The 108,722-nt window shown below is 67.4% G+C and carries 112 protein-coding genes, 2 tRNA genes and 1 other annotated feature (2 of these 115 running past the window's edge); of the genes, 60 read left to right on the top strand and 54 right to left on the bottom strand.

What is annotated here, in order from left to right:
• The 3 genes in view from Q5H91_RS04000 to Q5H91_RS03990 are tightly spaced (each overlapping or abutting the next) and all read left to right on the top strand, a layout consistent with a single transcriptional unit that may run on beyond the window.
• Positions 1–204 carry the 3' end of a hypothetical protein gene (locus tag Q5H91_RS04000; RefSeq protein WP_305171920.1) on the top strand. The gene continues 279 nt to the left of window position 1, outside the view, so 204 of the gene's 483 nt are visible here — the last part of the coding sequence; the start codon falls outside the window, past its left edge; its stop codon occupies positions 202–204.
• Positions 201–386: a hypothetical protein gene (locus Q5H91_RS03995; protein WP_305171919.1), complete on the top strand. Its 186-nt coding sequence runs from the start codon at positions 201–203 to the stop codon at positions 384–386. Before Q5H91_RS04000 ends, Q5H91_RS03995 begins: the two co-directional genes overlap by 4 nt.
• A complete protein-coding gene (locus Q5H91_RS03990) occupies positions 383–1,447 on the top strand; it encodes a tyrosine-type recombinase/integrase (protein WP_305171918.1) in 1,065 nt (354 codons plus the stop codon). The genes Q5H91_RS03995 and Q5H91_RS03990 overlap by 4 nt, the downstream gene beginning before the upstream one ends.
• Before the next feature lie 83 nt (positions 1,448–1,530).
• On the opposite strand, the gene Q5H91_RS03985 is transcribed toward Q5H91_RS03990, so the two are convergent.
• From Q5H91_RS03985 to Q5H91_RS03975, 3 genes are all read right to left on the bottom strand, one after another.
• Positions 1,531–1,606: transfer RNA gene (locus Q5H91_RS03985), tRNA-Ile, on the bottom strand.
• 106 nt (positions 1,607–1,712) lie between these two features.
• Positions 1,713–1,979 (bottom strand): hypothetical protein, encoded by a 267-nt coding sequence (locus tag Q5H91_RS03980; RefSeq protein WP_305171916.1) that lies wholly within the window; start codon positions 1,977–1,979, stop codon positions 1,713–1,715.
• Between the two features lie 144 nt (positions 1,980–2,123).
• Positions 2,124–3,560 carry a M28 family peptidase gene (locus Q5H91_RS03975; RefSeq protein WP_305171915.1) on the bottom strand — a complete coding sequence of 479 codons (1,437 nt, stop codon included), beginning with the start codon at positions 3,558–3,560 and terminating at the stop codon, positions 2,124–2,126.
• Between the two features lie 171 nt (positions 3,561–3,731).
• Between Q5H91_RS03975 and ettA the strand changes: the two genes are divergently transcribed.
• Positions 3,732–5,411 (top strand): energy-dependent translational throttle protein EttA, encoded by a 1,680-nt coding sequence (gene ettA / locus Q5H91_RS03970; protein ID WP_305172386.1) that lies wholly within the window; start codon positions 3,732–3,734, stop codon positions 5,409–5,411.
• A gap of 19 nt (positions 5,412–5,430) precedes the next feature.
• On the opposite strand, the gene Q5H91_RS03965 is transcribed toward ettA, so the two are convergent.
• From Q5H91_RS03965 to Q5H91_RS03945, 5 genes are read right to left on the bottom strand one after another with little or no spacing between them, the layout of a single operon-like run.
• On the bottom strand, positions 5,431–5,991 hold the full coding sequence (locus Q5H91_RS03965; RefSeq protein ID WP_305171914.1) for a Uma2 family endonuclease: 561 nt from the start codon (positions 5,989–5,991) through the stop codon (positions 5,431–5,433).
• A gap of 37 nt (positions 5,992–6,028) precedes the next feature.
• A complete protein-coding gene (locus Q5H91_RS03960; protein ID WP_305171912.1) occupies positions 6,029–6,865 on the bottom strand; it encodes an NYN domain-containing protein in 837 nt (278 codons plus the stop codon).
• A gap of 48 nt (positions 6,866–6,913) precedes the next feature.
• Positions 6,914–7,084, bottom strand: coding sequence for a hypothetical protein (locus tag Q5H91_RS03955; RefSeq protein ID WP_305171911.1), 171 nt, complete (start codon positions 7,082–7,084; stop codon positions 6,914–6,916).
• 47 nt (positions 7,085–7,131) lie between these two features.
• A complete protein-coding gene (locus tag Q5H91_RS03950) occupies positions 7,132–7,617 on the bottom strand; it encodes a GreA/GreB family elongation factor (protein ID WP_305171910.1) in 486 nt (161 codons plus the stop codon).
• On the bottom strand, positions 7,617–9,686 hold the full coding sequence (locus Q5H91_RS03945) for a lytic transglycosylase domain-containing protein (RefSeq protein ID WP_305171909.1): 2,070 nt from the start codon (positions 9,684–9,686) through the stop codon (positions 7,617–7,619). The genes Q5H91_RS03950 and Q5H91_RS03945 overlap by 1 nt, the downstream gene beginning before the upstream one ends.
• 77 nt (positions 9,687–9,763) lie before the next feature.
• Here Q5H91_RS03945 and dapA point away from each other — a divergent pair, with 77 nt between their 5' ends.
• Complete coding sequence (dapA, locus tag Q5H91_RS03940; RefSeq protein ID WP_305171908.1) at positions 9,764–10,648, top strand: 4-hydroxy-tetrahydrodipicolinate synthase; 885 nt, start codon at positions 9,764–9,766, stop codon at positions 10,646–10,648.
• 18 nt (positions 10,649–10,666) lie between these two features.
• Here the strand turns inward: dapA and Q5H91_RS03935 are convergent, their stop codons facing one another.
• On the bottom strand, positions 10,667–11,377 hold the full coding sequence (locus Q5H91_RS03935) for an SIMPL domain-containing protein (RefSeq protein WP_305171907.1): 711 nt from the start codon (positions 11,375–11,377) through the stop codon (positions 10,667–10,669).
• Between the two features lie 159 nt (positions 11,378–11,536).
• Between Q5H91_RS03935 and smpB the strand changes: the two genes are divergently transcribed.
• From smpB to Q5H91_RS03910, 5 genes are all read left to right on the top strand, one after another.
• Positions 11,537–12,019, top strand: coding sequence for an SsrA-binding protein SmpB (gene smpB, locus Q5H91_RS03930; RefSeq protein WP_305171906.1), 483 nt, complete (start codon positions 11,537–11,539; stop codon positions 12,017–12,019).
• Positions 12,019–12,606, top strand: a complete 588-nt coding sequence (locus Q5H91_RS03925; protein ID WP_305171905.1) for a DUF2062 domain-containing protein — start codon at positions 12,019–12,021, stop codon at positions 12,604–12,606. Before smpB ends, Q5H91_RS03925 begins: the two co-directional genes overlap by 1 nt.
• 58 nt (positions 12,607–12,664) lie before the next feature.
• Entirely contained in the window at positions 12,665–14,725 is a 2,061-nt protein-coding gene (locus Q5H91_RS03920; RefSeq protein ID WP_305171904.1) for a M13 family metallopeptidase, read from the top strand.
• 190 nt (positions 14,726–14,915) lie between these two features.
• Positions 14,916–17,309, top strand: a complete 2,394-nt coding sequence (locus Q5H91_RS03915; protein ID WP_305171903.1) for a hybrid sensor histidine kinase/response regulator — start codon at positions 14,916–14,918, stop codon at positions 17,307–17,309.
• 16 nt (positions 17,310–17,325) lie between these two features.
• Positions 17,326–17,673, top strand: a complete 348-nt coding sequence (locus Q5H91_RS03910; RefSeq protein WP_305171902.1) for a response regulator — start codon at positions 17,326–17,328, stop codon at positions 17,671–17,673.
• A 31-nt stretch (positions 17,674–17,704) separates the two neighbouring features.
• Here the strand turns inward: Q5H91_RS03910 and Q5H91_RS03905 are convergent, their stop codons facing one another.
• On the bottom strand, positions 17,705–18,268 hold the full coding sequence (locus Q5H91_RS03905) for a DUF1993 domain-containing protein (RefSeq protein ID WP_305171901.1): 564 nt from the start codon (positions 18,266–18,268) through the stop codon (positions 17,705–17,707).
• Positions 18,269–18,399: 131 nt separating this feature from the next.
• On the opposite strand from Q5H91_RS03905, the gene ilvD reads away from it, so the two are divergent.
• The 3 genes from ilvD to Q5H91_RS03890 are packed head-to-tail and all read left to right on the top strand — an operon-like array spanning position 18,400 to position 22,695.
• Positions 18,400–20,130 carry a dihydroxy-acid dehydratase gene (gene ilvD / locus Q5H91_RS03900; protein ID WP_305171900.1) on the top strand — a complete coding sequence of 577 codons (1,731 nt, stop codon included), beginning with the start codon at positions 18,400–18,402 and terminating at the stop codon, positions 20,128–20,130.
• Positions 20,131–20,176: 46 nt separating this feature from the next.
• A complete protein-coding gene (locus tag Q5H91_RS03895; RefSeq protein WP_305171898.1) occupies positions 20,177–21,532 on the top strand; it encodes an NAD(P)H-hydrate dehydratase in 1,356 nt (451 codons plus the stop codon).
• Positions 21,529–22,695 carry a class I SAM-dependent RNA methyltransferase gene (locus Q5H91_RS03890; RefSeq protein WP_305171897.1) on the top strand — a complete coding sequence of 389 codons (1,167 nt, stop codon included), beginning with the start codon at positions 21,529–21,531 and terminating at the stop codon, positions 22,693–22,695. The genes Q5H91_RS03895 and Q5H91_RS03890 overlap by 4 nt, the downstream gene beginning before the upstream one ends.
• Here Q5H91_RS03890 and truA read toward each other — a convergent pair.
• Both truA and fmt read right to left on the bottom strand, forming a co-directional pair.
• Positions 22,692–23,432 (bottom strand): tRNA pseudouridine(38-40) synthase TruA, encoded by a 741-nt coding sequence (gene truA / locus Q5H91_RS03885; protein WP_305171896.1) that lies wholly within the window; start codon positions 23,430–23,432, stop codon positions 22,692–22,694. The genes Q5H91_RS03890 and truA overlap by 4 nt on opposite strands.
• The gene (fmt, locus tag Q5H91_RS03880; RefSeq protein WP_305171895.1) at positions 23,429–24,340 is read right to left on the bottom strand and encodes a methionyl-tRNA formyltransferase; all 912 of its coding nucleotides are present in this window, start codon (positions 24,338–24,340) and stop codon (positions 23,429–23,431) included. Before fmt ends, truA begins: the two co-directional genes overlap by 4 nt.
• Positions 24,341–24,394: 54 nt before the next feature.
• On the opposite strand from fmt, the gene recR reads away from it, so the two are divergent.
• The 4 genes from recR to Q5H91_RS03860 all read left to right on the top strand — a co-directional run bounded on the left by recR (position 24,395) and on the right by Q5H91_RS03860 (position 27,343).
• Complete coding sequence (gene recR / locus Q5H91_RS03875) at positions 24,395–24,991, top strand: recombination mediator RecR (RefSeq protein WP_305171894.1); 597 nt, start codon at positions 24,395–24,397, stop codon at positions 24,989–24,991.
• A gap of 39 nt (positions 24,992–25,030) precedes the next feature.
• Positions 25,031–25,555, top strand: a complete 525-nt coding sequence (gene def, locus Q5H91_RS03870) for a peptide deformylase (protein WP_305171893.1) — start codon at positions 25,031–25,033, stop codon at positions 25,553–25,555.
• Positions 25,556–25,664: 109 nt separating this feature from the next.
• Positions 25,665–27,119, top strand: a complete 1,455-nt coding sequence (locus tag Q5H91_RS03865; protein WP_305171892.1) for a DNA recombination protein RmuC — start codon at positions 25,665–25,667, stop codon at positions 27,117–27,119.
• Positions 27,116–27,343 (top strand): hypothetical protein, encoded by a 228-nt coding sequence (locus tag Q5H91_RS03860; protein ID WP_305171891.1) that lies wholly within the window; start codon positions 27,116–27,118, stop codon positions 27,341–27,343. Before Q5H91_RS03865 ends, Q5H91_RS03860 begins: the two co-directional genes overlap by 4 nt.
• Positions 27,344–27,564: 221 nt before the next feature.
• On the opposite strand, the gene Q5H91_RS03855 is transcribed toward Q5H91_RS03860, so the two are convergent.
• The 7 genes from Q5H91_RS03855 to Q5H91_RS03825 form a co-directional block, all read right to left on the bottom strand.
• Positions 27,565–28,365 carry a TrmH family RNA methyltransferase gene (locus Q5H91_RS03855; RefSeq protein ID WP_305171890.1) on the bottom strand — a complete coding sequence of 267 codons (801 nt, stop codon included), beginning with the start codon at positions 28,363–28,365 and terminating at the stop codon, positions 27,565–27,567.
• A gap of 120 nt (positions 28,366–28,485) precedes the next feature.
• Positions 28,486–28,755, bottom strand: coding sequence for an HPr family phosphocarrier protein (locus tag Q5H91_RS03850; RefSeq protein ID WP_305171889.1), 270 nt, complete (start codon positions 28,753–28,755; stop codon positions 28,486–28,488).
• Positions 28,752–29,159, bottom strand: coding sequence for a PTS sugar transporter subunit IIA (locus Q5H91_RS03845; RefSeq protein ID WP_305171888.1), 408 nt, complete (start codon positions 29,157–29,159; stop codon positions 28,752–28,754). The genes Q5H91_RS03850 and Q5H91_RS03845 overlap by 4 nt, the downstream gene beginning before the upstream one ends.
• Before the next feature lie 25 nt (positions 29,160–29,184).
• Positions 29,185–30,111 (bottom strand): RNase adapter RapZ, encoded by a 927-nt coding sequence (rapZ, locus tag Q5H91_RS03840; protein ID WP_305171887.1) that lies wholly within the window; start codon positions 30,109–30,111, stop codon positions 29,185–29,187.
• Positions 30,108–30,521 (bottom strand): HPr kinase/phosphorylase, encoded by a 414-nt coding sequence (locus tag Q5H91_RS03835; RefSeq protein WP_305171886.1) that lies wholly within the window; start codon positions 30,519–30,521, stop codon positions 30,108–30,110. The genes rapZ and Q5H91_RS03835 overlap by 4 nt, the downstream gene beginning before the upstream one ends.
• Complete coding sequence (locus Q5H91_RS03830; RefSeq protein ID WP_305171885.1) at positions 30,521–32,125, bottom strand: sensor histidine kinase; 1,605 nt, start codon at positions 32,123–32,125, stop codon at positions 30,521–30,523. The genes Q5H91_RS03835 and Q5H91_RS03830 overlap by 1 nt, the downstream gene beginning before the upstream one ends.
• A complete protein-coding gene (locus Q5H91_RS03825) occupies positions 32,094–32,798 on the bottom strand; it encodes a response regulator transcription factor (RefSeq protein WP_305171884.1) in 705 nt (234 codons plus the stop codon). The genes Q5H91_RS03830 and Q5H91_RS03825 overlap by 32 nt, the downstream gene beginning before the upstream one ends.
• Positions 32,799–32,932: 134 nt before the next feature.
• Between Q5H91_RS03825 and Q5H91_RS03820 the strand changes: the two genes are divergently transcribed.
• The 3 genes from Q5H91_RS03820 (at position 32,933) to Q5H91_RS03810 (ending at position 37,332) form a co-directional block, all read left to right on the top strand.
• Positions 32,933–34,537, top strand: coding sequence for a phosphoenolpyruvate carboxykinase (locus tag Q5H91_RS03820; protein ID WP_305171883.1), 1,605 nt, complete (start codon positions 32,933–32,935; stop codon positions 34,535–34,537).
• A 159-nt stretch (positions 34,538–34,696) separates the two neighbouring features.
• Positions 34,697–35,455: an alpha/beta fold hydrolase gene (locus Q5H91_RS03815; RefSeq protein ID WP_305171882.1), complete on the top strand. Its 759-nt coding sequence runs from the start codon at positions 34,697–34,699 to the stop codon at positions 35,453–35,455.
• Between the two features lie 53 nt (positions 35,456–35,508).
• The gene (locus tag Q5H91_RS03810) at positions 35,509–37,332 is read left to right on the top strand and encodes a M2 family metallopeptidase (RefSeq protein WP_305171881.1); all 1,824 of its coding nucleotides are present in this window, start codon (positions 35,509–35,511) and stop codon (positions 37,330–37,332) included.
• Between the two features lie 69 nt (positions 37,333–37,401).
• Here Q5H91_RS03810 and Q5H91_RS03805 read toward each other — a convergent pair whose 3' ends face one another.
• The 3 genes from Q5H91_RS03805 to Q5H91_RS03795 all read right to left on the bottom strand — a co-directional run bounded on the left by Q5H91_RS03805 (position 37,402) and on the right by Q5H91_RS03795 (position 39,958).
• Entirely contained in the window at positions 37,402–37,875 is a 474-nt protein-coding gene (locus Q5H91_RS03805; RefSeq protein ID WP_305171880.1) for a hypothetical protein, read from the bottom strand.
• Between the two features lie 68 nt (positions 37,876–37,943).
• Positions 37,944–39,380, bottom strand: a complete 1,437-nt coding sequence (locus Q5H91_RS03800; RefSeq protein WP_305171878.1) for an AMP nucleosidase — start codon at positions 39,378–39,380, stop codon at positions 37,944–37,946.
• A 98-nt stretch (positions 39,381–39,478) separates the two neighbouring features.
• Positions 39,479–39,958, bottom strand: a complete 480-nt coding sequence (locus Q5H91_RS03795; RefSeq protein ID WP_305171877.1) for a peroxiredoxin — start codon at positions 39,956–39,958, stop codon at positions 39,479–39,481.
• A gap of 108 nt (positions 39,959–40,066) precedes the next feature.
• Here Q5H91_RS03795 and Q5H91_RS03790 point away from each other — a divergent pair, with 108 nt between their 5' ends.
• The 9 genes from Q5H91_RS03790 to trxA all read left to right on the top strand — a co-directional run bounded on the left by Q5H91_RS03790 (position 40,067) and on the right by trxA (position 53,491).
• The gene (locus Q5H91_RS03790; protein ID WP_370655213.1) at positions 40,067–40,627 is read left to right on the top strand and encodes a YqgE/AlgH family protein; all 561 of its coding nucleotides are present in this window, start codon (positions 40,067–40,069) and stop codon (positions 40,625–40,627) included.
• 93 nt (positions 40,628–40,720) lie between these two features.
• Complete coding sequence (ahcY, locus tag Q5H91_RS03785) at positions 40,721–42,142, top strand: adenosylhomocysteinase (protein ID WP_305171876.1); 1,422 nt, start codon at positions 40,721–40,723, stop codon at positions 42,140–42,142.
• A gap of 138 nt (positions 42,143–42,280) precedes the next feature.
• The gene (locus Q5H91_RS03780; protein ID WP_370655212.1) at positions 42,281–44,620 is read left to right on the top strand and encodes a sensor histidine kinase; all 2,340 of its coding nucleotides are present in this window, start codon (positions 42,281–42,283) and stop codon (positions 44,618–44,620) included.
• Complete coding sequence (gene tsaE / locus Q5H91_RS03775; RefSeq protein ID WP_305171875.1) at positions 44,617–45,060, top strand: tRNA (adenosine(37)-N6)-threonylcarbamoyltransferase complex ATPase subunit type 1 TsaE; 444 nt, start codon at positions 44,617–44,619, stop codon at positions 45,058–45,060. The genes Q5H91_RS03780 and tsaE overlap by 4 nt, the downstream gene beginning before the upstream one ends.
• Positions 45,057–46,037 carry an aminoglycoside phosphotransferase family protein gene (locus Q5H91_RS03770; protein WP_305172381.1) on the top strand — a complete coding sequence of 327 codons (981 nt, stop codon included), beginning with the start codon at positions 45,057–45,059 and terminating at the stop codon, positions 46,035–46,037. Before tsaE ends, Q5H91_RS03770 begins: the two co-directional genes overlap by 4 nt.
• On the top strand, positions 46,034–46,789 hold the full coding sequence (locus tag Q5H91_RS03765; RefSeq protein ID WP_305171874.1) for a nucleotidyltransferase family protein: 756 nt from the start codon (positions 46,034–46,036) through the stop codon (positions 46,787–46,789). The genes Q5H91_RS03770 and Q5H91_RS03765 overlap by 4 nt, the downstream gene beginning before the upstream one ends.
• Complete coding sequence (addB, locus tag Q5H91_RS03760; RefSeq protein ID WP_305171873.1) at positions 46,782–49,712, top strand: double-strand break repair protein AddB; 2,931 nt, start codon at positions 46,782–46,784, stop codon at positions 49,710–49,712. The genes Q5H91_RS03765 and addB overlap by 8 nt, the downstream gene beginning before the upstream one ends.
• The gene (gene addA, locus Q5H91_RS03755; protein ID WP_305171872.1) at positions 49,696–53,109 is read left to right on the top strand and encodes a double-strand break repair helicase AddA; all 3,414 of its coding nucleotides are present in this window, start codon (positions 49,696–49,698) and stop codon (positions 53,107–53,109) included. Before addB ends, addA begins: the two co-directional genes overlap by 17 nt.
• A gap of 61 nt (positions 53,110–53,170) precedes the next feature.
• Positions 53,171–53,491 (top strand): thioredoxin TrxA, encoded by a 321-nt coding sequence (gene trxA / locus Q5H91_RS03750; RefSeq protein WP_305172379.1) that lies wholly within the window; start codon positions 53,171–53,173, stop codon positions 53,489–53,491.
• Positions 53,492–53,648: 157 nt separating this feature from the next.
• Here the strand turns inward: trxA and Q5H91_RS03745 are convergent, their stop codons facing one another.
• Together Q5H91_RS03745 and argJ are read right to left on the bottom strand one after the other, a co-directional pair.
• The gene (locus Q5H91_RS03745) at positions 53,649–53,813 is read right to left on the bottom strand and encodes a hypothetical protein (RefSeq protein ID WP_305171871.1); all 165 of its coding nucleotides are present in this window, start codon (positions 53,811–53,813) and stop codon (positions 53,649–53,651) included.
• A 114-nt stretch (positions 53,814–53,927) separates the two neighbouring features.
• The gene (argJ, locus tag Q5H91_RS03740) at positions 53,928–55,148 is read right to left on the bottom strand and encodes a bifunctional glutamate N-acetyltransferase/amino-acid acetyltransferase ArgJ (protein ID WP_305171870.1); all 1,221 of its coding nucleotides are present in this window, start codon (positions 55,146–55,148) and stop codon (positions 53,928–53,930) included.
• 113 nt (positions 55,149–55,261) lie between these two features.
• On the opposite strand from argJ, the gene Q5H91_RS03735 reads away from it, so the two are divergent.
• Both Q5H91_RS03735 and secA read left to right on the top strand, forming a co-directional pair.
• Positions 55,262–55,525, top strand: coding sequence for a hypothetical protein (locus Q5H91_RS03735; RefSeq protein WP_305171869.1), 264 nt, complete (start codon positions 55,262–55,264; stop codon positions 55,523–55,525).
• Positions 55,526–55,612: 87 nt separating this feature from the next.
• Positions 55,613–58,360: a preprotein translocase subunit SecA gene (gene secA / locus Q5H91_RS03730; RefSeq protein ID WP_305171868.1), complete on the top strand. Its 2,748-nt coding sequence runs from the start codon at positions 55,613–55,615 to the stop codon at positions 58,358–58,360.
• Between the two features lie 106 nt (positions 58,361–58,466).
• Here the strand turns inward: secA and Q5H91_RS03725 are convergent, their stop codons facing one another.
• Positions 58,467–59,081: a CC0125/CC1285 family lipoprotein gene (locus Q5H91_RS03725; protein WP_305171867.1), complete on the bottom strand. Its 615-nt coding sequence runs from the start codon at positions 59,079–59,081 to the stop codon at positions 58,467–58,469.
• Positions 59,082–59,199: 118 nt separating this feature from the next.
• A complete protein-coding gene (locus Q5H91_RS03720) occupies positions 59,200–59,616 on the bottom strand; it encodes a secondary thiamine-phosphate synthase enzyme YjbQ (RefSeq protein ID WP_305171866.1) in 417 nt (138 codons plus the stop codon).
• Positions 59,617–59,802: 186 nt separating this feature from the next.
• On the opposite strand from Q5H91_RS03720, the gene Q5H91_RS03715 reads away from it, so the two are divergent.
• The 10 genes from Q5H91_RS03715 (at position 59,803) to Q5H91_RS03670 (ending at position 66,034) form a co-directional block, all read left to right on the top strand.
• Positions 59,803–60,987 (top strand): tyrosine-type recombinase/integrase, encoded by a 1,185-nt coding sequence (locus Q5H91_RS03715; RefSeq protein WP_305171865.1) that lies wholly within the window; start codon positions 59,803–59,805, stop codon positions 60,985–60,987.
• Between the two features lie 216 nt (positions 60,988–61,203).
• The gene (locus tag Q5H91_RS03710; RefSeq protein WP_305171863.1) at positions 61,204–61,365 is read left to right on the top strand and encodes a helix-turn-helix transcriptional regulator; all 162 of its coding nucleotides are present in this window, start codon (positions 61,204–61,206) and stop codon (positions 61,363–61,365) included.
• 177 nt (positions 61,366–61,542) lie between these two features.
• Positions 61,543–61,740 carry a hypothetical protein gene (locus tag Q5H91_RS03705; protein WP_305171862.1) on the top strand — a complete coding sequence of 66 codons (198 nt, stop codon included), beginning with the start codon at positions 61,543–61,545 and terminating at the stop codon, positions 61,738–61,740.
• The gene (locus Q5H91_RS03700; protein ID WP_305171861.1) at positions 61,733–61,936 is read left to right on the top strand and encodes a hypothetical protein; all 204 of its coding nucleotides are present in this window, start codon (positions 61,733–61,735) and stop codon (positions 61,934–61,936) included. Before Q5H91_RS03705 ends, Q5H91_RS03700 begins: the two co-directional genes overlap by 8 nt.
• Entirely contained in the window at positions 61,929–62,240 is a 312-nt protein-coding gene (locus Q5H91_RS03695; RefSeq protein ID WP_305171860.1) for a hypothetical protein, read from the top strand. The genes Q5H91_RS03700 and Q5H91_RS03695 overlap by 8 nt, the downstream gene beginning before the upstream one ends.
• The gene (locus tag Q5H91_RS03690; protein WP_305171859.1) at positions 62,237–62,599 is read left to right on the top strand and encodes a hypothetical protein; all 363 of its coding nucleotides are present in this window, start codon (positions 62,237–62,239) and stop codon (positions 62,597–62,599) included. The genes Q5H91_RS03695 and Q5H91_RS03690 overlap by 4 nt, the downstream gene beginning before the upstream one ends.
• On the top strand, positions 62,599–63,582 hold the full coding sequence (locus tag Q5H91_RS03685) for a DUF7146 domain-containing protein (protein WP_305171858.1): 984 nt from the start codon (positions 62,599–62,601) through the stop codon (positions 63,580–63,582). The genes Q5H91_RS03690 and Q5H91_RS03685 overlap by 1 nt, the downstream gene beginning before the upstream one ends.
• Entirely contained in the window at positions 63,579–65,141 is a 1,563-nt protein-coding gene (locus Q5H91_RS03680; RefSeq protein WP_305171857.1) for a DUF3987 domain-containing protein, read from the top strand. Before Q5H91_RS03685 ends, Q5H91_RS03680 begins: the two co-directional genes overlap by 4 nt.
• 25 nt (positions 65,142–65,166) lie before the next feature.
• Positions 65,167–65,583, top strand: coding sequence for a hypothetical protein (locus tag Q5H91_RS03675; RefSeq protein ID WP_305171856.1), 417 nt, complete (start codon positions 65,167–65,169; stop codon positions 65,581–65,583).
• A 199-nt stretch (positions 65,584–65,782) separates the two neighbouring features.
• Entirely contained in the window at positions 65,783–66,034 is a 252-nt protein-coding gene (locus tag Q5H91_RS03670) for a helix-turn-helix domain-containing protein (protein ID WP_305171855.1), read from the top strand.
• Positions 66,035–66,339: 305 nt separating this feature from the next.
• On the opposite strand, the gene Q5H91_RS03665 is transcribed toward Q5H91_RS03670, so the two are convergent.
• The 4 genes from Q5H91_RS03665 to Q5H91_RS03650 all read right to left on the bottom strand — a co-directional run bounded on the left by Q5H91_RS03665 (position 66,340) and on the right by Q5H91_RS03650 (position 69,077).
• On the bottom strand, positions 66,340–66,819 hold the full coding sequence (locus Q5H91_RS03665; RefSeq protein ID WP_305171854.1) for a DUF6894 family protein: 480 nt from the start codon (positions 66,817–66,819) through the stop codon (positions 66,340–66,342).
• A gap of 490 nt (positions 66,820–67,309) precedes the next feature.
• Positions 67,310–68,053: a hypothetical protein gene (locus Q5H91_RS03660; protein ID WP_305171853.1), complete on the bottom strand. Its 744-nt coding sequence runs from the start codon at positions 68,051–68,053 to the stop codon at positions 67,310–67,312.
• A 204-nt stretch (positions 68,054–68,257) separates the two neighbouring features.
• Positions 68,258–68,890, bottom strand: coding sequence for an SOS response-associated peptidase family protein (locus Q5H91_RS03655; RefSeq protein ID WP_305171852.1), 633 nt, complete (start codon positions 68,888–68,890; stop codon positions 68,258–68,260).
• On the bottom strand, positions 68,883–69,077 hold the full coding sequence (locus Q5H91_RS03650; RefSeq protein WP_305171851.1) for a hypothetical protein: 195 nt from the start codon (positions 69,075–69,077) through the stop codon (positions 68,883–68,885). The genes Q5H91_RS03655 and Q5H91_RS03650 overlap by 8 nt, the downstream gene beginning before the upstream one ends.
• Before the next feature lie 657 nt (positions 69,078–69,734).
• On the opposite strand from Q5H91_RS03650, the gene Q5H91_RS03645 reads away from it, so the two are divergent.
• A complete protein-coding gene (locus tag Q5H91_RS03645; RefSeq protein WP_305171850.1) occupies positions 69,735–70,220 on the top strand; it encodes a hypothetical protein in 486 nt (161 codons plus the stop codon).
• Positions 70,221–70,858: 638 nt separating this feature from the next.
• Here the strand turns inward: Q5H91_RS03645 and Q5H91_RS03640 are convergent.
• Positions 70,859–71,257, bottom strand: coding sequence for a VOC family protein (locus tag Q5H91_RS03640; protein ID WP_305171848.1), 399 nt, complete (start codon positions 71,255–71,257; stop codon positions 70,859–70,861).
• 203 nt (positions 71,258–71,460) lie between these two features.
• Between Q5H91_RS03640 and Q5H91_RS03635 the strand changes: the two genes are divergently transcribed.
• The 3 genes from Q5H91_RS03635 to Q5H91_RS03625 all read left to right on the top strand — a co-directional run bounded on the left by Q5H91_RS03635 (position 71,461) and on the right by Q5H91_RS03625 (position 73,674).
• Positions 71,461–71,892, top strand: a complete 432-nt coding sequence (locus Q5H91_RS03635; protein WP_305171847.1) for an HIRAN domain-containing protein — start codon at positions 71,461–71,463, stop codon at positions 71,890–71,892.
• A 197-nt stretch (positions 71,893–72,089) separates the two neighbouring features.
• Positions 72,090–72,935 carry a DUF3800 domain-containing protein gene (locus Q5H91_RS03630; protein WP_305171846.1) on the top strand — a complete coding sequence of 282 codons (846 nt, stop codon included), beginning with the start codon at positions 72,090–72,092 and terminating at the stop codon, positions 72,933–72,935.
• Positions 72,936–73,224: 289 nt separating this feature from the next.
• Complete coding sequence (locus tag Q5H91_RS03625; RefSeq protein ID WP_305171845.1) at positions 73,225–73,674, top strand: hypothetical protein; 450 nt, start codon at positions 73,225–73,227, stop codon at positions 73,672–73,674.
• On the opposite strand, the gene Q5H91_RS03620 is transcribed toward Q5H91_RS03625, so the two are convergent.
• From Q5H91_RS03620 to Q5H91_RS03590, 7 genes are read right to left on the bottom strand one after another with little or no spacing between them, the layout of a single operon-like run.
• The gene (locus Q5H91_RS03620; RefSeq protein ID WP_305171844.1) at positions 73,618–74,142 is read right to left on the bottom strand and encodes a S24/S26 family peptidase; all 525 of its coding nucleotides are present in this window, start codon (positions 74,140–74,142) and stop codon (positions 73,618–73,620) included. The two genes, Q5H91_RS03625 and Q5H91_RS03620, sit on opposite strands and share 57 nt — an antisense overlap.
• The gene (locus Q5H91_RS03615; protein ID WP_305171843.1) at positions 74,142–74,411 is read right to left on the bottom strand and encodes a hypothetical protein; all 270 of its coding nucleotides are present in this window, start codon (positions 74,409–74,411) and stop codon (positions 74,142–74,144) included. The genes Q5H91_RS03620 and Q5H91_RS03615 overlap by 1 nt, the downstream gene beginning before the upstream one ends.
• Position 74,412: 1 nt before the next feature.
• Entirely contained in the window at positions 74,413–74,676 is a 264-nt protein-coding gene (locus Q5H91_RS03610; protein ID WP_305171842.1) for a hypothetical protein, read from the bottom strand.
• Between the two features lies 1 nt (position 74,677).
• Positions 74,678–74,953: a hypothetical protein gene (locus Q5H91_RS03605; protein ID WP_305171841.1), complete on the bottom strand. Its 276-nt coding sequence runs from the start codon at positions 74,951–74,953 to the stop codon at positions 74,678–74,680.
• On the bottom strand, positions 74,950–75,681 hold the full coding sequence (locus Q5H91_RS03600; protein ID WP_305171840.1) for a hypothetical protein: 732 nt from the start codon (positions 75,679–75,681) through the stop codon (positions 74,950–74,952). The genes Q5H91_RS03605 and Q5H91_RS03600 overlap by 4 nt, the downstream gene beginning before the upstream one ends.
• Positions 75,682–75,684: 3 nt before the next feature.
• Positions 75,685–76,074, bottom strand: a complete 390-nt coding sequence (locus Q5H91_RS03595) for a hypothetical protein (RefSeq protein WP_305171839.1) — start codon at positions 76,072–76,074, stop codon at positions 75,685–75,687.
• Complete coding sequence (locus Q5H91_RS03590) at positions 76,071–76,475, bottom strand: hypothetical protein (protein ID WP_305171838.1); 405 nt, start codon at positions 76,473–76,475, stop codon at positions 76,071–76,073. Before Q5H91_RS03590 ends, Q5H91_RS03595 begins: the two co-directional genes overlap by 4 nt.
• A gap of 154 nt (positions 76,476–76,629) precedes the next feature.
• On the opposite strand from Q5H91_RS03590, the gene Q5H91_RS03585 reads away from it, so the two are divergent.
• A complete protein-coding gene (locus Q5H91_RS03585) occupies positions 76,630–76,866 on the top strand; it encodes a helix-turn-helix domain-containing protein (protein WP_305171837.1) in 237 nt (78 codons plus the stop codon).
• Here Q5H91_RS03585 and Q5H91_RS03580 read toward each other — a convergent pair.
• Positions 76,863–77,135, bottom strand: coding sequence for a hypothetical protein (locus Q5H91_RS03580; RefSeq protein WP_305171836.1), 273 nt, complete (start codon positions 77,133–77,135; stop codon positions 76,863–76,865). The genes Q5H91_RS03585 and Q5H91_RS03580 overlap by 4 nt on opposite strands.
• A gap of 199 nt (positions 77,136–77,334) precedes the next feature.
• On the opposite strand from Q5H91_RS03580, the gene Q5H91_RS03575 reads away from it, so the two are divergent.
• The 4 genes from Q5H91_RS03575 to Q5H91_RS03560 are packed head-to-tail and all read left to right on the top strand — an operon-like array spanning position 77,335 to position 84,351.
• Positions 77,335–78,012 (top strand): hypothetical protein, encoded by a 678-nt coding sequence (locus Q5H91_RS03575; protein WP_305171835.1) that lies wholly within the window; start codon positions 77,335–77,337, stop codon positions 78,010–78,012.
• Complete coding sequence (locus Q5H91_RS03570) at positions 78,009–78,857, top strand: hypothetical protein (protein ID WP_305171834.1); 849 nt, start codon at positions 78,009–78,011, stop codon at positions 78,855–78,857. The genes Q5H91_RS03575 and Q5H91_RS03570 overlap by 4 nt, the downstream gene beginning before the upstream one ends.
• Positions 78,857–79,783, top strand: a complete 927-nt coding sequence (locus Q5H91_RS03565; protein WP_305171833.1) for a hypothetical protein — start codon at positions 78,857–78,859, stop codon at positions 79,781–79,783. The genes Q5H91_RS03570 and Q5H91_RS03565 overlap by 1 nt, the downstream gene beginning before the upstream one ends.
• The gene (locus Q5H91_RS03560; RefSeq protein WP_305171832.1) at positions 79,780–84,351 is read left to right on the top strand and encodes a thermonuclease family protein; all 4,572 of its coding nucleotides are present in this window, start codon (positions 79,780–79,782) and stop codon (positions 84,349–84,351) included. The genes Q5H91_RS03565 and Q5H91_RS03560 overlap by 4 nt, the downstream gene beginning before the upstream one ends.
• 117 nt (positions 84,352–84,468) lie before the next feature.
• On the opposite strand, the gene Q5H91_RS03555 is transcribed toward Q5H91_RS03560, so the two are convergent.
• The 3 genes from Q5H91_RS03555 to moaA all read right to left on the bottom strand — a co-directional run bounded on the left by Q5H91_RS03555 (position 84,469) and on the right by moaA (position 86,427).
• Positions 84,469–84,543, bottom strand: a tRNA-Asn gene (locus Q5H91_RS03555).
• 100 nt (positions 84,544–84,643) lie between these two features.
• Positions 84,644–85,423 carry an NAD kinase gene (locus Q5H91_RS03550; RefSeq protein ID WP_305171831.1) on the bottom strand — a complete coding sequence of 260 codons (780 nt, stop codon included), beginning with the start codon at positions 85,421–85,423 and terminating at the stop codon, positions 84,644–84,646.
• A complete protein-coding gene (gene moaA, locus Q5H91_RS03545; RefSeq protein ID WP_305171830.1) occupies positions 85,420–86,427 on the bottom strand; it encodes a GTP 3',8-cyclase MoaA in 1,008 nt (335 codons plus the stop codon). The genes Q5H91_RS03550 and moaA overlap by 4 nt, the downstream gene beginning before the upstream one ends.
• A gap of 101 nt (positions 86,428–86,528) precedes the next feature.
• On the opposite strand from moaA, the gene Q5H91_RS03540 reads away from it, so the two are divergent.
• Entirely contained in the window at positions 86,529–88,007 is a 1,479-nt protein-coding gene (locus Q5H91_RS03540) for an EAL domain-containing protein (RefSeq protein ID WP_305171829.1), read from the top strand.
• A 6-nt stretch (positions 88,008–88,013) separates the two neighbouring features.
• On the opposite strand, the gene mfd is transcribed toward Q5H91_RS03540, so the two are convergent.
• Both mfd and Q5H91_RS03530 read right to left on the bottom strand, forming a co-directional pair.
• On the bottom strand, positions 88,014–91,469 hold the full coding sequence (mfd, locus tag Q5H91_RS03535; RefSeq protein WP_305171828.1) for a transcription-repair coupling factor: 3,456 nt from the start codon (positions 91,467–91,469) through the stop codon (positions 88,014–88,016).
• Between the two features lie 20 nt (positions 91,470–91,489).
• Positions 91,490–91,756 carry an FAD assembly factor SdhE gene (locus Q5H91_RS03530; RefSeq protein ID WP_305172378.1) on the bottom strand — a complete coding sequence of 89 codons (267 nt, stop codon included), beginning with the start codon at positions 91,754–91,756 and terminating at the stop codon, positions 91,490–91,492.
• Positions 91,757–91,835: 79 nt separating this feature from the next.
• Between Q5H91_RS03530 and recG the strand changes: the two genes are divergently transcribed.
• Entirely contained in the window at positions 91,836–93,884 is a 2,049-nt protein-coding gene (recG, locus tag Q5H91_RS03525) for an ATP-dependent DNA helicase RecG (RefSeq protein WP_305171827.1), read from the top strand.
• A gap of 80 nt (positions 93,885–93,964) precedes the next feature.
• On the opposite strand, the gene Q5H91_RS03520 is transcribed toward recG, so the two are convergent.
• The 5 genes from Q5H91_RS03520 to serS form a co-directional block, all read right to left on the bottom strand.
• A complete protein-coding gene (locus Q5H91_RS03520) occupies positions 93,965–94,282 on the bottom strand; it encodes a PilZ domain-containing protein (protein ID WP_305171826.1) in 318 nt (105 codons plus the stop codon).
• 94 nt (positions 94,283–94,376) lie between these two features.
• Positions 94,377–95,609 (bottom strand): tyrosine--tRNA ligase, encoded by a 1,233-nt coding sequence (gene tyrS / locus Q5H91_RS03515; RefSeq protein WP_305171825.1) that lies wholly within the window; start codon positions 95,607–95,609, stop codon positions 94,377–94,379.
• Between the two features lie 31 nt (positions 95,610–95,640).
• Positions 95,641–96,633, bottom strand: coding sequence for a M23 family metallopeptidase (locus tag Q5H91_RS03510; RefSeq protein ID WP_305171824.1), 993 nt, complete (start codon positions 96,631–96,633; stop codon positions 95,641–95,643).
• A complete protein-coding gene (surE, locus tag Q5H91_RS03505) occupies positions 96,633–97,397 on the bottom strand; it encodes a 5'/3'-nucleotidase SurE (protein WP_305171823.1) in 765 nt (254 codons plus the stop codon). Before surE ends, Q5H91_RS03510 begins: the two co-directional genes overlap by 1 nt.
• A complete protein-coding gene (serS, locus tag Q5H91_RS03500) occupies positions 97,397–98,677 on the bottom strand; it encodes a serine--tRNA ligase (RefSeq protein ID WP_305171822.1) in 1,281 nt (426 codons plus the stop codon). Before serS ends, surE begins: the two co-directional genes overlap by 1 nt.
• Positions 98,678–98,770: 93 nt before the next feature.
• Here serS and Q5H91_RS03495 point away from each other — a divergent pair, with 93 nt between their 5' ends.
• The 3 genes from Q5H91_RS03495 (at position 98,771) to Q5H91_RS03485 (ending at position 100,296) form a co-directional block, all read left to right on the top strand.
• Positions 98,771–99,211, top strand: coding sequence for a host attachment family protein (locus Q5H91_RS03495; RefSeq protein WP_305171821.1), 441 nt, complete (start codon positions 98,771–98,773; stop codon positions 99,209–99,211).
• A 221-nt stretch (positions 99,212–99,432) separates the two neighbouring features.
• Entirely contained in the window at positions 99,433–99,888 is a 456-nt protein-coding gene (dksA, locus tag Q5H91_RS03490) for an RNA polymerase-binding protein DksA (protein WP_305171820.1), read from the top strand.
• Between the two features lie 69 nt (positions 99,889–99,957).
• Positions 99,958–100,296, top strand: coding sequence for a PilZ domain-containing protein (locus Q5H91_RS03485; protein WP_305171819.1), 339 nt, complete (start codon positions 99,958–99,960; stop codon positions 100,294–100,296).
• 310 nt (positions 100,297–100,606) lie between these two features.
• Here the strand turns inward: Q5H91_RS03485 and Q5H91_RS03480 are convergent, their stop codons facing one another.
• Positions 100,607–100,765, bottom strand: coding sequence for a YdcH family protein (locus Q5H91_RS03480; protein ID WP_305171818.1), 159 nt, complete (start codon positions 100,763–100,765; stop codon positions 100,607–100,609).
• A gap of 161 nt (positions 100,766–100,926) precedes the next feature.
• On the opposite strand from Q5H91_RS03480, the gene Q5H91_RS03475 reads away from it, so the two are divergent.
• On the top strand, positions 100,927–101,124 hold the full coding sequence (locus Q5H91_RS03475) for a DUF465 domain-containing protein (RefSeq protein ID WP_305171817.1): 198 nt from the start codon (positions 100,927–100,929) through the stop codon (positions 101,122–101,124).
• An 86-nt stretch (positions 101,125–101,210) separates the two neighbouring features.
• Positions 101,211–101,669: a DUF1465 family protein gene (locus Q5H91_RS03470; protein WP_305171816.1), complete on the top strand. Its 459-nt coding sequence runs from the start codon at positions 101,211–101,213 to the stop codon at positions 101,667–101,669.
• Positions 101,670–101,884: 215 nt separating this feature from the next.
• On the opposite strand, the gene Q5H91_RS03465 is transcribed toward Q5H91_RS03470, so the two are convergent.
• Entirely contained in the window at positions 101,885–102,844 is a 960-nt protein-coding gene (locus tag Q5H91_RS03465) for an NAD(P)H-dependent flavin oxidoreductase (protein WP_305171815.1), read from the bottom strand.
• 88 nt (positions 102,845–102,932) lie between these two features.
• Between Q5H91_RS03465 and Q5H91_RS03460 the strand changes: the two genes are divergently transcribed.
• Positions 102,933–104,042 carry a CaiB/BaiF CoA transferase family protein gene (locus Q5H91_RS03460; RefSeq protein WP_305171814.1) on the top strand — a complete coding sequence of 370 codons (1,110 nt, stop codon included), beginning with the start codon at positions 102,933–102,935 and terminating at the stop codon, positions 104,040–104,042.
• Here the strand turns inward: Q5H91_RS03460 and Q5H91_RS03455 are convergent.
• Complete coding sequence (locus Q5H91_RS03455) at positions 104,039–105,685, bottom strand: MFS transporter (RefSeq protein ID WP_305171813.1); 1,647 nt, start codon at positions 105,683–105,685, stop codon at positions 104,039–104,041. The two genes, Q5H91_RS03460 and Q5H91_RS03455, sit on opposite strands and share 4 nt — an antisense overlap.
• 148 nt (positions 105,686–105,833) lie before the next feature.
• Positions 105,834–105,889 (top strand) — a sequence feature (sul1 is cis-regulatory element that is thought to sense ions involved in sulfur or methionine metabolism; They are found in Alphaproteobacteria).
• A 56-nt stretch (positions 105,890–105,945) separates the two neighbouring features.
• On the opposite strand from Q5H91_RS03455, the gene Q5H91_RS03450 reads away from it, so the two are divergent.
• Positions 105,946–107,442 carry a SulP family inorganic anion transporter gene (locus Q5H91_RS03450; RefSeq protein WP_305171812.1) on the top strand — a complete coding sequence of 499 codons (1,497 nt, stop codon included), beginning with the start codon at positions 105,946–105,948 and terminating at the stop codon, positions 107,440–107,442.
• Here Q5H91_RS03450 and Q5H91_RS03445 read toward each other — a convergent pair.
• Positions 107,429–107,938, bottom strand: coding sequence for a hypothetical protein (locus tag Q5H91_RS03445; RefSeq protein WP_370655211.1), 510 nt, complete (start codon positions 107,936–107,938; stop codon positions 107,429–107,431). The two genes, Q5H91_RS03450 and Q5H91_RS03445, sit on opposite strands and share 14 nt — an antisense overlap.
• On the opposite strand from Q5H91_RS03445, the gene Q5H91_RS16510 reads away from it, so the two are divergent.
• Positions 107,925–108,215 carry a hypothetical protein gene (locus Q5H91_RS16510; RefSeq protein WP_370655210.1) on the top strand — a complete coding sequence of 97 codons (291 nt, stop codon included), beginning with the start codon at positions 107,925–107,927 and terminating at the stop codon, positions 108,213–108,215. The genes Q5H91_RS03445 and Q5H91_RS16510 overlap by 14 nt on opposite strands.
• Positions 108,216–108,268: 53 nt before the next feature.
• Here the strand turns inward: Q5H91_RS16510 and Q5H91_RS03440 are convergent, their stop codons facing one another.
• Positions 108,269–108,722, bottom strand: partial view of a Na+/H+ antiporter gene (locus tag Q5H91_RS03440; RefSeq protein ID WP_305171810.1) — the final stretch only. It continues 1,130 nt past the right edge of the window; only the last 454 of its 1,584 coding nucleotides appear in the window; its start codon lies off the right edge, out of view; the stop codon is at positions 108,269–108,271.

Raw genomic sequence — 108,722 nt, 5'->3', positions numbered from 1 at the left:
GCCGCCGCGCGGGGCCGGGCCATCGCCGATCGCGACCCGACCAGCTGGGCCAAACGCGAAATCGCCGACCTGTGTGACGCGCTCGCCTGGTGGCAGAGCCGCGACCCCGGCACGTACAGCTGCCGGATCGTCCGGGAAACAGTAGCGGCGCGGCGGTGTGCCGCAGCGGCCACGGCCAGCGAGCGCGACAGGAAAGCCGCATGACTGCTCGCGCCCGCTTTACCCAGTCCGATGTTAGCCGGGCGATGAAGGCGGCCAGGGAGGCCGGCTACGATCATGTCCGGGTGGGTATTGACGTGCAAGGCAACATCGTCGTGGATGCAAGCAATGCGCCGATGATGAAAGCGCGAGAGAACCCGCTCGATAGGCTGCTGCTGAACCGATGAAGACGCGCTACCCCCACGTCACGCTCGATCCCGATCGGCATGGAAAGGTTCGCGCGCGGTTTCGAAAGAATGGCCGCAAGGTCTACATGAAGGCGCTGCCGGACCAGCCTGGTTTCGAAGCCGAGTACAAGGCCCTCATGAACGCGCAGCCGCGAGTCGCTGTGCTGCCGGCCGTGCCACGAAGCGTCTCCGACCTGTGCGCGCGCTTCTATCTCTCGGGCGACTTCGCCGGCCGCGGTAACGACGAAACGCGCGGGCGACGTCGCGGGCTGATCGAGGCATTCCGTGCCGAGTTCGGTGCGCAGCTCGTGGCCGATTTTCAGTTCGAGCACATCGAAGCGATCTTGATTGGCCGGACCGAGAAGCGGAAGCTGGACAGCGGTCGCTCGGTGGGCGGCGAGGTTGCCGCGCGGAATCTCCGGAAGGAGCTGCTGCGCCTATTCGCCTACGCGAGGAAGTTGAAGTGGATTGCCACCAACCCCGTTGAGGAAGCTGAGCGCATCGGTCGCGCACGTCTGACCGGCTTCCACCCTTGGACGGAAGCAGAGATCGCGCAGTACAAGGCTCGACACCCGCTCGGCACCCGCGCTCGGCTGGCGCTGGAGATCATGCTGTGGACTGGCCAACGGCGCGGTGACACCCGGCTATTCGGCCCGGCACACATCATCCGTGGGAAGATCAACTTCCGAGCTTCGAAGAACGGCGCCGACCTGTGGCTCCCGATCGCGCCCGACCTCCGCCGTGCAATAGACGCCATGCCGCACATCGGCCTGAAGAGCTTCCTCGTGACACAATCCGGTGTCCCGTTTTCCAAGGATGGCTTTGGCAACAAGGTGCGAGAATGGTGCAACGAGGCGGGACTGCCGCAGTGCACCGCCCACGGCCTCCGCAAGGCGATCGCGCGACGCATGGCGGAGAGCCAGGTCACGCAGCTGGGCATCAAGGCCGTCGGCGGTTGGAAGGGCGACAGCGAAGTCACACTCTACACCGCAGCGGCAGAGCAGGAGAGCCTCGCGTCAGTCGCAATGGGGCAGGCGATCGGTCGCTTCTCGGACAGCTAACCGCCAAATTGGCTAACCTTTCGAACAAGGTTAGCCATTTCTCGCAAAATAACAGTTTAATAACAATCACTTAGCCAAAAGCGTGGTGGGCCCGGCAGGACTCGAACCCGCAACCTAGCCGTTATGAGCGGCCAGCTCTAACCATTGAGCTACAGGCCCACGCGGGCGCTGCCTAGCGCAGCGGCGAGCAAAGAAAAAGGGCGCTCCCGACTGGCGGGAGCGCCCTTTCACGCATGAAGCGCAACCGGGCCGAAGCCCGATCGGCTTACTTCATGTTGTCGACCTTCTCGTCGGCGGCGTCGCGGACGTTCGAGGCGGCGTCCTCGAGGTTGTCCGAGGCGTTCTCGAGCGCGGCCGAGGTCGAGGCGTTGGCGGTGTTGTCGGCCAGGTCCTCGAGGTTGTCGGCCTGCAGCTCCAGGTTGTCGGCCAGCATGTCGGCGTTGTTCTCGACAGCGGCGGCTTCCGGCGACTTCGAGCAGGCGGCAACCGACATCAGGCCGGCAGCGGCCGCAACGAGCAGAATCTTCTTCATCTGATGCTCCCAAGCATAGCAATTCGTTCGCGAGGCCGAGCGCCGACGCGAGGCTGCGTGCATACTCTACCGTTCCAATGGGTCAATCCGGAATTTAGGCGAAAAGGTGGCAGGTTCCATTGCGGCGCCACCGTTCGTCGCAAATCAGGGGCGGGGCGCCACGGCTGGTATCTCTTCCGGCGCATTGGCGACGACGTGGAGCATGGTCGTCCAGGCGGCGACATTCTGGCGCAGCTGGACCGGGTCGATCCGGTCCAGCGTGTCCTCCGGCGTATGATGCACGTCGAAATAGCGCAGGCCCGACTGGTTCAGCTCCAGCCCCGCGACACCGGTGGCGAGCACCGGCTCCACGTCGGTCCCGCCACCCGCGGTTGCGGTCCCCCGGACGATGCCCAGCGGCGCCAGGCCAACAGCCAGCCGGTCGCCGATCGCCGTGGCGGCACCGGTGAAGTTCGTCTCGAAGCGCCAGATTCGATCCGCACCGAAATCGCTCTCGGTGGCGATCGCGTGGCGCTCCCCGGCATGGGCGGCGGCATAGGCCCGGCCTCCAAAGCCGCCAATCTCCTCGTCGCCGAACCAGACGACCCGGATCGTGCGGCGCGGGCGACCGGCGTCCATCACCAGTTTCGCCGCGGCAGTGGTGATGCCAAGGCCGGACGCGTCGTCGATCGCACCGGTGCCGAGATCCCAGCTGTCGAGATGTCCGCCGATCAGGACGATGCCCGCGTCGCGGTCGGTGCCCGGGACCTCCGCCACCACGTTGCCCGACTGACGCGGACCGGTGAAGCGCGGCGTCACGATCAGCTTCAGCGTGATCGGCTTGCCGAGCTGCATCAGCCGCTCCAGGTTCTCGGCATCGGCGACGGACAGGGCGGCGGCAGGGATCGGTGTCACGCCGTCGTCGAAATTGGTGTTGCCGGCATGTGGTCCGCGGCCATGATCGGTGCCGATCGAGCGGATCACGATTGCCGCGGCGCCCTTTCGGGCCGCCACGTTGGGCCCGGTGAAGCGCGCCACGCCGGAGCTGCCATAGCTCGACCCGTCCTGGGTCGGCTCCATGGCATTGGAGACGAACGCGATCTTGCCGCGCAGGCTGCTCTCGGGCGCGAGCAGCAGGTCGTTCATGCTGGCGAACCAGACCACGGGTGCCACCAGCCCGGCTGTCGGGGTCGCGCCCGAATTGCCGAGCGCGGTGAGGCGGAGCGGCTGTGCGTGCTCGCCCAGTACCTCGGCCGTCTCGCTCCCGCGCTCCCACACCTGCGGCAGGGTATAGGGTTCGATGCGGACGTTGCGGAAACCGAGCGCCTTCAGCCGGGTGACGGCCCAGTCACGGGCCGCGGCCTGCCGTGCCGAGCCGCCGGTCATGCGCGGCCCGATCTCGGTCGTCAGGTCGCGCGTGATCGTCCAGGCGACGTCGTCGCCCAGCGCCTTGTCGCGCAGCGTGGCCAGCTTCGGATCGACCTGGACGGGGAGTGGGGTGGCGCGCGGCCGCGTGATCGGCGGCGTCGTCGGACCGGTCGGCGCCTGGGCCAGGGCAGGAGCGGCGGTCGCGGCGAGCAGCAGCAGCGCGGATCGGAACATGGACTTCCCCCTTGGACGATGCACGACTGGGTAGGACCTTCGGGCGGCGGCGCACAAGCCCCGCCCGGCATCGCAATCGATCGCGGGCGGCCGCGTTGCCAATACGGGCGCGCATCGCTATCTCGCGGACAACGATTTCCCGTCATTCGAACCATGGAGCCCGGCACCGCGATGGCCGTCCAGTATACCTACGTCATGAAGGGCCTGACCAAGACCTTTCCCGGCGCCAACAAGCCCGTCCTCAACAACATCCACCTGCAGTTCATTCCGGGCGCGAAGATCGCGATCATCGGTCCCAACGGCGCGGGCAAGTCGACCCTGATGAAGGTCATGGCCGGCATCGATCCCGATTTTCAGGGCGAGGCGTGGGCGGCAGAGGGCGTGCGCGTCGGCTATCTGGCGCAGGAGCCGCGGCTCGACGAGAGCAAGGACGTGATGGGCAACGTCAAGGACGGCGTGCGCCCCGTTGCGGACCTGGTCGACCGGTTCAACGCGATCTCGGCCGAGATGGGCGATCCCAAGGACGATACCGACTTCGACGCGCTGATGGAGGAGATGGGCGACCTTCAGGCCAAGATCGACGCGGTCGACGGCTGGTCGCTCGACAGCCAGCTGGAACAGGCGATGGAGGCGCTGCGCTGCCCGCCGGGCGATGCCGACGTGACCCGTCTGTCGGGCGGCGAGAAGCGCCGCGTGGCGCTCTGCAAGCTGCTGCTCGAAAAGCCCGACATCCTGCTGCTCGACGAGCCGACCAACCATCTCGACGCGGAGAGCGTGTCATGGCTGGAGAATTACCTGAAAGAATATGCGGGTAACGTCATCCTCGTCACCCACGATCGCTACTTCCTCGACAATGTCGTGAACTGGGTGCTCGAGCTCGATCGCGGTCGCTACTATACCTACGAGTCTAACTATTCCGGCTACCTCGAGAAGAAGGCCAAGCGGCTGGAGCAGGAGGAGCGAGAGGAGGCCGGCAAGCAGCGCGCGATCGCCGACGAGCTGGCGTGGATGCGCCAGACTCCCAAGGCGCGCCAGACCAAGTCGAAGGCCCGCATCCGCGCATTCGACGAACTGATGGCCAAGCAGGAGAGCCGCGTCGCCGGCAAGGCGCAGATCCTGATCCAACTGCCCGAGCGGCTGGGCGGGAAGGTCATCGAGGCGAAGGGCCTGACCAAGTCCTACGGCGACAAGCTGCTGTTCGAGAACCTCGACTTCATGCTGCCGCCGGGCGGCATCGTCGGCGTTATCGGGCCGAACGGCGCGGGCAAGTCAACCCTGTTCAAACTAATCACCGGCCAGGAACAGCCGGACGCCGGCACGATCGACGTCGGCTCGACCGTGAAGCTCGGTTATGTCGACCAGAGCCGCGATGACCTCGATCCCGACAAGAACGTCTGGCAGGAAATCTCCGACGAGCTGGAGGTCTTCCGCTTCGGCAAGCAGGAACTGGGCACGCGCGCCTATGTCGGCGCGTTCAACTTCCGCGGGCCGGACCAGCAGAAGAAGGTCGGTCAGCTGTCGGGCGGCGAGCGCAACCGCGTCCACATGGCCAAGATGTTGAAGGAAGGCGGCAACGTCCTGCTGCTCGACGAGCCGACCAACGACCTCGACGTGGAAACGTTACGCGCGCTGGAAGAGGCGCTGGAGACGTTCGCGGGTTGCGCGGTGGTCATCAGCCACGACCGCTTCTTCCTCGATCGCCTCTGCACCCACATCCTGGCGTTCGAGGGCGACAGCCATGTCGAGTGGTTCGAGGGCAATTACGAGAGCTACGAGGAAGACAAGCGCCGCCGCATGGGCGATGCCGCCGACCGCCCGACGCGGCTGGCATACAAGAAGCTGACGCGGTGAGATGCTGCGAGACTGCCGCCTAGAGAGCGGCGGTCTCGATGGTCAAGCCGGGCAGGGTGGCAGCTGCCATGTCAGCACCGAAGGCCACCGAATTGGTTTGGCGGTAGACACCCTCGCCAGGCGACCAGAACTGGTGGATTGTACGACTTTCGACGTCCACCACCCAATATTCCGGGATGGCCGCCTGCGCATAGCTCGACAGCTTACTGCCCAAATCGCGGTCAAGTGTGGACGATGCGACTTCGACAACTAGGGAAACTGATGTCGACGGGATGGGGCCAGCCCCTTTGGGTTCATCGGTGAGGACGATGTCGGGCAGCGGCATATCGTGGTGCGACAGCGCGACGCTGGCGGACATCACGTGGAGGTCGCTGCCCATCTTCTCGAGCATACGGCGGATGAGATAGCCAAGCTCGCCCACTGTCCACGCATGGGGACGATACTCGGCGTTCATGACGATGATGTCTCCGTCCAGCAATTCGGTACGATCCGTGCCGAAGACACCGGAATCGCCCAGCCGCAGGAAGTCCTTGACGGTTAGACGATATTTGCCGGGGATAAGGCGTTGCTGAACGGTCACGCCGAGGTGATACCACGCCGCCCAACCCCAGCCAACATCACCGCACCCGCTTGACGAACGAGCGCCCGCCCTCGCGAACCTCGGTCTGGAAATTCGGGACCGCGCCGATCAGGTCGGACAGGCGCTTGTAGCCATAGTTGCGGACGTCGAAGCTCGACCGGTTCGCCGCCAGCTGGCCCATCGCCGACAGGCTGACGAACCCCTTCTCGTCGCGTTTCGACGCGTCATAGGCGTCGATGAGCAACTGAAGCAGCTCGTTGTCGACCGGTGCCTTGGGCTTGGCCGGGCGCGACGCCGCGATCGAGGGGGGGAGCGAGTCGGCGATTGGTACGTCGGTTGCTACTGCGGCGGGGGCTGGCGTGTCCGCAACCTTGGCCGCCGTCGTCCTGCTGCGGCCACGGGCAGGTGTCGGCTTGTCCGCGGGCGGAGCATCGGCGGAGATGGCGGCCACGTCGATGAAGCGGGTGCAGGCGCGCCGGAACCCCTCCGGCGTGCGGCTGGTGCCGAAGCCGTACACGGGGATACCTTCCTGCCGGATACGCATTGCCAGCGGCATGAAATCCGAATCGGACGACATGATGCCGAACGCCTCGACCTTGCCACGGAACAGCAGGTCCATCGCGTCGATCGTCATCTTCATGTCGGTGGCGTTCTTGCCCTTGGTCAGGTCGAACTGCTGCTGCGGCTCGATGCCGTGGCGCACCGTCATCTCGCCCCAGCTCTTCAGCCCCGGCTTGGTCCAGTTGCCGTAGACGCGGCGGATGTTGACGGTGCCAAGCTCGGCCAACACCGTCAGCACCGGGTCCAGCGTCGCGGCGGAGGCGTTGTCGGCGTCGATCAGCAGCGCGACGTTGCGGGTGGGGGTGGTATCCATCACGTCGCTTGTGCGCAGCCCATCGCGGCGATGGCAATGGGGCTGCAGCTATTCGTCGGAGCAGCCCTCGGTGTCATCGACCTCGTCGGGTGTGTCGATCGCGACATAGACGTCGGTCATCAGTCCGGGCGCGATCCCGGCGGCAGCGTCGGCGTTGATGTTCTCGATCACCGCCCGTTGGATCGTGTCGCAGTCGGCATTGGGGTGCGGATCGGCCATGTCAGTCTCCTCGTACGGTACAACCGACGGGCGACCACCGCCGTTCCTCAACCGGCGGGATAGGCGATGCCCAGCACCTCATACTCGCGCTCGCCGGCAGGCAGTATGACGCGGCGCAGGTCGCCCGCCACGGCACCACGCAGCGCGCGGGCTAGCGGGGCATTCCAGCCGATCCGGCCCGCCCCGGCATCCGCCTCGTCGTCGCCGACCAAAGTCAGGGTGCGCTGGTTGTCGTCCTCGTCGGCGATCGTCACGCTGGCGCCGAACCAGGCGCGGCTGCGATCCTCCTGCCGGGCGGGATCGACGACCTTGGCCGCCTTCATCCGTTTAGACAGCCAGCCCAGCCGCCGGTCGATCTCGCGCAGGCGCTTGCGACCATAGATATAGTCGCCATTCTCGGACCGGTCGCCATTGCCTGCCGCCCAGGCGATCGTCTCGACCAGGGCGGGGCGTTCGGTGACGAACAGCTTGTCGTACTCGGTGCGGAGCGCTGAGTAGCCAGCGGGCGTGATATAGTTGGGACGATCGGTCATCAGCCCGGCCGGTTCTTGCCCAGGTACCAGCTGAGCCGCGCCTGACCCTGACTGCGCGAGCGGCCCGGGTTCATCAGGTCGTAGACCACGGCATTCTCCAGCACCCGCTGAACATAGTTGCGAGTCTCGCCGAACGGGATCGCCTCGACCCAGTCGACCATGTCGATCTGCCCGGTGCGCGGGTCGCCGAACTGGCGCAGCCACTTGTTCACATTGCCACCCCCGGCATTGTAGGCGGCGATCGTCAGCGGATAGCTGTTATAGTTGGCATAGACGCGGCTGAAATAGCTGGAGCCGAGTTGGATAGAGATGAACGGGTCGCTCGACAGCTGCTCGGGAGTGAAGGACAGTCCGATCTTGCCGCCCTGCTCGCGCGCAGTGGCGGGCATCAACTGCATCAGCCCGCGCGCGCCGGCGCTGCTCACCGCCGCGCGATCGAACTGGCTCTCCTGCCGCGCGATCGCGTGGATGATCGTCCAGTTGCTCTCGTAACCGGCGGGCACCGGTACGGTCGGGAAGCCGGCCGCGGAATAATCCGATAGGCCGTTCACCAGCGCGCTGCGCCCGACCATCACGGCCAGGTCGGGGCGACCGATCTGACGTGACAGCTCGGCGGCGAGCAGGTGGTCGCTCTCGGTCGATGCGTCGGCGGCGATCTGGCGGACGAAGGCGGTCTGGTCACGCCAGTCGCCGACATTGGCGAGGAAGCGCGCGGCCTGCACCGTCTCCCGCCCCGCAAACGCCATACGGTCGGCCGGGGTGACGGCGAGTGCCGGAACGGCGGGTGGCGCGACCAGCGGTCGCCCGGTCCGCTCGGCAGCGAGCTGGCCGTAATAGCTGTCGCGATAGGCCGCGGCCTGCCCGAAATAGTCCGCTGCCTCGGCCGGCTTGCCCGCCGCCTCGGCAGCGCGCCCCGCCCAGTAATATCCCTTGGCGCGGGTCTGTGGCGACTGGATCGCACGGGCGTAGCGATCGAACATCACCATCGCGTCCGCTGGTCGGTTCAGCTGCTTGAGCGCAGTCTGCCCCGCCAGCCATGCCAGCGAGGTATAATCGTCCCGCTCGCCATAGGGTTTCTTGGAGATGTCGGTGCCTGTTGGATAGGCGTCGTCAATCTGGCGGGCAATGTCATAGGCCAGCTGCCACTGATTGTCCGCCGCGGCACCGCGCGCGTTGACCAAGAGCACCTCGTACCACTTCTCGACATTGCCGGGCAGGGTGGCGAGCCTGCGCGGCTGGGCAAGATAGCTGCGCACCGACGGATCGAGCGAATTGCGCATCCAGGTCGCGCGATCGGCGATATAGCCGGGATCGTTCGCATAGAGCGCCTGCGTCGCCGCAGAAAGTTCGGCCGCGTTCGCCGCCTTGCTCCGGAAGGCGAGACGCGCCTCGAACACCGGGCGTCGCGACGGGCTGACCAGCGCCAGCTGGCGTGCCGCCCCGCCCAGATTGGCCTGCCACAACAGCGCGTCCATCCGCGCATCATGATCGGCGGCGGTCAACGCGCCGGGAAAGCCGGTCAGCACCGCGCTCTCGTCCGCAGTCGCCAGCGTGCCGCCGCGCCAGGCCGCACGCGCGGCGGCATTGGCGCCGGCAAGGTCGCCGGTCGCGAGCAGCGCGCGCGCCTGCGCGACGCGGCCGGCGTCGGTGGAAGGCGGATAGCGGCGGAAGAAGGCGGCGATGTTGCCGGGCGATCCGCTGCCCAGCCCCGCCTGCCGCTCCGCCGCACGGCGGTTGGCCGCCTCACCGGGCCAGCCGGGATGCTGGACGATGAAATTGGCATAGCTGTCGAACGGCAGCGCGTCCGTCTGCTGCAGCGCGCGCCACTGCGCGATGGCCGCGGCGATCGCGCCGCTGTTCGCCGGGGCAGGGGGCAGGAGGTTGGCCGGGCGGCCCTGCTGGACGGCGACGGGCGAAACTGGGGTGGGCGCCTGCGGCCGCCCGGCAAGCTGGGTCAGCCAGCCGTCGAGCGGCGCGGCCTCCTGTCCGGCGGGGGTTGCAGCATCGGGCAGGGCGGAGGTGCCGACCAGCATCGCCAGCAGCACCCCGGACTTCATCGGTGCGATCATGTGGACAGAATAGGGCATGGACCAGTATCTGTCCTGAACGAAATGCGGCGCATGACGCCAGAAGGATGCCTATCTTCATGTTTTCCGGTTCTATCCCTGCGCTGGTGACGCCGTTCGACGCGACCGGTGCGTTCGATGAGCGGGCCTTTCGCGACCTCGTCGAGTGGCAGATCGCCGAGGGATCGGCGGGTCTGGTTGCGTGCGGCACCACCGGAGAGGCGGCGACGCTGGACAAGCGCGAGCATTTCGAGGTGGTGCGGGTCTGCGTCGATCAGGCGCGGGGCCGGGTGCCGGTGATCGCCGGCGCCGGATCGAATGACACCAGCGTCGCCTCCGCCAATCTGCGTGCCGCCAGGGATGCGGGGGCGGATGCGGCGCTGATGGTGCCGCCCTATTACAATCGCCCCTCGCAAGAGGGCATCTTCCGCCATTTCGAGGCGTTGGCCGCGGACTCGCCGTTGCCGATCATCCTCTATAACGTGCCGGGCCGTACCGTAACCGATATCCAGCCGGCGACGGTGATCCGCATCGTCCGCGCCTTTCCGCAACTGTTCGTCGGGATCAAGGATGCCAGCGGCATACTGACCCGCGCCACGCAGCACCGGCTGGCACTGGGCGCGGACTTCGTGCAGCTTTCGGGCAATGACGAGACGGCGCTGCCGTTCAACGTACTGGGCGGGGTCGGCTGCATCTCGGTCACCGCCAATGTCGCGCCGCGCCTTTGCGCAGAGTTTCAGACGGCCTGTGCGCAGGCGCGCTGGGACGCGGCACTGGCGCTGCACGATCGCCTCTATGCGCTGCACGAGGCGATGTTCCTCGATGCCTCGCCGGGGCCGGTGAAGTACGCGATGACCAGGGTTCGCCCCGACTTCCCGCCGCATCTGCGCCTGCCGATGACGCCCGCGAACGAGGCGGCGCGGTCGGCGGCCGATGCGGCACTGACAGCGGCGGGGTTGGCCTGACACCCCCGAGATGAAGGCTTATCGCAGATAGAAGTCGATCGTCGTCACCACGCGCACCTTCTTGAACGGCGTGTCCGCCACGCCGTAGCCGGACTGTTCGCCGTCGCGCGCCTCGACCGAGAAATACCCCTGCGTCGCGCTCTTGATCCCGCCGACCTCGGTATCGCTGTCCTTGGCGAACTGTTCGGCGGCGGCGCGGGCGTCGCGGGTAGCGGCCGCGACCATCGGCGGCTTGATGTCGTTCAGCCGGGTGAAGCTGTAGCTGATCCCCGACCCCTCTTGCAGCACCACCCCCTCGCGCACGAGATCGAACTGGCGGGCAACGGCGCGGCGCGCGCGCGCGATGTCGGTGGTGCGAAGTTGTAACCGCTGGTTGATCGTCACCGTCTGGATACCGTTCACGAAGTTCTGCGACACCCCCGCCCCCGCCGGACTCAGCGCCTCGGGCGGGAAGCCGAGCGCGGTGAAGAAGCGGCGGATCGTGTCGGTGTCGCGCTCGATCTTGGTCTGCACCGTCGCCAGGCCGGTGCCCGCTTCCGAATAGTTGAGCGTCCACACCGCCAGGTCGGCGGTGACGTTACGCTCGGCCAGCCCACGCACCGTGACCGAACGATCGGCATGGTGCGCGCGCACCAGCCCGTTACCGAGCAGATAGCCGCCCGCTATCACGCCCACGGCCAGCACCGCCGCCGGCACGATCAGCCCACTACGCCGTATTATCTCGTTCATCACGCCCTCTCCGATCCTGGATCGATACCTGCAACGTCGTAGATGAACCGTGGCTTATCGTCGACGAACTGTTCAGACGAGCGCCCTGACCCGCTTTGTGACGGCTCCGGCGCGCGGATGCTTCCCAGCGGCCCTCGCGCCTCTTACATCGCGCGCAGCATGTCTCGTCCCAAACCCGCCACCTTCGACAAGAAGAAGATCGTCGCCGAGAACCGCAAGGCGCGGTTCGAATATACGATCGACACCGTCTATGAGGCGGGGATCGCCCTCACCGGAACCGAGGTGAAATCGCTGCGCTTCGGCGAAGGATCGATCGCCGAGAGCTATGCCGAGGTGCGTGATTCGCAGGTCTGGCTGGTCAACGCCAATGTGCCGGAATTCAGCCATGGCAACCGCTTCAATCACGAGGCCAAGCGCCCCCGTAAATTGCTCCTTCATGAGCGCGAGATAAACAAGCTCCACGGAGCCGTAGCGCGCGAGGGAATGACCCTGGTGCCGCTGTCGGTCTATTTTAATTCGCGGGGACGGGCGAAGGTGGAGCTGGCACTGGCCAAGGGCCGCAAGGATCATGACAAGCGCGCCGCCATCAAGGAGCGCGAATGGAAGCGCGAGGCCGGCCGCATCCTGCGCGAGCGGGGCTGATGGCGTCTGCGCCACCAACGCTGTGGCAGCGCTCGGTCGGCTGGTGTCGGCGCAACCTGCCGACGCGCGAGTCGATGGAGGCCAATCGCCTGCTCCGCCCGGTCGCGCACCGTGTGCTGGCGCCCGAGCTGTGGCGCTTCACCCGGCGATCGGTGCCGCGCGGGGTTGCACTGGGCATGGTCGCGGGGTTCCTGTTCCCGGTCGCGCAGATCGCGATCGCCGCCGTCTTCGCGCTGCCGTTTCGCGCCAACGTGCCGGTCGCGGCGCTCACCACCTTCATCACCAATCCGCTGACCACGCCGATCCTGTGGTTCGTGGCCTATCGCATCGGTGCCTGGCTGATCCGCACCGACGTGCCGATCGTCAGCCAGCCGGTGCAGGACGCCGCGACCGGCTGGCTGCAATGGGCAACGAGCTGGCTGCACTGGCTGTGGGACAAGGGTCCGGCGTTCGGACTGGGGCTTTTGGTGCTGACGGTCGCGGCTGCGGCACTCGGCTATGCATTGTCCGCGCTGGGCTGGCGATTGTGGATCGCGCGCAAGTGGCGGCATCGCCGACACGCGCTCCATGACGGTAAGGTCAATTGACGAGCCGTATTAGGGTGTTACATCAGCGCGCATCATAAAGTCTCTCAAGGGAAACATGATGTCGAAGCGCTTGCTCGCTGCCCTGCTGCTCACCTGTGCCACCACCGCCGCCGTCGCGCAGACGCAGGCACCCACCCAGTCGTCGACACCCGCCGCCGGCAAGCCCAAGTTGGGCGATTTCGGCGTCGACCTGACCGGCATGGACAAGTCGGTGAAGCCCGGCGACGATTTCTACCGCTTCGTCAACGGCGCGTGGCAGGACCGGACCCAGATCCCCGCCGACCGCGCCAGCTGGGGCGGCTTCGGCGTGCTCCGCGACCTGTCGGACCAGCGCACCCGCCAGCTGATCGAGGAAGCGGCGCGGGCGCAGAACGCACCCGGCAGCGTGCAGCAGAAGATCGGCACCACCTATGCCAGCTTCATGGACGACGCCGCGATCGAGAAGGCGGGCGCGACGCCGCTGAAGCCGTATCTGGCGCAGATCGATGCGGTCCGCACGCCCGCGCAGCTCGCGACGATCTTCGCGGAGTTCGGTCGTCGCGGTATCTCGACCCCGATCGGTGTCGGCGTCGAGCAGGACCTGAAGGACAACAGCCTCTACTCGGTCTATGCCGGACAGGGCGGCCTGGGGCTGCCGGACCGCGACTATTATCTGGTCGACAACCCCAAGTTCGCCGACATCCGGACCAAGTACATCGCCCATATCGCGACGATGCTGCGCCTCGCCGGCCGGCCGAACCCGGAAGCGGCGGCGCAGCGCATCTTCGATCTGGAGAAGCAGATCGCGCAGGTCCACTGGACCCGTGCCGAGCAGCGGCAGGTCGACAAGCTCTACAACCCGATCGCCGAGCGTGACCTGGGCAAGAAGATGCCCGGTTTCGACTGGGCGGCCTATCTGAAGGCGGCGGGCGTTGCCGGCCAGCCGCGCCTGATCGCGTCGCAGCCGTCTGCGCTGACCGGCACCGCGAAGATCATCGGTGCGACCCCGATGGCGACGTGGCGCGACTATCTCGCGTTCCACCAGATCAGCAACGCCGCGCCGCTGCTGTCGAAGCCGTTCGTCGATGCCAACTTCGCCTTCTATGGCACGGCGCTGAGCGACACGCCGCAGCTGAAGGACCGGTGGAAGCGCGGTGTCGACCTGGTCAACGGCAGCCTGGGCGAGGCGGTCGGCCAGGTCTATGTCCAGCGCTATTTCCCGCCCGAAGCCAAGGCCAAGGCTGACGAGCTGGTGAAGAACCTGATCGCTGCCTATGACAAGCGTCTCGCCAACCTTCAGTGGATGGCGCCGGAGACGAAGGTCAAGGCGCGCGCCAAGCTGGCGGCGTTCACCCCGAAGATCGGCTATCCGGACAAGTGGCGCGACTATTCGGCGTTGAAGGTCGTGCCCGGCGACGTGCTGGGCAATGCCGACCGTTCGGCGGAGTTCGAGTATAACCGGCAGCTCGCCAAGATCGGCAAGCCGGTCGACCGCAGCGAGTGGTTCATGACGCCGCAGACGGTCAATGCCTATGCCAACCCGCTGATGAACGAGATCGTGTTCCCGGCGGCGATCCTGCAGCCGCCCTTCTTCGATCCGAATGCCGACCCGGCGGTCAATTACGGCGCGATCGGGGCGGTGATCGGTCACGAGATCAGCCACCACTTCGACGACCAGGGCCGCAAATTCGATCCCAAGGGCAATCTGGTCGAATGGTGGACGCCGCAGGATGCCGAGCGCTTCAAGGGCTATACCGACCGCGTCGTCGCGCAATACGGCGCGTACGAGCCGATCCCGGGCATGCACGTCAACGGCGAGCTGACGCTGGGCGAGAACATGGCCGATCTGGCCGGCATCAACGTCGCCTATGACGCCTACAAGATCTCGCTGGACGGCAAGCCGGCGCCGGTGATCGACGGTTATACCGGCGACCAGCGCTTTTTCCTGGGCTTTGGCCAGGTCTGGCAGAACAAGGCGCGCGAGGCGGCGATCCGGCAGCAGCTGACCACCGATCCGCATACGCCGGGCAACTGGCGTCCGTACGTCGTGCGCAACGTCGACGCGTGGTACGACGCATTCGGGGTGAAGCCGGGCGACAAATTCTATCTGGCGCCCGCGGATCGCATCAAGGTCTGGTAAGCGGGAAGGGGGCGTCGCCGGGACGCGGTCGCCCCTTTTCCTGTCCTGCATCCCGGCGTGCGCCGGGATGATGCTTTAGGACTCTCCTGCGACGCGGAGCGTGAGGCGCAACACGCCCAGCCGCCCGTGCGGGCCGACCGGTGCCGCCCGCCCGCTTGACGCACCCGCCCGCCGCGCCCGAAGAGGGTGCATGCCGTTCGCGTCCCGTATCTCCCCCGTCCGCACCGCCGCGCTGATCGCGGGGCTCGCCGCCCTTTTGTCGGCGGGGCTGGTCCTTGTCTTCGCGCGTGACTGGACGGTGGCGGCCGGGTTCCTCGGCGCCGGGATAGTCGCCGGTGGCGTGGCGATCGCCTGGCGGCTGCTGGCGCCGGTGGCACCGCCGGCGCTGCGCGCCATCGACTGGAACCTGTCGCGCGCGATCGCCTCTGCCAATGACGACCCGGTCGCGGTCACCGATCGCGGTGGCCGGCTGGTCTGCGCCAACGACGCGTTCGTCGAGCTATTCCCCGACCTGCCGACCCCGCCCGGGCTGCCACTGAGCGCGGAGGCGATCGACATGCTGGCCTCGGCCGGACGGACCGCGTGGCGCGACGGAGTGGCGGAGTTGGAGGGGGTCGATGACCTTTACGACATCACCGTCAACCGGGCGGGCGACGAGGCTGACATGCTGGTGTGGCGCGTCGGCCGTCGCCACTCGCGCGACGCGCTCGAGTCGCTTCGCCAGCTGATCGCCGGGCCGATCGGCGACCGGCTCGGCCGGGCAGGGGCGATGGCGGCGCTGGTCGCGCACGACGGCACGGTGATCGCCGCCGACCCCGGCCTGACCCGTCGTGCGCTGGGAGAGGGCGGAGGGACGCTCGACGGGCGCGATCTGGCGACTGTGATCGCGGGCGACGGTCGCGGCATGCTGCGGCTGGCGCGCGAGGGGGAACGCGGTCCACCGCTGCGCTTCGTCGAGATCCCGTTCCTGGAGGCGGAGGATGCGCCGCTGATGGTGCTGCTGCTCGACGACCTCGCCGCGCCGGTCGCGGCAGTCGGCGGGTCGGGGTCGGAGCATGTGCGCTCGTTCGTCGGGCTGATGCCGTTCGGCATGGCGCTGGTCGACCGGGAAGGCCGTTTTCTGCAGATGAACAACGCCTTTGTCCGCGCCGCGGCGGTCGATCCCGCCGCCATGCCGCTCTATCCGGGCGACCTGGTGGTGCGCGAGGACAAGGCGGCAGTCGCCGACGCGATCCGCCGCTTCGCAAGCGGCGCAACGCACTCCGCGGACATGGCGGTCCGGCTGAAGGATCATCCCGACGAGCCCGTATCGCTGACCATCGCCGGCGCGCGAGGCTTGGGCGACGCGGCCGTGCTGCTCAGCCTGAAGAGCAATTCCGAGGAAACCCGCCTGAAACGCGAGGTCGCACAGGCGACCAAGATGCAGGCGGTCGGCCAGCTGGCCGGGGGCGTCGCGCATGATTTCAACAACATCCTGACCGCGATCCTGGGCCATTGCGACCTGATGCTAATGCGTCACTCGCCAGGCGACAGCGATTATGACGACATCCAGCAGATCCGCACCAACTCGAACCGCGCCGCAAGCCTGACCCGCCAGCTGCTCGCATTCAGCCGCCAGCAGACCCTGCGTCCGCAGATCCTGCAGCTGCCCGACGTGGTGTCAGAGGTGTCGACCCTGTTGAAGCGGCTGATGGGCGAGACGGTGCGGCTGGACGTCAGCCACGGTCGCGGGCTGGGGCCGGTCCGCGCCGACCCGGGGCAGCTGGAGCAGGTCGTCGTCAACCTGGCGGTCAATGCCCGCGACGCGATGCTGACCGCCAACCCGAATGGCGGCGGCACGCTGACCATCCAGACATGTGCAGTATCCGCAGCGGAAGTGCGGGCGATGAAGAACGACATCCTGCCCGTCGCCGACTATACCGCCCTGTCGGTCTGCGACACGGGCACGGGCATTCCCGCCGACGTGCTGCCCAAGATCTTCGAGCCCTTCTTCACCACCAAGGAAACCGGCAAAGGCACCGGCCTGGGCCTTTCCACCGTGTACGGCATCGTCAAACAGTCCGGTGGCTGGATCTTCGCTGATTCGAAGCCCGGCAAGGGCGCGACCTTCACCATGTACCTGCCCGTCCACGCTGCCGGTCCGGCGCCCGCCGTCCGGGCGCCGGTGAAGACACCGCCACGCGTCGACCCGGCCTGGGGGCAGGGGACGATCCTGCTGGTCGAGGATGAGGACATGGTCCGTGCGGTGGCCGAGCGTGCGCTGACCCGACAGGGATATACGGTGCTGACCGCCGAGAATGGCGAGGCGGCGCTGGAGCTGATCGAGACGGCGGCACGACCCGACCTGCTCATCAGCGATGTCGTGATGCCATCGATGGATGGACCCACGATGGTCCGAAAAGTCCGAGAACGCTATCCGGATCTTCCCGTTCTGTTCATGTCGGGTTATGCCGAGGAACAGCTGCGCAAGTCGATAGACCTCGACAATGTCGCCTTTCTTCCCAAGCCCTTCTCGGTCCAGCAGCTCGCCGACGCGGCGCGATTGGCGGGACAGGCGAACCCGTTGCCAGATCGTTCCGATTGAGGCAAAGGCGGGCACGATGACCGCCAAGAACATCCTGATCGTCGAAGACGAACCGCTGATCGCGATGATGCTCGAGGACTTCCTCGAGATCCTCGAGCAGACCGTTGCCGGCAATGCCGACACCGTCGCTGGTGCGCTCGAACGGGTGGAGCAGGGCGGTATCGACGCCGCGATCCTCGACCTGAACCTGCGGGGCGGCGAGAAGAGCACCCCGGTGGCGCAGGCGCTGGCCGATGCCGGCGTACCCTTCGTCTTCGCGACCGGTGGCAGCGACGACAGCGTCGACGAACGCTTTCGCGACCGGCCGGTCCTGCAGAAGCCGTTCACGATGGACGGCGTGGCGAAGGCGCTGGCGGCGCTGTAAGGACGCAGGGGCCGCTCTTCCGCCCTGCCTGCTATGACGAAGGCAGCGTGCCGGGACGCAGATATGCGAACATGTGCGCGACATAGTCGGCCTTGCCCAACATGACGCCCTGCGCGCGAAGGATCGCGTAGGCCGTCATCACATGGAAGTAGAACTGCGGCAGCGCCCAGTCGCGCGCATATTGCTCGGCAGTCAGGTCGAAGACCATGCCCTGCGGCAGTGCATGGGCGATCGCCGTAGCGGGATCCATGCTGGGCATATCCGACGCGGCACGTTCCACCACTGCCAGCGTTTCGCCGATCCGCGCCTGCGCGTCCGCGATCGATCCGGGACGCTCCGCAGCGTTGCGGCCCTCGTCCAACAGCGTCGTGATCGAGGGCGAAAACGTCTCTCCCCGCAGCCGGAACACGCCCTCCTGCGCCTGCACGCAGGCGAAGCGCACTTGGGTGGACAGCGGAAACATGTCTGGCGCCAGTCGCGCCGTCAGCAATGCCTCTGCATCGTCCGGCCGCTGCTCCGCGGCCTTGCCGAGCCAGGATGAGAGGGCACCCAGCATTTGCACGTAGGTGGGCAGGAGGAGTTCGGGGAGGATCATGATGTTCTCTGTGCGGCGCAGACGATCCCTCTACGGCGCTGTATCGATTACGGCCATATGGTCCAGCGGAGGGCTGTGATGCGCAATTTGCTTGCGCCAACCCCGCCGTGCGCGACATAGGCGACGCCATCATGACCGACAGTGCATCCCGTTTCGACAAGTCCCGCCTGCCCAGCCGCCACGTTTCCGTCGGCCCCGAGCGCGCACCGCATCGCAGCTATTATTACGCGATGGGGATCACCGAGGAGGAGATCGCAAGGCCGTTCGTCGCGCTCGCCTCTGCCGGTAACAATTCCGCGCCGTGCAACACCGCGCTCGATGCGCAGGCCGATGCCGCGCAGCGCGGGGTGGTCGAGGGCGGCGGACTGCCGCGGCGGTTCAATACCATCACCGTTACCGACGGCATCGCGATGGGCCATCAGGGGATGAAATCCTCTCTGGTCAGCCGCGAGGTGATCGCCGATTCGATCGAGCTGTCGATACGCGGCCATTGCTACGACGCGCTGGTGGGCTTTGCCGGCTGCGACAAGTCGCTGCCGGGCATGATGATGGCGATGCTGCGGCTGAACGTGCCGTCGATCTTCGTCTATGGCGGATCGATCCTGCCTGGCCGGTACCACGATCGCGACGTCACCGTTGTCGACGTGTTCGAGGTGGTCGGCCGCTACGCCGCGGGCGCCTGTCCGCTGGGTGAGGTGCACGAACTCGAGAAGGTCGCGTGTCCCGGGCACGGCGCATGCGGCGGCCAGTACACCGCCAACACCATGGCGTGCGTCGGCGAGGCGATCGGGCTGAGCCTGCCCAACAGCAACATGGTGCCCGCGCCCTATACCAGCCGCGAGCAGATCGCGGTCGCGGCCGGTGCGCAGGTAATGGAGCTGATCGCCGCCAACATCCGCCCGCGCGACATCTGTACGCGCGAGGCGTTCGTGAACGCTGCCCGGATCGTCGCGGCGACCGGCGGGTCGACCAACGGCGCGCTCCACCTGCCGGCGATGGCACACGAGGCAGGGATCACGTTCGACCTGTTCGACGTCGCCGAGATCTTCAAGACGACGCCGTACATCGCCGACCTGAAGCCGGGCGGGAAATACGTCGCCAAGGACATGTACGACGCCGGCGGCATCTACATGCTGATGAAGACGCTGATGGCCGAGGGGCTGCTTCACGGCGAGTGCATGACCGTGACCGGCCGCACGCTCGCCGAGAATATCGAGCGGGTGACGTGGAACCCGGACCAGAAGGTCATCTACGACGCGAAGACGCCGATCACTCCGACCGGCGGCGTCGTCGGGCTGCGCGGTTCGCTAGCGCCCGAGGGGGCGATCGTGAAGGTCGCGGGCATGCACCGGCTGCAGTTCGAGGGGCCGGCGCGCTGCTTCGACTGCGAGGAGGAAGCCTTTGCCGCGGTGGAGGCGCGCTCGATCGTCGAGGGCGAGGTGGTCGTCATCCGTTATGAGGGGCCAAAGGGCGGTCCCGGGATGCGCGAGATGCTGTCGACGACGGCGGCGCTCTATGGCCTGGGCATGGGCGAGAAGGTCGCTCTCATCACCGACGGGCGCTTCTCGGGGGCGACGCGCGGCTTCTGTATCGGCCATGTCGGGCCGGAAGCGGCCGACTGCGGACCGATCGCCCTGGTCGAGAATGGCGACACGATCCGTATCGATGCCGAGGCGGGCACGATCGACCTGCTGGTCGACGACGCGGTGCTTGCCGAGCGGCGTGCCGCATGGCGGCCACGGGTCAATGACTATCAGTCGGGCGCACTGTGGCGGTATGCCCAGAATGTCGGCCCCGCCTGGGCGGGCGCGGTGACGCATCCCGGCGCGCAGGCGGAGCGGCACGTCTACGCGGATATCTGACGCCGATGCTTTGACGGACTTCGCGCGGCGGTCCAAAGCCGTCGCCATGTCCCCGATCACCGGCACCCCGATCCTGACCGCGGCAGAGATGCGCTCTGCGGAAGCCGCGCATGGCGATTCCGCGTTCCTGATGGAGCAGGCGGGGCAGGGGATAGCCGGCGCGATCCGCCGGCTGGTCGCGGGGGCAGAGGTGCTGATCCTCTGCGGCCCCGGAAACAATGGCGGCGACGGTTATGTCGCGGCGCGGCTGCTGCGGGAACAGGGGCATGCCGTGCGGATCGCCGCCGCTGGCGAGCCGAAGAGTGATCTGGCGCGTGCAGCCCGCACCCGCTGGGACGGGCCGGTGGAGCCGCTCGCCGAGGCGCAGCCCGCCCCGGTGCTGGTCGACGCGCTGTTCGGCACCGGCCTGTCTCGCCCCTTGCCCGACGGGGTGGCAACGGACCTTCACCGTCTGGCCGAAGCGGCGCGGTTCCGCGTCGCCATCGACCTGCCGAGCGGCGTTGCCAGCGATGACGGCTGCTGCCTGAGCATGGTGCCGCGCTTCGACCTGACCCTGGCGCTGGGTTCGGCCAAGCCGGCGCACCTTCTCTATCCGGCGGCGGGCCTGATGGGCGAGGTGCGGCTGATCGATCTCGGCCTCGCGCCCGTTTCGCGCGCGTCGGTCATGCGCCGCGCCGACCTGCCGGAGCCCGGGCCGGCCAGCCACAAATATTCGCGCGGCATGGTCGCGGTGGTCGCCGGCCGGATGGGCGGGGCGGCGGAACTGGCAGCGGTGTCGGCACTCCGCGCAGGCGCAGGATATGTCCTGCATCTCGGTGGACGCGATCCGAAGGGAGCACCACACGCCGTCGTCCGTCGCCGCTGGTCGGCAGAGGCGCTGGACGATGTGCGCATCGGGGCGGTGGTGATCGGCCCTGGTCTCGGCCGCGACGATGACGCACGCGCCAGGCTCGACGCCGTGCTCGCCAGCGGCCGGCCGCTGGTGATCGACGGCGACGCGCTCCACCTGCTCGATCCCGATGCGCCGCGCGGCGCACCCGCCATCCTGACCCCGCACCAGGGCGAGTTCGACGCGCTGTTCGGCAAGGGGGAAGGAAGCCGTATCGACCGCGCCCGTGCCGCGGCAGCGCGGAGCGGCGCGACCGTGGTGCTGAAGGGGCCGGACACCGTCATCGCCGATCCGGACGGCCGGGTGATCGTGGCCACGGGTGGCAGCCCATGGCTGTCGACGGCGGGTACGGGGGACGTTCTGGCCGGAGCGACCGGTGCGATGCTGTCGGCGGGGCTGTCGCCGTTCGATGCCGCCACCGCCGCCGTCCGGCTGCACGGCCGTGCGGCCGTGGCGTGCGGGCGATCCTTCATTGCCGACGACCTCGCCGCCGCGCTATCGCGCGTTCGATGAGCCCTATCCTCCGTGTGGCAGCGCGTGGCGACGGCGTCGCCGCAGATGGCCGCCACGCCGCCTTCGCCGCTCCCGGTGACCAGCTTACCGACGATGGTCAGGTCGTGCCCGGACCCCATCATCAGGACGCGCCCTGCCGGCACTTTCCCGAATGCGGCGGGTGCCAGCTCCAGCATCTCGACGATACCGCGTTCTCGGCGTTCTGCATCGATCGGGTCGCGAGCGCGCTCGATGCGCAGGGGCTGTCGGCACCGATCCGCCCCGCACTGCTGTCGCCGCCGCGCACCCGGCGCCGCGCGACGCTCCATGCCGAGCGCGGCCTGATCGGCTTTGCGGCGGAGGGGAGCCATCAGATCGTCGACCTGCGCGAGTGCCATGTGCTGCTTCCGGAGCTGTTCGCGCTCGTCGCGCCGCTTCGGGCGCTGTTCCAGAAGCTGGGGCTGAAGCGGCGTGCCGACGTTCATCTTGCGCTTGCCGATCAGGGGCCGGACGTTCTGGTCACCGGATGGGCACCGACGGGACTCGCGGCCGCCGAGGCGCTCACCGCCTTTTGCGAGCGGCACGGCATTGCCCGCTTCTCGGTCGACGACGGGCTGGGCGCAGAGGCGCGGTGGGAGCCGCAGCCGGTCACGATCGCACTCGGCGGCGTGCCCGTGGCATTGCCCGCCGGTGCCTTCTTGCAGGCGACGCAGGACGGCGAGGACGCACTCGTCACCGCCGTACGCGAGGCGGTCTATGGTGCCACGACGGTTGCCGACCTGTTCGCGGGGCTCGGCACCTTCGCGCTGTCGCTGCCGGCAAAGGTCTATGCCGCAGAGGGCGCGCGCGACGCGCTGTTCGCGCTCAAGGCGGCGGCGAACATGCGCGGCCGACCGGTGTTCCCCGAGCACCGCGACCTGTATCGCCGGCCGCTGACCGTCACCGAACTCGATCGCTTCGACGCGGTGGTGCTCGATCCCCCCCGCGCCGGTGCGCGCGATCAGGCGGCGGCGCTGGCCGCGTGCAGCGTCGGCAGCATCGCCTATGTCTCCTGCAATCCGTCGAGCTTCGCACGCGATGCCAAAGGGATGGTACAGGCCGGGTGGCGGATCGACTGGATCCAGCCGGTCGGCCAGTTCCGCTGGTCGACCCATGTCGAGCTGGCCGCGCGCTTCATCCGCTAGGGGTATGTCGCGCCGGTAAAGAACAGGCCGTCCGGCGGGGCGTTCAGCCCCAGCCGGGCGCGATCCCTTGCCGCCAGCGCCGCGCCGACCTCGTCGGGCGACCATCGTCCCATGCCGACCAGCGCGAGGCACCCGACCATCGAGCGGACCTGATGGTGGAGGAAGGAGCGCGCCGCCGCCTCCACCACGATCATGTCGGCGTCGCGGATCACCGCCAGCCGGTCGAGTGTCCGCACCGGGCTGTCCGCCTGGCAATGGGCCGAGCGGAAGGTGGTGAAATCGTGCCGCCCGACCAGCAGCGCCGCCCCCGCCGCCATCGCCTCCGCATCGAGCGGCTGCGGCACCTGCCACGCCAGCCCGCGCTCGAAGGTCAGCGGCGCGCGGCGGTTCACGATACGATACTCGTACGACCGGCCGAGGCACGAGAAGCGCGCGTGCCAGTCGTCCGCCACCACCTGACATGCCAGCACAGCGACCGGCGCGGGGCGGAGGAGCGCGTTCAGCGCCTCCATCAGGCGGAACGGCGCGATCGGCTTGGCGATGTCGCAGTGCGCGCGCATCGCCAGTGCGTGGACGCCGGCATCGGTCCGCCCCGCCGCGTGCACCGCGACCGTCTCGCCGGTCAGCGCTCGTGCTGCCTCTTCCAGCGCCTGTTGGACCGAGGGACCGTGCGCCTGTCGCTGCCAGCCCATGAAGGGCCGGCCGTCATATTCCACCGTCAGCGCGAACCGCGTCAAAGCCGGGTGCCCGGCGGGATCGGAAAGCCGCGCAGCATCTCTTCTGCGGAGGTCACGCCACGGCCGGCGCGTTGAACATGGGTCGGTATCAGCACCCCTGATGTACAGGCAATTTCCAGCGCCGCACCGACTACGGTGCCTGATTCAGCAACTGGCGCGCGTCCATCGGCAACCGCCTCGAGTATCTTCACCCGCTCGCCCGCCACCTCGAACCACGCGCCAGGCGCCGGGTTCATCGCGCGGACCAGCCGTTCGAGCTCGATCGCAGGCCGGTCGAACCCGATCCGCGCCTCTGCCTTGTCGATCTTCGCGGCATAGGTAACGCCGTCCTCGGGCTGCGGCACCGGCGGATAGGCGTCCGGCTGGGCCAGCACCCTCACCATCAGCGCCGCGCCGAGCGCCGCCAGTTCTTCGGTCAGCGCACCCGCCGTCTTGCCGTCGACCGCCGTTCGGCCTTCCAGTCGCACCGGTCCCGTGTCCAGCCCGGCCTCCATCTGCATGATGCCGACACCCGTCTCTGCATCGCCGGCCAGGATCGCGCGCTGCACCGGTGCCGCGCCACGCCAGCGCGGCAGCAGCGATCCGTGGACGTTCAGGCAGCCGAGCCGAGGTGCTGCCAGCACGGGACGCGGGAGGATCAGGCCATAGGCGGCAACGACCGCAACGTCGGCGTCGAGCGCCGCGAACGCGTCCTGCTCCTCCGCGCCCTTCAGCGACACCGGCGTGCGTACCGGGATGCCGAGCGCGGTCGCACGCTGCTCGACGGGGGAGGGAACCAGCTCGCGCCCGCGCCGCCCGCCCGGCCGGGCCGGCTGGCTGTACGCCGCCACGACATCGTGCCCGGCCGTCACCAGCGCATCCAGCGTCGGCACCGCGAAGCCCGGCGTTCCCATGAAGATGATCCGCATGGCCGGCGCTGTCTCCGCTGGCGCGGGGCAGCGCAACCCCCTATCTGTTCCGGCATGGCCTCCCCCGAGATCGAAGCCCTGACCCAGGCGCTTGCCCGCCTGCCCGGGCTCGGTCCGCGCTCGGCGCGGCGCGCGGTACTTCATCTGCTCAAGAAGCGTGAGGCGGCGCTCGGGCCCTTGCTCGCCGCGCTGGCGGCTGTGGAGGAACGGCTGGAGACTTGCGGAACCTGCGGCAATGTCGACACCGCCGATCCGTGCGCGATCTGCGCCGACCCCCGCCGGGACGCGCGGGCGCTGTGCGTGGTCGAGGAGGTCGCCGATCTATGGGCGCTGGAGCGCTCGCGGCTCTTTCCCGGCCGCTTCCATGTGCTGGGTGGTCGACTTTCGGCGCTGGAAGGCGTGCGGCCGGAGGACCTGTCGATCGACGCGCTGGTCCGCCGGATCGAGGAGGGCGGCATCGATGAGGTCGTGCTGGCAATGAACGCAACGCTGGAGGGGCAGACCACCGCCCATTACCTCGCCGAGCGGATCGAGCGGTTCCCGGTGCGCCTTACCCAATTGGCGCACGGCCTGCCGGTGGGAGGTGAGCTGGATTATCTGGACGAGGGCACGCTTGCTCAGGCGCTGCGCGCGCGGCGGCCGGTGGGCTGATGCTTGACCGGGGCGCCCCTGCCGCCTAGCCGCTCGGGCATGGCCGTCCTTTCCATTGTCGAGATCCCCGATCCCCGCCTCCGCCTTGTCTCCAAGCCTGTCGAGACGATCGACGACGAGGTCCGCACGCTGGTCGCGGACATGACCGAGACGATGTATGCCGCAAGTGGCATCGGCCTGGCGGCGATCCAGGTTGGCATCGATCGCCGCGTTGTCGTCATCGACCTGCAGGATCAGGAGGACGAGGAGGGCAAGCCCGTCCGCAACCCCCGCGCCTATATCAATCCCGAGATCGTGTCGGTGTCCGACGAGCTGTCGACCTATAATGAGGGCTGCCTGTCGATCCCGGAACAATATGCCGAGGTGAAGCGCCCCGCCAGTGCGCGTGTCCGCTGGCTCGATGAGAGCGGTGGCGCACACGAGGAGGATCTGGACGGGCTGCTCGCCACCTGCATGCAGCACGAGATCGACCACTGCGACGGCGTGCTGTTCATTGACCATGTCTCGCGGCTGAAGCGCGACATGCTGCTGAAGAAGCTGGCCAAGCAGCGCCGGCTGGGCTGAATTTGCGCGCACCCCGGCTCGCTTCGTCGCGTCGGGATTGTCACGGTCGCGCCGTTCCGGCTACGTTCCGCCGGATGTACGGTACACACGCCATTTCGGACGGGCGGGCATGATGGAAATCCTGCTCGTCGGTCTTCTCGCCCTTGGCTTCGGGTTGCTGCTGGGCTGGCTGGTCGCCGGCCGGCGCAGCTTTACGCTTGCCAGCGATCTGGCGGTCGCGCAGTCGCGCGCGGCCGATGCCGACCTGATCCGCCAGGCGCGCGACGCGGTCGAGCGCGAGCGCAACGCGGCGATGCAGGAGGTCGCCAGCCTCCGCGCCCAGACTGCCGAGCGCCAAGCGGCGCACGAGGAGGCGCAGCGCCAGCTCCACCACGCCCGCAGCGCGATGCAGGACCTCGCCTCGCTTCGGGCCCAGTCAGAGGAGCGGCAGGCCGCGCACGCCGAGACGCTGCGCCAACTCGCCGAGTTCAAGGAGGCGATGAATGCGCAGTTCGGCGCTGCCGCGGTCAAGGCACTGGAGGCGGCGCAGGCCCAGTTTCTCGAACGCGCGCAGCAGCGCTTCACCGAGTCGGAGCGCTCGCAGGGACAGCGGCTCGCCGCGCTGCTCCAGCCGGTCAACGACCGCCTGCAACGCTATGAGGAGGGCGTCGCCAAGGTGGAGGCGGAGCGCCGCGACGCGTTCGGCGACCTGAAGGGCCAGATCGAGCAGATGCGACTGGGCCAGGAGCGCGTCTCCGGCGAGGCGGCCAAGCTGGTCAACGCGCTGCGCAACGCCCCCAAGGCACGCGGGCGTTGGGGCGAGCAGCAGCTACGCAACGTGCTGGAGACCTGCGGTCTGGCCGAGCACACCGATTTCGCGATGGAGGTCAGCGTCGCGGACGGGGAGGGCGGGCGGCTGCGCCCCGACGCGATCGTGCGCGTGCCCGGCGGCAAGTCGCTCATCATCGATGCCAAGGTGTCGCTCAACGCCTATCAGGACGCGTTCGGCGCGGTCGACGAGGGCGAGCGGCAGCTGGGCCTCGCGCAGCATGCCGCCTCGATGCGCGCGCACGTCAACGGGCTCGGCAACAAGGCGTACTGGGCTCAGTTCGACGACACGCCCGAATATGTCATCATGTTCGTCCCCGGCGAGCATTTCCTCTCCGCCGCGCTGGAGCATGACGCGACGCTGTGGGACTTCGCGTTCGATAAGCGCGTGCTGCTGGCGACACCGACCAACCTGATTGCGATCGCCCGCACCGTGTCGGCCGTGTGGCGGCAGGAGAAACTGGCGAGCGAGGCGCGGGCGATCGGGACGCTGGGCAAGGAACTCTATGATCGCCTCGCCAAGGCATCGGAGGATCTGCGCAAGGTCGGATCGGGTCTGACCAGCGCGGTCAACAACTACAACAGCTTCGTCAGTAGCTTCGAATCGCGTGCGCTGGTGTCCGCCCGCAAGCTGCGCGACTATAATATCGAGCCCGGCGCCCGCGATCTGGCGGTGGTGGAACCGGTGGAGGCGCTCGCCCGCTATGGCGACGAGGCACCGCGACTGGCCGGTGCGACGAGCGGAGCGGCGGAATGAAGGGCATGCATCGGGGGCCGCTGGTGATTGACCGGTCGGGCGATGTCGGCGGGATGATCGCGGGCGACGTCATCGTCCGCTCCGGCGTATGCGCCACCATCGGCGGTATGGTCGGCGGCGACGTGGTGATCGAGGATGGTGCCGAAGTCCGGGTTACCGGCATGGTCGCGGGACGGGTGATCGGCTCGCCGCTCTCCGTGTCGGGGATGGTCGCCGGCCGTTGAGATCGACGGCTGGAGTGTGATCCACTCGGATCGAACCAGCCACTTTGTCTCCCCGGCAGAGGTCGTTGCCTGGTCGAGAAGATCGGCAGGACGACGTGCAACGCACTTCATCACCATCCTCCCAACTGGACCCCGGCCTTCGCCGGGTAGGTGCTTCAGTTTCGGTGGGTCACGCTCTAGTTCCGTCACCCCGGCCTACGCTGGGGTGACGTCTGTCGGGTTCACCCCCGCTGCTGGGCCAGCACCTCATACGCCATCACCGCCGTCGCGACGGCGGCATTCAGGCTGTCGGCCTTGCCCAGCATCGGGATCTTGACCAGCAGGTCGCAGGCGGCGGCATAGTCGTCGGGCATGCCCTGCGCCTCGTTACCGGTCAGCAGGAAGGTCGGCGCCGCATAGCGGGCGGCGCGATAGTCGTGTTCGGTGTCCAGACTTAGGCCGACCAGTTGACCGGGGCCTTGCCGCAGCCATGACAGGAACGCCGTCCACTCGCAGCGGACGACAGGCACGGTGAACAGGGCGCCCATGCTCGCGCGGACCGCCTCGACCGAGAAGGGGTCGACGCACTCGCCGATCAGTACCAGTCCGCCGGCACCCACCGCGTCACCGGTGCGCAGGATGGTGCCGAGATTGCCGGGATCGCGCAGCCGCTCGGCGACCAGCCAGATGCCGGCGGCGCTGCGATCGAGATCGTCCAGCGTCAGCTCGAACTCGTCGAACACGCCGACGACGGCCTGCGGATTGTCTTTGCCCGACAATTTGGAGAGGATGTCGGGCGTCGTCTCGATCGCCTCGCCGCCGGACGCTTCGACCTCGTCGACCAGCGTGCGGACCAGCGGGTGAGCGGCGCTTGCCGGGGCGAAGAACAGCAGAACGGGAAGCCGCCCGGCCTCACGTGCCTCGGTCAGGATACGCAGGCCCTCTGCCAGGAAACGGCGCTGCTCGCGGCGGTGGCGCTTGTCGCGCAGGTCGCGGACGCTCTTGACCAGCGGATTGGAGTAGGCGGTGATCTGGCGGGGCATGGGCGTCTGCTACATCGTCGGGGCGACCGGGCAAAGCCGTGTCGTCGGTCGGCGCTACGCGCCGCCGGCCGGAGGGCCGCTGGTCGGCGAAATAGCGACGCTATTTCGCCTGCGACGCTCTCAATCCTCGCCGAACTTGGCCTCCACCAGTCCGATCAGTTGCCCCACCGCATCCTCGGCACCGTCGCCGCTGGCGCTGATCGTGATCGTGTCGCCCATCGCGGCCCCGAGCATCATGAGGCCCATGATCGAGGTGCCGGTGACCGCGCCGTCGTCTTTCTTGACCTCGACCTCGCAGGGGAGGCCGGAGGCGAGGGTGACGAACTTGGCGCTGGCGCGCGCGTGGAGCCCACGGCGGTTGGTGATGGTGACCTGGCGGCTGACGGTCACGCCGCCGCCTCGCCAAGCACCTCGGACGCTACCGAGATATATTTGCGACCCGCCTCGCGCGCGGCGGCGACCGCGTCGACGACCTTCATCGCCTTGCGCGCGGAGCCCAGGCGGATCAGCATCGGCAGGTTCATGCCCGCGATCACCTCGACCCGGCCGCGTTCCATCAGGCTGATCGCCAGGTTGGACGGGGTGCCGCCGAACAGGTCGGTCAGCACGATGACGCCGCGGCCGACATCGACGTCGGCGATGGCGGCGGCGATGTCCTGCCGCCGTTCCTCCATGTCGTCTTCGGGACCGATGGCGATCGTCGCCACCCGCTCCTGCGGGCCGACGACATGGATCATCGCGGTGACGAACTCGTCGGCCAGCCGCCCATGCGTCACCAGAACGAGACCGATCATAGGGGGCCGATCATACCGGAATGCGCTACCTAATGTGGCCGGCCGCGGGCGACCCTTCCAGCGAGTCCTGCGGCGCGGCCTTCAAATCACGATGCAGGACTGTGGGCGAAAACCCCGCGTCGCACAAGAAGGCGGCGATCCGTTCGGCGACATGGACCGACCGGTGTCTCCCTCCGGTACAGCCGATCGCAACCGACACGTACGACTTTCCCTCCGCCCTGTAGCGTGGCAGCAACAGCGCGATCAGCTCCTCGATCCGCGACACGGCAGGCTTATAGGCGGGGTCGGCCGCGACATAGGCGGCGACGTCCGGATCGAGCCCGGTGCCGGGCTTCAGCGCCGGCACCCAGTGCGGGTTGCGCAGGAAACGCATGTCGAACACCAGGTCGGCCCCGCGCGGCAGTCCGCGCGCGAAGCCGAACGAGGTGATGGTCAAGACCGGCCGGTCCGCGCCGGTCACCGCGCCGAAATCGACGCGGACCTGCTGCGCCAGCGCGTTGGCGGACAGGTCGGTCGTGTCGAGCAGCCGGTTGGCGAATTCGCGCAAGGGGCGCAGCAATTCGCGCTCGCGGGCGATGCCGTCGTGTGCCGGCCGGTCGAGCGCCAGCGGATGCCGCCGCCGCGTCTCGGCATAACGCCGCTCCAGCTCGGTGCCGGCGCAATCGAGGAACAGGGTGCCGAGCCGCAGGCCGCGTGCCTCGGCCAGCCCGCCAATGCGCGCGACGATCCGCTCCGGATCGAAGTCGCGGGTGCGGGCACCCAGGCCCAGCGCCAGGGGCCGCCGCTCGCCCGCGTCACTCGGCGGCAGCGGCGCGTCGAGCAGCCGCTCGAGCAGCGAAAGGGGCAGGTTGTCGACGACCTCCCAGCCCATGTCCTCCAGCGTCCGGAGGACGGTCGACTTGCCCGCGCCCGACAGGCCGGTGACAAGCAGCACGTCCTGCATATCGCTCATGCCGGCAATCCCCTGCGCAGCGCCAGCTCGACCTTGATCGGCGCGCTGGCGGTGAAGGCGTCCAGTGTTACCGCGGCAATGGTTACGCCATCGATATCGCGATACCGCGGCTCGGGCAGGCGCGGCACCTCGCCGGACAATTCGACGATCAGCGCCACCGGTGTCGGCCCGGCGCCGAGCATGTCGACGATACCTATCCCGCGAACCTCCATCCGCCCCATGATCGTGGCCGGCGCCGTCGCGACCAGCGCATCGCCCGACCGCTGCACCTCGGTATAATCGTCGCTGACCAACTGGGCGCCGCGGTCGATCAGGCGCAGGGCCAAGTCGGACTTACCGGCACCTGATGGCCCCTCGATCAGCACGCCCTGTCCGTCGATCGCGATCGTGGTGGCGTGGAGGCGCGGCATCACTTGTCCTCGGGTAGTGCAACGGCGGCGGCGGGCAGGCGGACGACGAAGCGCGCACCCGATCGGCCATCGAGCCGCGATTCCGCCGCGACGGCGCCGCCATGTCCCTCCACGATCGTGCGTGCAATGGCGAGGCCCAGACCCGAGTGGCGGCCGAACGCCTCCGTCTCGGGCCGGATCGACTGGAAGCGGCGGAAGATCGCCTCTCGCGATCCTTCGGGAACCCCTGGGCCCTCGTCCTCCACCGCGATCACCAGATCCTCGTCCTCGACCCGGCCCGTCACCGATACCAGGCCGTGATCGGGCGAGAAGGACCGGGCGTTGTCGAGCAGGTTTTCGAAAACCCGCTCGAGCCGCGCACCTTCACCGAGCACGATCAGCGGCGTGCGGCCGTTGGCCGTGAAGTCGAACCGCACGCCGCGCTCGACCCCGCGGGCCTCGCGCTGCGCGATCAGGCCGGCGAGCATCGCCGACAGGTCGACCGGCTCGAACTCGGCGCGGCTGAGCTGCGCGTCGAGGCGCGACGCCTCCGAAATGTCGGTGATAAGGCGGTCGAGCCGATGCACGTCGTCCTGCACGATGCCGAGCAGCTGGGCCTGCAAGGCCGGGTCCTGTACCCGCCCGAGCCCGTCGACCGCCGAGCGAAGCGAGGCGAGGGGGTTCTTCAGCTCGTGCGTCACGTCGGCGGCGAACGCCTCGGTCGCGTCGATCCGCGCGCGCAGCGCCAGGCTCATGTCCGACAGCGCGCGGGCCAGCATGCCCAGCTCGTCGCGGCGGGAGGGCAGGCGCGGCACCACCACCTCGCGCGCGCGGCCCAGCCGCACCCGCACCGCCGCGCGCGCCAGCCGGCGCAGCGGGCGGACGATGGTCCGCGCGAGGAACAGCGAGAGGAGGACGGAGATGAGCGTGACGCCCATCAGCACGACGCTGAGCCGAAACCGCTCGATGCGGACGGTCTTGGTGATGGTGCGCGCGTTGATCGCGGTCAGCACCGTCGATCCATCGGCCATCCCGGCGGCGGCGGTGATGATCGGGGTGCGGTCGGGCGCGCGCCAGACGGTGGCGGCGACGGCACCGTGCTGGCGTGCGGCGCGCACCTCCGGCCAGTCTGCCGGGTCGGTGCGGTCGCGATAGAGGGGCGGGCGGGCGGCGCCGACGATGGTGTCGATCGCCCCGTCGAGAAAGCGCGCCGCGCGCTGGTCCAGACCCTCGCGATCGGGATCGCGTAGGACGAAGTTCTGCACGCCGATCCCGCGGCTGTCGCGCACGATCCGACCCTCCGCGGACAGCAGGCGGATACGCGCACCGGTGTCGGCGGCCAATTTGCGGAGGAGCGGCTCCCGGTCGCCCTCCACCGCGCCCAGCGCCTCGGCGATCAGCCGCGCCTCCCGTGTCGCCTGGACCACCCGGTTGTCGACGATCCGCGACCGGTAGGAATCGAGGTAGAAGAAGCCGCCCGCCAGCAACAGCAGCGCGATGATGTTGACTGCGAGGATCCGCACGGTGAGCGATACGCGCCCCGACCAGCGCAGCGCCAGGTCGCGGCCCTCGCCCACGCCGTCGGCGCCGGCGTCACTCGTCAGAAAAACGATAGCCCGCCCCATATAATGTCTCGATCGCGTCGAACTCGGGATCGACCTCGCGGAACTTGCGACGGACGCGCTTGATGTGGCTGTCGATGGTGCGATCGTCGACGTAGATGTCGTCCTGATACGCGGCATCCATCAGCTGGTTGCGGGTCTTTACCACGCCGGGCCGCTGCGCCAGCGTCTCCAGGATCAGGAATTCGGTGACCGTCAGCGTCACCGCCGCGCCGTTCCAGCTGGTGCGGTGGCGCGCGGGGTCCATCACCAGCCGCCCGCGCTCCAGCGCCGCGCTGCTCGCCTGGTCGCCGGTGCCGGTCGCCTGCTGCGGCTCTGCCCGGCGCAGGATCGCGCGGATGCGGGCGATCAGCAGCCGCTGCGAGAAGGGCTTGGTGATATAGTCGTCGGCGCCCATCGCCAGGCCCAGCGCCTCGTCCAGTTCGTCGTCCTTCGAGGTCAGGAAGATCACCGGCGTGCCCTGCTTCTCCCGCAGGCGGCGCAGCAGCTCCAGCCCATCCATGCGCGGCATCTTCACGTCGAAGATCGCGAGGTCGGGCGGGTTGTCGGCCAGCGCCTTCAGCGCCGCCTCGCCGTCCGAATAGACGCGCGTCAGGAACCCCTCGGCCTGCAAGGCGATCGACACCGAGGTCAGGATGTTGCGGTCGTCGTCGACCAGAGCGATCGTGGCCGTCATGCCGCTCGCCTAGTCCAATACAGGGACCGGCTCAACCATATTGGCTGCTCCGCACGATTGACCGAACTGCAATCGCCGCCTAGGCGCATACGTATGCGGCGGACAGATCGCACGTCTTGGACTGGGGAATATCGATGATCGAACGCATTCCGGAAATGGGCCTTCAGGCACAGGGTATCGAGACCCGCGCCGACCTCCACTGGAACATGGTGACTGCCCGCCTGACCGAGACGGCGGTGGCACGCGGCGAGGGCAAGCTGTCCGCCGACGGACCGCTGGTGGTAGAGACCGGCCAGCACACCGGCCGCTCCGCGCAGGACAAGTTCATCGTCGAGACGGACGAGACCCGGGACACGATCTGGTGGGGCAAGTCGAACAAGGCGATGACGCCCGATCACTTCGCCGCGCTGAAGGCCGATTTCCTGAAGGCGCTGGGTGACAAGGAAGACCTGTTCGTCCAGGACCTGTATGGCGGTTCGCAGGCCGAGCACCGCGTGTCGGTGCGCGTCATCACCGAGCTGGCCTGGCACAACCTGTTCATCCGTACGATGCTGGTCCGCCCGGAAGAGCATGAGCTGCGCGGCTTTCGTCCCGACTATACGATCATCGACCTGCCCAGCTTCCGCGCCGATCCCGCGCGCCACGGCTGCCGCAGCGAGACGGTGATCGCCGTCAACCTGACCGACAAGCTGATCCTGATCGGCGGCACCGCCTATGCCGGCGAGATGAAGAAGTCGGTGTTCGGCATCCTCAACTATCTGCTGCCGACGACCGGCGTCATGCCGATGCACTGCTCGGCGAATATGGGTCCGAACGGCGACACGGCGGTGTTCTTCGGCCTGTCGGGCACCGGCAAGACGACGCTGTCGGCCGATCCCGCCCGCACGCTGATCGGCGACGACGAGCATGGCTGGTCCGATACGGCGGTCTTCAATTTCGAGGGCGGCTGCTACGCCAAGATGATCCGCCTGTCGGCCGATGCCGAGCCGGAGATCTTCGCGACGACGAAGCGGTTCGGCACCGTGCTCGAGAATGTCGTGATGGACCCCGTCACCCGCCAGCTCGACCTGGACGACAACAGCCTGGCCGAGAACAGCCGCGGCGCCTATCCGATCGACTTCATCCCCAATGCCTCGGCCGAGAATATGGGGCCGGTGCCGAAGAACATCGTGATGCTGACCGCCGACGCGTACGGTGTGCTGCCGCCGATCGCCAAGCTGACGCCGGATCAGGCGATGTACCATTTCCTGTCCGGCTACACCGCGCGGGTCGCCGGCACCGAGATCGGCGTGACCGAGCCCGACGCGACCTTCTCCACGTGTTTCGGCGCGCCGTTCATGCCGCGTCATCCCTCGGTCTATGGCAACCTGCTGAAGGAGCGGATCGCGAAGGGCGGGGTGGACTGCTGGCTGGTCAATACCGGCTGGACCGGCGGCAAATACGGCACTGGCCAGCGCATGCCGATCAAGGCGACCCGCGCGCTGCTCAACGCCGCGCTCGATGGCTCGCTGAACGGCGCCGAGTTCCGCACCGATCCCAATTTCGGCTTCAAGGTACCGGTGAGCGTACCCGGCGTCGACTCCGCGATCCTGGATCCGCGCGCGACCTGGGCGGACAAGGCGGCTTATGACGCGACGGCGGCAAAGCTGGTCGACCTGTTCGTCGAGAATTTCGCGCAGTTCGCGGATCACGTCGATGAGGGCGTGCGTCAGGCAGCGCCGGTGACGCAGGCGGCGTGAAGCAATTCGCCTAGCTTTCGTCGCCCCAGCGCAGGCTGGGGCCTTCCCGTGGCAGATCGTAGTGGTCACCACGGGAAGATCCCGGCCTGCGCCGGGATGACGTTCTTGGAACGGCTCTACGCTTCGCTTAGGTCTTGCAAGTCGCTACAGGGTGCTCCCATGACCCACGCTCCCGACCCGCACCATTTCACTTCGTTCGACGGCACCCGGCTTGCCTGGCGCGAGGTCGGGGAGGGGCGACCGGTCGTTCTGATCCACGGCTATTTTTCCGACGCCTGGACGAACTGGCTCCGCTACGGCCATGCCGCCGCGATCGCCGCAGAGGGTTTTCGCGTCATCATGCCGGACCTGCGCGCCCATGGCAGCAGCGACCGGCCGCACGATCCCGCCGCCTATCCGCGCGACGCGCTGACCCGCGACGGCCACGCGCTGGTCGAGCATCTCGGGCTGACGGACTATGATCTGGGCGGCTATTCGCTCGGCGCCCGTACGGCGTCACGGATGATGGCGACCGGCGCGGAGCCGCGGCGCGTGGTGTTCGCTGGCATGGGGCTGGACGGGCTGACCGACACCGGTCGCCGCGTCGATCACTTCCGCAACATCCTCGGCGATCTCGACGGGCATCCGCGCGGCAGCCCGGAATGGCTGGCTGCGGCGTTCCTGAAGACGACCGGCGGCGATCCGGTCGCGCTCGGCCATATCCTCGACACCTTCGTCGACACGTCGATCGAGCAGGTCCGCGCCATCCGGCAGCCGGTGCTGGTCGTCGCGGGGATCGAGGATCAGGACAACGGCTCTGCACCCGACCTCGCCGCCGCGCTGCCGGACGGGCGCTACGTCGAGATCCCCGGCGGTCATATGAGTTCGGTGGTGAAGCCTGAACTCGGCCAGGCGATCGCGGACTTCCTCACCGCTTGACCGCGCCGGCTTCGGGTGTGCATTCCTGACCTAATCACAGGATAGAGGACCGCATGATCCGCACCGCCATTTCCATCGCCGCGCTGGCCGGCGCGCTCGCCGTCGCAGGCGCCTCTCCCGCGCAGCAGACGGGCGCCACGCCGACCGTCACCGAGGCCGACGAGTTCGTCGCCGATGCCGAGAAGCAGCTGGCCACCGTCTCGCCGCCCAACAACCAGATCAACTGGGTCAACGCGACCTACATCACCGACGATACCGACGCGCTCGCCGCCGCCGACAATGCCCGCGTGACCGAATTGCAGGTGAAGCTGGCCAATGGGGCCGCGCGCTTCGCGAGCCTGCCGGGGCTGTCCTTCGACACCAGGCGCAAGCTCGACCTGCTGCGCGGCGGCATCGTCCTGCCGGCGGCGGACCGGCCCGGCGCGGCGGACCAGCTGGCGACGCTGACCACCAAGATGTCGTCGATGTACGGCAAGGGCCGCGGCACGCTCGACGGCAAGCCGATCAACGGCTCGGACATCGAGGCGGCGATGGGCACGACCCGCGATCCCGCCAAGCTGCAGGAGATGTGGACGAGCTGGCACGATAATGTCGGTGCGCCGATGCGTGTCGACTATCGCCAGATGAGCGTGCTGGCGAACGAGGGGGGCAAGGGCCTTGGCTATGCCGACACCGGTGCGATGTGGCGATCGGGCTACGACATGCCGCCCGCGCAGTTCGCCCAGCTGACCGACACGATCTGGAACGAGGTGAAGCCGCTCTATCTGGCGCTGCACACCTATGTTCGCTGGAAGCTGAACGAGAAATATGGCGACGCCGTCCAGTCCAAGACCGGGCCGATCCGTGCCGACCTGCTCGGCAATATGTGGGCGCAGGAATGGGGCAACATCTATGATCTGGTCGCGCCGGCCGGGGCGGGCGACCTGGGTTACGACGTGGGCGAGCTGCTGACCGCCAAAAGCTATGACCCGGTGCGGATGGTGAAGCAGGGTGAGACGTTCTACTCCTCGCTCGGCTTCGCACCGCTGCCGCAGACCTTCTGGCAGCGCTCGCAGATCGTGAAGCCCGCCGATCGCGAGGTGATCTGCCACGCATCGGCCTGGGACATCGACAATGCGGATGATATCCGCATCAAGATGTGCACCAAGGTGAACGGCGACGACTTCACCACCATCCATCACGAGCTGGGGCACAATTACTATCAGCGCGCCTACAAGGCGCAGCCTTTCCTCTACAAGAACGGCGCGAACGACGGTTTCCACGAGGCGATCGGCGACACGATCGCACTGTCGATCACGCCCAGCTACCTCGTCGACATCGGCCTGCTCGACAAGAGCAAGGTGCCGGGCGCCGACAAGGACATCGGCCTGCTACTGCGTCAGGCGATGGACAAGGTCGCTTTCCTGCCGTTCGGCCTGCTGATCGACAAGTGGCGCTGGCAGGTCTTCTCCGGCCAGATCGCACCGGGCAACTATCAGGCCGGCTGGGACGCGCTGCGCCTGCAATATCAGGGTGTGAAGCCGCCGGTCGCGCGCGACGAGACGAAGTTCGACCCCGGCGCCAAATATCATGTGCCGGCGGGCGTGCCGTATACACGCTATTTCCTGGCGCGGGTGCTGCAATTCCAGTTCTACCAGGCGGCGTGCCGGCAGGCGGGCTGGAAGGGGCCGCTCCACCGCTGCTCCTTCTACGACAACAAGGAGGTCGGCCGTCGCCTGAACGCGATGCTGGAGATGGGCCAGTCCAAGCCCTGGCCCGATGCGCTCCAGGCGTTCACCGGCAGCCGCGAGATGTCGGGCAAGGCGATGATCGCCTATTTCGCGCCGCTGAAGGCGTGGCTCGACCAGCAGAACAAGGGCAAGCCGCAGGGCTGGTAAGAACGAGGGGCCGGAGAGTCATCTCCGGCCCCTCGTCATTCCGGGATCAGCCCGACGTGGACGGGCGGATCAGCCCGGGATGCTATTCTCGTCGGCGATCTTCGCCTCGAACGACTTGCTCGAGTCCGTGCCGTCCGGCTGATGCGCCTTGGCGGCTGGCTCGGCCGGGTCGCCGGGCTTGGCGGTCGAGCCGCGCAGCGAGAACAAGGCAGCGGCGGCCGCTCCGGCCGCGGCGATGCCGCCGGCGATGGCCGCCGCGCCCCACTTGCCACCGACCTTGTCGGTCGCGGTCTTCGCCGCGGCCTTGGTCCGCGCCGCCGTCGTGCGCGGGGCCGCGGTCTTGCTTGCGGCGGTGCGCTTGGTGGTGCGCGGCTTGGGGGGCGTCTTGGCGGCGGACTTCGCCTTCGTCGTCGTCGCCTCGTCGCTGCTCGCCTTGGCACGCGGCGTGCGCTTGGCAGCGGCTGCCTTGGCCGGCGTGGTGCTACGGCGGCGACGCGGCGTGGCGGCGGGCGTGTCGGTCTTCGGCGTGTCGTCCTCGGCCATGATCGGCTCCCTCGAAAGTGCTAATTGGTTCCGGGGGCGTAACGCGACCATGGCGGGTTGGTTGCGACTCAGCGGAATGGCGGCTCGTTGAAGGCGCGCAGCTTGCGGCTGTGCAGCGCCTCCCCCTCCAGGCGCAGCTGCTCGCACGCCTCGATGCCGATCCGCATATGCTCGCTGATCGCGCGCTCGTAGAAGCGGTTGGCCTGCCCCGGCAGTTTCAGCTCGCCGTGGAGCGGCTTGTCCGAGACGCAGAGCAATGTGCCGTAGGGGACACGGAAGCGATAGCCCTGCGCAGCGATCGTCGCCGACTCCATGTCGATCCCGACCGCGCGGCTGAGCGAGAAGCGCAGCGCCGATTTCGAGTAGCGGAGTTCCCAGTTGCGATCGTCGGTCGTCACGATCGTGCCGGTGCGCAGCCGGCGCTTCAGCTCGTCGCCGGTCTGGCCCGACACGATCTCGGCCGCGCGGGCGAGCGCCACCTGAACCTCGGCGATCGCCGGCACCGGGATTTCGGGCGGCAGCACGTCGTCGAGCACATGGTCGTCGCGCAGATAGGCATGGGCGAGCACGTAATCGCCGATCCGCTGCGAGGGGCGCAGGCCCCCGCAATGGCCGATCATCAGCCATGCCTCGGGCCGCAGCACCGCCAGATGGTCGCAGATCGTCTTGGCGTTGGAGGGGCCGACGCCGATATTCACCAGCGTGATGCCGGTCCCATCCTCGGCCATCAGGTGATAGGCCGGCATCTGGTGCCGCCGCCAAGCACTGTCGTTGACGATCTGATCGACGTCCTCGGCCGAGCGGATCATGACGTTGCCCGCCCCCGACAGCGCGGTGAAGCGCCCGCCGTCGCCCAGCTGCGATGCCGCCCAGCGAACGAACTCGTCGACATACCGGTGATAGTTGGTGAACAGGACGAAGCGCTGCACATGCTCGGCCGGCGTGCCCATGTAATGCCGCAGGCGCGCGAGGCTGAAATCGGTGCGCAGGCCGTCGAACAGCGCGAGCGGACGGGTACCGTCGGCGGTGATCCACAGCCCGTCGGCGATCTCGTCGCCGATGAAGGCAAGTTCGGTCGCCGGGAACCACCGCGCCAGTTCCGCCGCCGATACCTGATCCAGGCTGAGCGCGTGGCCGGGGTCGAGGACATAGGGGAAGGGGATCTCCTGCCGTCCCGGCACCGCCGCGACGGTGACGTCGTAATCCTCGATCAGCAGGTCGAGTTGCTCGACCAGATAGTCGGCGAAGATCGCGGGCTTGGTCACGCTGATCCGGTACTCGCCGGGCGACACCAGCCGTCCGAACGAGCGGATCGGCGCGGGTCGGCCGGGCTCGCCGGAGAAGCGGAGATGGATCTCGGGATATGCGAAGGCGCCGCCCTTGCGCGCCTCGGCATCGGGGGTGGTGCCGTCGGCAAGATAGGCGTTCAGCGCCGCCTGCAGACGGCTGACCGAGGCGGTGTAGAGACGGTCGAGTTCGGCGACGATATCGGATGCGGTTGTCATCGCACAGGGTTACGCGGGGCGGATGACGCTGGCAAGACAGGGGTGTTGAACCTCCCCTCCCTTGTTCAGGGAGGGGAGAAGAAGGGGGCGGTTCTGCTTTACAGACCGGCCAGCAGGTTTTCCGCGGTGCTGACCTTGAACTCGCCGGGGGCCTCGACGTGCAGCTGCTTCACCACGCCGTCCTCGACCAGCATCGCGTAGCGCTGGCTGCGGGTGCCCATGCCGAATTTCGATCCGTCCATGGTCAGTCCCAGCGCCTTGGCGAAGTCGCCATTGCCGTCGGCGAGCATCGTCACGCCGTCCGCGCCGCTGCTCTTGCTCCAGGCGTCGAGCACGAAGGCGTCGTTGACCGCGGTGCAGGCGATCTCGTCGACCCCCTTCGCCTTCAGCGCGTCGGCCTGTGCGACGAAGCCGGGCAGATGCTTGGCGGAACAGGTCGGCGTGTAGGCGCCCGGCACCGCGAACAGCGCGACCGTGCGGCCGGCGAAATAGCTGGCGGTGTCGACCTGGTCCGGGCCGTCCGGGGTCACCTTCACGAGGGTAGAGGATGGAATGCGGTCGCCGACACTGATCGTCATGTTGCAGTCTCCTGTTGGTCGCGCTCCCTCTCGCCCGGTCACGGCGCCGGTTCAAGTGGCCGTTTTAGGCCATGGCGATGGTGGCAGAGCGACCCTATGTTCCGGGGCGTGTCGCCAATTCCGTTCCTCACCGGTCAGTTCCTCCTCGCCATGCCCGGCATGGGTGACCCGCGCTTCGCCCATGCGGTGATCGCGATGTGCGCGCATGACGAGCAGGGGGCGATCGGCATCGGGCTGGGCGCGACGATCGGCGGGATCGGCTTCCACACGCTGCTCGAGCAGTTCGAGATCGAGCCCGGTATTGCGCCCGATGCGCCGGTCCATTTCGGCGGGCCGGTGGAGATGCGGCGCGGCTTCGTCGTCCACAGCCTCGACTGGTCGGGACAGGACACGATCGACGTCGCCGGACGCTGGGCATTGTCGGGGACCGTCGACGTGCTGCGCGCCATCGCCGCGGGCGACGGCCCCAGGCGCTGGATAGTGGCGCTCGGTTATGCCGGCTGGTCCGGCGGGCAGCTGGAGGGCGAACTGGCGACGCCAGGCTGGCTGACGGTGGCCGGCGACACCGCGCTGCTGTGGGACACCGACGTGACCGATCGCTGGAGCCGCGCCTATGAGGCGGCGGGGATCGATCCCCGGCTGCTGGTCGCTGGGTCGGGCACCGCCTGACCACATATAAAGATATCTTTATATTTGATCCGCGCCGCGCCAGCGGCTAGGCGGATCGCCATCACCTACGCCAAACCTTTCGGGAGACCCGTCGTGGCCACCGCCGTTGCCGTCCAGAACACCGATTATGTTATCAAGGACATCGGTCTCGCCGATTTCGGCCGCGCCGAGATCCGCATCGCCGAGACCGAGATGCCCGGCCTGATGGCGCTGCGCGAGGAGTTCGGCGCGGCGCAGCCGTTGAAGGGCGCGCGCATCACCGGCTCGCTCCACATGACGATCCAGACCGCGGTGCTGATCGAGACGCTGGTCGCGCTCGGCGCCGACGTGCGCTGGGCGACCTGCAACATCTTCTCGACCCAGGACCACGCCGCCGCCGCGATCGCCGCCGCCGGCATCCCGGTCTTCGCCGTGAAGGGCGAGACGCTGGCCGAGTATTGGGACTATGTCGGCGACATCTTCAACTGGGGTGCCGACACCGATGGGACGACCGCCAACATCATCCTCGACGATGGCGGCGACGCAACCATGTTCGCGCTGTGGGGCGCGAAGCTGGAAGCCGGCGCGACCTTTGCCGAGCCGGAGAATGAGGAAGAGGTCGAGTTCCAGCGCTCGGTCAAGGCGTTCATCGCCAAGTATCCGGGCTACCTGACCGAGACGGTGAACAACCTGAAGGGTGTGTCGGAAGAGACGACCACCGGTGTCCATCGCCTGTACGAGATCGCCAAGAAGGGCGAGCTGCCCTTTCCGGCGATCAATGTGAACGACTCGGTGACCAAGTCGAAGTTCGACAACCTCTACGGCTGCAAGGAGTCGCTGGTCGACGCGATCCGCCGTGCCACCGACGTGATGCTGGCGGGCAAGGTCGCCGCGGTCGCCGGGTTCGGTGACGTCGGCAAGGGCTCGGCCCAGTCGCTGCGCAACGGCGGCGCCCGCGTCGTCGTGACCGAGATCGACCCGATCTGCGCGCTGCAGGCGGCGATGGAGGGTTTCGAGGTGGTGACGATGGACGAGGCGGTTAAGCGCGCCGACATCTTCGTGACCGCGACCGGCAACGCCGACGTCATCACCGCCGATCACATGAAGGCGATGAAGCCGATGTCGATCGTCTGCAATATCGGCCATTTCGACAGCGAGATCCAGATCGCTGCCCTGTCGAACTACAAGTGGACCGAGGTGAAGCCCGGCACCGACCTGGTCGAATTCCCGGACGGCAAGCAGATCATCGTGCTGGCCAAGGGCCGTCTGGTGAACCTGGGCTGCGCGACCGGCCATCCGTCGTTCGTGATGTCGGCGTCGTTCACCAACCAGACGCTGGCGCAGATCGAGCTGTGGACCAAGGCGGACCAGTACCAGAACCAGGTCTATGTCCTGCCCAAGCACCTGGACGAGAAGGTCGCGGCGCTGCACCTGGAGAAGCTGGGCGTGAAGCTGTCGCAGCTGACCCAGAAGCAGGCCGACTATATCGGCGTGCCGGTCGCCGGTCCCTTCAAGCCCGATCACTATCGCTACTGATCGGCGGGCGGGTTCGCCCCATTCGACCAATGAAAGGCCCGGCCGTCGCGCCGGGCCTTTTTGCGTGGGAAGAGGTGCGTTAGGGATGGCGGATGAACGCTGCCCGACCCTTTCGAGAATCCTGCTGATGGTGGCGCCGTGACGGTGCTGGGAACGGGCGCGACCATCGCGGTCGGCGCTGTCCTGCTGGTGCTGGTACTGCTCGGCGTGGTGGCACTGTTCGTCGGGCTGCGCGCGCGGGGTGAGGCGGTCGCGACGGCGCGCGACAATGCGCGGCTCCACGCGCTGCTGCGGACCAGCCCGGCAGCTGCGATGCTGGCGCGGGGCGACGGGCGGCTGGAAATGCCCGACATGCTCGCCGACTGGTTCGGCCTGTCCGAACCCGCTGCGACGATCGGCGGTCTGACGAACGGCGACACCGGGTTGCGCGCGGACGATGCCGCGCTGATCGGCCACGACGTCGATACCGCGCACCGCGCCGGCCGGGGCTTCAACCGGGTGGTGCGTCCGCAGGGGTCGTCGCGCGCGCTGATGATGTGCGGAACGCGCGGCATCGACGAGCCGCGCAGCGCCGTGGTCATCTGGGTATTCGACGTAACCGACAGCAGCGACGAGCGGGACCGGCTCGCCGGGGAAGTGGCGCGGCTGGGCGACGCCTATGACGCGCTGACCGGGCTGATCGAGGCGGCGCCGCTGCCGATGTGGTATCGCGGGCACGACCTGAAACTGATGATGGTCAACGCCGCCTATGTCGACGCGGTCGACGGGCGCGACGCGTCCGAGGTTGTCGCGCGGGGACTGGAGCTGATCGACGGGTTCGAGCGGGGCGGGCCGCTGACCGGTGCGATGGCCGCGCGCGAGAAGGGCCAGCCGATCGAGCAGGTGCTGCCCGCCACGATCAGCGGATCGCGCCGCATGCTGCGCGTCATCGACGTGCCGCTGTCGACCGGCAGCGTCGCCGGCTTCGCCGTCGATATCGAGGATCTGGAGCAGGCGCGGAGCGGCGCCAAGCGCTTCGCCGAGGCCCAGCGCGGTATGCTCGACCGCCTGTCGGCGGGCGTCGCGCAGTTCGGCGCCGATCGCACGCTCGTCTTCAGCAACCAGCCGTTCAGCCGCCTGTTCGCGATCCGTCCCGAATGGCTGGCCGAGGGCATGGAGTTCGACCGCGTGCTGGAACGGATGCGCGAGTCCAACCGCCTGCCCGAGGTTCGCGACTTTCCCGGCTGGAAGGCCGAGCGACGCAACTGGTTCGTGGGCGCGGAAGGCGCGACCGAGGAAAGCTGGCACCTGCCCGGCGGCACGCACCTGCGCGTCGTCGCCCAGTCATTGCCTGACGGCGGGCTGCTGCTGATCTTCGAGGATCGGACCGAGCAGGTGCAGTTGGCGAGCGCGCGCGACACGCTGCTCCGGGTGCGTACCGCAACGTTCGACAATCTGTTCGAGGCATTGGGCGTCTTCGCTGCCGACGGCCGGCTGCAACTCTGGAACAACCGGTTCCGCGCGGTGTGGGGCGTCGACGAGACGTTCCTGGCCGGGCACCCGCGCGTCGACACCTTCGCGGCCGAGATCGCGGGCAAGCTGGTGACGCCGAACCGCGCCGCGCTGATCCCCGACCTGGTCCGTGCCGCGACGATGGAGCGACAGCAGCGCGGCGGGCGCGTCGCGCTGAACGACGGGCGCCATTTCGAATTCGCGGCGGTGCCGCTGCCGGACGGAAACGCGCTGTTCACGATGCTCGACATCACCGATAGCCGCCGCGCCGAACAGGCTCTGCGCGAGCGCGCCGACGCGCTGGAGGACGCCGACAAGCTGAAGACGCAGTTCGTCGCGAACATGAGCTATGAGCTGAAGACGCCGCTGACCTCGATCGGTGGTTTCGCCGAGATGCTGCATGGCGGCTATGCCGGCGACCTGCCCGAACAGGCGCAGAGCTATGTCGAGGCGATCCTCGATTCGGTCGAGCGGCTCGGCCTGCTGATCGACGACGTGCTCGACCTGACCCAGGGCGGCGAGGGGCTGGAGCGCACCGATGTCGATCTGGCGATGGTCGCGCGCGAGGCGGCGTCGGCGGTGCAGCCGGCGATCCGCCGCCACCGCATCGACTTCGCGGTCGAACTCGCCCGCTCCGCCGGGCGGGTGCAGGGCGACGCTCGGCGGCTGCGCGAGGTGATCGAGCATCTGCTGCGTAATGCGCTGGCCTCGCTGCCCCCCTCCGGCCGGCTGCTGCTCCACGCGGATGGCACTGCCACGCGGGCGCGGATCATCGTGTCGGACGACGGCCCCGGGTTGGACCAGGAAAGCGCCGCCCGCGCCTTCGATCGGTTCGCCGCGCCGCAGGGCCAGCCGGGCGGCGAGCGGGCGCTTGGTACCGGCCTGCCGCTCGCGCGCCAGTTCGTTGAGGCGCATGGCGGCACGATCGGGCTGGTGTCGGAGCCGGGGCAGGGAACGCTCGTCACCGTCGATCTGCCGCGCCGATGATCCGGCTGGCGGATGCGGACGAGACGGCGGCGTTCGGCGCGCGGATGGCGGGGCGCGTGCGGGCGGGCGACGTGGTGACGCTGGCCGGGCCACTCGGTGCCGGCAAGACCAGCATCGCGCGTGGCCTGCTCGCCGCGCTGGGCCTGGCGGGCGAGGCGCCGAGCCCCAGTTTCGCGATCGTCCAGCCTTATGCCCCGCCCGAGGTCGACCTGCCGGTGCTGCACGTCGACCTGTACCGCCTCGATGATCCGGACGAGGTCGAGGAACTGGGGCTGGAGGATCAGCGCGCGGACGGCGTGCTGCTGGTCGAGTGGCCCGAGCGCGCGGGTTCGGGGTATTGGCCGAATGCGCTGGCGCTGACCCTGGCGATGATGCCGGACGGCGCACGATGCTTGACAGCGACGGTACCCGCGGCATGGACGGATCGATGGCCGATATGACTTTGCCGGCGGGGGCGGGCGCATTTCTCGAGGCGGTAGGCTGGGGTAGCGCAACGGTGCTGCCGCTGGCCGGCGACGCGTCGTTCCGCCGCTATTTCAGGATCGTCGACGGTGGGCGCACCGCGGTGCTGATGGATGCGCCGCCGCCCGAGGAGGATACGCGTCCCTTCGTCGCGATGGCGCGCTGGCTGGCGGACGCTGGCTTCCTCGCGCCCGAGATCATCGGGCTGGACGAGGGGCAGGGTCTGGTGCTGCTGACCGACCTTGGTGACGTCCGTTTCCGCGAGACGGTGGACGCCGGCGCCGACGAGGAGGACGCGCTCTACGCGCGTGCGGTCGACCTGCTGGTCGATCTGGCGAAGCGGCCTGCTGCGGCGGTCGCACCCTATGATCGGGCGGTGCTGCACCGCGAGGCGGGGCTGTTCGTGGAGTGGTACTGCCCGGCCGTCGGCATCGTGCCCGACCTGGACGGCTATCGCGCCGCCTGGGACGCCGTGTTCGACCATGCGCTCGCCAGCGAACCGGTAACGGTGCTGCGCGACTATCATGCCGAGAACCTGATGCTCGTCGGTCCGGAGCGGCGGCTGGGATTGCTCGACTTCCAGGACGCGCTGGCCGGGCATCCCGCCTATGACCTCGTCTCGCTCCTGCAGGATGCGCGGCGTGACGTCGACCCCGCGCTGGAGGCGGCGATGCTGGAGCGATACCGTACCGCGACGGGAGAGGGGGGCGCTTTCATGGCCGCCTATCACGTCCTTGGCGCGCAGCGGAACGCGAAGATCGTCGGCATCTTCACCCGGCTGTGGCGGCGCGACGGGAAGCCGCGGTACCCCACGCTGTGTCCGCGCGTCTGGCGCTATCTCGAGCGCGATCTCGCCCAGCCGGCGCTGGCGCCGGTCGCACGCTGGTTCGACGCCAACGTGCCCGCCGCGCTGCGCGGCGATCCGCTGGCGATCGCTGAAGGACGGCCTGCATGACCCGCCAACTGTTCCTGCGCCCCGACCCACGTTGCGCAGTACCGCGCACCGCGATGGTGATGGCGGCGGGGCTCGGCAAGCGGATGCGGCCGCTGACCATCTCGCGCCCCAAGCCGCTGGTCGAGGTCGCGGGCAAGCCGCTGATCGATCATGTCTTCGACCGGCTGCGCGCGGTCGGGATCGAGCGGGTGGTGGTCAATGTCCATTATCTCGCCGACAGCCTGGAGGCGCATCTGCGCCGCCGCTATCCGGACATGGAGGTGATCGTCTCCGACGAGCGCGACCGGCTGCTGGAAACCGGGGGCGGGCTGACCAAGGCGCGGCCGCTGCTCGGCGACGATCCGGTGCTGGTCGTAAACGGCGACAGCCTGTGGATCGATGGACCGGTCGATGCGATCAAGCTGCTCGCGTCGCGCTGGGATGCGGCGACGATGGACGTGCTGCTGCTGGTCGTGCCCTTCGCGCGCGCCAATAATCTGGGCGGAATGGGCGATTTCCGGCTCGGTCCCGACGGGCGGATCGTCGGGCGGCGCCGTCCAGGTACGGTCGCGCCCTTCGCCTATACCGGCGTGCAGATCCTCGATCCGCGGATCATCGTCGATGCGCCCGAGGGGCCTTTCTCGACCAACCTGTTCTGGGACCGGGCGATCGCCGCCGAGCGCGCCTATGCCCAGGTGCATCAGGGCCTGTGGTTCGAGATCGGGACGCCGACCGCGGTGACCCGGACAGAGGCGATGCTGCTGGATGGCTGACGCGAGCCGTCCCCGGCTCCACACCATCCCGGCGCACCGCGCCTTCGCCGACGCGCTGGTGGCCGGGCTGATGCGCGGGCGCGACCAGGCGGCACTGGCGCGGGGCCTGGTGCTGCTGCCCAACAACCGCGCGGTTCGCGCCGTCACCGACGCGTTCGTGCGGGCGAGCGGCGGCGGGCTGATCCTGCCGCGGCTCGTACCGCTCGGCGATCCCGATCTGGGCGAGGCAGTAGGCGCCGCGATCGATGCCGCCGACGCGCCCGATCCGCCGCCGCCCGCGGTCGCGCCCTATGCGCGGCGGATGATCCTGGCACGGCTGGTGGCCGAGGAGCGCCAGCGCGGAGGGCACGCCGTCCCCGCATCCGAAGCGGTGCGGCTGGCCGGCGACCTCGCCCGCACGCTCGACCAGCTGCTGGTCGAGGAGGTGGCGCCCGCACGTCTGATGGACCTCGACCTCGGCCCCGAGCTGACCGAGCATTGGCAGCGCGCGCTGTCGATCTTCTCGCTGGTCCTCGACCGATGGCCGGCGGAGCTGGCTCGGCTGGGGCGGATCGATGCGGCGGCGCGGCGCTCGCTGCTGCTCGATCAGCTGCGCCGTCGCTGGCAGGACGCGCCCCCGCCGGGCTTCGTCTGTGCGGCCGGCATCACCGATCCGGCGCCGGCCATCGCACGGCTGCTCCGCTGCGTCGCGCAGATGCCGGCGGGGCGCGTGGTCTTCGCCGGGCTCGACCTCGACATGCCTCGGGACGAGTGGGACGCACTTGATCCCGATCCCGAGGGGCGAAAGCGCCCGATCGAAACGCACCCGCAGTTTCACCTGAAGCTGTTGCTCGACCGGATGGGTGTAGGCCGGGACGAAGTGACGCGCTGGCGCGGCGGCGGCGAGGGGGCGGACGCCGATGCGGCACGCGGTCGCGCCATCGCCAATGCGCTGGCTCCTGCGGATTTCACGGGCAAATGGACCGACCTCGCTGCCGCAGACCGACGCCTGTCGGGGGTGACCGCGATCGAACTCGCCACCCCGGCCGAAGAGGCGCAGGCCATCGCGCTGGCGCTGCGCGGCGCACTGGAGGTAGCGGGAGAGACTGCCGCGCTGGTGACGCCCGATCGCGCGCTCGCCCGACGCGTCGCGGCGCACTGCCGCCGGTGGAACATCGAGGCGGTGGACACCGCCGGCCAGCCGCTTGCGCTGCTCCCGCCGGGAACGCTGCTGCTCGCGCTGGCCGAGGCTGCGGCGCAGCGGTTCGCGCCACTGGCGCTGCTCGCACTACTCAAGCATCCGCTGGTGCGTGGCGGAGAGGCGCGGCTGACCTGGCTGGATGGCGTCCGCACGATCGATCGCAACCTGCGCGGGCCGCGCCCGTCGGCGGGGCTGGACGGCATCGCCGCTGCGTTGAAGCCCCGCGCCGCCGCGTTCTGGGCGGAGCAGGTCCGGCCGCTGCTCGACCCGGTCGGCCGCACCTTCGATAACGGCCCCCAGCCGCTCGCCGGCATGATCGCTTGCCTGCGCGACGCGGCGGTGGCGCTGTGCGGCGATGCGCTGTGGGCCGGCCCCAACGGCCGCGCCGCCGCCGAGTTCATCGAGGCGCTGGAAGCGGAGGCGCCTGCCGGCCCCGCACTGGTCGACCCGCGCGAGCTGCCCGCGCTGCTGCGCACCTTGCTGGAGGAGGTGTCGGTCCGCGGGCCGCCCGGCCTCGGCCATCCCCGGCTCGCGATCTATGGCCTGATCGAGGCGCGGTTGCAGTCGGCGGACCTGATGGTCCTGGCCGGGCTGAACGAGGGGACATGGCCCGGCACGCCGGCCCCCGACCCATGGCTGGCCCCGCGCATCCGCTCCGCCCTGGGGCTGACCGGACTGGAACGGCGCATCGGCATCGCCGCGCATGATTTCGCGCAGGGGCTGGGTGCGCCGCGCGTGCTGGTCACCCGTGCGCGCCGCGACGCCAGCGCGCCCGCGCTCGCCTCGCGCCTGTGGCTGCGATTGCAGGCGATGGCGGGCGACCGGTTCGAGCGGGATCTCGCGCTGGAGGACTGGTCGCGCCGGCTCGACGCCGCGACCGAGCACCGGCCCGCCGAGCGGCCCGCACCGGTGCCGCCGCCCGAACTGCGTCCGCGCGCGATCTCGGTGACCGAGGTCGACCGGCTGAAGGCCGATCCCTATGCTTTCTACGCGCGCCGCGTGCTCGGGCTGTCGCCGCTCGATCCGGTTGACGCCGATCCGACCGCGGCGTGGCGCGGCACCGCCGTCCACGCGATCCTGGAGGCGTGGTGGAAGGAGGACGCGTGCGCGCCCGGCACGCTCCACGACCGCGCCACGCGGATGCTGGCCGCGGCCGAGGTCCATCCGCTGCTCCGGGCGCTGTGGCAGCCACGGCTGAGGGAGGCGATCGACTGGATCGCCGCGACGATCGCCGAACAGGCGGCGGGCGGGCGCAGCGTCCTGTCCGCCGAGGGGCGCGGCGAGATCCTGGTCGCCGGCGTCACCCTGTCGGGCCGCTATGACCGGATCGACCGGCTGACTGACGGCGCGCTGGGCGTCATCGACTACAAGACCGGCAAGCCCCCCTCCGTCGCCGCGGTACGCGAGGGGTTCAGCCTGCAACTCGGCCTGCTCGGCCTGATCGCCGAGCGCGGCGGGTTCGAGGGGGTGCGCGGTACCGCCGGCGCGTTCGAATATTGGTCGCTGGCGCGCGGACGCGACGGCATCGGCTTCCTCGACAGCCCCTGCGATCCGGAGGGCAAGCGCGACCGCATCGTCACCGACCGCTTCACCGCCATCGCCGCCCACAATTTCGCCGAGGTCGCCGGCCGCTGGCTGACCGGGACCGAGCCGTTCGTCGCCAAGCTGGTGCCCGAATACGCCCCCTATGCCGAATACGACCAGCTGATGCGCCGCGACGAATGGTATGGCCGTGACCGGTGAACTGCGCGCCCTGCCGCCGCTGAAGGGCGAGCAGCGCAGTGCCAGCGACCCGGACGCGCACGTCTGGCTGTCGGCAAGCGCCGGGACGGGCAAGACGCAGGTCCTGGCCGCGCGGGTGTTCCGGCTGCTCCTGCGCGGCACCGATCCGTCGGCGATCCTATGCCTGACTTTCACCAAGGCGGGCGCGGCGGAGATGGCGCAGCGGGTCAATGCCCGGCTGGCGGCGTGGGTGCGGATGCCCGACACCGCACTTGCCGCCGACCTCCATGCGCTGGGCGAGGGCGGTACGCCGGCGCAGCGTGCCGTGGCACGGACGCTGTTCGCCAAGGTGCTCGACGCGCCGGGTGGTGGTTTGCGCATCCAGACGATCCACGGCTTCTGCCAGTCGCTGCTTGCCGCTTTCCCGGTCGAGGCGGGGCTCGCCCCCGGTTTTCGTCCGCTGGAGGCGCGCGAGGAGGCGGTGCTGGCGCGTGAGGCGCTGGCGACGATGCTGTCGGATGCCGAGCGCGAGGGCCGTGCGCGTCCGGTCGAGACGATCGGCGCCCTGTCGCTGCGGCTGGGCGAGGGCGGGGCAGAGGCGTTCCTGCACGCCTGTGCCAAGGCGCTGCCGGCGCTCGATGCGCTGCCGAGCGGCATCCAGCCCTGGCTGCGCCGCGCGCTCGACCTGCCCGCGGGCGATGCCGCCGAGGTGATGGCCGAAGGCTGCGCGGCGATCGACCGGGCCGATATCGAGCGGCTGCTCGCCGCCAATCGCGGCTGGGGCACGGCAACCGGCACGAAGCACGCGGACGCGCTAGCCCAGTGGCTGGGCGGATCGGCGGAAACCCAGGCGACGACGCTCGGCGACATCCACGCCGTCGTCTTCACCACCAAGGGCGAGCCGCGCAAGCCCGCTGCCAAGCTGCTCGCGGCGGAACCGGACTATGCCGAGATCGCCATGCTGCTCGGTACGCAGTGTGGCGACATCCTCTCGACCGTCGCGCGCATCGCCTATGCCGACCTGCTCGCCGCGGCACTGGAGGTCGGGCGCGACTATGCCCGGGGCTATGCGCTGGCCAAGCGGCGCATCGGCGGGGTCGACTTCGACGACCTGATCCGCCTGACGGTCGACCTGCTCGGCCAGCCGGGCGTCGGCGAGTGGGTGCGCTTCAAGCTGGACCGCGCGACCGAGCATGTCCTGATCGACGAGGCGCAGGACACCAATCTCGACCAATGGCGGATCGTCGATGCGCTGGCCGACGAGTTCTTCGTCGGGCGCGGCATCCACGCGCCCGGCACGCGTACGCTGTTCACGGTGGGCGACTGGAAACAGGCGATCTTCGGGTTCCAGGGTACCAGCCCGCTCAACTTCGCCTGGGCGGAGGGGCGGTTCCACGGCAAGGCGCGGGTCGCCGAGGGCGACGAGGACTGGCCCGAGCAGGACCGCGGCCTGCCGTTCCGCCGCCTGTCGCTGACCCACAGTTTCCGCTCGACCCGGCCGATCCTGCGCTTCGTCGACGAGGCGGTCGCGGCGGTGCCGGAGCCCGGCCTGGGCGCGATCGGCGCGATCGAGACCCATGCCAGCGAGGTGCCGGGGCCAGGCAGCGTCACGCTGTGGCCACCGATCACCGCCGGCGGTGCGGAGGACGAGGAGGAGGGCTGGATCACCGATTCGACCCGCCGGCTGGCCGGCGACATCGCGCGGCAGGTCCGGCGATGGCTGTACGACGAACCGCTGATGCTGGGCGCGCGCGGGCGAACGCTGCGACCGGAGGACGTGATGATCCTGGTCAAGCGGCGCGGCGATCTCGCCTCGCTGCTGGTCGCGCGGCTCTATGCGGAGCAGGTGCCGGTCGCAGGCGTCGACCGGCTGCGGCTGAACGCGCCGCTGGCGGTGCAGGACCTGCTGGCGGCGATCCGTTTCGTGCTGCAACCGGAAGACGATCTGTCGCTCGCCAGCCTGCTGGTGTCGCCGCTGATCGGCTGGACGCAGGACGAGCTGATGCACGCCGCTCCCCGGAAGGGCGGTAGCCTGTGGCGGCATCTGGGCGAGACGCAGCCGCCCGAGCGGCTGGCGCCGCTGCGCACGCTCCTGGCGCGGGCGGACTTCACCACGCCCTATCAGTTCCTCGAGGACATGCTGTCGGGATCGCTCGACGGGCGTCGCCGTCTGCTGGAGCGATTGGGGGCGGAGGCGCGCGATCCGATCGACGAGTTGCTCGGCGCCGCACTGGCCTTCGAGAGCGGCACGACCCCGTCGCTGCAGCGCTTCCTCGACTGGTTCGATCGCGGCGACGTCGAGATCGTACGCGATCCGTCGGCGCCACTCGATGCGGTGCGGGTGATGACGGCGCACGGCGCTAAGGGTTTGCAGGCGCCGCTCGTCATCCTCGCCGACGCCACGGTCGATCCGACGCTCAGTCCCCGGTCGGTCCTGCGCTGGGCGCCGGAGGAGGGGGGGGCCAAGATCCCGGTGTTCGCTCCGCGCAGCGGCGAACGCGGCGGGCCGCTCGACCGGGTCAAGTCCGAAGCCGAGGCGCGCGAGCTGGAGGAGCATTGGCGCCTGTTCTACGTCGCGGCAACGCGGGCGGAGGAGCGGCTGGTGATCGCCGGTGCGCTCGGGCCGCGCGCCCGCGGGGTGCCGCCCGCCGCCAGCTGGTACGCCGCCGCTGACCGGGCGATGTCCGCGCTCGGCGTGCCGGCAGGAGAGGGCGTCCGCCATTACGAGGACGGCGCGCCGGTCGCGCGACCGCGCGCGGCGCCGCTCAAGGAGCAAGCGATCCTGCTGCCCCTGCCGGACTGGGTCCGGCGACCGGCGCCGCAGGAGTCGCGGCCCAGCCGCCCGCTTGCGCCGTCCGCGCTGGGCGACGATCTGGTTGCCGATCCGCCGCCCGATGCGGCGATGCGTGCGGCGGCCGAACGCGGGCGCTTGCTCCACGCGCTGTTCGAGCGCCTGCCGCCGGTCGCGCCGGCGGAGCGGGCAGCGGCGGCGGAGCGGTGGCTGCGTGTGGCCGGCGGTGTCGACGATGCCGGCGAGCGGGCGCGGATCGCCGCCGCTGCGCTCTCCGTCATCGAGGACCCGGCGCACGCCGCCCTGTTCGGCCCCGACGCGCTGGCCGAGGCGCCGATCGCCGCCACGCTGGCGGACGGCACCGTGATCGCCGGCAAGGTCGACCGGCTGCTGATCGGCGAAACGATCCGCGTCGTCGACTTCAAGACCGGGCGGCGCGTGCCGGACGTGCCGCCCGACTATCACCTGCGCCAGATGGCCGGCTATGCCGCCGCACTGGCCGTCATCTTCCCGGATCGGCCCATCGAGGCGGCGCTGCTCTACACCGCCGGGCCGCGGCTGGTGACGCTGACTGCCGAAGATATCGCCCGTCACAAGCCCCGCTATCCCGCCGCGGAGCAAAGCTGATTCCCCGCGTGTTGAGCCAGGCGACCCTTCACCCTAGATCCGCGATGCAAGGAGATACATGATGGCAACCAAGCAGATCACCGACGCCAGCTTCGACGCCGACGTCCTGAACGCCGACCGCCCGGTGCTGGTCGATTTCTGGGCCGAGTGGTGCGGGCCCTGCAAGATGATCGGGCCGTCGCTGGAGGAGATCTCGGAAGAGCTGGGCGAGCAGGTGACGATTGCCAAGCTGAACATCGACGACAATCCCGATGCGCCCGGCCGCTACGGCGTGCGCGGCATCCCGACGATGATCCTGTTCAAGGGCGGCGCCCCCGCGGCGACCAAGGTCGGTGCCGAGCCCAAGGGGCGGATCAAGGCGTGGCTGGAAGGCGCACTCTGATCGGTGGATGGCCGTCGCGCATGCGGCGGCCATTCAGCAAGACGGCGCCCCACTGCCGGCTGGGGCCTTTGCCTGGCGGGCAATGCGCTCCCCGCTCGGGAGACTCAGCCTGCGCTGGGTGACGAAAGAGTGGGCGACGGTTACGCCATGCCCGCCGCTACATCACCATTTCGCCCAGATAGATGATCGCGGTGGCGACGAATTGCGCCAGCCAGACCAGCAGCAGCACCGCCGCCAGGAATGCGGCGCCGATCAGCCAGTCGATGCCCGCATGTTTCCAGTCGATGCCGGCATGTTCGATGTCGTGCTTGACGATAGCCATGGCCCATCCTCTCCAAAGGAGCCGGGCCTCGTTTTCCGGGTGTCCCGGCGTCTGCAAAGGATAGCATGGATCGGGCCGACGTCAATTCCGCCCGCATCGGCGCAGAGCAGGCGATCAGCTGCGATAGTCGGCGTTGATCGAGATGTAGCCGTGGGTCAGGTCGCAGGTCCACACCGTGGCGCGGCCATCACCCAGACCCAGGTCGACGCCGATCTCCACTTCGTCACCCTTCAGGTGCGCCGCGACCGGTGCCTCGTCGTAACCGCTTACCGCGAGCCCGTCCCTGGCGACCTGCGTCGTGCCGAAGCGGATCGCCAGCCGGTCGCGCTCCGCCGGCTCCCCTGCCTTGCCGACCGCCATGACGACGCGGCCCCAGTTTGCGTCCTCACCGGCAATGGCGGTCTTGACCAGCGGCGAGTTGGCGATGCTCATCGCGATGCGGTGCGCGCTGCGATCGCTTTCGGCACCCTCGACCGTGATCTCGATCAGCTTGGTCGCGCCTTCGCCGTCGCGGACGACGAGCAATGCCAGTTGCCGGCACAGGTCGGCGAGCGCGGCGGCGAAGGCGTCGGCGCCGGCGCTGTCGGCATCAACCAGCATCGCATTGCCCGCCTTGCCGGTCGCGAAGGCCAGTACCGTATCGCTGGTCGACGCGTCGCCATCGACGGTGATGCAGGAGAAGCTGGGTGTGTTCGCCGCTGTCAGCGCAGTCTGGAGAAAGGCCGGATCGACCGCGGCGTCGGTGAAGACGAAACCCAGCATCGTCGCCATGTCGGGCGCGATCATGCCCGATCCCTTGATGATCCCGACAAGGGTCACCGTATGCCCGTCGACGATCGCAGTGGTGCTCGCGCCCTTGGGATAGGTGTCGGTCGTTCCGATCGTCTCAGCGGCGTCCTGCCAGTCACAGGCTTCGGCGGTGAAGGCGGCGTCCAGCCCCGCCTCGGCCTTGTCGATCGGCAGCGGCACGCCGATCACGCCCGTCGAGGCGGCGAAGACGTCGGACGGTTGGCAGCCGAGATGCGCCGCGGTGCGCGCCGCGATCGCCTCAACCGCCTGCCGGCCGCGATCCCCGGTAAAGGCGTTGGAGTTTCCCGCGTTCACCACCAGCGCACGCGCGTTTCCGAGAACCAGCGCCTTGCGGCACCACTCTACTTCGGGCGAGGGGCAGCGGCTCTGGGTCAGCACGCCGGCCACCGTCGTACCCTCTGCCAACGTCGCGAAAGTCAGGTCGCAGCGATCCCATGTCTTGTACCGCGCTCTCGCGATGCGCAGCTCGACGCCGGCGACCGGCGGCAGGGCGGGAAAGGGGCGGGCGAGGGGCGAGACGGTCATGCGCCGCTCGATACTGAACGCGGGCGTGCGGCGCCAGTGTCATGGTGCAGGGCGCCGGTAACCATGTCTGCGGGATGGACTGTTCAGCCTATGCTGCTTATGTCCGGGCGCGCATGAACCTGCTCCTCCTCCTGTCCGCGCTCTTCTCCGCCCTGGCGGGGATCGGTGGTGCCGTGCGGGCACCCGATGCGGTGCAGGCTGTAGCCGGCAGCAGCGTCGTGCAGGCGGCGAGCCGTGCCGCTCCGCGCTCGCAGGCGACGCGACCGACAGCCACGCTGCCGACGCTGGTCGAGATCGCCGGCCGACTTCAGGTTTCCGCCTCGACGAACCCGACGGCCGTCGCCGTCCCGCTATGGGCGACCCGCCGGCGCGAATAGCCGCGGACCAGCCTCAGCCGTTTCTTCCCTGCGGGACCGTCCGATGCGGCGTGCCCGGCCCAATCCATATGTCAGGAATATCCGCCCATGTTCGGTGGTTTCGCCAAGTCGATCTTCGGGTCGTCCAACGATCGTTATGTCAAGTCGCTCAACCCGATCATCGCCAAGATCGCGAGCTTCGAGCCCATGCTCCAGTCGCTGTCCGATGCCGACCTGTCGGCGCAGACGGTGAAGTTCCGTGAGCGGCTGGCGAACGGCACCGCGCTTGACGACCTTCTGCCTGAGGCGTTCGCGACGGTGCGCGAGGCGGCCCGCCGCGTGCTCGGCCAGCGGCACTATGATGTGCAGATGGTCGGTGGCATCGTCCTTCACCGCGGCGAGATCGCCGAGATGCGAACGGGCGAGGGCAAGACGCTGGTGGCGACGCTCGCCACCTATCTGAACGCATTGCCCGGCAAGGGCGTGCACGTCGTGACCGTCAACGACTATCTCGCCAGCCGCGATGCGGCGTGGATGGCGCAGGTCTATGGATTCCTGGGCCTGACCACCGGCACGATCGTGCCGAACCTGACCGACCAGCAGCGCCGCGACGCGTACCATTCAGACATCACCTACGGCACGAACAACGAGTTCGGCTTCGACTATCTGCGCGACAACATGAAGTACGAACGGTCGTCGATGGTGCAGCGCGCCTTCAACTTCGCGATCGTCGACGAGGTCGATTCGATCCTGATCGACGAGGCGCGTACCCCGCTCATCATCTCCGGCCCGACCGACGACAAATCCGAGCTGTACAAGCTGGTTCATGCCGTCGTCAGCCAGTTCAATCCGGAGGATTACGAGAAGGACGAGAAGCAGAAGTCGATCATCCTGACCGAGGACGGCACCGAGCGTGCCGAGCGGATGCTGGAGGCGGCGGGGTTGCTCCAGGGCGAGAACCTGTACGATTTCGAGAACACGCAGGTCGTCCACCACCTGAACCAGGCGCTGCGCGCGAACATGATGTTCAAGCGCGACGTCGACTATCTGGTGAAGGACGGGAAGGTCGTCATCATCGACGAGTTCACCGGCCGCATGATGGACGGGCGCCGCTGGTCCGATGGCCTGCATCAGGCGGTCGAGGCGAAGGAGGGTGTGAACATCGAGCCCGAGAACCAGACCATGGCCTCGATCACCTTCCAGAACTATTTCCGCATGTATCCCAAGCTGGGCGGCATGACCGGCACCGCCGCCACCGAGGCGCCGGAGTTCTTCGACATCTACAAGATGAACGTCGTCTCGATCCCGACCAACGTGCCGGTCCAGCGGATCGACGAAGAGGACGAGTTCTACAAGGACACGCAGGACAAGTTCCGCGCCATCGCCAAGAAGATCGGCGAGCATGCCAGCAAGGGCCAGCCGGTGCTGGTCGGCACCGTATCGATCGAGAAGTCCGAGCTGCTGTCCGAATTCCTCACGCAGGAGGGGGTCGACCACAAGGTGCTGAACGCCCGCCACCATGAGATGGAGGCGCATATCGTGGCGCAGGCCGGGCGCCGCTCGGCGGTGACGATCGCGACCAACATGGCCGGCCGTGGCACCGACATTCAGCTGGGCGGCAATCTCGAGTTCCGGATGGGCGACGAGCATCCCGATCTGGTCGCGGGCACGCCGGATTACGAGGTCCGGGCCGAGGCGATCCGCACGGAAATCGCGGCGGAGAAGGCCGAGGTGCTGGCGAGCGGCGGCCTGTTCGTGCTCGGCACCGAGCGGCACGAGAGCCGGCGCATCGACAACCAGCTGCGCGGCCGCTCGGGACGGCAGGGCGATCCCGGCCTGTCGCGCTTCTACCTGTCGCTCGACGACGACCTGCTGCGAATCTTCGGCCCCGACACGCTGTTCGCCCGCATGATGCGATCGAACATGGAGGATGGCGAGGCGATCGGCAGCAAGTGGCTGACCAAGGCGATCGAGACCGCGCAGAAGAAGGTCGAGGCGCGCAACTACGACATCCGCAAGCAGGTCGTCGAATATGACGACGTGATGAACGACCAGCGCAAGGTCATCTACGAGCAGCGCGCCGACATCATGGACGCCGAGTCTGTCGACGACATGGTCGCCGACATGCGTGCCGAGACGGTGAACACCATCGTCGGCGAGGCATGTCCGCCCAACTCCTATCCCGAGCAATGGGATATCGAGGGTATGCGCACGCGCCTGGCCGAGGTGCTGAACCTCGACGTCCAGATCGAGGCGTGGCTGGAGGAAGAGGCGATCGATCCCGAGATCGTCGACGAGCGTGTTCAGGCCGCGGCCGATGCCGCCGTCGCCGAGAAGTCGGCACAGCTGGAGCCCGAGACCTGGCTACAGGTCGAGAAGTCGATCCTGCTCCAGCACCTCGACCATCACTGGAAGGAGCATCTGGCGACGCTCGACGCGCTGCGTCAGGTCGTCCATCTGCGCGCCTATGCGCAGAAGACGCCGATCAACGAGTATAAGCAGGAGGCGTTCTCGCTGTTTCAGCGCATGCTCGACGTGATCCGCGAGGATGTGACGCGCACCATCGCCCATGCCAATTTCCAGTTCCAGCCCGCACCGGAACTGCCGCCGCTGCCCGATTTCCTGACCACCCACTTCGACCCGCTGACCGGCGAGGACAATAGCCGCGATATCGATGCCGGCACGCTGGGGCTGGTGACGACGACGCTGCCCTCGCTCCAGATCCCGCGGCCGGAGCCGACCGATCTGGGCGAGGATCCGGCCGATTGGGAGGGCCGCGTCAACCGCAACGCACCGTGCCCCTGCGGGTCGGGGCGCAAGTACAAGCACTGCCACGGCAACGTCGCTGCGGCCTGAACCTTCACCGTCATGCCGGCGCGATCCGGGCATGACGGCAGGCAATAGAAAAGGGCCGGATCACCCTGGGTGATCCGGCCCTTTCTCGATCTACGATCCCGGCCGATCAGCGGCGGCGACCGCCTTGTTCCGGCAAGACCACCGACGGTCCGATCGACTCCACGACCTTGCGTGCATCGAAGGCCCGGATGTTCTCGCGCGGGATCGGGCCCTTGCGCATCACGATTTCCGCAGTCGCCTCGTACCGGTCGATCGTACGGACGTCGAAGTCGTTGCCCCATGGACCCAGGCCACCACCGAACCACGGATCCCAACTGCGCCAGCCGAAGCCGCGTCCGTAGTAGCGCCAGGACGGGCCCCAGAAGCCGCCGAACCCACCATAACCCAAGCCACCGCCAAAGGCGCCCCCGGTCGAATAGGTCCGCGACTGGAGGTTGGTGTCGCGGTCGGCCATGACGAAATAGTCGAAGCCCTGCTGCAACGTCAGTTCGGCCGCGCGGAAGAACAGGTAGCGCTCCACGGTGTCGCGCGAGGTCACGCTGTTGCCGGCGAAGCTGACCAGGAAACGATTCGGTTCGATCTGCCGGTCGCTATAACCCGACCGGTTGAAACCCTGGCCGGTCGCAGGGCGGTAGGTCGTCTCGGTCGCGCAACCGGCGACCAACAATGTACTGGTGGCGAGGGCCGCCACGATGGCCCTGCGGCCGAGTGAAAAAGCCATATCGACATCTCCGTTCGCGCCCAATGCGGCGAACCGCCCCGCATTAGCCTTGGAAGGTGGAACGAGCGATGAACAGGATGGCTCCCGTTCAGAAATCTGCGTCACCAAAGCTTCAGCTTCACACGCCGATCAGGTGCAGCGCGATGCTGCGTCGATGCGGTGCCTGGCGATGCTCGAACAGGTAAATGCCCTGCCATGTGCCGAGCGCCAGCCGTCCGGATGCGAGCGGGATCGACAGCGATACTGCGGTGAGGGCGGCGCGCAGATGGGCGGGCATATCGTCGGGGCCCTCGTCATCATGCTCGTACATATCGCTCTCCGGTGCCAGCTGCGAGAAATAGCGTTCCAGATCGCGCCGCGCCGCCGGAGCGGCATTTTCCTGGATCAGCAGCGAGGCGGAGGTGTGACGACAGAATATCGTCAGCAGCCCCTCGTGGAATTCCTGCTGGGCGACCCACGCGTTCACGCGATCGGTGAACTCGATCAGCCCGGGGCCGCTGGTGGCGATGACGATCTGGGTACTGGCCTGCCGCATTCCCGTCCAACGCCGAAGCGGGCGGGGTGGCTCCCTGAGTAGGAGAATAACTATCTGTATCAGGCAGTGCCATCTTGGTTCAAATTGAAGATCATGCCCTCTTAGAGGTCGCCATTACCGTTTCATGTTGTGTCTTGCTGACCCACCGCGATCCGCTTATCTGGTGGGAACCATGGAGGGAACGGCATGGGCAAGCTGAACGCGCTGACGGTCAAGAACGCCAAGCCCGGCCGCCACGGTGACGGGGGAGGGCTCTATCTTCTCGTCAAGCCAACTGGTGCCCGATCGTGGTTGCTGCGGGTTAGGGTGGAGGGCAGGCGCCGCGACATCGGCTTAGGCTCGATTGCGAAGCTCTCGTTGGCCGAAGCGCGAGAGGAAGCGGCGAGGCTGCTGAAGCACGCATTGAACGGGCGTGACCCAGTGGTGGAGCGAGATAGGCGGTCATTCATAGCCAAGACCTTCCGCGACGCCGCGCTGGCGACGCACATCGCGAAGGCGGACGGCTGGGCAGCGAAGACGGCGGACGCTTTCCTGTCGTCGCTTGCTGAGCATGCCTATCCGACGCTGGGCGATCTGCTGGTGGAGCACATCGAAGCGGCGGACATCGCGCGTGCGCTTAAGCCGATCTGGACGGCCAAGCCGGCAATGGCGGTCAAGGTGCGGCATCGGATCGGGGTGGTGCTGTCGTTCGCCAAGGCGTCGAAGTGGCGCACGACTGATGCGCCGATGCGGGAATTGGGCCACCTCCTGAGCCGGCAGGAGGCAGGCGGCGCTATGGCGGCAATGCCCTATGCCGAAGTTCCCGCTTTCGTTGTCGACTTGGAGGCGAAGGCCCCTACGACGGGTCGGCTTGCGCTCCTGTTCGCCGTCGCCACGGCGGCGCGCAGCGGGGAAGTGCGGCAAGCACGCTGGGAGCAGATCGACTTGGAAAAGCGGCTGTGGAGCCGGCCGGCATCGATCATGAAGAGCAAGGTGGCGCACGTCGTCACCCTCAACGAATATGCCGTGTCGATCCTGCGCCGGGTGAAGGGCGAACGGGGCGCACCCAGCGGCCTCGTCTTTGCCTCGGTGGCGAACAAGCCCCTGAGCGACATGACGCTGTCCAAGATCATGCGCGATGCTGATCTTCCCTACGTGCCTCACGGGTTCCGTTCGTCGTTCCGGGATTGGGCGGCGGAGGTCATGCCGAACATGCCTGAGGCCGTCGCAGAGGCGGCGTTGGCTCACACGATCCCTGACAAGGTGGTGCGCGCCTACAAACGAACGCAGTTGCTTGAGCTGCGCCGCCAGCTTCTCGACGGGTGGGGCGTTCATTTGGCCGGAAAGTCGAATGTCCTGCCGCTTTGGGGAGCGACCGCAAAGATCGCGTAGTTTCATGCGATGCCATGTTAAAGGGTGTTGACCGCCCCTGACGTTTCTGGCAGTCAGCTATCACGCGCTTGTCGCGTTCAGAAAAGGCTCCCATCCGGGGGCCTTTTTTTCGTTTCAATCAACCATACTGGCCGCGTGACATCCAAGTCGCTCCGAAATTCGGGGCGGCTTTTTTTGTGTTCTCCGCGCGCGCCACCGATCTGTCGGAGGCTAACGATGAAAATCACGGGCTCTATCAACGAGGCAGTTGAGGCGACCGGCCTCAGCCGCAGCACCCTCTACAGGGCAATCAGCGCCGGCAATCTCAAGACGGTGCGAGTCGGCCACCGAACCTTGGTAAGGTGGGACAGCCTCCTTTCGATGCTGGAGGCGGCATAACGCCCATGCCTAACAGAAACGACCCCGCCCATAAGGGCGAGGCCGTGGTTCTTCTGCTTGGCGGCGAAGACCTTGGCCATACCGCAAACGCGCTCAGGACGGAAGTCCTTGCTGCCCGTTTCCACCTGCCCCCGAGCCGCGCCTCCCTGGTCGCCGGCCTAGTCTGGGGGGCATCTCATGGCTGACCTCCACACCGTTACAATCACGCAGGCCGACGGCGGCTTCAGCGTTCGGGTTGCCCCTGCGCCCGATGGCGAAACCTTCGACCGCGACTATCCCACGCATCCCCAGGCGCGCGGCTATGCCCGCGGGCTGAAGCTCTACCGGGGCTGGGCGCTGGTCGACCTCACGACGGAGGGCGGTGGCAATGGCTGATCCCTTCACGACGCCCCGCGACGCTGCCTTGGCGGCGCTGCAATCGGGCGCACGCTTGAGCCGCAAGGCCGGATCGTTCCTCGGGCAGATCGTCGTGGACGATACCGCGATGACGCCGAAGCAAGCCGACTGGCTGGCGATGATCCTTGACCGCGCGGACCTCCCCCCTCTCGCTGTGGAGGCGACGCATGAGTGACTATCCGAACACGCCGGGACATCGCGGCGTCTCGACATCGATCGAAGCTGCGGACGCGATCGAAAGCGTTACGGCACGGCTCCAGCGCCTGGCGTTGCGGGCAATCCGTGATGCCGGCTCTCGCGGCCTGACGGCGGACGAACTGGCGGCGACGCTGGGCTTCAGCCGGTGGACGATCCAGCCGCGCACTACCGAGCTGCGGCGAAAGCACCTCGTCGTCGATAGCGGCCTGCGTCGCCTGAACGTGACGGGCAAGCGTGCGATCGTCTGGGTTGCGGTCGAGCAGCAGGAGCAGGCGGCATGACGGCCCTCGTCTACGCCGCGCCTGCATGGCACCGTGCGCGCGCTCGCCGGGCTGCTGATGGCAGAGCGCCCCGGCTGGCCGTCACCCGCGCCATTGCCCTGCGTGAGACTGCCAGCGGGAATTGGTTGGTCATGGTCTACACCCGGCGCTGCGGCGTCTGGAGCAAGCCTGAGCGGCTGTGTCGTCCCTGCTCGTTCGAGGAGGCGCGAGCGGTGGCTGTGACGGCATGGCGGCGCTACCGACTGCCGATCGTGCGAGTGCTGCACGCGGACGGCAAGATGCGCCCAATCCAGCTGGATCAATCCGACGTGGTGGAGGCGCGCGCATGTCGCGTTTCCGCGGCTGGGGAGGACCAGTGATGGCCCGCATGGACAGCGCCGAGCTGGCGCGGGTCGTTGCCGGCATTCGTGACCGCTTCCCCTTGTCGGGCGTGGCGTCGAAGGCGGGCGTGAAGCTGCATCGCGCGGGCAACGAGTTGAAGGCCTGCTGCCCGCTGCACGCAGACCGCACCCCTAGCTTCACGATCTTCAACGATGACCGGCGCTTCCAGTGTTTCGGCTGCGGCGAGGGCGGCGACGTGCTTGATCTGGTCATGAAGCTCTATGGTGTGAAGCTGCCTGGCGCGATCGAAATGCTGGACGGCGGGGCGTTGCGCGAATTGGAGCAGCAGCGTGCGCCCGCCAAGCCTAAGGCGGACATGCGACCCATCGCGCAGCGGATCGTCAACGCTTCCGTGCCGATCGAAGGGACGCCGGCTGAGGTGTACCTGCGGTCGCGCGGGATCACGATGGCTCTGCCGCATACCCTGCGGTTCGCCCGCCTCGCGCCGCCCCAGATTGAGGGGAACGGCGTGCTGGCTGCGAATGGACCAGGCCTGCTGCCGGCGCTGATTGCAATCGTCACTGATGCAGGCGGGCAGCTTGTCGGGCTTCAGCGCACGTACCTGACAGAGGCCGGGCGCAAGGCTGGGGTGAAGGCAACGGACAGCGACCGAAAGCCGAAGGTGAAATACTCCCTTGGGAACGTCATCGGCGGTTCTATCCAGCTCGGGCCAGCCTCCTCCAGCATGGTCGTCACTGAGGGGCTTGAGGATGGTCTGACGCTCGCCCAGGCGCTCGGCCGGTCAGTCTGGGTCGCGGCGGGAACGTCGATGATGCCACAGATGGCGTTCGCCCCGATCACGCGCGCAGTCGTGATCGGTGCTGACGGTGACGAAGCCGGCGAGGCAGCGGCGATGAAGGCCGCGGCGGCGTATGGAGAGGCTGGCCTTGGCGTCCGCATCATGCGGCCGACGCGACCCTTCAAGGACTACAACGCCGAACTGATGGGGGTGCGGCCATGACCGCCGCTGCATTCCAAGCGGCCTATGAGGACGCGCGCCCGTTCTCGCCCGAGCCGTTCGAGAGCGGCATGATGGTGGGCCGCAAAGCAAACCCTTGGTCCGATCCCGACATGACGGTTCTGACGGGCGGGCGGACGACACCACCTGAGATGCCGACCGACCTGTTCGGATCGTTGTGGCCGCTGGTCCGGGATCTTGCCGCTGGCGCTGGTGCCCCGGCGGAATATGTCGCCGTCAGCATCATTGCCGTTGCCGCGTCGCTGGTCGGTGCAAAGCGCGCGGTAAAGCCGTTCGCTACGGCAGGATGGCAAGAGCCCTGCGTCTTGTGGGTCGCCCCGGTAGGCGACCCGTCGTCGAACAAGTCGCCAGCGATTGACGCCGCCACCGCACCGCTGAAGGGGATGGAGCGGGAGCTGGCGGAGCAGCACAAGAATGGGCTGATCGGCTGGCACACTACTGCCGAGCGCGCGAAGGCCGAACGCAGCGAGTGGCAGGCGAAGGTGAAGCAGGCGACGAAGGACGGGGTGGCAACGCCCTCGATGCCTGACGCTGCGGTCGATCCCGACGAGCCGCAGCGCCCCAGGCTGATGGTGCAGGACGGCACGCCTGAAGCCGTGATGGACATCCTGGCCGGCAACCCGAACGGCGTTCTGCATCTTCGCGACGAGTTGGCCGGTTGGCTGATGAGTTTTGAGCGGTACTCTCCGGGCGGCCGAGAGTTCTGGCTGGAGGCATTCGGCGGTCGGCATTTCACGGTCGATCGCAAGAGCCTGAAAGCACCGCTGTTCATCGAGTTCAACGGCGTAACGGTCCTTGGCGGCATTCAACCTGAGAAGCTGTCGGATTGCCTGCTGAAGACGGCAGATGACGGGTTGGTCGCGCGCTTCCTGTGGGCATGGCCTGACCCGATCCGATACCAGCGCCCTCGCGCCCTGGCTGACGCATCGGTGCTGGAGCGCGTCTATCGGCGTCTGCTTAGCCTCCAGCCGCTGCGTAACGAAGAGGGCGAGCCCGTTCCGGTCGTGCTGATGCTGAACGACGCTGCGGCGCTGATCTTCGAAGAATGGATCCGCGACAATGATCTGGCGATCAAGGAAGCGTCCGGGCTGTATAAGGGCTTTCTGGGCAAGCTGCGAGGCATCGTGCTGCGCCTCGCGCTGGTGGCGGAGCTGATCGCTTGGGCTGCTGGCGACGGGCGAGAACCAACGGCCATCCGCCCGGAGACGTTGGTGGCGGTGCTGGGCTTCGTCGAGGACTATGCCAAGCCGTCCGCGCTGCGCGTATTCGGCGACGCCGCACTGCCCCCGAGCGAACGAAATGCCGCGGCCCTGGGGCGGCACATCCTGAAGACCGGCGCGCAGCGGATCAACGCCCGTGACGTGCAGCGGGGGAGCGGAATTCCATCGCTCAAGGTTGCGGCCGATGTGGAGGGCGCGACGGACGCCCTGGTAGAGGCGGGTTGGTTACGCCCCATGCCGATGCGCGACGGCGACACCCCGGGCAAGGCTCGCAAGGACTTCCTCGTCAATCCTGCGGTGCATGGGGGTGCCAATGTCTAGTTGGAGGGACGTTGCCGCGACGGTGATGGCGCAGCCTGACCCTGAGGCCCCTGTGGAAGCCGTGGAGGCGTTCGGGCTACCCGCGCACCTCTCGGCTGATCTGCGCCGGCTGGAGCGACTGCCCGCCCCTCGCGCGATTCAGCGCGTGGAAAACTGGCGGGAGGTCGTGGCCGACGCGATGCGCCTGGCGCGTGGGGGGTGGGCTGCGAGCGCGTTGGCGCTGGGCTGGACTGCGGCAGACCTGTTCGGAGTCGGGTCACGGGACAGCTGGGATTGTGAGGGGCTGGCCGTCTGGCTTCGGGGTCGTTCCCTGCTGCTGATCGACGAGCATCGGGCTGTGGCAGAAGGCGGTGCTGGGCGCGAGGCGTTCGTTCGCGGAGGTATGGGCCACGGCACGCATCCAACGGTCACGCCGATCATGCTCTGGGAGTTTGGCCGGTGATCCGAGAGCTATTGTCACTATCGTCGCTATTGTCACGGCGCCTCGCGGTCGATCTGCTCTCGCTTCCGCCCTCGCGACGTAACCTAAAAAAGGTCTCTATCTATCTATCTTTAGAAGGGCTGGCGCGATGCGCGGAGGCTCCGACAATAGCGACAATAGCGACAATAGGTCGCGCGGTGGCACATGCGGGGAGGATCTGATGCCCTTTGACCCTGACTTCGGGAAGACAGGTTTTGCCCGTGACCTGTTCCGGCTCCGCTTCCGCCGGCTCCGCATCGAGCAGCCTGCGTTCGCCGCGCGGTTCGGCCTGACCTTCGGCATGGTGAAGGATCAGGAGCAGGCGCGGGTCAAACCGTCGAAGGCGTTCAAGGTCTTGGTGGCGGCGATCGAGATGGACCCCGATCTGGTAGAACGCGCGGCGCGTGTCGCGGAGGAAAGATGGCCAGAGTGACAAGCATCAGGGTTCAAGACGGACGGTCCGTCATTTTGTCACCAGTACGCGCCTGCGCGCACGTTAATCTATGCTGCGGGGCGTCCGCCGTTTATCCGCAGTGTGCGCGAGCGGATTGGTAGAGGGCGGCACTTCCGCCGTTTCCGGTCACGGTAAATGGGCAGCGCGGCTGCGCCGATCATGTCCCTCCATTTCTAAGATAGATAGCGTTTACAAATGACCGCCAGCCGCATCGCCGCAGGTGCCCGGAGCCAACGGTCCTACGCGCAAATGCTGACACCTGCGTCGTGTCCTTCTCAGTTAAATTAACTGCGGATATTGAGGCGACTGAAAGTGGACGGGAAGGTGGTACGCGATCGTGCCGGCTTGGTCGCATCCCGGCTGCGCAGGATGATCGTCTCCTGTTCGCCGCCAAGGGTATATGTTGAACATAGACCGTTCGTCTGGATCCAGCGGCGCAACGGCCTTGGTGACGTTCTTGACGATGGGGCACAAATGCCCGGCACGTGCTGAAACAATTGCCTCCGGCTGCTGTTTCTGGCACTTCTCAACAATAAAGAAATTGCGTCGACACCAAAGGCGATGACGGTGAACAGCACCAGCTGGTCTTCGTCGGTCACTTCTACCCGCACCTCCTCGCCTGCCCACACTACATCCGGCCGGTCGTGGATGAGATCAGCTAGATATTTGGCCGCGATAACGCGAGCTTTGTCGATCGACGCAACCTCGTGCCCCACAACGTCAGGATCGTATACCGCTCCGGCCAGGTTGAAAAAGCATAGCATCGAGCGATCCCCCAGGGACCGTAAGGATGCTCGTCCGGTGCGCTGAGGTCAAATGTTGGATTGACTGACGTGCTTAGTGACGTTGCCTCAGCGAAACGCTTCTGGAAAACTGAGGTATCAGCCATCCTGCTCGGAATGCACGTGCACTTGGCACCCGGAAACCCTGTTCTACCTCGACCCGGCCTATTGGGACTGTGAGGGCGATTATGGGCCGGATGTGTTCGAGCAAGCGGGCTTCGTGCGCCTGGCGGACCAGCTGAGCGGCATCGCCGGCCGGTTCATCCTCTCGATCAACGCCACGGACGGCGCACGCGAGGTGTTCAGCAAGTTCACGGTTGAGGAGATCGCGACGACGTACATGGTCGGCACGGCGTCTGGCGGGGGCAAGCGGGTGACGGAGCTGATCGTCCGCAGTCGAGATGAAGGGTCGCTGGCAAGTCCGGCGGCCCTTCAACGTCAATTATGCACGATGTGTAAGTGGATTGCGGCGCTACTCTCCCGGCACGGTTTGGGGCGTTGGGTCAAGCATCGGCTGCCCGGATTGGTTAGGGGTGGAGCGAGGCAGAGAAAGCGCATCATCGCCGGATGATGCGTCAGGCGACGCAGTTTGCTCTTCGACAGAGCGGAATGCGCCGTCCTCGTTCGTGTCGCAGCCGTTCCGGCGTAATTCCTGCTCCATAGCGTTGAGGTGCATAATCGCCGCGATCCCCTCCTTCGGCCGGACCTGCTCGCCATTTGACCCGCTGCCATACAAAATGCGCTGGCAAGTTTCGGCATCGGCCTTGGTGGGCGCTGTGAGCTTGTTCAGCACACCCTCGATCGCCATGGAGAACAACGCCGTTGTCAATCCTTCAGATCGGAAGGCGGGCGAAACAAGGTCGTCCGGCGCATCGCCACGCTTTACGCTGGTTTGCACGCGAGTCGCTTTGCCACCTTCGATCGGTTCAAGCATGGCCGTCATGCTCGTCGCAACCTTATCGCCACTCATCACGTACCAAGTCATCCGGCCTTCGCCCTTCTCCAGCCGAAATAATGGTTTGACCCCGCCCGCTGCTTCCGCAGTCGACCCCGGGGCGCCGGGCTGCGCGGTCAGATCAAGTTGCTCCAGCGCCAACATCACATCCGCGGGCGGCCGCGCAACCGTCCGTGCATAGGGTTGCGGCCCGAACGCTCCCAAAAAATATCCGCCGGCGAAGATCAGCAGCGCCAGCACCGTCACACCCTTGAACATCAACGTCCTTCCCCGGATACCCGCTCGCCGATAGCCAGGACGTGTTTACAGGGCGTTGATAGCGACCCTGCCTAGATGGCCGGATGCGTCGGTGAGGCACCAGCCTGGAGCGACTGCCCCAAGAATAAAGCAGTTCCCCCGCGCGAGAGGACGATACGACCCCGCCGGGCCGCTCCGCTTATACTCGATAGCACGAAGTCGCTAGATTCAGCGACCCTTGCCGCGGGTAGGAAACACAGGCCCGCGAACGGTCATAAGCTTAGCCGGATACGGCTTCTGGAGCGCAACAATCTCGTCATAGCTGCCCTGCAGCCACTGGTCGTGATCTTCGGGCGCGAGGATCGCGATCATCGCCTTCGGGTGGATCGGTGCCACCAGCTCGTTCGGGTCGCACGTCACCATCGTGAAGCCGCGTCCCCCGGTCGTCTCCTGCCAGAAGCCTGCGACAGCGAAAGTCGGCTGGTCGGTGACGGCGAACCACATCTCTCCCTTCAACGGCGGCTTCCCGTCGCCCAGATCGTGCTTGTCCGGCGTCCACTCGCAGAACTCGGTCAGCGGCACGAGGCAGCGGTTCCCCGGCCGCTCCGCGAGCTTGCGCCACTGCGGCAGGTGGAGGTTGCGGACGTTCGTCATCGGCCAGGGCGCCTTGCCGCCCAGCACGTCCCAGCTCATCACGTCCCAGCCGCGCACGCCGTCCTGCTCGCGCACGACATAGTTGCGGCTTTTCGGCCGCAGCTCCTTCGGGTTGAAGGTGTTCTCGCGCGGCCGCTCGTCGAATAGCTTGCCGGTCGAGGCGAACAGCGTCTCGGGCTCGCCGGTGAAGCGTGCGCGATTACACATCGAGCCCGCGCCTCTTGATCTCCTCCAGGAAGGCGTTCGCTTCCGGATCGTCCGCCGCGCCGCTGGTATGTTCGAAGGCTTTCACCAGCTGCTCGTCGGTCATCTCGCGGATGAATTCTGGATCATTGGGATAGTGGATCATGGCCGGAAGCTGTCCCCTCTCTTGTAGATTGGCCAGCCTGCTCACCCACCATCATATCCTGTCAACGCTTACTCCGCTCTATTAGAACAGCTTATACCCCTTTTGCATGACGATTGATTGAACCGGACCACCTACGATGAGCGAGGATTGAGCGGATGGCTCCGGCGAGGGGGGAGGTCGCGTGCTCGTAATCAACCGAACGTGGAGGCATCTGATGACTAAATTCGTGAAATGCTCGACCGTCGCGCTTTCGGCGCTTGTTCTTGTTGCGGGTGCCGGTCTTGGAGGGGAGGAGTTGACACCCCGAGCAGCGGCGCAAGTGGATGGAGACGAGAAATGCTCTCCAGATGGCTACCTGCTCCGCTACCGAAACTACGCGAAGGGTTGGGTGAAATTTCTCAGTCGGTGCGCCCCGAGCCGTGGATCGACAGCATCTAGCCGTTACGAGGATTCGGAAGACGAGGAGGTCGAAACGAGGGCGCGTCCATCACGCCGTCCGGCTCGATCTCAGGGCGGTACAGCAACGAACGGCGATGAGAAATGTGGCCCAGACGGCTATATCTTGCAGTATCGGGAATACGATAACCAGTTCATGAAAGATGGTTGGGAGCGCACATATCGCGCCTGTGAACGATAAGGCAGAGAACTTTACCTAAGAAGCCGTAATCTCGTTAATTGAATTTTGTCTTGGAGGCGGCTGTTATGCGTGACTGGTTGCAGGAGTTTATCGGTCGTATAACCGGTAAGACTTATTGCCTGTTAGGGCTCATAGTGCTGCCGGAAGCGAGTCATGCTCAGGCGAATTCAAGCATCTTCCTTCATTGTACCTACCAAGAGGTTGCCAACGGCTCGACATCCAATCCGACATCGGACTACCGTGTCCACGAGGCTGGCGGGCTTCTATTTGTCTGGGAAGAAGACGAAAAAAGGTACGAAGTTGTTCCTGATCTGAACCAGTGCAACGTGTCGGCCGATAGGATTATCTGCAGTTTTCGTTTTGATAATCACCAAGTGTATTTGAAGCGACGTCTAATCCAGCACAAAGAATACGACTTCAATCGCAACACAGGGGCGTTTGCTGCGTACAACTCGGAGAAGGCGACTGACGGCTATAGGAACGAATGGTCGAAGGCTGGCAAGTGTAAAGCCGGAAGAGACATGAGCGCTGGTGTAACACGAGCGTTTTAGCTCATCGGCCGATCATTGAGCTGACGCGCCCTCGGCCGTCCAGGGGGGAGCAGCCGAGGGTGCGAAGACCGGAGCTTTGCGAGTTCGGCCTCGGCAGCCTTCTAACCGCTAGAGGGCTAATTCTTCAACGGGTTGACGGCCGTCCTTCGTCCATCAGCCAACAAGGATGCCGGCTGCACAAGGCAGCCGGCAAGTAAGCGCCTCGGTTCAACGGGACAGCGCCCTATGACAGCTTTGCTCCCTCAAAAAGTTATCAGAAGTTACTCGCAGGCTCCGCGTACGGTACCGAACCAAGCGCCAGCAGCGAAACACCCCCGACGACAATGCGGGCGCCGCCGGGGGTGCCAGTCGCGCTGGGTCACAATCAGCGCGCCTGTTCTGCCGCAACGCACAACGGCGAAAAACGTCCACTGGATTATTCCCGGCGCGGAAGATGGCCCACGCTGGGGACGTATTCGCGCCGGCCCTCCCTGAGAACGCAGCGGCGCGGCTCGCGTCTCCAGGTCGGGTAGCTAATTAATCGTCAACGCGGAGGGTGTCTCCGTCGCGCGCTGTCCGCGATTGGGGGGAGAGCGGACATTTGCGGGATCGCATGATCGGGGTCCGCTGTCATCAGAAGCGGGCCCGTGCCGGACGGATCAGGCAGGAAAATGAATTCCGCACAGTTTGTTGCCGTCGGGGTCACGGAAATAGGCCAGTTGGATGGTGCCCATGGAGGCGGTTTCGCGCGGTCCGGGCGGAGCTTCGATCGAGGTTCCGCCAGCGGCAACGGCGGTATCGTGAAGCTGCTTCACCTGTTCGGGCGAGTCGCAGGAAAAGGCGACGGTGCTGCCGTTGGCGACACTTGCCGGTTCGTCGTTGATTGGCTGGCTGACGATGAAGTTGGTTCCGTTGCCGTTGTTGTAGATCAGACGTGTATGGCCGCTGTCGGCGATATTCCGCGTCCCTTCCCCTGCACCCAAGGTGCGGAGCACCGTGTCGTAGAAGCGCTTCGACCGTTCAATGTCATTCGATCCGACCATGGTGTGAAAAAGCACGCGTACTCTCCTGAAGCCTGATCGACTGCCGATGGCCATTAGCAGTCTTACCTAGCCGGCGCGTAAGCCGCAGTCACCTGGCCCGTGGAATGTCCCGCTATTGGGCGAGAGCGGTCGTTCGGATCACGCGGGCTGGGACTTCGCCCTTGATCAGGACGAGGCGGTGGACGCTGCCGGTCAAGAGCCTCTACGCTAGCGAACTTATGCAGGAACTCACCCTGGCCGTGGTCGGCATCGACTTCCCGAACGACGACGGCAGCAACCGTAGGTCCGAGGCGATGATGACGCTACCAGGTGAACACGTTGAGTTGATCCCGGAGCCGAAAAACAAGCACGACAGCAACGCCGTCGCGGTGTTGAGCCCACGAGGCGTGCAACTCGGCTACATCAACGCAGAGCGGGCGCCATATATTGTCGGGCGGATGGCACGCGGTGAGGATGCCGAGGCGATCTTCCAAGGTATCGATGGCGGGTCGGCGTTCATCCGTGTCCGCTTCGGCGGTGGCGAGCCGACGCTGCCGCCGTCGTCGGACAAGCCGCCTGCACCGCGTTCCCCGGGACCGCCCCGGCGATCAGAGCCGTATGACCCACATGCCTTCTATCCGGACGAGGAAGGGCCGGATTGGGGAGCATGACCCCTAACTTGGTCACTATCGATGGTGATGCCCCATCTAATCGGCACTTTTAGGGCCAAGACGGTATAGCAGCCCTTCCAACGAATGCAGGTGCAGCTGGGGAGTCGACAGCGCGATGATCAAACACGCAGCCTGCGCGATGTAGGGCTGACACTTGGTGTTTGGCACCTAGGCCATGCGACCGCTAGAAAAGAGAAATGGAACTACCGAATCCAGGGTATGTCGTATTCATCGATGAAGCTGGCGACCCCGGGATTAAGTCATCGCCTAGCGTGCCGGCGTGGACTGAATGGTTTACATTGGGGGCTGTTGTCGTTGCCGCGCATCGCGAGCCAGAAGTCCGCGGCTGGATTGAAGAGATGCGGAATGTGACTCGATCTCGCCAGAAGCCGGATCTGCATTACCGCAATCTCTCGCTATCTAATAAGCGGCGCGTAGCCCGGATGCTAGCTTCAAAGGGAGTGCGACTTTTCGCGCTTGCCTCGCACAAAGCTAATATGCGCGGCCACCGGTCTGCTGCCTTGGGACGCATGAGTCCTGACCAATATTATAACTGGTGCCTACGCTTCCTCCTTGAGCGCGTGACTGCTTGGTGCGCACGCCGCGCAAAACAGGACCATGTCAGCCCGGTTATCAAGATCGTCTTTTCGGAGCGCGGCGGACATCGTTACCCTGATCTCGTTGGTTACCTCAAGAAACTTGAGTATCAGGCACGCGCTGGCACGCTAACGCTTAAAGCTCGGCACATTGTTCCTGGCGTGCTTGTACCGGAACTGTGCGAGGTAAGGCCACACACAAGTGTTGCAGGGCTACAACTGGCAGACATTGTGGCAAGCGCGTTTTTCCAAGCAGCCAACTCAGCCTTGCCGACGCACGAGCTGTCGCCTGCTCGCCTCTTGAGCGAGAGGATGGCAAAAGAGGGACGGAGCAGGGTCCATGCAAACTTCGGACTGACGCTCCTGCCGCTGCCGCATCAAGGCACGATCCCTGCTGCGGAACGAGCTATTTTCGAATTCTATGGCTACGACTTTTCAGCAAGGTGACGGGCCCCGGCCTCCGTTTCACCAGCGGGCGAATAGGTTACCATCCTGTGGGCAACCGTCCTGCTAACTGCCGTCACGGACGAAGCGATCAGGCTGAAGGTAGTTCCGGCGTATCCCGTCGCGAAGGACTGTATGTGCCGCGACTCTCAGGTTCAATCGACGAAACATCGCCTCGCACTCGGCTCATCCCATTTTGGATTCGGCTTGACTCCATAGAAGCAAATCAAGCTCGACCGGTGACCCCGATATGCCACCTTGCACCGCCCAACTACGAAGATATGCTCCTCAAATGGAAGTTTACCTGGTCAGGCTGAAAGACGGCGAACCAAACGCTCGTGAAATTGTCGGCATCTTCGCTGCCGAGACGATGGGCCAGCTTTTCTGGATGGTGGACGAATGCTGCTCACCGGATGAATGTGAGTGCCAGATAATCGGGCCGGGCGGACTTTATTGGGAGCGGTTCACGGGACAAGTGGTGCCGCGCACGAAAGACCCCGATTGGGACAAGTTGCCGGATGACTGGAGCGAGTTGCCGCCGGCGCCGACGCTCACAGGGGAATGGGAGGACCGGTTTCGGCCTTCGAACGATGAGGAATGGGAACCGGTGCTGTGGCCGGAGGATGAGGATCTCGACGACGTCGACCTGGAGGCGGAGCTAACCGAGGCCGCTGAACTCACCCCGCTACCCCCGCGCGCGCCGCGTCGGCGAGTTGCCGTCCAGCGACCGCGAAGCCGGTGATAGGTAGAGCGGTTCAGCGAACCGCGTGACGAGGATCCCGACGACCCGGCCAACCAGCTTGGAGGGCAGCACGCCAGCCAGCGGCCCGTCCTCGGCATAGGGGCCGTCGCTAAGCCCGACGATGGGGCGCCCGCTCTCCCATGCCTCCCTCCACGCAGCCTCGTTGCGCGGTCGATTGTACCGGGTGACGAACCACCCCCGTCCGGGTCGCGGCTTGCCGCTCCGTTCGACGAATTCAATGTGCCGGGATTGCAGCTCACGCAGGCAGGCGCGGTCGCCGTTCCGCACCACGAAGAGGTCATCGGCGGGAACGCGGTCGGTGGTGTCGACCAGCGCTACGTCGCCAGGGCGAAGGTGGGGTGCGGTGTCGTCGTTGGTGACGAGGAAGGGGATGCACCCGGCTGGCGCCTCGTCGTAGACGATGAAGGGGCGGAGGGTCGGCTGCTGCGGTTCAAGAACAGTGGCCATTATGCAGACTCCCCGAAAGAGCGTCGCTCGATGGCGTCGCGGATTGCTTCGACACGATCGGGCTGGCCGATCAGCGGGCGCATGACGCTGGCGAGGTCGTCTTGGTCGCAATCCTCGACCACCAGCCAGAGCCGGCGCCCGGACGCGAGGGCGTAGCCGCCCCCGATCTGGACGAGGGCCTGGAGCCATGCGCGGGGGTCGAAGGGGTGGGCGTTACACCCACCCCGTGGGCTCAAGGTATTGCCATCATGGCAATGGATCTGGGTCACGTCAGCGGCCCTCCCATACGGACCAGCCCGATACCGGACGGCCATGCTGTTGAATAAGAGCGGCGACCTGTCCGCCGCGTCGATCGATCAGCCGGCGGGCGGCGCGGGTGCGACGCAGCAGGCGGCGGCGTTCGCTCTCGGGTGTGTCGAGCGCGAGCATCGGGTGCATGTTGATGCCGAATTCCAGCCTGCCGGACGGGTGGATCATCAGCCGCCCGCCGATGGCGAGGAAGCGGCTGGCGATGCTGTGAGTTGATCGTGCCATGTCAGCAGTCCTCCCCGTTGTACCAGCGCGTCAGCTGCGCCGTGCGTTCGTCGGCCCGGTGCGGGCGGAAGGGCGGCGTGCGGCCGACGAACACCGAGAAGGACAGGCCGAAGCCTTCGAACGCGATGTTGATGGCTGCGCCTTCGCCGTTGCAGTCCCAGCGCTCGATGCTGTTCGCTCGGTCGACGGTGATGCCCGGCTCGATCCGGCGCCAGAACGCCCGCAGGCGCTGCATCAGGCTGGGCTGACGTGGTGCAATGTTGTCCAGCATGGTCATGCCTCCCCGCCTGCGAGTTGACGAACATCGGCGTGGATCGCATCCACCACGTCCTCGCTCATCGAGCTGCCACGGGTCCGTTCGACGAAGTCCAGCTTGGTCAGCAGATCGGGCAGGCCGGTGGCGGGCACGGCTATGGCGGCAAGCCACAGCTTGAACTCGCGGGTGGATAGGGCTTCGCTCCGCTCGCTCAGCGCATTCAGTCGATGGCTTGCTTGTAGGCGCTGAACGGCAGCGTCGTGGTCTGCCTGGTGCGCAGCAACGAGTGCGTCACGCTCGTCAGCCAGAGCAGCCAGCTCACAGTTGGCGCGCCGCCACACATCGTCGCCCATGTCGCTCCACGTCGGGTCATTGGCCACCCTACGGGCACAGGCTGCGGCGCCGATCATATCTGTCGAAAGGCGCTTCTCTTCGCCCTCGATGTTGATGAACGTAGTGGCGACACTCCGGTGCGGAACGGCAGGGATTGCGGGAAGCGCCTTGACCGCGGCTGCGTAGGCGCGGCGGGCGGGCATCTCCACGTCGTCGTCGAAGCGACTTGCCGCCTCTTCTGCACGATCGCGCAGGGCGATGGCGCGCAGGAGGCGCGGGTTGACCCCCGGTGTTGCGCCTTTCGCCTCACTGGCGAGGGCGGCTCCCCCGACGACGATGGCAGCGCCAGCGGCATAGGCGGCGGCACTGGTGCCAAAGCGCAGCAGATCGCGGCGGGTGGTGTTGGGCTGGGTCATCGCTTAGCCCTCCAGCTTCGCGAGGCGGCGGGTATGCGCCAGCAGGCGTTCGACATCCTCGTCATCGATAGCAGAGTGCCCGCCATCCGAGACGTGTTCGATCCAGCAGGCAAACTCCGGCCAGGTGGTAGGCGAGGCATAAGCGGCCAGCCGATATGCTTCGTGCATCCGCTCCTCTTCGGCTTCGAAGGCGGCGCGGTCGCGAGTTTCCAGATACTCGGGCAGCGTGTTGAAGCGGTGAACGGCTGCCTCGTTCGCGCGGATCAGGCTTGCGAAGCGCGACGGCTGTGGGGTGGCGGGTGCGGCACCGGCTACGAGCGGCGTCGCCAGAGCAACAGCGGCGATGCCGGCGCCCCCGATAAGGGCGCGGCGGTTCAGCGGGGCGGCGCTCACAGCGTGTCGCCCCAAGCGGCCGGGTTCAGGTCGCGAACGGCGACCGTGATTGGGCGGAGGGTCGGAATGCAGAGCGCGCGCTGCACGGCCTCGAACACGCTGGGCGAGGCGCACACGGCGCAGGCGGCATCGAGGTCGCCGCGTGCCTCGGCAGCGGCATAGGCCGGCTCGACAATGCTGGTGCGCAGCACCTGAAGCGCGGCGACGCGATAGCCGGTGTAGGTGTAGTCAAAGCCATCCCAGCGTTCGTGCCGGGCGAGCATCTTGATGGGAGGCGGGTTGGTGGCGAAGCTGGCGAGCAGCTTGCGGACGACGGGGTTGCGGGTCCAGTCGACGGGACCGGTATCGTTCGCGGCGCTCTTGAGCGCAGGCGCGACAATGCTATGCGCGGCAGTAGCCATGGCGATCTCCTACGGATCGGTTGTGGTTAGGCTCGGCGGTGGTGTTGGTAGCACCCCGTCGCGCCGTTCTTCGTGTTGGTAGCACCAAGAACGCTATAAACATAGCGGTCTGTGGGGTTGTGTCAAGCGATATACCGAACTATTTATGCGGTCTATGCAGATGACACCGTTGCAATCTCGGATGGCTCGCGCCGCTCTTGGTTGGTCGATCGACGATCTGGGCAAGGCGGCGGCGGTTCGTGCTGCCACCGTCTCAAGTTTTGAGCGGGGCGGCGATGCCTACGCTTCTACGGTACGCAAGCTACAGGAGGCACTGGAGGCCGGCGGCGTTATCTTCTTTGCTGCTGGCGACGGCGTGCCCTCCGGCGGGCCGGGTGTCCGCCTGCGTTAACGCTGCTTGGTTGAGGCGCAGCCGCGCTGCTCGATCTCGGCGGCAATGTCGAAAACGTCGTCAGGCATATCTTTGAGGGTCGGATCTTCGCTCAGCGCTGCCAGCGCTGTCGCCTTGTCGCCCGGCTTGGAGCCGCACATGGCCTGGTGGACCTTGGCGCGCGCGTGTTCGTATCTGGCTTTCGCCTGCGCATCCCTGTTGTCCGCGCAACCCGATAAGATCGCCGCAAGCATTGATGCTGCCGTCAGGGCATAACTCTTCGCGCTCATGTCGGCCGATTTGCCACACTTTCGTTTGAGGCGCGACGGCGTTTGTGGCATACCCGTAGCGTCAGGAAAGCTCCGCTGCTTCGACGCCAGCGGACTGCCGACCCCACCACAGCATCACGAGAACATTGCATCAAAGCAGCCCGGTCGCCGGGGTGCTGTTGCTTCGTCGTGAGCGCTGTTCACCGTCAGGAGACGCGCCTTGGGTTTATCCTCAAGCAAGACGAAGCAGACGAGTGACCCGTCTAAGTTCGCCAAACCGTATATCTCGTCTGCGGCCGGCGCTCTGCAAGACGCCTACGCTGCGGCCCAGCCTACCATCAGCGCGGTTTCGGGTACGCTCGGCGCGCAGTTGCCCAGCTTCGCCGCAAAAGCTTTCGGCCCCAACGCCCAGCTAGACGCTGCCACGGATTACAACACCTCCGTTCTGGGCGGGAAGTTCCTCGACGAAGGCAATCCCTACCTTCAGGCGCAGATCGACGCGACGAACAGCGGCGTTCGCGATCGGGTTGCCGCACAGTTCTCGGCAGCAGGCCGCACGGGCTCTGGGGCAAACCAGTATGCGCTTGGCAAGGCGCTGTCGGAGAATGAGACGGGTCTGCGCTACACCGATTACAGCAACGAGCGTGCGCGTATGGGGCAGGCCGCGTCGCTGGCGCCGTCGCTAGATGCGGCGAAGTACCAAGGGCTCGGGGCATACCTCCAGCTGGCAAACGGGGCGATTGGCCTCCCGCAACAGTCGGCGCAGGCATATGCCGGCGGGCTCGGCTCGCTCCTCGGCCAGTATCAGACCCGCACCGGCACCTACACGCCGTCCGTCATGGACAGCATTGGGAAGGCGCTGGACATCGGCAGCACCATCGCCGGCCTCGGCAAATGACGGTCGAGGCTTTGCACTGTGTCCCCGGCTCGCTCCTTGGACGCGCAGCGTCGGGCGATGTTACAGCCTTCGGCGAGCTTGCCGGTATCTGGGCGAGCAACACGGCGGCTGGGAAGGTCAACTACGCCGAAGGTATCGTGGCGACTGGATTCTGGCAGCGCCTTGCGTCGGCAACAGGCGATGGGAACGCGCTGCTGGAGCTTGCGGAGGTGTTGCTGGCGCATGGCACCTTCGCTGCGCGACATGATCGAGAAGCGCGGGCCATCTGGCTCGGAGCCGAAGCGATCCGCCGGCTGGAGCAGAGTGCTGATGTTGGGGTCGAGGCTGCGGTTGCCCGGCTTGTCCAAGTTGGGCCATTGCTGCGGCCCGAAAGCCTCTTGGTCGCGAACCAGTGGCGGGAAGATCCCATCGCATCGGAGCTAAGCGATTTTGATCGAGTGTTCCGTGACGCTGCGGGCGGATCGGTCGCTGCGGTGTCCGAGATATACCAGAACGCGCTTGCCGATGTTGAGCAGGAGAACATCGGGGTTCTTGAAGGGCTGGTGCTGCTGGAAGCCACTGCGCGGCTCGGCGCGGCATCTGGTGATCTGGATTCGGCGTGCCGCTTGGGCAAGGTGCTGATCCGGCGGGCTAGCTTTGACCGATCCTGCGGGGTCGACGACCCTGCATGCACCCGTGAAGGCGAATGCCTGAGCATCCTTACATCGTTGGCCGCTGCCGACAGCGACGAGGCGGTCAGCCTGTTGGCGCAAGCCGTCGAAGAGTTCTTGCCGCGGGCATCAATCCTGTCCGCAATTGCTGATGGCCGCATTTTGGCGAGCCTGCCTCCGAAGGGAAATTGCTGATGCCTATGTTCGCCGGAGCCCGGAGGCCCCTGGTCGGCGGCGGAGCCGCGCAAGATGATCTGCTTGCGGTTCGCGAGCCTGATCCGATCCCCATCGAGAGCATCATGACACCACCCGATCAGGTGGCCGCACTCGGGCGCAACCTGACTAATGCGCAGCAGCCGGGCTTCTTTGCTCGTAACGGTGGGCTGTCCGGCGTTCTCGGAACGCTGTCGGATGCGTTCAGCGGATCGAGCAAATACCGTGACCGTGCCATGCTGGCTCAGCAGCAGCAGCAGCAGCGCGCGGATCAGATCGTCGCTCTGCGCCGCCAGCAGGACCAGCGGTGGCAAGACCGTCAGTGGCAGATCGAGGATCGCGATGCGCGGATGAACGCGCCGCAGTACTTCAACACGGGAAATGATCGGGTCCGCTTTGATCCGGCGACGGGGCGCGCGGAGGTCGTCTATGATGGTCCCGAAGATTATGAGGCATACGCCTCGTCTCTCGGGCTTTCGCCAGACGACCCTTCCTACGAGGCCGCGATAAAGGATTATGTCCTGCGCGCCAACGGGCCAACGGCCCTCAGCGGGCGCCAGCAGCTTGAAGGTGCCCGGCAGGACAACCGCGTAGCTCTGCGAAATACTCCGACCTACGCGCAGTCGCATCCTGCTCCCTCGCGCCGGGGGATGGCCTTCACTGGCGCACCGCGCTCGCCCGCTGCTGTGATCTCTCCGATCCTGAGCAAGCTGGCGAAAGGCGGGCCAATGACGCCGGGAGAGCAGGCCGCGCTGGATTATTACCGACGACCGCCCGGCCGCGGGGGCCGTGGCTCTCCCGCCGCTTCCGCTGCACCTGTGCGGGTCGGCTCCCGCGCTGATTACGCGAAGCTGCCTTCTGGCGCTTCGTACATTGCGCCTGACGGGTCGCAGCGGGTGAAGCCATGATGGCTGACGACTGGTGGAAGAATGATCGAGTGGCAAAGCCAACCTCGACGCCGCCCGCTCCGGTCCAGCCACAGGAAAACCGCTTCTGGAACACTGACCCCGTACTTGAGCCCATGCCGCGGCCCACACCTTCCCCGCTCCCGGCGCAGCTTATCCCGACCGGCGCCGTGCACGACGGAGATACGTTCGCCCTGCGTGGCGGGATCAACGCTCGGCTGTACGGCGTCGATGCGTTCGAGCTGAGCCAGACCGGCCGCACGCGGGCGGGAGGCTCGGTCCCGCTCGGGCGGGATGCGCGCACTGCACTGGTGCCATTTGCCAAGCCGGACGCGACGGTTACGCCCACGGGCGCCTCCACCTACGGACGCCCGGTCGTCAGCCTGGACAATGGCGGCGATGCGGGGACGGCACTGCTGCGCCAAGGCTACGGCATCGCCACCCCCGAATATCTCAAGAACGATCCGAAGCGTCTGCCGGCCTATATGGAAGCGGAGCGAGACGCGCGGCTGAACCGTCGCGGCGCGTGGGCCGGTTCGTTCGAACAACCCTCGTCCTACCGTCATGGCACCCCAGACCCTTGGGCCAAGCCGGAAGAGGGAAAGCCGGGTGATAACCGCACGGCTGTGTTCTGGGATGATCCGTTGCCGGCGCAGGGCCTGCGGCCCGAGATTGCCGACCGGTATATCTCGATCTGGCAGGATCCAGCGTCAAAGCCCGATGAGCTGCTGGCCTTCGCGAAAGCGAACGGCTTCAGCGTCAATGAAGCTGAAGTGCGCCGCAATTATGCCGAGCGGGACAAAGGCCGGCCGGCTGGCGGTGATGTTCGCTACACCTCACCACCCCGCGTCCTGACCGATCCCGGCGACGGCTTGCTGGGCGCTTCGCTGCGAGGGTTCGCCGATCCGGTCAACGTTCTGGACGAGGCGGGCGCCATCGCTGACACGCTGCTGCCTGGTGACCGTGAAAACGTGTGGTCGAGCGATCGACGCTTCGGCGACATCTACGCCAACAATCTCGACCAGAACCGATCTGTGTTGGCCTTCGACGACGCCAAGCATCCTTACGCCCGCTTTGGTGGGCAGCTCGTCGGCGGGCTCGCTGTGCCTGGTCTATCGGCAGAGGGCGTCGGCTTCGCGGCTGCCCGAGCGGCGCTGCGCGGTGGCGCTGGCAGGTTCGCTGCTGAACAGGCCGCGCGCAATGCAGTGGTCGGCCGGCTGGGCGTGGCCGGTGCTGTAGAAGGCACGGTCGCAGGCGCAGGGCAGGGCGAGACGTGGCAGGATCGCGCCACGGGCGCACTGATCGGCGGACCGGTGGGCCTGACCTTGGGCGCCGGGCTGGGCGTAGCAGCGCCGAAGCTGGCTCAGATGGTTGGCCGGCCTTTCTCGAAACTCGCGGGCCGTGAGGGCGAGCGGGCGGCAACAGACTTTACAGACGGTGCCATTGATGCCGAGCGCACCCGCCTGTCGAACGATGCTGCGTCGCTGGCTGAAGAGACTGGCCCCGCAGTTTCGCCATCGGAACGGCCCGTAGCCGCAGGCGCAGCGCCGGCCGAGACGATCGGGGCGCGGCAGGAGATTGCCCGCCCCACGCTGTACGGCCCGGAAGCTGACGCCGCGCCGGAAGCGCCCGCCTCTATCGCCAATGCAATCCGGGGGGAGCAGGCGGCATCTATTCAGGCAAGCGACGTGTTGCCGCTGCCTGCGAACGCGGTCGATGGCATCGAGGAGGCCGAGCGGATCGCGGCAGGCCGGGTCGCTCCGGTTCGTGCGCCCGATGAGCGCGCCACCTTGGAGCGCCGGACGATACCCAGCGCGACCACTGGTGCGCCGATCGCCAAGCGCGGCCCCCTCGATATGGTGTCGTGGCTCCGGTCGCAGGGCGGCATCCGTGCGCAGGGCGGCGAGCTGGAACACTACGGCATCACCAACGCGCCGCGGCAGGGGATGGACTTCGCAGGCGGGGAGAGCCGGCTGGGGCCGCTCGTCGCCAACGAGGGCATGACCTATGACGAGGCGGCGTTGCAGGCGTGGGAAGCCGGGTTCTTCCCGGATCACGTCGAGCGGCCGACCGTCGACGAGTTCTTGGACGCGCTGAACGCGACCCATAGCGGGCAGCAGCGGGCATTCCGCTCGGACGATCTGGCGGAGGTTGACGCGTTCGAGGCAGCTCGTCGCCAACGGCAGGACGTGGAGGGCGCCCGCCTGGCGGGTTCGCCGCTGATGGAAGATCGTGGTCAGCCGATCGGGGCGGACGATCTGGATGCGATCACCCCGCCAGTGCAGGCCTACGAGGAATGGGGAGAGAACGTCCCGAACCTTGCCGGCAACATCCGGTTGGACAAGCTGGACAGCCCGCAGTCGATCGCGCGGGCGCTGGTGCAGACCGAGCGTCGTGCGGGTGGGTTCGACGCCGCGACGCGCGGGCGGATCACCCAGGCGGAAACCAAGAACCTCGCCGCTGACCTCGGCATGACAGCGGACGATCTGCTGAAGCGCCGCAAGGGGCAGGCGTTCAACGCGGAAGAGGCGCTGGCTGCTCGTCAGATCCTGGCTCGCTCTGCCACCGACCTTGTGAACATCGCCAAGCGGGTCGCCCGAGTGGAGAACCCCGGCGACGAGGTAGAAGCGGCGTTCCGTAGCGCGTGGTTGCGTCATGCAGCCATCCAAGAGCAGGTTGCGGGGATGACGGCCGAAGCTGGCCGTTTGCTCGCACAGTTCCGGATGGCAGCGGATAGTCGGGACGCGACGCGCGCCTTGTCGTCCCTTGGTGAGGGCTTAGGCGGGGCGGGGCGGGCGAAGGAGGTTGCCGAGCGCATCGTTGATCTAGAGCGCGTTGGGGTCAGCCCGGCCGGCATCAACCAGTTCGCCCTCCGGTCGCTGCTGCCCCGTTGGAAGGACAAGGCAGTCGAGCTTTATATCAACAGCCTGTTGTCCGGTACGCAGACGCATGCGGTTAACATCCTGTCGAACACCCTAACCGCGATCGGTCAGCTGCCTGAGCATGCAGCGGCTGCGGGCATCGGAGCGGTGCGCAGCTTCCTTCCGGGGCAAAGCCAGACAGAACGGGTGCTGTTCTCTGAACTCGGCACTCGCGCAGTCGGGCTGGTCACGGGAGCGAAGGAAGGAGCGCGCGCCGCAGCCCGAGCCTTCCTGACGGGCGACACGGTGGATGCCGTGTCCAAGGTGGAGCAGCAGCAGGCCAATGCGATCGGCGGCAAGCTAGGGTCGTTCATCCGCACCCCTACTCGTCTGCTCGCGGCCGAAGATGAGCTGTTCAAGGGTATCGCCCGGCGGATGGAGCTGAACGGCCTCGCCATGCGGCAAGCGAAGACGGAGGGGCTTTCTGGCGCGGCTGCCCGTGATCGCGCGGCAGCCTTGGTCCTGAACCCGCCGGATGACATGCTGGCGAAGTCGATGGACTATGCCCGTTACCTGACCTTCCAGACGCCAATGGCGTCGGACAGCATCGCGGCGGGCATCTCGCGAGGCACCCAGCGCCAACCTGCACTCAAGCTGTTGCTGCCGTTCGTGCGCACGCCGGTCAATCTGCTCAAGTTTGCAGCCGAACGCTCCCCCGCGGCGCTGCTCATGAAGTCGTGGCGCAAGGAAGTGTCCGCGGGGGGAGCGCGTCGAGACTTGGCTATCGCGCGCGCGCTCGTCGGCACAGGCTTTGGCGCGGCGATGTACGAGGCGGCGGTAGACGGGAAGATCACGGGCGGGGGGCCTGCCGATCCTTCGGCCCGGCGCCTGTTGATGGCTGATGGGTGGCAGCCGTACAGCCTGAAGGTAGGCGATCGATACTACAGCTATGCGCGCCTCGATCCGTTCTCGACCACCATCGGGACCGTGGCCGATATGGTTGATCTGCAATCACACATGACCGACAAGCAGCAGGAGCGTTCGGGGACGCTCGTGGTGGCGGCGATCCTCAACAACCTGTCCTCCAAGACCTGGCTGAGCGGGCTCAGCGGAGCCTTGGAAGCTGTCAATGATCCAGGGCGCTACTCCGAAGGGTTCATATCGCGGCTGGTCGGCGGGATTGTCGTTCCGAGCGCCGTCGCGCAGTTCGCGCGGGTGAGCGACCCAGTTTTGCGGGAAGCGCGTGGACCGCTGGATCGCATTCGCTCGCGTATTCCGGGAATGTCGGACGATTTGCCCGCCCGTCGTGACGTCTACGGTAGAGAGATGCGCTCCGAAGGCGGGCTCGGACCAGACATCGCCTCGCCGATTTGGACCGGTACGCGGCGCAATGACCGCACTACCGCAGCCCTCCTCGCTGAGGGCATAAATCTGTCGGCCCCTCAGCGCACCGTGTCCGGCAACCGGCTGACGCCAGAAGAGTACAGCCGCTATTCGGAGGCGTCTGGGCAGGCCCTGAAGCCGCAGCTGGATGCACTTGTCGCTAGTCCCGATTGGGATTGGCTCGACGACGAGGGCAAGCAAGCAGCTGTCGACAAGCTAGCGCGGGCGGCTCGGGCGCAAGCTCGGCGGGGCATGTTCGCCAACACGAAGCGCACGCCTTGGGCTCCGCCATCGTCAGATCGAGTGATCGAACCGGCCCGACCTTGATGCGGCATGCGTACGAGCATCAGCCGCCGTCGTCAGCCAATGGTGGTAGCCATGGAGGGAACGCGATCAGCGCTTCGGCAAAATTGCCAGCGTTTTGACCGCCTTAGCGGAAAACGGTGGCTCCCTGAGTAGGATTCGAACCTACGGCCGCTCGATTAACAGTCGAGAGCTCTACCGCTGAGCTATCAGGGATCGTTGCCGTGGGCGGCTCTATAACTGCCCGGAACGACGATGCAACCCGGAATGTGACGATCCGCGGTCAGCCGATGAACTGCTCCCCCGCGAATCGCCGTCAGGCGATGAACTGTTCCATCGTGATACGGTCATCGAGCGCGTGTTCCGGATCGAACAGCAATGTCAGCTCGTGCTGCCGATCCATGCAGATGTCGACTTGCGCGACGTCGCGCACCTCGCGCTGGTCGGCGACGGCGGAAACGGGGCGCTTGCCGGGATCGAGCACGCGCAGGCCGATCCGCGCCTTGTCCGGCAGGATCGCGCCGCGCCAGCGCCGGGGTCGGAACGCGCTGATCGGGGTCAGCGCGACCATTGCCGATCCCAGCGGCAGGATCGGTCCTTGGGCAGAGAAGTTGTAGGCGGTCGACCCCGCGGGCGTCGCCACCAGAATGCCGTCGCACGCCAGTTCGGGCAGGACGACGCGGTCATTGACGGTCACCTCCAGCTTGGCGGTCTGGCGCGTCTCACGCAGCAAAGAGACTTCGTTGATCGCAGGCAGGGTGTGGATGCGGCCGTCGATCCCGGTGGCGGTCATCGCCAGCGGCGTGACCTTGAAGGGGCGGGCACGCGCCAGCCGCTCCTGCAGGCCGTGCCGCCGCCACTCGTTCATCAGGAAGCCGACCGTACCCAAGTTCATCCCGAAGACCGGTACGGGCAGCGCACGCCGCTCCAGCAGACGGTGCAATGTCTGGAGCATGAAGCCGTCGCCGCCCAGCGCAATGACGACATCGGCGTCGTCGAAGGCGACCCAGTCCATCGCGTCGGCCAGTTCGGCCGCCGCCGTCTGCGCCACGGCGGTCGGCGAGGCGACCAGCGCCCACCGCTCGAACCCGTTCATCCGCCGGTGACGCTCATGTGTCGCGCCACGGCAGGCATGGCACCCGCCTGGATGCGAAAGTCGTGGCGGGCGGGCTTGCGTCCCAGACCGTGGTCGATCGCGGAGTCGAGGGCGGTCAGCCCCCCATCGCGGAGCGCCGCCTTCAGGTCGACCTGATCGTCATGACCCAGGCACAGGTAAAGCTTGCCTTCGGTGGTCAGCCGCACGCGATTGCACCCGTCGCAGAAGTTGGCGGTGAGTGGAGAGATCAGGCCCAGGCGCGTGTCGGTCCCCTCAACCCGCCAGTAACGCGCCGGGCCGCCGCTGCGATGTGCGTCGCGGACCAGCGGAAAGTCCGCCGACAGCCGATCGAACGCCGCCGTCAACGGCAGGAAGCGGTCGACCCGATCCTCGTCGATCGCACCGAGCGGCATGGTCTCGATCAGCGACAGGTCCAGACCCTCGTCGACGCACCAGCGCAGGATGGCGGGCAATTCATCCTCGTTCAGGCCGCGCAGGGCGACCGTGTTCAGCTTCACGCGCAAGCCCGCGTCGCGTGCGGCACGGATGCCGGCGATCACCTGCGCGACATCGCCGTGGCGGGTGATATGGCGGAAGCGATCGGGATCAAGGCTGTCGAGGCTGACATTCACGCGCCGCACCCCGGCATCGACCAGTGCCGCCGCATGCTGCGCCAGGCGCGTGCCGTTGGTAGTCAGCGTCAGCTCCTGCAAGCCGTGGCCTACCAGCCGGCCCAGCCGCCGGATCAGCTCGCTGACATCGCGGCGGATCAGCGGCTCGCCTCCCGATAACCGGATCTTGTCGACGCCGCGCGCTACGAAACGCTCGGCGATGACCGCGATCTCCTCCAGGCTGAGGAGCGCCGAGCGGGGCAGAAAGGTCATCTGTTCGGCCATGCAGTAGCGACAGCGCAGGTCGCAGCGGTCGGTGACCGAGATGCGCAGATAGCGGATCGCCCGTCCATGGACATCGACCAGGCCGGGAGTGGCAGGAGCGTGGGCCATCGACACCGCGCTAGGACGCATGCCGGATCGGGGCAAGTACGGATCGCGCGGCGCATTGAGGATGGCGCGCGCGGCGGCTAGGGTCTGGGGCAATGACACACATGCAAGCCGAACGCACGGTCGCCTTGGTCGATGCACGCGGGCGGGAAGAGTTGGCACTGGCCGAGGTGCGTCGTCGGTCCGGACAGGGCGAGGCGCTGCTGGTCATCACGCCCGATGCCAGGGTGGCGGACAGATTTCTGGACGCCGGCGCGCACGCTTTCCTCGCCGATCCGCGCGGGTCGGGCGAGATCGAGACGGCGTTGCGCTTCGCACGACGCGCGGGGCTGGTCGAACGCCGGGCGCTGGGCTCGCTCGACGGGGAGGAGGGGGCGGCCCTGATCGAGCGGCTGTCGGCATGGATCGCGGCCGGCGTGCCCTGCACCGTCGTCGCAGTGGCGCTGTCCCGGCTCGATCTGGTCAATGCCGCGCACGGCCGGGACGTGGTCGATGCCGCGATCGCCGAGGCCGCGCAGCGCATCGGCGCCGCACTGGCGGACGATACGCTGGTCGTCCGCTCTAGCGGTGACCTGTTCCTCGCCGCGGTGGAGGTCGAGCGGGCGAGCGGGGCGGCCGCGGCGGTCTGCCAGGCGCTCGCCCGTTCGATCGATGTCGAGGGTGCGACGGTGCTGCTCGGCAGCCGCGCGGGTGTCGCCGCGGTCGAGGCTGGCGACGATCCCTTTTCGCTGATCGCACGCGCGGCGGAAGCACTGGACGCGGCGCGTGGCAGCTACGGCGGCAATGTTCGGATCGCGCCGCCCGACCGGGTGGCGACGCTCGATGCGCTGGCGGCGGACCTCCACCACGCGGTCACCCGCGGCGAGATCGAGATCGTCTTCCAGCCGCAGGTGGAGATCGCGACCGGCCGAATCACCGGGGTCGAGGCGCTGGCGCGCTGGGCGCACCCGACGCTGGGACCGATCGGCGCGGACATGCTGTTCGCAGCGGCGGATCGCGCCGATCTGGGCATCGCGCTGTCCGATCATATCCAAGAGCTGACGCTCGCCACGGCGGCACGCTGGCCGCGTGCGCTCGGGCACCTGCGCCTGTCGCTGAACCTGACCGCGGCCGACGTGGCGCGGGCGGGCTTCGCGCGGCTGTTCCTCGACCGCGTCGATGCCAGCGGCTTCCCGCGCGGGCGGTTGACCGTCGAGCTGACCGAGACGGGGATGATTCACGAACTGGAACGCGCCAGCCGCCTGCTCGGCGAACTGCGCGCAGCCGGATGCCGGGTCGCGATCGACGATTTCGGGACGGGCTATTCAAGCCTCGTCTATCTGAAGGCGCTGCCGCTCGATTACGTCAAGATCGACCGGGCGCTGGCCCGCGACATCGCAGGCGACCCGCGCGACCGGGTGGTGATCCGCGGGGTGATCGACATCGCCCACGCCCTGGGCCTGGCGGTGATCGCCGAGGGGGTGGAGACGCCGCAGCAACTGGCGCTGCTGAAGGCAGAAGGGTGTGGCTGGTACCAGGGCTTCCTGCGCGCCGGCGGGCTGGACGAGCCGGCGCTGGTGGCGATGATCGAGGGGGAGCGCTGACCGCGCTTACCCCATCGCCTTCGCCAAGCCCTTCGACAGCTGCAACGCCCCGTGCAGGCGCGACTTGGCGTCGGGCCAGGCACGTTGCAGCACCAGCTTCGAATCCGGCCGCAGCTTCGCTACGCCGTTCAGCCGGTCGACATAGGCGATCAGCCCAGGCACGTTGGGCGGCTTGTCGTCGTGGAAGGCGACCAGCACGCCCTTCACTCCGACATCCATCTTGGCGATGCAGGCGCGCTTGGCGTTCAGCTTGATCTCGATCACCCGGATCAGATTGTCCGTCGCATCGGGCAGCGGACCGAAGCGGTCGATCATCTCGGCAGCGAACGCCTCGATCTCCTCGCGCTTCTCCAGATCGTTGAGACGGCGATACAGGCCCATGCGCAGGTCGAGATCGGGGACGTAATCGTCAGGGATCAGGATCGGCGCATCGACGGTGATCTGCGGCGAGAAATCGCGCGGACGCTGGGCGAGGCCGCCGGCCTTCGCATCCATGATCGCCTCTTCCAGCATCGACTGGTAGAGTTCGTACCCGACCTCCTTGATATGCCCCGACTGCTCGTCGCCCAGCAGGTTGCCGGCGCCGCGGATATCGAGGTCGTGGCTGGCCAGCTGGAACCCGGCGCCGAGCGAGTCGAGGTCGCTCAGCACCTTCAGCCGCTTCTCCGCTGCATCGGTCATCTGCCGCTCGGGCGGGGTGACCATATAGGCATAGGCACGCGTCTTCGACCGCCCGACCCGACCGCGCAGCTGATAGAGCTGGGCCAGCCCGAACCGGTCGGCGCGGTTGATAATCATGGTGTTTGCCGAGGGGATGTCGAGCCCGCTCTCGATGATGGTGGTCGACACCAGCACCTCGAACTTCTTGTCGTAGAAGGCGCTCATCCGCTCCTCGACCTCGCTCGCCGACATCTGGCCGTGGGCGATGACGTAGCGGATCTCGGGTACCTCGGCGCGCAGGAACTCCTCGATATCGGGCAGGTCGGCGATGCGCGGCGTGACGAGGAAGCTCTGGCCGCCGCGATAATGTTCGCGCAGCAACGCCTCGCGCAGCACCACCGGGTCCCACGGCATCACATAGGTCCGCACGGCCAGGCGATCGACCGGCGGCGTCTGGATCACCGACAGCTCGCGCAGGCCCGACATCGCCATCTGCAGCGTGCGCGGGATCGGCGTGGCGGTCAGCGTCAGCATGTGGACGTCGGCCTTCAGCGCCTTCAGCCGCTCCTTGTGGGTGACGCCAAAGCGCTGCTCCTCGTCGACGATGACGAGGCCCAGCCGCTTAAACTCGACGCCCTTGGCCAGCACCGCATGCGTGCCGACGATCACGTCGAGCTGGCCGGACGCCGCGCCCTCCTTCGTCGCCTTCATCTCGGGCGCGCCGACCAGCCGGCTCATCCGGCCGATCTTGATCGGAAACCCCTCGAAGCGCGCAGCGAAGTTGTTGAAATGCTGGCGCGCGAGCAGCGTGGTGGGGCAGACCACCGCCACCTGCATCCCCGCCATCGCCGCAACGAACGCGGCGCGCAGCGCCACCTCGGTCTTGCCGAAGCCGACATCGCCGACGACCAGCCGATCCATCGGCTTGCCCGCGGCCAGGTCGTCCAGCACGTCGCCGATCGCGCGGTCCTGATCGTCGGTTTCCTCATAGGGAAAGCGGTCGACGAAGCTGGGGTAGCCGGCGCTGTCGGGCTCGGCGACCTCGCCCGGACGGAGCGCGCGTTCGGCAGCGGTCGCGATCAGCTCGCCGGCGATCTCGCGGATGCGCTCCTTCATGCGGCTCTTGCGCCGCTGCCACGCTTCGCCGCCTAGTCGATCGAGCGCCGCGCCGTCCTCACCCGAGCCGTAGCGGGTCAGCACTTCGAGATTCTCGACCGGCACGTACAATTTGTCGCCGCCGGCATAGGACAGGGCGACGCAGTCGTGCGGGCTCTTGCCGACCGGGATGCTGGTCAACCCTTCGTATCGGCCGATGCCGTGATCGGCATGGACGACGAGGTCACCGGGCGACAGCGTCGCCAGCTCGGCGAGAAAGGCATCGGCGGATTTCCGCCGTTTGTTGCGGCGGATCAGCCGGTCGCCGAGCATGTCCTGCTCGGTCAGCACCGCGATCCCCGGCGCGGTGAAGCCATGGTCCAGCGGCAGGACGACCATCGCGACGCCGAAGCTCTTCGACGTGTCGGCGACACCGAGCGCCTCCTGCCACGTCTCCGCGGCTTTGCCGCCCTTCAGCCCGTGATCGGCGAGCAGGCTGCCGAGCCGTTCGCGCGCGCCGACCGAGTAGCTGGCGAGGACGGGTTTTCGGCCGTCGCGACGCAGCTTTTCGATATGCGCGACCACCGCCTCATAGACATTGGCCTGGTTGGCGCGCTCAGGCGCGAAGTCGCGGGGGCCGTCAACGTTGAAGTCCATCACGGTGGCGGAGGGCGGCTCGTGGAACGGCGTCGTGAGATGGGTAGATGCGGTCGCCGCGGCCCATTCCGCCTCGTTCAGATACAGAGACTTGGCGGGGAGGGGGCGGTAGCTGCCGGGTTGTGCTGCCTCTGCGCGCTTGCGGTTCTCGTAATAGTCGGCGATCGCCTCCAGCCGACCCTCGACCGCCGCGGCGACACCTGCGTCGCGGACGGTCAGCACGTCACCCAGATGGTCGAACAGCGTCGCCAGCTTCTCCTCGAACAGCGGTAGCCAATGTTCCATGCCGGCGAGACGGCGCCCTTCCGATACCGCCTGGTAGAGCGGATCGCCGGTGGCGGTGGCGCCGAACGTCTCGCGGTACCGGGTGCGGAATCGCTTTATCTGGTCTTCGTCCAGCAGGGCTTCCGAGGCGGGGAGTAGCGTGAAGCCGTCGATGCGGCCGGTCGTGCGCTGATCCGCCGGGTCGAAGGTGCGGACGCTCTCGATCTCGTCGCCGAAGAAGTCGAGGCGCAGTCCCTGCGTTTCGCCGCTGGGGAAGAGGTCGACCAGGCCGCCGCGCACCGCATATTCGCCTTGGTCGTGGACGGTTTCGGTGCGGACATACCCGTTTGCCTGGAGCAGGCCGGCGAGCCGGTCGCGGCCGATGCGTTCGCCGGGCGCTAGCGTCGCGACCAGCTGACGAATGCGGAACGGCGTCAGCACGCGCTGGGTCGCGGCGTTTGCGGTGGTCAGGATCAGCTGCGGACCTGCCTGCTTGGCCTGCAGGCGGTGGAGTGCGGCAATGCGGTCTGCCATCACCCGCAGAGTAGGCGACGCACGATCATAGGGCAGGCAGTCCCACGCCGGGAACATCACCACCTCAAGCTCCGGCGCGAAGAAGGAAGCGGTGGAGGCGATGGCGCGCATCGCGGCGTCGTCCGGCGCGATGAACAGCACGCGGCCGGCGGCGCGGGCGAGGTCAGCAAGGAGCGAGGGTTGGAAGCCGGTGGGCACGCCGGCAAGCGTCAACTGTCCGTTGGCCGCCAGGATTTTGTTGACGTCGGGCAAGGGGGGAGTTCCAGTCGCGATCAGGATGGCAGCTTGACGAAATCGAGCGAACGCATGGCGTGCATCATCGGCCCGTCCCAGGCGGGCGGACAGGGGATCGATCCGATCGCCCACCCCATGATGTCGACATCCTGCTCCTCCAGCAGTGCCTCGAACCAGTCCAGCTCGGCCGGGGTCCAGCGATGATGATGCGCGTCGAAGAAGCCGCCGATCATCAGGTCCGCCTCGCGCGTGCCGCGATGCCAGGCGCGAAAGCGCAGGCGCTTGATACGTGTCTCGTGATCCACCCTGTTCGGCTCCCAACGGCGATAGGCCGGCGGGCGCAACTGGCGGCGCGCGTCGGCTGGTCGTAAGGGCCATGTAGTCATGCGTCCCGACATCCTCAATCCGCTGTTCGCCGAGGTCACCGCGCTGAAGGGGGTGGGACCGGCGTTGGCCAAGCCGCTCGACCGGCTGGGTTTGCGGCGAGTGGTGGATGTCGCGTTCCACCTGCCGACCGGCTGGGTCGACCGGGTCGCGCGCGAGGAATTGCTGACCGGCGACGTGGGCCGGATCGTCGCGATCACGCTGATCCCGCGTGAGTATCGCAGTTCGACCGGGCGCGGGCCGACACGGGTGATCGCGGCGGACGCGGCGGGGAACACGATCGCGCTGGTCTATTTCGGCGGGCATCCCGGCTGGGCGAAGAAGCTGCTGCCGATCGGCGAGCCGCGGCGGGTGTCGGGTCGGCTGGACCAATATGGCGACACGCTGCAGATCGTGCATCCCGACCTGGCCGATCCGGACGAGGAGTTCCGCGCGCGCGAACCGATCTATCCGCTATCCGAAGGAGTGACCTCGCGCCGGCTGGCAGCGTTGGCGGCGCAGGCGGTGGAGCGCGCACCGAGCCTGCCGGAATGGATCGAACCGAGCCTGAAGGCCCGGCGCGACTGGCCCGACTGGCGTGAGGCGCTGGCGCGGGTCCATGCCGATCCGGCCGATATCAAGGCGCGCGAGCGGCTGGCCTATGACGAGGTGTTCGCGAGCCAGTTGGCGATGACCCTGGTCCGCGCCGACACCCGCAAGCGTAGGGGCCGTGCGCTCGTTGGCGACGGGCGGCTGCGCGACCTGCTGAAGCTGCCGTACCAGCTGACGGGCGCACAGGCGCGGACCGTGGCCGAGATCGAGGGTGACCTGGCGCAGCAATCGCCGATGCTGCGGCTGTTGCAGGGCGATGTCGGCGCGGGCAAGACGCTGGTCGCGGCGATGGCGCTGCTGGTAGCGGTCGAGGCGGGGGCGCAGGGCGCGCTGCTGGCGCCGACCGAGATCCTCGCGCGGCAGCATTACGACAGCTTGCGCCGGACACTGGCCGGGTTGCCGGTGGAAATCGGTATCCTGACCGGGCGCGACAAGGGCCGGGTGCGCGAGGCGACGCTGATGGCGTTAGCCGATGGCAGCATCGACATCCTGATCGGGACTCACGCGATCTTTCAGGAGGCGGTGCAGTATCGCGACCTTGCGCTGGTCGTGGTCGACGAGCAGCACCGTTTCGGCGTGGCGCAGCGGATGATGTTGCAGGACAAGGGCCGCAGCCCGCACCTGCTGGCGATGACGGCAACGCCGATCCCGCGCACGCTGACGCTGGCGCAATATGGCGAGATGGACGTCAGCCGGCTCGACGAACTGCCCCCCGGACGTCAACCGATCGAGACGCGTGTCGTGTCGGAGGACCGGCTGGACGAAGTGGCAGCGGCGCTGGGGCGGCATCTGGAGGGCGGTGGCCAGGCATACTGGGTATGCCCGCTGGTCGAGGAGAGCGAGAAGTCGGATCTCGCCGCAGCCGAGGCGCGGGCAGAGGCGCTGCGCGCGCGCTTTGGAGAGCGGGTCGGGCTGGTCCATGGCCGCATGAAGCCGGCCGAGAAGGACGCGGTGATGGAGGCGTTCGCAGGCGGGCGACTGGGCGTGCTGGTGGCGACCACGGTGATCGAGGTGGGGGTCGACGTGCCCAACGCGACGCTGATCGTGATCGAACATGCCGACCGGTTCGGACTGGCACAGCTGCACCAGCTGCGCGGCCGGGTGGGGCGGGGCACGGGCCGCTCGACCTGCCTGCTGCTGCGTGGCGGCACATTGAGCGAGACGTCGCGGGCGCGGCTTGCGCTTATGCGCGAGTCGAACGACGGGTTCCGGATCGCCGAAGAGGATCTGCGGCTGCGCGGCGGCGGCGAGATGCTGGGAACGCGCCAGTCGGGCGAGGCGGCGTTCCGGCTGGTCGCGCCGGAGATGCTGTCCGACCTGCTGGAATGCGCGCACGACGATGCGCGACTGCTGGTGGACCGCGACGGGGGGCTGGCGGGGGAGCGCGGTGCGGCGGCACGGACGGCGCTTTACCTGTTCGAACGGGACGCAGGAGTGGCACTGCTGCGGTCGGGATGACGAGTGGGTAGCTCAGTAATGCCGGGCCAAGTCAGGGTGACGCCGTCGGTGTCGCAACATCTCGCGATCCGGATGCTGCACTAAATGCTGCGCAGCATTCGCTGCAGCATAGACCCGAAGACGGCGACGTCGATGGAGTTGAACAGGCGACAGCCAAGCCGACCGCCAAGCGCCCAGCGAACTTCAGCTTTGGCTAGGCCGATGATCGGGAGGACGACGGTCAGGACGTCGCCTTCTGCCCATTCGCCATCGGCGCGTGCCATGAATCCGCCGGAGGAGAAGTTGACGATCGTCACCGTACGCTCGACGCCGTTTGCCTGCACGATGCGCGTACGATGCAGCACCTCCTGGCGAGGCTCGCGACGGTCATCCCATGATACTGGCTGGAAACTGGCCATGACGCTCCTGGCACCTCCGCCGGCCGAACGCGGGAGAAGTGCCTGATTGACCTATGGGTACAATCCTTGACAAGAAATTACGAACTTCAATCGATTACACCTTTGTTCTAATCAACAGGGCATGATGTTTCTTTCCGGCAGATAAACGCAAGGTATCGCTGGTTATTTTGACGATCGTCGCCTCGTCGGACACCTTCTCGCCATCGACTCGGGCGCCACCGCCCGCGATCAGCCGCCGCGCCTCGCCGCGGGATTGTGCGAAGCGAAGTGCAATCAACGCGTCGACGATGCCGATACCCTCTTCGCCCACCGACAGGGTCGGCAACGACTCACCGGCGCCGCCCTCTTCGAAGGTGCGGCGCGCGGTTTCGGCGGCCTCGTCGGCGGCGGCGCGGCCGCGGCAGAGGGCGGTCGCCTCGGTGGCCAGGATCTTCTTGGCCTCGTTGATCTCCGCGCCCGGCAGCGCCTCCAACCGCGCGATCTCGTCCAGCGGCAGATCGGTGAACAGGCGCAGGAACCGGCCGACGTCGCGGTCATCGGTGTTGCGCCAGAACTGCCAGTAATCGAAATGGGGCAGCTGGTCCTCGTGCAGCCAGACGGCACCGGCCATCGTCTTGCCCATCTTTCCGCCATCGGCAGTGGTGATGAGCGGCGTGGTGACGCCATAGACCTCGGTTCCGTCCATCCGGCGCGCCAGCTCGATACCGTTGACGATATTACCCCACTGGTCGCTGCCGCCCATCTGAAGCCGGCAACCGGCACGGCGCGACAGCTCGACGAAGTCGTAGCCCTGGAGGATCATGTAGTTGAACTCGAGGAAGCTGAGCGACTGCTCGCGGTCGAGCCGCAGCTTCACCGAGTCGAACGACAGCATCCGGTTGACCGAGAAATGCTGCCCCACCTCTCGCAGAAAGGGGATATACTCCAGCCGGTCGAGCCACTCGGCATTGTCGAGCATGATCGCGTCGCTGGGGCCGTCCCCAAACGTCAGGAAGCGTTCGAAAATGCGCTTGATCGAGGCGATATTGGCGTTGATCGTGTCGGCGCCGGCGAGTTTCCGCGCCTCGTCCTTGAAGCTGGGATCGCCGATCTTGCCGGTGCCGCCGCCCATCAGGACGATCGGCTTGTGCCCGCTCTGCTGGAGGCGGCGCAGCAGCATGATCTGCACGAGGCTGCCGACATGGAGCGACGGCGCGGTCGGGTCGAAGCCGATATAGCCGGGAACGACCTGCTTGGCCGCGAGCGCGTCGAGCGCGGCGGCGTCGGTCAGCTGGTGGATGTATCCGCGGTCCTGGAGGACGGTGAGCAGGTCGGACTGGTATGCCATGCGCGCCGGTTAGCAAGGCTTGTGCTGGGCGTCACCCCGTCGCCGGCGCACTGCGCAGCATCGTCACCGGATCGACCGGCACGCGACCGCGGCGCAGCTCGAAATGAAGGGCCGGGCGATTGGTGGCCCCGCTCTCTCCCGACAGGGCGAGGCGCTGGCCGCGTTTGACGCTCTGACCTCGGGTAACCAGCAGTCGCTCGGCATAGCCGTAGACGCTCGTCCAGCCGCCGCCATGGCGGACGATGACGAGCCCGCCGAGCGAAGGGATGCCCGTGCCGGCATAGGCGACGACCCCGTCCGCCGCGGCGCGGACTGGTGTGGCGAGGGGGACGGCGACGTCGATGCCATTGTTGCGCTCGCCTGCGGCACCGGCACCGAAGCGGCCGGCGATGCTGGTGCTCTCGACCGGCCAGGTGAAGCCGCCGGCGGCAAGCCGCGGCGGCGGGGCGACGACCGCGGCAGGAGGCAGGGGGCGGGTCGGTCGGGTGGCGGCACGGATCGGGGCCTGGCGCGGCGCGAGCGCCGGCTCGCCGCCGGTGAGGATGTCGTCGACGTCGAGGCGGAAGGCTGCGGCGCGCTCGGCAGCGCGGCTACGCGGCGGGGCGACGACCGGGATCAGCAGGCGGGTGCCCGCGCGCAGCACATAGGGTTCGGGCAGCGCGTTGACGGTAGCGATGCGCGACCAGTCGATGCCGTACGCACGCGCGATAGCGATGCCGCTCTGGCCTGGACGGACAAGGTGATAGCGGCCGCCCGGGATCTTCAGCCGCTGGTTGGTGCGCAGCGTCCAGGGGCGGGGCAGCGCGTTGGCACGGGCGATCGCCTCCGCACTGGCGCCCGTGCGGGCAGCGATGCCAAGCAGGCCGTCACCGGAGCGAACGAGGACGATCTGGTCAGGCACGATGGGGGCATCAGCCTCGACCGGCTTCGCCTCCCAGGCGGGCGGCGGGTTGCCAGGGAGATCAGGGGCGGGATGCTGCGCCGACACCGCGAGCGCGGCAGCGAGCAGCGCCGCCGCGCGCATCAGCGATACGCCTGCGCGAGCCTCTCCACCGAGGCGGCGTGGGTCATGTCGAGGTGGAGTGGGGTGACCGAGACATAGCCCTCGGCGATCGCCTCCAGATCGGTGTCGCAGACCGGGTCGTACGGTTGCTCGCCGAGTGCGAACCAATGATATTCGTAGCCGCGCGGGTCGGTGTTGCTGACGATCCGCAGACGTCCATAGTCGCGCAGGCCCTGCCCGACGACGCGGATGCCCTTCACTTGATCCGCGGGAAGTGCAGGGAAGTTGACGTTGACCAATGTGCGCGGCGCCATCGGAGCGGCGATCAGGGGCGCGAGGACACGCTCCCCCCAAACCTCCGCGACGGAGAAGGGGACGGCGTCGCCCATCCCCTCGCGGCGGTAGACCTGGCTCATCGCGACCGACCGGATGCCGGCGAGTGCGCCCTCCATCGCAGCGGAGACGGTGCCCGAATAGGTCACGTCCTCGGCCAGATTGGCCCCGCGATTGACGCCCGACAAGATCAGGTCTGGTGGGCTGTCCTTCATGATCCGGGCAACCGCCATCATCACCGCATCGGTTGGGGTGCCCAAAACGGCGAAGCGCTTCTCGGCGAAGCGGCGGATGCGCAACGGCCGGGTGAGGGTAAGCGAGTGGCCGGCGCCCGACTGTTCGTCGGCAGGCGCGACGACCCAGATATCGTCCGTGAAACGCGCGGCAATTGCTTCCGCGACCTTCAGGCCGGGCGCGTGATAGCCGTCGTCGTTGGTGATGAGGATGCGCATCAGCCGCGGGGGCTCAGTTGGGTGAGCCCACCCATGTACGGCACTAGCGCGGCGGGGATCGCGACCGATCCGTCTGCCTGCTGGTAGTTCTCGATCACCGCGACCAGCGTGCGGCCGACTGCCAGCCCGGAGCCGTTCAGGGTATGGACGAAGCGCGTGCCCTTCTCCCCCTCCGGCCGGTAGCGCGTGTTCATACGGCGGGCCTGGAAATCCGTGCAGGTCGAGCAACTGGAAATCTCGCGGTAGCGCGCTTGCCCCGGCAGCCACACCTCCAGGTCATAGGTGCGCGCGGACGAGAAGCCCATGTCGCCGGTGCAGAGCAGCATCCGGCGATAGGGCAGCTCCAGCGCCTCCAGCACACCCTCGGCGATACGGGTCATCGCCTCGTTCTCGGCATCGGAAGTTTCTGGAGTGGTGATCGCCACCATCTCCACCTTCTCGAACTGGTGCTGGCGGATCATGCCTCGCGTATCCCGACCGGCCGAGCCCGCTTCCGAGCGGAAGCACGGGGTCAGCGCGGCGAGGCGGAGCGGCAGCTCGCCCTCTGCCAGGATCCGCTCGCGCACGACATTGGTCAGCGACATTTCCGCAGTGGAGATCAGCCAACGACCATCGGTCGTCTTGAACAGGTCCTCGGCAAATTTCGGCAATTGTCCGGTGCCGAAGGCGACCTCGTCGCGGACGAGGAGCGGCGGCACGATTTCCTCGAAGCCATGGTCGTCAACCAATCGGTCGAGCATGAATTGCCCGAGCGCGCGGCTGAGCCGCGCGATCTGCCCCCGCAACAGGGTAAAGCGCGCACCCGCGAGCAGTACGCCGGTGTCGAAGTCCATTCCGAGCGGCGCGGCAACCGCGTCATGCTCGCGCGCGGCGAAGTCGAAGCTGCGCGGGGTGCCCCACTCCCGTACCAGGACGTTGTCGTCTTCGTCGGCGCCGTGCGGCACGTCGGCGGCGGGGATGTTGGGGATCGCTGCCAGCCGCGTGTCGAGCGTGGCGGCGGTGGCACGCTCCTCCTCCTCCAGCTCCGGCAGGCGGGCCTTGAGCTGGGCGACCTCGGCCATCAATGCCTCCGCGCGCGCCTCATCCTTCGCCGCCTTGGCCTGGCCGATCTGCTTGGACAGGTCGTTGCGGCGGGTCTGCGCTTCTTGCGCGGCGGCGATGGTGGCGCGGCGACGTTCGTCGATTGCAGCCAGGTCGGCGGCCTGGGCGGGCAGGCCACGGCGGGCGAGGGCAGCGTCGAACGCGTGCGGATCGTCGCGGATCAGGCGGATGTCGTGCATGGCCCATCGCTATGGCGGGCACCGTGACGGGAGGCAACCCGGCGCGGCGGGAGGCGTTGAGCCCCACGAACCACAACCATCAGGAGACCTGTCTTGCAACTCGCTCATAACGCCGTCGTGCTCGTCGCCGACGGCCGCAAGATGCTGTTCCTGCGCAACAAGGGCGATGCCGAATATCCCAACCTGCAGGTCGAACACGCCCAGGAACAGGAGAACCCGGCAGACCGCGATCAGACTACGGACGATGCCGGCCGCGCCTCGTCCCCGCAGGGTGCGTCGCAGAGCTCGATGGGGCGCACCGACGCGCATCAGCTGGAAGAGGATCGCTTCGCCGCCGAGGCTGCCGACCTTTTGAAGCGGAGGGCGCTGGCGAACGACTATGACGCCCTGGTCGTGGTCGCTCCGCCCCGGACGCTGGGCGAGCTGCGCAAGCATTATCACAAGGAAGTCACCGACCGGCTGAAGGGCGAGCTGGACAAGGACCTGACCGGCCATCCGATCCCCGAGATCGAAAAGGCCATCGCGGCGGCTTGAGCCACGCTTTCCGTAACCTGCGTCATGCCGGAGCAAACCCGGTGTGACGCAGGTTGCAGGTCCTCCACTCTGGCAAGCGTGCCACAATCCCACAAAACCGGATTTTTCTGCCCCTCCAGCTCGCTTGCCGCCACCTCCCGTCCGGATTATAGGCGCTTCATATTGGGGGAGGGCCCAGGACGCGGACCAGTATCCGCGCCGGAGGCCCGAGGGAGATCGGCATGGCGACGGCACTTGATCGCGTAGATCCTTCCACTGGCCATCTGGCGGCCAATGACGACGGCTATCGACCGTCGAGCGACGAACCGTTCATGAACCCCCGCCAGCAGACTTACTTTCGCGACAAGCTGCTGCTGTGGAAGGAAGCAATCCTGCTGGACTCGCAAGGTACGCTATCGCAGCTGCAGCTCGATCCGCTGCGCGAGGCGGACCTGACCGACCGCGCGTCGAGCGAGACGGACTGGTCGATCGAGCTGCGCACGCGCGACCGCCAGCGCAAGCTCATCAGCAAGATCGACGCGGCGGTCCGCCGCATCGACGAGGGCGAGTACGGATATTGCGAAGTGAGCGGCGAGCCGATCAGCCTTGCACGGCTGGAGGCACGGCCGATCGCGACGATGACGGTCGAGGCGCAGGAGCGGCACGAACGGCACGAGAAGGTCTCGCGCGAGGAATGAGCGGTTAAGTTTTTGTCGATGTTTGCGGCTTAGGGCGGAGCATCGACGCAAAAGGTATCTGGACGGGACATGGACGGCTTCATTCGCGACACGGCCTCTCAGCCCGACACCGACACGGACGGCGCGGAACAGCGTACGCACCTGCGCGCCGGCATGCTGCTGATGGCGGCACTGCGACTGGGCGACGAGACCACGACGCGCGAGGTTCGTATCCGGAACCTGTCCGAGCAGGGGCTGATGGCGGAGCCGGGCGAACCGGTGCCGGTCGGCATCGCGGTGACGCTGGACCTGCCGGGCGTGGGCGAGGTTTCCGGTACGGTTGCATGGAGCGCCGAGGGTCGGATTGGCGTAGCGCTGGCGCGCGTGATCGATATCGCTCTGGTGAACGCCGCGCGCTCGGGGGGCTGAGGTCGGTTCCAGTTTGATTTTAAGGCAGCATCTGCCGCTGTTGGCACCTAGAGTGTGACCCACTCGGGTGAACCAGTCACTTTGCCTGCCCGGCAGAGACCGGGATTGAGTCGGTAAGGCCGTCCTGACGACGTGCGCCGCGCTTCATCACCATCCTCTCAACTGGACCCCGGCCTTCGCCGGTGAGGTGCTTCAGTTTCGGCGGACCACGTTCTAGCGCTCGGCACGAGCGTCGCAGATCGAGGGCTGGCTGGCTGTGCCTGGGTATCGCCGTCATCCGGGGATGACGGCAACACCGGTCGGATCGGCGTCAGAGGCTGACGATCTCCTCCTTCAGCCTCAGTTTCTGCTTCTTCAGGTCAGTCAGCGTCGCGGCGTCGGGATGCGGGCGATGCGCCTCCTCCGCGATACGGCGGTCCAGGGTCGCGTGCTTGGTTTCCAGAGCGGTCTGGTGCGCGGTCGACTGCATGGGCAGATCTCCTTCCTGCTTGCTGGGGAATTGAGTAAACCATCGGGCCGCGGCTTTGTCGCGCAGGTTTCGACCTATTGGCGACCATCCGTGCGGTTTTTTCCGTCGGTCGTTTGCCGCTCGCGCGGCATCGGCTAAGAGGCCGGCGCGGGGAGAAGCCGGTGGACGAGACTCAGATCAGGGACAGGCTCGACGGGCTGCGGCTGGAGCATCGCGACCTGGATGCGGCGATCGCCGCGCTCGCCGCGATCGGCTCGCCCGACCAGGTCCAGCTTGCCCGGCTGAAGAAGCGCAAGCTGCGACTGCGCGACGAGATGTCGATGCTGGAGGACCAGCTGTTGCCCGACATCATCGCCTGACGGGACGTCCCGGGTGACCCGCGGCGGGACGGGCGTTGCGATTTCACTATCTGGTCGCATGGGGCGGGGCGTGTCAGCACGATGCCATGTTCGCCGACGCCGACACCTTCGCGATGCACCAGCGCCTGGTCGAGACGCTGTACTGCGACACCATGGTACTGGCGGACGAGGCCCGCGACTATGGCGAGCACCGTGCGCGGGGGGATGCGGCTGCACTCGATCCGGCAGCGAGCGTGGTGTTCAGCTGCGAGTCGCTGCGGCTGACGACGCGATTGATGCACCTGCTGGGCTGGCTGCTGAACCACCGGGCGATCGCCGCCGGCGAGTTGTGCGCCAGCGGGACCTCGACGCGGCTGGTCGGCGTCGCACCGACCGATGCGGCGCTGCGTGCGAAACTGCCGATCCAGGCGGCCATCCTGATTGAGGCGAGCGAGGCGCTGTACCGGCGCGCAGCGATCCTCGACGCCGCCTTCGTGGCGGCACCACCATCGATCAGCCCGGCTCGGGCTTTGCAGCAGCGGCTGGCGATCGACCTGCGGGGGTAGTCGGGTTGTTCGCGCAGGTGCGCTGAGAAGACGTAGAGGGTTCACGCGGAGACGCGGAGACGCAGAGGATGTTTCTCCTCGCCGCGCAGCGGCCCTCCATCTCCGGCCGATTGCTAAAGAGGGTGCGCTGCCGCGGACGAAACATCCTCCGCGTCTCCGCGTGAACATCCCTGACCTGCGTCTTCTCAGCGCCCTCTGCGCCTCTGCGTGAAAATCTATGACGCCAGCCGCGCCTGCGCTGCGCGGTACTCGCGCTCGAGATGGTCGACACGCGCGGCGACGGACTCGACAGCGGTCACGGTCCCGATCCCCTGGCCAGCGCCCCAGATGTCGCGCCATGCCTTGGCCTTGCTGCCATTGCCGGTGCCGAAGTCCATCGTCTTCAGGTCGCCCTGCGGCAGGGCATCGGGGTCGAGCCCGGCGGCGACGATCGAGGCACGCAGGTAATTGCCGTGAACGCCCGTGAACAGGTCGGAATAAACGATGTCCGCAGCGCGCGCGTCGACAATCCCCTGCTTGTAGTCGGCGGCGGCGTTCGCCTCGTCGGTCGCGATGAACAGTGAGCCGATATAGGCGAGGTCGGCGCCCATCGCGCGTGCCGCCAGCACCGCGTCGCCGGTCGCGATCGCGCCGGACAGGGCGAGCGTGCCGTCGAACCACTGGCGGATCTCCTGCACTAGCGCGAAGGGCGACTGGCGGCCGGCATGGCCGCCTGCACCGGCGGCGACCGCGATCAGGCCATCGGCACCCTTCTCGATCGCCTTGCGCGCGAAGCGGTCGTCGATGACGTCGTGCAGGGTGATGCCGCCCCAGCCATGGACGGCGGCGTTCAGATCCTCGCGCGCGCCCAGCGAGGTGATGACGATCGGCACCTGCCACTTGGCGCAAGTGGCGAGGTCCGCCTCCAGCCGGTCGTTGGAGCGATGGACGATCTGGTTCACCGCGAACGGCGCGGCGGGCCGATCGGGATGGGCGCGGTTGTGCGCGGCCAGTTCCTCGGTGATGCGGTGCAGCCACTCGTCGAGCAGCGCGGAGGGGCGGGCGTTCAGCGCGGGGAAGGATCCGATGATTCCCGCCTTGCACTGGGCGATGACCAGCTCGGGGCCCGAGATGATGAACAGGGGCGAGCCGATGACGGGCAAGCGCAGGCGGTCGAGGATCGGGGGCAGGGACATGGCCGTGATCTTGGCGGCGGCGGCTCTGCCTGTCCAGCGGCAGCGGCGGCGGCTATGACCAGCTTCGACCGGAGAAGGGGAGAGGCGCGTGAAGCCGCTGGCGGGCGTGAAGGTGATCGAGCTGGCGCGGGTGCTGGCGGGGCCGTGGTGCGGCCAGCTGCTCGCCGACCTGGGCGCAGAGGTAGTGAAGATCGAACGGCCGGGCGCGGGCGACGATACCCGCCACTGGGGTCCGCCCTTCGTCACCGGGCCGGACGGGGAGGCACGCGACGCCGCCTATTACCACGCGACCAACCGCGGCAAACGGGCGCTGGCGATCGATATCGCTACGGCCGAGGGGCAGGCCGAGGTCTGCGCGCTGGTGGCGGGCGCGGACGTGCTGATCGAGAACTACAAGGTCGGCGGGCTGCGGCGCTACGGGCTGGATCATGAGAGCCTGACGGCGATCAACCCGCGGCTGGTGACGTGCTCGATCACCGGGTTCGGGCAGGACGGACCCTATGCGCATCGCGCCGGATACGACTTCATCGTGCAGGGGATGGGCGGCTTCATGTCGCTGACCGGCGAGCCCGACGGAGCGCCGCAGAAGGCGGGGATCGCCTATGCCGATATCTTCACCGGCGTCTATGCGACGGTGGCGATCCTGGCGGCGCTCCGGCGGCGCGACGTGGAGGGGCAGGGCGCGCATATCGACATGGCGCTGCTCGACACGCAGGTTGCGGTGCTGGCCAACCAGGCGCTCAACTGGATGGTGGCGGGCGAGGTGCCGCACCGGATGGGCAATGGCCATGCCAATCTGGTCCCCTATCAGGCGTTCGCCGCCGCCGATGGCGAGCTGATCGTCGCGGTCGGCAACGACGCGCAGTTCGCGCGACTGTGCGAGGCGCTGGGCTTGGGGCTGGCGGACGAGCCGGCCTATGCGACTAACGCGGCGCGGATCGCGAACCGGGCCGTGCTGGTGCCCCTGCTCGCCGCCGCGATCGCCGGGTGGCGCAAGGCCGACCTGGCCTGGGCACTGGAGGAGCGCGGCGTGCCGGCCGGACCGATCAACCGGATCGACGAGACCTTTGCCGATCCGCAGGTGGTGTTCCGGGGCATGCGGATCGCGCTGGACGGTATTCCCGGCGTCGCGAGCCCGATCGTCATCGACGGCGAGCGGATGGTCGCGAACCTGCCGCCGCCGGCGCGGCCGGGTTAGCTCGCGCGGGAGGCGTCGGTGATCGGGTCCAGCTCGCGCGCGTCGGGCATGCGGGTGGTGGGGAGCGAGCCGGTCTGGCGTTCGATCCGGCGATGGACGACGGGAGGAACGCCGCCGACCCACAGGCCGTGGAGCGCATCGCCAATGACCTGATCCGCCTTGGTCCGGCGCTGGTTGTGGCGGACGTAATCGAGCCAGGTGGCGAAGTGATAACGCTCCACCCACAGGTCCGCCTCGCCCAGATCGCGCAGCAGCGTCCAGTGCCGCGCGCCGTCGCGGCGGCGGATGCGACGGCGCTCGCGCATCACCGACAGGAAGGCGGCGATGTCGGCCTCTGCGATCCGATGCTCGATGGTGACGACGATCGGGCCGGAGCGGGCCTCTACCGGGACTGCGGTATCGGGTTCGGTCCAGGCGTCATAGGGATCGAGGTCGACCTGGCTGATGCCGGGCAGTTGTGCGACGAAGCCGGTGGCGAAGCTGGCGAGTTGTAGTAGTGCGGCAGTGACCAGCGCAATGACGACGCCGTGGTCGCCGGCGATGGTCCCGAACAGCCAGCTGCCCGCCGCCATGCCGCCGAACGCCGCCATCTGGTAGAGCGAGATGGCACGCGCGACGACCCAGCGCGGCGAGGCCATCTGGACGCTGACGTTGAAGGTCGACAGCGCCAGCACCCAGCCGGCACCGGCGAGTGCCAGCGCAGGGAGGACAAGCGGAAGCGAGCCGCTCAGCGCAGCGGTGGCGGCTCCCGCTGCCAAGCCCAGCGACGCGAGGCGCACCACCCCTTCGGTCGACAGTCTCGCCCGCAACCGGCCGCTGCCCAAAGCCCCGCCGACCGCGCCGATGCCGAAGGCGCCGAGCAGCAGGCCATAGGTCAGCGGCCCGCCGCCCACCACGTCGCGCGCGACGACGGGCATCAGCGCAGGCAGCGCACTGGCGGCGAGGCCGAAGAGTGCCGCGCGACCGAGGACGATCCGGATGTGCGGCGACATCTGGACGTAGCGGACGCCCGCCGCCATCGCGACGCCCAGCCGCTCGCGCGGTAGCTTGCGGGGGGGCAGATCGGGTTGCCAGCGCGACAGCACGGCGATCAAGCCGACATAGCTGGCAGCGTTGACCATGAATGCCGCCGCCGCGCCGGCCACCGCGACGATCGTGCCGCCGATCGCCGGACCCAGGCTGCGCGCGATGTTGAAGCCCATGCTGTTGTACGCGACCGCGTTGGGCAGCATCGGGCGCGGCACCATGTCGCCGACCGACGCCTGCCACGCCGGGCCGTTCACCGCGGTGCCGCAGCCGATCAGGAAGGTGAAGACCAGAAGCAGCCACGGCGTGACCATCCCCAGCCAGGTACCGATCGCCAGCAGCGCCGATATCGCCAGCATGAAGCCCTGCGCCGCCAGCATCACCCGGCGCCGGTCGAGATTGTCGGCGACCGCGCCCGCCCATAGCGACAGGAGCATGATCGGCAGGCTCGTCGATGCCTGCACCAGCGCGATCATCTGCGGCGACGCATCGAGCGACGTCATCATCCACGACGCCCCGACCGACTGGATCAACCCGCCGAAATTCGAACAGAGGCTGGCGATCCAAACGCTGCGGAACAGCGGTAGCTGAAAGGGAGAGGTGCGGGTGTCAGCCATTGCAGGGTGCAATGCGGCAAGGGGGCAGACGATCCCTGGGAAGTGCTGGCCGGCGATCCTCGCCATGGGCTTCTCCGGGCTTGACGGGTGACAGCTCGGCCGCATGGTTGCTTTCCTGCGACCGGATCGCCTATGCCGCGGGCATTCGCATGGACCCGGTGAAATCCCGGGTGGCTATTCCGGCCGCCGATCCGCCGGACAACAACACGCACGCCGAACGAAGCGCGTTTTCGCGCCCTGTGCCCTGTTGTGGATTTTCGATGACACTCGATCTTTCTACCTATCGCCGGCAGTGGTTCACCGACCGCGTCGCTGCCCGCCACGACCTTCTTGCCGGCATCGTCGTCGCCCTGGCGCTGATCCCGGAGGCGATCGGCTTCTCGGTCATCGCCGGTGTCGATCCGCGGGTCGGCCTATATGCCTCGGTGGCGATCGCCATGACCATCGCGCTGATCGGTGGACGGCCGGGCATGATCTCGGCCGCGACCGCTGCGGTCGCCGTTCTCGTCACGCCGCTGGTACGGGAGCACGGCGTCCAATATCTGTTCGCCGCGACGATCCTGATGGGTTTGATCCAGATCGCCGCCGGGCTGCTCCGTCTCGACCTGGTGATGCAGTTCGTGTCGCGGTCCGTCATCACCGGCTTCGTCAACGCGCTCGCGATCCTCATCTTCATGGCGCAGCTGCCGCAGTTGATCGGCATGGGCTGGCAGACCTACGCGATGGTCGTCGCCGGCCTCGCGATCATCTATGGCTTTCCGCGCCTGACCAAGGCGATCCCGTCACCCTTGGTCGCCATCCTCGTCCTCAGCGCGATCAGCATCGGCCTGGGCGTGCCGGTCAACACCGTGGGCGACATGGGCAAGCTGCCCGAGGGGCTGCCCAGCCTCGCGCTGCCGCAGGTGCCGTTGACGTTCGAGACGCTGCGGATCGTCTTTCCCTACTCGCTGACGATGGCGGCGGTGGGGCTGCTGGAGTCCCTGCTGACCGCGCAGATCGTCGACGACATGACCGACACCGACAGTGACAAGCGGCGGGAATGCGCGGGGCAGGGGGGTGCGAACATCGTGGCCGCATGCTTCGGCGGCATGGGCGGCTGCGCGATGATCGGCCAGTCCGTCATCAACGTGACCTCTGGTGGTCGCAGTCGCCTGTCCACCTTCGTGGCAGGGGCGTTTCTCCTCTTCCTTCTCGCCGTGCTCGGGCCGCTCGTCGGGCGCGTGCCGATGCCGGCGCTGGTCGCCGTCATGATAATGGTTTCGATCGGCACGTTCAGCTGGAACTCGATCGCCAACCTGCGGCGGCATCCGCCGGCGTCGTCCGTGGTCATGCTGGTGACCGTGATGGTCGTCGTCGCGACCCGCGACCTTTCCTTGGGCGTGCTGGCAGGCGTGCTGCTCTCCGGCATCTTCTTCGCAGGCAAGGTGCAGCGGATGTTCTCGGTCGAACGTACGCTTTCACCAGACGGCGTGCAGGCGACCTACCGCGTGACGGGCGAGATCTTCTTCGCGTCGGTCGACCGCTTCACGCGCGCGTTCCAGGCCGAGAATGGCGCCCGCCACATCGTCATCGACGTGACCGCAGCGCATTTCTGGGACATTTCGGGTGTCGGCGCGCTCGACAAGATCGTGGCGCGGCTGCGGCGTGACGGGCGGGCCGTCGAAGTCGTCGGCTATAACCGCGCCAGTGCCGATCTCGTCGACCGGTTCGCTCTGCACGACAAGACGGGTGTCGAGATGGGGTTCACCCCGCACTGAGCCGGACAGGGGTCAGTCGGGCCGAGTCGATGTGCCACCGGAGCTGCGACGGCGATGCGCCGTCGACATCGTTGACCCGGCGGACGACATAGCTGCCGACGAAGCGCTGATGACGGCCATCGTCAAGGGTTGCATCGACGGTGACGGGCACCGGCTGGTAGATCGAGCCGGCACCGCCGTCGCCCGGGGTCAGGGCACCGATCGTCACGCGTGTCGAGCGCGTGTGCGCGTAGCCGTTCTCGAACGCCTTGAAGGTCTGGCCGGGCTGTCCGTCGTCGCCCCACTGGGTCCAGGCGGTCGAATAGTCGCGCGCGTCGAGCGCCGAGTAATAGCGTCGCACCACATCGGCGGCCGCCTCCATCCCCTTGGGATCGGTGCGGCACCCCTTCATCGGCGGACCATCGCCATCGAACAGGGCGCAGCTTCGCGCGATCTCGTCCTCGATCAGCGCGCAGCTGTTGGCGGCATTGCAGGGCGGATGGGTGGCAGGCGACACGTTGCGGCAGACCTCGACCCGGCGGGCGGCAGCCGCCGCGCCGAGCTCGGCCGCACAGGATCGCAAGGTCGACTTTGCGGCGATGTTTCCCGTGACCGGCGTAGGGGAGGCTAGGGGCAGCTGGGGCGATGATGCCGGTGCGCTGCTTTGCCGGTCGGCACCGTTTGCCGATGCGTTCTCGGTGGAGCGCTCGGCGGCGCTGCAGGCCGCGAGGCTCACCAGCGATGCGGCAATCGCCACCCTTGATAACAGCATCTATCCGGCCCTTCTTCGCTGATACGGACAGGCCCCCTAACGCTTCGGGATAGCGGCACGTTTCGGAGGGGCTGTTCAAGCTTTCGCGGATTCGGCGCCAAGTTCTTCCAGATCGAGGTCCAGTTCCAGGCTGCGCAGTGTCTCGTTGTCGATCTGGTGGGTGCGATGGAGCCGAACCAGCTCCTCGCGCCCCGCCGCCACGGCACCGATGATGACGTCGAAGTGCGACGCGATTGCCGCGGTCCGCTCCTCGTCGCTGCCGGTGAAGCTCTCGCCCGCCGTGGCACGCGCGGTGTAGCGACGGAGTAGCTGCGGGTGGACGAGATTGCCCGCCTCGTCGCGCGCCAGTCGCTCGACCGCAAAAAGCTGCGCCTGCATCATCGCACGCTCGGCCGCCGTCATGTCCATCGGCGGCTCATCCTCCGCGGTGCGGCGCAGCCCTGTCCAGCGGATGAGGAGACCCAGTGTCGATCCCTGGACCAGCACCGTGACCAGGATCACGCCGAATGCGGCGAGCAACATGAAATCG

This window comes from Sphingomonas aurea (assembly GCF_030678875.1).
In the GTDB taxonomy this organism is placed as follows: domain Bacteria; phylum Pseudomonadota; class Alphaproteobacteria; order Sphingomonadales; family Sphingomonadaceae; genus Sphingomonas; species Sphingomonas aurea.
This window is presented reverse-complemented; position numbering and strand designations above follow the sequence as displayed.

What these genes read in the sequence shown, in the direction of transcription:
- Q5H91_RS03770 (WP_305172381.1), top strand. Translation starts at nt 45,057, where the DNA reads ATGACTTTGCCGGCGGGGGCGGGCGCATTTCTCGAGGCGGTAGGCTGG.
- Q5H91_RS03895 (WP_305171898.1), top strand. Translation starts at nt 20,177, where the DNA reads ATGTCCCCGATCACCGGCACCCCGATCCTGACCGCGGCAGAGATGCGC.
- serS (WP_305171822.1), bottom strand. Translation starts at nt 98,677, where the DNA reads ATGCACGACATCCGCCTGATCCGCGACGATCCGCACGCGTTCGACGCT.
- recR (WP_305171894.1), top strand. Translation starts at nt 24,395, where the DNA reads ATGGCCTCCCCCGAGATCGAAGCCCTGACCCAGGCGCTTGCCCGCCTG.
- Q5H91_RS03470 (WP_305171816.1), top strand. Translation starts at nt 101,211, where the DNA reads ATGTTCGCCGACGCCGACACCTTCGCGATGCACCAGCGCCTGGTCGAG.
- ilvD (WP_305171900.1), top strand. Translation starts at nt 18,400, where the DNA reads ATGACCGACAGTGCATCCCGTTTCGACAAGTCCCGCCTGCCCAGCCGC.
- Q5H91_RS03815 (WP_305171882.1), top strand. Translation starts at nt 34,697, where the DNA reads ATGACCCACGCTCCCGACCCGCACCATTTCACTTCGTTCGACGGCACC.
- Q5H91_RS03655 (WP_305171852.1), bottom strand. Translation starts at nt 68,890, where the DNA reads ATGTGTAATCGCGCACGCTTCACCGGCGAGCCCGAGACGCTGTTCGCC.
- Q5H91_RS03990 (WP_305171918.1), top strand. Translation starts at nt 383, where the DNA reads ATGAAGACGCGCTACCCCCACGTCACGCTCGATCCCGATCGGCATGGA.
- tsaE (WP_305171875.1), top strand. Translation starts at nt 44,617, where the DNA reads ATGATCCGGCTGGCGGATGCGGACGAGACGGCGGCGTTCGGCGCGCGG.
- Q5H91_RS03845 (WP_305171888.1), bottom strand. Translation starts at nt 29,159, where the DNA reads ATGATCGGTCTCGTTCTGGTGACGCATGGGCGGCTGGCCGACGAGTTC.
- Q5H91_RS03735 (WP_305171869.1), top strand. Translation starts at nt 55,262, where the DNA reads ATGAACCTGCTCCTCCTCCTGTCCGCGCTCTTCTCCGCCCTGGCGGGG.
- Q5H91_RS03710 (WP_305171863.1), top strand. Translation starts at nt 61,204, where the DNA reads ATGAAAATCACGGGCTCTATCAACGAGGCAGTTGAGGCGACCGGCCTC.
- Q5H91_RS03825 (WP_305171884.1), bottom strand. Translation starts at nt 32,798, where the DNA reads ATGACGGCCACGATCGCTCTGGTCGACGACGACCGCAACATCCTGACC.
- Q5H91_RS03605 (WP_305171841.1), bottom strand. Translation starts at nt 74,953, where the DNA reads ATGACCATGCTGGACAACATTGCACCACGTCAGCCCAGCCTGATGCAG.
- Q5H91_RS03835 (WP_305171886.1), bottom strand. Translation starts at nt 30,521, where the DNA reads ATGCCGCGCCTCCACGCCACCACGATCGCGATCGACGGACAGGGCGTG.
- Q5H91_RS03865 (WP_305171892.1), top strand. Translation starts at nt 25,665, where the DNA reads ATGATGGAAATCCTGCTCGTCGGTCTTCTCGCCCTTGGCTTCGGGTTG.
- Q5H91_RS03570 (WP_305171834.1), top strand. Translation starts at nt 78,009, where the DNA reads ATGACGGTCGAGGCTTTGCACTGTGTCCCCGGCTCGCTCCTTGGACGC.
- Q5H91_RS03795 (WP_305171877.1), bottom strand. Translation starts at nt 39,958, where the DNA reads ATGACGATCAGTGTCGGCGACCGCATTCCATCCTCTACCCTCGTGAAG.
- Q5H91_RS03915 (WP_305171903.1), top strand. Translation starts at nt 14,916, where the DNA reads ATGCCGTTCGCGTCCCGTATCTCCCCCGTCCGCACCGCCGCGCTGATC.
- Q5H91_RS03645 (WP_305171850.1), top strand. Translation starts at nt 69,735, where the DNA reads ATGCGTGACTGGTTGCAGGAGTTTATCGGTCGTATAACCGGTAAGACT.
- Q5H91_RS03720 (WP_305171866.1), bottom strand. Translation starts at nt 59,616, where the DNA reads ATGCGGCAGGCCAGTACCCAGATCGTCATCGCCACCAGCGGCCCCGGG.
- Q5H91_RS03700 (WP_305171861.1), top strand. Translation starts at nt 61,733, where the DNA reads ATGGCTGATCCCTTCACGACGCCCCGCGACGCTGCCTTGGCGGCGCTG.
- Q5H91_RS03975 (WP_305171915.1), bottom strand. Translation starts at nt 3,560, where the DNA reads ATGTTCCGATCCGCGCTGCTGCTGCTCGCCGCGACCGCCGCTCCTGCC.
- secA (WP_305171868.1), top strand. Translation starts at nt 55,613, where the DNA reads ATGTTCGGTGGTTTCGCCAAGTCGATCTTCGGGTCGTCCAACGATCGT.
- Q5H91_RS03565 (WP_305171833.1), top strand. Translation starts at nt 78,857, where the DNA reads ATGCCTATGTTCGCCGGAGCCCGGAGGCCCCTGGTCGGCGGCGGAGCC.
- Q5H91_RS03480 (WP_305171818.1), bottom strand. Translation starts at nt 100,765, where the DNA reads ATGCAGTCGACCGCGCACCAGACCGCTCTGGAAACCAAGCACGCGACC.
- Q5H91_RS03580 (WP_305171836.1), bottom strand. Translation starts at nt 77,135, where the DNA reads ATGAGCGCGAAGAGTTATGCCCTGACGGCAGCATCAATGCTTGCGGCG.
- Q5H91_RS03560 (WP_305171832.1), top strand. Translation starts at nt 79,780, where the DNA reads ATGATGGCTGACGACTGGTGGAAGAATGATCGAGTGGCAAAGCCAACC.
- Q5H91_RS03715 (WP_305171865.1), top strand. Translation starts at nt 59,803, where the DNA reads ATGGGCAAGCTGAACGCGCTGACGGTCAAGAACGCCAAGCCCGGCCGC.
- Q5H91_RS03455 (WP_305171813.1), bottom strand. Translation starts at nt 105,685, where the DNA reads ATGGCTGACACCCGCACCTCTCCCTTTCAGCTACCGCTGTTCCGCAGC.
- Q5H91_RS03955 (WP_305171911.1), bottom strand. Translation starts at nt 7,084, where the DNA reads ATGGCCGATCCGCACCCCAATGCCGACTGCGACACGATCCAACGGGCG.
- Q5H91_RS03830 (WP_305171885.1), bottom strand. Translation starts at nt 32,125, where the DNA reads ATGGGGCGGGCTATCGTTTTTCTGACGAGTGACGCCGGCGCCGACGGC.
- Q5H91_RS03725 (WP_305171867.1), bottom strand. Translation starts at nt 59,081, where the DNA reads ATGGCTTTTTCACTCGGCCGCAGGGCCATCGTGGCGGCCCTCGCCACC.
- Q5H91_RS03510 (WP_305171824.1), bottom strand. Translation starts at nt 96,633, where the DNA reads ATGCGCGCGGCGGCGCTGCTCGCTGCCGCGCTCGCGGTGTCGGCGCAG.
- def (WP_305171893.1), top strand. Translation starts at nt 25,031, where the DNA reads ATGGCCGTCCTTTCCATTGTCGAGATCCCCGATCCCCGCCTCCGCCTT.
- Q5H91_RS03810 (WP_305171881.1), top strand. Translation starts at nt 35,509, where the DNA reads ATGATCCGCACCGCCATTTCCATCGCCGCGCTGGCCGGCGCGCTCGCC.
- Q5H91_RS03670 (WP_305171855.1), top strand. Translation starts at nt 65,783, where the DNA reads ATGCCCTTTGACCCTGACTTCGGGAAGACAGGTTTTGCCCGTGACCTG.
- Q5H91_RS03855 (WP_305171890.1), bottom strand. Translation starts at nt 28,365, where the DNA reads ATGCCCCGCCAGATCACCGCCTACTCCAATCCGCTGGTCAAGAGCGTC.
- Q5H91_RS03675 (WP_305171856.1), top strand. Translation starts at nt 65,167, where the DNA reads ATGGCGCAGCCTGACCCTGAGGCCCCTGTGGAAGCCGTGGAGGCGTTC.
- dapA (WP_305171908.1), top strand. Translation starts at nt 9,764, where the DNA reads ATGTTTTCCGGTTCTATCCCTGCGCTGGTGACGCCGTTCGACGCGACC.
- Q5H91_RS03980 (WP_305171916.1), bottom strand. Translation starts at nt 1,979, where the DNA reads ATGAAGAAGATTCTGCTCGTTGCGGCCGCTGCCGGCCTGATGTCGGTT.
- smpB (WP_305171906.1), top strand. Translation starts at nt 11,537, where the DNA reads ATGTCTCGTCCCAAACCCGCCACCTTCGACAAGAAGAAGATCGTCGCC.
- Q5H91_RS03890 (WP_305171897.1), top strand. Translation starts at nt 21,529, where the DNA reads ATGAGCCCTATCCTCCGTGTGGCAGCGCGTGGCGACGGCGTCGCCGCA.
- Q5H91_RS03960 (WP_305171912.1), bottom strand. Translation starts at nt 6,865, where the DNA reads ATGGATACCACCCCCACCCGCAACGTCGCGCTGCTGATCGACGCCGAC.
- Q5H91_RS03920 (WP_305171904.1), top strand. Translation starts at nt 12,665, where the DNA reads ATGTCGAAGCGCTTGCTCGCTGCCCTGCTGCTCACCTGTGCCACCACC.
- argJ (WP_305171870.1), bottom strand. Translation starts at nt 55,148, where the DNA reads ATGACCGTCTCGCCCCTCGCCCGCCCCTTTCCCGCCCTGCCGCCGGTC.
- Q5H91_RS03600 (WP_305171840.1), bottom strand. Translation starts at nt 75,681, where the DNA reads ATGACCCAGCCCAACACCACCCGCCGCGATCTGCTGCGCTTTGGCACC.
- Q5H91_RS03630 (WP_305171846.1), top strand. Translation starts at nt 72,090, where the DNA reads ATGGAACTACCGAATCCAGGGTATGTCGTATTCATCGATGAAGCTGGC.
- trxA (WP_305172379.1), top strand. Translation starts at nt 53,171, where the DNA reads ATGGCAACCAAGCAGATCACCGACGCCAGCTTCGACGCCGACGTCCTG.
- Q5H91_RS03610 (WP_305171842.1), bottom strand. Translation starts at nt 74,676, where the DNA reads ATGGCACGATCAACTCACAGCATCGCCAGCCGCTTCCTCGCCATCGGC.
- rapZ (WP_305171887.1), bottom strand. Translation starts at nt 30,111, where the DNA reads ATGAGCGATATGCAGGACGTGCTGCTTGTCACCGGCCTGTCGGGCGCG.
- Q5H91_RS03945 (WP_305171909.1), bottom strand. Translation starts at nt 9,686, where the DNA reads ATGATCGCACCGATGAAGTCCGGGGTGCTGCTGGCGATGCTGGTCGGC.
- Q5H91_RS03585 (WP_305171837.1), top strand. Translation starts at nt 76,630, where the DNA reads ATGCAGATGACACCGTTGCAATCTCGGATGGCTCGCGCCGCTCTTGGT.
- Q5H91_RS03925 (WP_305171905.1), top strand. Translation starts at nt 12,019, where the DNA reads ATGGCGTCTGCGCCACCAACGCTGTGGCAGCGCTCGGTCGGCTGGTGT.
- Q5H91_RS03485 (WP_305171819.1), top strand. Translation starts at nt 99,958, where the DNA reads ATGGACGGCTTCATTCGCGACACGGCCTCTCAGCCCGACACCGACACG.
- Q5H91_RS03950 (WP_305171910.1), bottom strand. Translation starts at nt 7,617, where the DNA reads ATGACCGATCGTCCCAACTATATCACGCCCGCTGGCTACTCAGCGCTC.
- Q5H91_RS03695 (WP_305171860.1), top strand. Translation starts at nt 61,929, where the DNA reads ATGAGTGACTATCCGAACACGCCGGGACATCGCGGCGTCTCGACATCG.
- Q5H91_RS03995 (WP_305171919.1), top strand. Translation starts at nt 201, where the DNA reads ATGACTGCTCGCGCCCGCTTTACCCAGTCCGATGTTAGCCGGGCGATG.
- tyrS (WP_305171825.1), bottom strand. Translation starts at nt 95,609, where the DNA reads ATGGCATACCAGTCCGACCTGCTCACCGTCCTCCAGGACCGCGGATAC.
- addA (WP_305171872.1), top strand. Translation starts at nt 49,696, where the DNA reads ATGGCCGTGACCGGTGAACTGCGCGCCCTGCCGCCGCTGAAGGGCGAG.
- Q5H91_RS03540 (WP_305171829.1), top strand. Translation starts at nt 86,529, where the DNA reads ATGCAAGCCGAACGCACGGTCGCCTTGGTCGATGCACGCGGGCGGGAA.
- moaA (WP_305171830.1), bottom strand. Translation starts at nt 86,427, where the DNA reads ATGGCCCACGCTCCTGCCACTCCCGGCCTGGTCGATGTCCATGGACGG.
- Q5H91_RS03745 (WP_305171871.1), bottom strand. Translation starts at nt 53,813, where the DNA reads ATGGCTATCGTCAAGCACGACATCGAACATGCCGGCATCGACTGGAAA.
- Q5H91_RS03910 (WP_305171902.1), top strand. Translation starts at nt 17,326, where the DNA reads ATGACCGCCAAGAACATCCTGATCGTCGAAGACGAACCGCTGATCGCG.
- Q5H91_RS03625 (WP_305171845.1), top strand. Translation starts at nt 73,225, where the DNA reads ATGGAAGTTTACCTGGTCAGGCTGAAAGACGGCGAACCAAACGCTCGT.
- addB (WP_305171873.1), top strand. Translation starts at nt 46,782, where the DNA reads ATGGCTGACGCGAGCCGTCCCCGGCTCCACACCATCCCGGCGCACCGC.
- Q5H91_RS03690 (WP_305171859.1), top strand. Translation starts at nt 62,237, where the DNA reads ATGACGGCCCTCGTCTACGCCGCGCCTGCATGGCACCGTGCGCGCGCT.
- Q5H91_RS03765 (WP_305171874.1), top strand. Translation starts at nt 46,034, where the DNA reads ATGACCCGCCAACTGTTCCTGCGCCCCGACCCACGTTGCGCAGTACCG.
- Q5H91_RS03550 (WP_305171831.1), bottom strand. Translation starts at nt 85,423, where the DNA reads ATGAACGGGTTCGAGCGGTGGGCGCTGGTCGCCTCGCCGACCGCCGTG.
- Q5H91_RS03935 (WP_305171907.1), bottom strand. Translation starts at nt 11,377, where the DNA reads ATGAACGAGATAATACGGCGTAGTGGGCTGATCGTGCCGGCGGCGGTG.
- Q5H91_RS03450 (WP_305171812.1), top strand. Translation starts at nt 105,946, where the DNA reads ATGACACTCGATCTTTCTACCTATCGCCGGCAGTGGTTCACCGACCGC.
- Q5H91_RS03465 (WP_305171815.1), bottom strand. Translation starts at nt 102,844, where the DNA reads ATGTCCCTGCCCCCGATCCTCGACCGCCTGCGCTTGCCCGTCATCGGC.
- Q5H91_RS03860 (WP_305171891.1), top strand. Translation starts at nt 27,116, where the DNA reads ATGAAGGGCATGCATCGGGGGCCGCTGGTGATTGACCGGTCGGGCGAT.
- ettA (WP_305172386.1), top strand. Translation starts at nt 3,732, where the DNA reads ATGGCCGTCCAGTATACCTACGTCATGAAGGGCCTGACCAAGACCTTT.
- Q5H91_RS03635 (WP_305171847.1), top strand. Translation starts at nt 71,461, where the DNA reads ATGCAGGAACTCACCCTGGCCGTGGTCGGCATCGACTTCCCGAACGAC.
- Q5H91_RS03800 (WP_305171878.1), bottom strand. Translation starts at nt 39,380, where the DNA reads ATGACAACCGCATCCGATATCGTCGCCGAACTCGACCGTCTCTACACC.
- recG (WP_305171827.1), top strand. Translation starts at nt 91,836, where the DNA reads ATGCGTCCCGACATCCTCAATCCGCTGTTCGCCGAGGTCACCGCGCTG.
- surE (WP_305171823.1), bottom strand. Translation starts at nt 97,397, where the DNA reads ATGCGCATCCTCATCACCAACGACGACGGCTATCACGCGCCCGGCCTG.
- dksA (WP_305171820.1), top strand. Translation starts at nt 99,433, where the DNA reads ATGGCGACGGCACTTGATCGCGTAGATCCTTCCACTGGCCATCTGGCG.
- Q5H91_RS03680 (WP_305171857.1), top strand. Translation starts at nt 63,579, where the DNA reads ATGACCGCCGCTGCATTCCAAGCGGCCTATGAGGACGCGCGCCCGTTC.
- Q5H91_RS03620 (WP_305171844.1), bottom strand. Translation starts at nt 74,142, where the DNA reads ATGGCCACTGTTCTTGAACCGCAGCAGCCGACCCTCCGCCCCTTCATC.
- Q5H91_RS03590 (WP_305171838.1), bottom strand. Translation starts at nt 76,475, where the DNA reads ATGGCTACTGCCGCGCATAGCATTGTCGCGCCTGCGCTCAAGAGCGCC.
- Q5H91_RS03520 (WP_305171826.1), bottom strand. Translation starts at nt 94,282, where the DNA reads ATGGCCAGTTTCCAGCCAGTATCATGGGATGACCGTCGCGAGCCTCGC.
- fmt (WP_305171895.1), bottom strand. Translation starts at nt 24,340, where the DNA reads ATGCGGATCATCTTCATGGGAACGCCGGGCTTCGCGGTGCCGACGCTG.
- Q5H91_RS03665 (WP_305171854.1), bottom strand. Translation starts at nt 66,819, where the DNA reads ATGCTATGCTTTTTCAACCTGGCCGGAGCGGTATACGATCCTGACGTT.
- Q5H91_RS03905 (WP_305171901.1), bottom strand. Translation starts at nt 18,268, where the DNA reads ATGATCCTCCCCGAACTCCTCCTGCCCACCTACGTGCAAATGCTGGGT.
- Q5H91_RS03805 (WP_305171880.1), bottom strand. Translation starts at nt 37,875, where the DNA reads ATGGCCGAGGACGACACGCCGAAGACCGACACGCCCGCCGCCACGCCG.
- Q5H91_RS03820 (WP_305171883.1), top strand. Translation starts at nt 32,933, where the DNA reads ATGATCGAACGCATTCCGGAAATGGGCCTTCAGGCACAGGGTATCGAG.
- Q5H91_RS03685 (WP_305171858.1), top strand. Translation starts at nt 62,599, where the DNA reads ATGGCCCGCATGGACAGCGCCGAGCTGGCGCGGGTCGTTGCCGGCATT.
- Q5H91_RS03705 (WP_305171862.1), top strand. Translation starts at nt 61,543, where the DNA reads ATGGCTGACCTCCACACCGTTACAATCACGCAGGCCGACGGCGGCTTC.